Origin of the sequence: Coraliomargarita algicola (assembly GCF_033878955.1) — a bacterium.
In the GTDB taxonomy this organism is placed as follows: Bacteria; Verrucomicrobiota; Verrucomicrobiia; order Opitutales; family Coraliomargaritaceae; genus Thalassobacterium; species Thalassobacterium algicola.
In genome coordinates, this window is sequence record NZ_CP138858.1 from 5,233,875 (window position 1) to 5,349,217 (window position 115,343).

Consider the following 115,343-nt stretch of genomic DNA (forward strand, 5'->3'; position numbering starts at 1 on the left):
AGAATGCCTATGGCGATTGGGCCTCCATTTGCATCGGCGATCAATACTATCTCTTTGGCGATTACGACGCCGCAGGTAAGCATTCTAGAGATGGATCGCACATGCAGGTCGGGTGGTTTACGTCTTCAAGCCTCGATGAGGAATTTACATTTTGTGGTAGTATTGGTGAGGGGCACCCCGATCCTGATATCTGCTTTGCCGAGGGGCAGTTCTATCTAGCGACGCAGCCAGAGATCGATTATGTCAGCCCAGGCCCATGGGTCGAATCTGTCGAAGTTCGGGTCGGGGTGGACACGACGAATGATGGAGAAGTGGATCAGTGGTCAAATTGGCAGGCTGTCAAGGAGCGCTATGATCACACGCCTGGATTCGCCAAACAAATTACACGAACACCAGCTGAAGTTGACCTGTCTGATTTACCTGCAGGCTACGGTTTTCAGTTTGAAATTAAAATGACGGATACAACTGAGAACGAGTCCAAGCCGGTTCTGGATAAGGTCAGTCTAACTTTTTCGAATTAAGAATAGTCACTGCTTTAGTCGAATTTTCAGATGGATACCCACGGGAGAGAGTAGATGTTCGTAAGAATATGCCGTCTGTCACATGTTCATGTGACAGACGTGCTGCGGGTGTATGATATTATGGGTTTATATCCTGTGAACTCCTGTTATTTAATAACGATAGATAGGTAGGATATGTCTACTGCCTATCAAACGCACCTAATCTACGAGGTGTGACTCATCAATCTACCCGATACCCTTAAGAATTGCGTCATTACCTCTTAAGTCTGAGTGCGAGAACTGAGCGCTTAATTGTTCAATAGTTCTATCGCCGAGGACATTGCTATGATGAAACGCAATCCTTCGATTCTATCTCGGAGCGATAGAGTTGTTTACTCCAATACTAACCCCTGATCAGCTACATGAACCCATTACAATTCGTGATGAATAGCAAAGCGGTCAACGCCATTGCCGAATTAAAGTTAATATCCTGTTTGCTGCTAGTGCTCTCGTTGAGTCTATCCGTGCAAGCAGTTAAAGCAGATCTAGTCATTGATACGATTGATCCTAATTCTATTGCAACATGGGCGTCTCGCTTAAAGGCAGGCCATTTTTTGGCTCAGGCTACTATGGGAGGAACTCAAGCTGAAATTGACGATTTAGCAGATCGCATTATCGAGATTGGAGAAGATGCTGCTTTCAATGAGTGGATCGATGATCAATTCAGCATGCCCTATGATTCATTTTTTAACTTTACGAAAGGTATGGTTGAGGGGGACGGATACACGTTTGATACCTTTTATGGCGATGACTCTACATTGAGGTTCGCTGTTCAGCGTTATTCCGAAATCGCTTGGTGGGATCGAGCGATTCAGGCTCAGGATCAACTACGCCAAAGAGTTGCGTGGGCGTTGATTCAGGTATTTGTTACCTCAGAACAATTCTCATTAGGAGCTTTTGCGAATGTCTCCTATTACGACATGCTTTTGAGAAATTCCTTTGGGGATTACCGAACTCTACTCGAAGAGGTCACCTATCATCCAGCCATGGGTTTTTATTTAAGTAGTTTGAAGAATGCGAAGGGCGATGAGAGTCTTGGTGTATTCGCGGATGAAAATTTTGCACGTGAAATACTGCAGTTGTTTTCAATGGGGGTGTATGAACTGGATATGAATGGTGATTATGTATTCGATCAAAGTTCAAATACTGAAAATTTGGCTCTGGGAAAGTCCACGTCCCAATCATCCGTCAAGGTTGGTGGCGTAAGCTCACGCGCCGTTGATGGCAATACCAGTGGTTACTGGTCCGAGGGATCGATTACCCATACACAAAACGAATTACAGCCCTGGTGGGAGGTTGATCTAGGAGCCAATCAGACGATTGGTGATATTAAATTATACAATAGACTCGGATACGAGGCGAGGCTCTCGGATTTTACGATTCAAGTAATTAATGCTGACGGAACTGTCACGTTTTCTGAATCAATTAGTGATCATCCAGATCCTGTTATGACGATCAATGCGGGAGGAGCGATTGGGCAGATGATCAAGATTCAATTGAATCAGAATGGAACATTGTCATTGGCAGAAGTAGAGGTGTTTGGGGGAGAGGCCCTTCGTCCCGTTGAAAATTATACCAATGAAGACATTAAACAATTCGCGAAGGTGTTTACTGGCTTAACGTATGCAGATGATGACGGTAACGTTGCAGCATCTTTTTACGCAGCTCCCAGAAATCACCACCATATGGCGATTTATCAGGATTTTCATGATACAACTGAGAAAACACTCTTACGCGGAGTCACGCTACCTGCTGGGCAGTCTGGTGATCAAGATATCTCTGACGCTTTAGACAATATTGCTGCCACGCCAAGTGTGCCTCCTTTTATGGCAATACGGTTGATTCAACGTATGACGTCGTCCAACCCGTCTCCAACATATATTGAAAACGTAAGTAATGTCTGGGCGAGCACCTCGGGCGATATGAAGTCTGTTATTCGGGCTATTCTTATGGATCCAGAGGCACGGGATTCATTTGAAATATCAACCTCACCTTATTACTCCACGTTGGGATCTGATAATGTTGCTTTAGGTCAAGCGACTTCACAGTCATCGGAAGTATATGGTGGTGTGAGTGCTCGTGCAGTTGATGGCAATACGGATGGAGTCTGGGCAGGAGGATCAGTGACACACACCGCAACTGAATCACAACCATGGTGGGAGGTCGATCTTGGTGAAAACCGCAGTATTGGATTAATCAATGTGTTTAACCGGACTGATCGGCACTCAAGTCGTTTATCCAATTTTACTGTTTCGATTATGGATGGGAATGGCGATGTGATCTATTCAAAAAACATTATTAACTATCCGGAATTGTCGGTTGCGATTGATCCAAAAGGAGCGACAGGGCAACGAGTCCGCGTTCAGTTAGATGGTGACGGGATCCTATCATTAGCAGAAGTTCAAATATTCGAAGCGTTGTCTGAAACGGATATAAATTTGGCTCAAGGAAGAGCGACGGCGCAGTCATCGGAAATATATGGCGGCGTGAGCTCTCGTGCGGTTGATGGCGACTCTAATGGGGTTTGGTCTGATGGATCTGTTACTCATACGGCTAACGAATCGCAGCCTTGGTGGGAAGTAGATCTAGGGAAGGACCAGATCGTAGGCTTAATCAATGTCTTTAATCGAACTGATAAGCACCCGAGTCGATTGTCTGATTTTACGATTTCTGTCATCGATTCAAGTGGTAGTGTGACATATTCGGAAAGTGTGAGTGAATATCCTGATCCGGTGATGACGTTCGATGCCTCTGGTGTTGCAGGTCAAAAAGTCAGAATTCAATTAAATGGCACTGGTATTTTATCCTTGTCTGAAGTCCAGGTGTTTGAGCCTACGGAAGCTGTAACAATACATGTAGATGTTGTGGATCCATTACATGGTAAAATTAAGGAGCCAATTTTATTGGTTACTCAGTTTCTTCGATATTTCAAAGCCACGAGTGATGAGCATGATGGGTATATCAAAATGTCGACGTCTTACTTTGATGTCATTGCTCAGCGACCGTTGAATGCACCCAGTGTATTCAATCATTACAGGGCAGACTACTCGCCGGCGCAAGGGCCGTTGTCCAGTGCCGCAAATGGATTGGTTTTACCAGAGGCTGAATTATTGCCAGTCAGCTTTATTCCGTTATACGAGGGAGTGTATGAGGATGCCGAAGATGCTGAGATTCTACAAGATATTAAGGTCGGGATGGACCCTGCGGTTCTTACCAAGATCATGGAGCATCGAGCGGGAAGTGTAAGTATCACATCGATGATTGATGAGTTGAATGCATATTTGATGCATGGGGCGATGTCTAAAACGCTGCAAGACGAGATCGCTTCGATTCTGAATGAGGATGAGGGGATGGATTACGAAAGCCGCTATGCGCGTGCGTTAGCGATAATCCTCAGTTCCGCAGAATATGCGGTAGTCCATTGATATAGGAAGCAACAAATCAGTATTATAACAAATCAGTATTATAACAAATAAGTATAAGTTATGAAAAAATCGATAAACAGCTCATCATCCATTTCTCGTCGTAATTTCCTCGGGAGTTGTGGAAAAATGACCACGATTTCAGTGCTATCCTCCTTTTTACAATTAAAGTTGGCTAACTCGCTCATGGCGGCACTCCCGACTGGTTCAATTACGGATTACAAAGCGCTTGTCTGCGTATTCCTTCATGGCGGCAACGATTCGTTCAATATGTTGACGCCGTATCTCCAGCCTGAATACGATCTCTATCAATCGGTTCGCAGCAACTTAGCCTTGGATCGAGAGAGCTTGCTAGCCATTTATGATACAGAGAACGCTGATCGCAGGTGGTATGGTTTGAATCCATTGATGCCTGAGGTTCACTCGTTGTATGATAGTCACCACCTTGCGTTTATTTCTAATGTTGGAACGTTGGTTCAGCCGACAACTGCGAATGACTATGTTAATGATGTTGGCTTGCCTCAGGGATTGTTTTCGCACTTGGAGCAGCAACTTGCTTGGCAGTCATCCATTCCTGATTCGATTAGTCAGACGGGATGGATTGGTCGAATGAGCGATATTATGAATGATTCGAGCACGACTGGAACCGAAACGGTTAGTATGAATATATCGACTGCCGGGGCGAACTTATTACAAGCTGGAGTACAGGTAGGTTCTGTTAATGTAGGCAGTGCTGGAGCTAATACACTAGGCGATTATAATAACACACCGAGCGTTAAGCAGGCCATAGATAAGTCCTTAGCGCAGAACTATAAAAATGTTATTCGAAATCACTATAATCACATTCGTAAGGAAACGATTGAGCAGGCGAATCTGATCGATGATGCGACTTCAGGTATAAGCCTTGCTACCGTATTTCCTAACACCTCAATCGGTCAGCAACTAAAGCAGGCGGCATTGTCAATTGCAGCCCGAGATCAATTGGGAGTGAAGCGTCAGACGTTCTTTGTCAGCATGCCTGGGTATGATTCACATGCTGCTCTTTTGGTGTCACATAGTAAACTGCTCCCAGAGCTCAGTGCCGCGCTTCAGGCGTTTGATAATGCGATGCTGGAACTCGGAGTCCATGATAATGTGACGACTTACACTGCGTCCGACTTTGGGCGTTCATTGACAAGTAATGGGGATGGCACCGATCATGGTTGGGGGGGAATCAAATGGTAATGGGTGGAGCACTCAAGACCACGAAGACGATCTACGGATCCTATCCGGAGGACTTAAGTCTTGGGTCTGCTACCGATGTCGGTCGGGGGCGTCAGCTGCCGACAACCTCAGTCGATCAGCTACACGCGGAACTCGCACATTGGTATGGTGTTCCGAATGACAGTAACATGGAATTAATCCTCCCGAACATCCGTAACTTCTGGGCGGCTGGTGCTGCGCCTACCTTGGGTTTGTTTAGCTAGACGTTTTTTCGTTCAACTAATTTGGCCATCCGAGCGATCAACCACGGGTGGCTTTTTAGTTCGTGAGACACTTCACTTCGTTTATGAGAAAGCCATTCATAGTTACTTTGATCGTATTATCCGCTATTGCGGTTTATTGCTTTAATCGGAGTTCACCCGAGCCTCAACAGAGCCAAGGTGATTACATTGAATCGGGGAAAGTGCTACGTCATTCGCCTCAGTCTGGAAGAGAAATAAGGGAGCGGGGGACTGAGCTTAAAGCTTCGGAGAATTCTGCATTCTCTCCTCCTCAGCGCATTCCTAGGAATCTCCAGCCATTTGATCAGCAGGCTGCATTGCTTCGAAATGACCCAAACGCACTGTTTCCCGCCGCAGAGAGACTCGCAACCACGGGGTTACCCGAGGCAAGTTATATCCAGAGCTTACATAACCTATTCGATGAATATGCGATTATAGTCAAAGATGGAGGCTATCCCACTGGTTTGAATGTTGAAATCACGAACGCACTCTTGGGGAAGAATCAGCAGAAAGTTGCTGTATTGCCGAAGTCGCATCCTCGAATCAATCAAGCGGGAGAGTTGGTCGATCAATGGAATACGCCTTATCACTTTCACTTAGAATCGTTACGGGTAGTAACGATCCGTTCGGCAGGCCCCGACCAAGTGTTTTATAGTGAAGATGATGTATTCTTTGCGAATGAATGAGGTCGTTGATGTCACATGATTATGCGACGGACAGATTTCCAAGGAAGCTGTAATATGACGCCCACATTCAAGCTGTAAGATCTACTAAATAACCCAACCACAATACTCAAAATAAAACCCATAAATATGAAGCGTCTGAATAGAATACTTATAGGGGCACTGTTTCTGACTGCATTCAGTTGCTCGGCCTCTGAAGAGGTTGCTGCTGAATCAAGAGCGCAGGACATCGATTGGCCGTCCTTTATCGGGCAACAGGATATGAAGTGGGAGAGTCAAGTGCCGAAGGACTGGCTGCAGGCGCCGTATCTCGGCAATGGTATGCTCGGGCTGTTGTTGTTCCAAGAAAGGTCGAGTGCTAAGAATCCCGAGGCAAGCAATGACAAGAATGTGCTGTCTCTCCACGTCGGTCGTGGAGACTATTATGACAATCGACCTTCAGTTAAGGGGCAGGACCATACTTGGATCTACCGTGGGCGTCTGCCTATCGGATTCTATCGGATACGCTCTAAGGGCGATGTGACTGGAGTCGATTGGCGTTTGGATCTGTGGAACGCCAAGTTGGTCGGCACGGTTCAAACTTCGGTTGGCAGCTATCAGATCGAAAGTGTGGTGCATGCAGAGTTTGACTCTTTCTATTTTAAAGTACTTGCCGAAGGCGATGAGACGGTGGACTTTGAGTGGCAGCCTCAAGAAGCGTATTCGCATCCGCGCAGAGTGTGTGAGGCGAATGTGGCACGTAAACAGGCGAATGGAGAGGAAATCAAAGGCATCGATAAGGCCTTCACCGCGATGCCGTATCCGAAGGCTCCCGAAGTTGAAGTTTCGATGAGCCCAGAGGGGAACATTAGCCGCCAGGAGCTCTATGCGGAATCGGGCGAGTTATTGACTGCATGGAAGGTGATCGAAGATGCGACTACTCGCTCGAAGACTTTGGTCGGTTCCATCGCATTTTCCCAAGAAATGGGGCAGGCACTTCCTGAGGTGAAGGCTAATATGCGTCGTGGTCTCCAAGAAGTTGAGGAGGGGACTTACCTTGCGAATCACGAACGTTGGTGGAATGCGTATTACCCGCAGAGTTTTGTGTCGATATCAGATGATTTCTGGGAGCAGTTTTACTGGTTACAAATGTATAAATTTGCATCGGCGACTCGTTCAAATGGGATGATGCTGGATGTGATGGGGCCTTGGTATCAGCCAGGGTTTTGGCCAATGATTTGGACGGATTTAAATGTGCAGCTGACTTATTGGACACATCTCACCGCAAATCGCTTGGATGTCGGGGCTTCATTGGTCAACAAGACGGACCAATATGCACATAATTTGATCACCAACGTTCCAGAGGAGTGGCGTGAGGATTGCCTCAATGCGGGCACGATTTTTCCTGCAGACATGGTGGCTCCTGTCGGAAAAAACGTGGCGGATCACATGATCTGGATGTTGCACGATTACTGGCTACAGTGTCGCTATGCGGATGATGCTGAAAGAATGCGAGACGGTCTCTTTCCTCTGCTGAAGCGGGCGTTGAATACAAACCTGCGCTACATTGAGGAGAACCCAGTCGATTTAGATGATGGGAAAATCCATTTCAAGCGCACCTGGTCGCCTGAGTATCCGGGCGGCACTGGTATGGATGTGAACTACACCATCGCGTTGACGAAATGGGCGGCTGAAACCCTGCTCGACATCAACCGCGAGCATGACCTGAATGATCCGAAAGCGGAGGCATGGCAGCACTTGTTGGACCATTTGGTGGATTATCAGGAGGATGAAAGCGGTCTACGGATCGGTCGTGACATTCCATTTGATAAAGCACACCGGCACTATTCGCATCTTCTAGCGTTCTATCCTTTATACGATCTGACGCCAGATAAGGATCGCGATCTGCTGCAACGATCGGTGGACCATTGGTTGAGGATTACCCAAAACTTAGACAATAAAATGGATGATGCTAGATCGGTAACTGGCTACACCTGCACGGGGGCTGCGTCGATGTATGCTTCTTTAAACGACGGCGATACCGCTCTTAACTATTTGAGAATGTTGCCGTTTAATAACGTGTCGTGCACTACGATGTATGCTGAAGGTAATCCAGTAATTGAGAGCCCCTTTTCGGCGGCAACTGCTATTCATGATATGCTGCTACAGAGCTGGGGGGATACCATCCGTATTATGCCTGGCATGCCGTCCTCGTGGAAGGATGCACATTTCCGTTCCTTGCTCTGTCAGGGCGGTGTAACGGTGAGTGCTGATCGCAGTGAGGGGAAGTTAACCCATGTGCAGATCGATTCACCCGTACGTGAGCGCAAGATCGTATTCAAAATGGAGATGTCTGAGCCTCAGTTTACTGTCATCGATTCACAGGGGGCTGCCCAATCCGTCTCACTGCTGGCAAATGCGGATGGGTTTTATGAAGTTGAGTTGCCAGCTGATGCATCGCTTCGTGCGATTGCAGCAGGCACCGATTTATCCGCGATCAATCCAGTGAAATCGTCTGGCGATCGCGCCAACATATTCGGCTTGAACAAACGCTACGAAAGCGTCGTGAATGGCTTTAAAGAAGCGCGCAAATAGCATTCCTATTTTATCTTTTTACGCTTATATACCCCATCATGTTAAGACCCTCTAGGCAGTCCGGTTTCGCGCTCGTGATTGCCCTCAGCTTGATGGCATTTGTTTTACTCTTGCTGTTGTCGATTACCACACTTGTGCAGGTCGAGTCACAGAGTGCACAAACGCAGACATATAGTTTGGAAGCGGAGCAGGCCGCGCTGTTGAGCCTCAATATTGCAATTGGTAAGTTGCAAGAAGTCGCTGGCCCAGATCAGCGTATTACCGCTGCGGCAGATCAATTGAGCGATGGGGCCAATATCTATACCGGTGGTTTGTCGGTTCCCACGGGGCAAGGTTCGTGGACAGGTGTTTGGAAGTCAGACACAGCTTCCACTGGCACACCCAGCTACAGCCCTAAGTTTCCAAATGATCGCACCTTTGTTGGTTGGCTGGTCTCCAGTGCCAACGATACAACCGGTCAACTTGAGCTGCCCACCACTTTAGACGATGTGGAAGACGATGTGAATACGGGCAACGTGAGTGATTATGTGACTTTGGCGACCAGTTCAAATGGCGATGCCTATTGTCAAGTTGAGAAAGTGCAGGTGGATTCTTTAAATGGTGGAACGACGGCCTTTGCTTTTGCAGTCGAGGATGAAGGACTGAAGGCAGATTTATCATGGAGTGAACTGTCACCAAGTAATCTAAGTGCCGAACGCTATCAAGCCTCTCGCCTAAGCGCTGCACCTGGGCCGGATTATAGAGCTTTGAATGGTTCCGGCGCGTCTGGGCCGTTTGATGCGATTACCGACACCGATTATCCATTAACCAGTGATAGCCCGGATCTGATTGCTGCTGGCATTTTAAAGCTCAGTGATCTCGCGGGCATCACTAGCACCATGAGTAGTGGAGCAGATGCATCGGCTTGGCTCGAAGATCAACAAGCCGATGTCACTTGGGGAAGTCGCGGGGTGATCGCAGATGTGAAGCTCGGCGGACTACGCCGTGATCTGAGCCTTGCCTTTGAAATGGATGGAGACGCCGATGTGTCTACGACTTCTTTTCCTGCATTATTTAGTGCACAGGAAGGCGAGTTTGTCGGAGGGAATGATCGGTTGGCCTCACCACACGTCGCAGGTGGAATGCGTGGGGTGCATGAGCGGTTTCTTTACCGTGATACCTCAAGCTCTGGTTCACTCTTTTCGAGTGACATCGCTAATTCATACACTGCGCCACAGTGGGCTTCTGTGAGAGGGCCGAATTGGTGGGCGCTACGTGATTATGCTAATTTGTATAAGCGCTTGGAGGGGGTGAGTGGAAACTATTCAATGCGCGCTCGTGCTCATTATCCAAATGCCAGCGCACGCCTTCAACTGGATTCCAGCTTGCCAGGACCAGATTATACACTGGGTGAGATGATGCGTGCGCAAAGAAGTGTAAACGGAGCGGAGTCGGGTAGTAATGTGTGGAATGCAGAGATAAACGCAGACGGCACTTATATTTTTCGCCCAGCACGATCCAACTATGCACCGTTATTGATTGGTTCCGTTTACTATTATAGTCTAAAGAATGTCGGAGGCAATTTGGCGTTGGTGGCAGATCCTCTTTACTATTTTTGGAACCCTTACAATCGCAGAATCACGGCTGATAACTTAGCCGTTGCTTTGCTGGTTGGCATTCCTGGGACGCTTGAGCTAGAAGTGAATAAGGCAGATGGATCTTCTACGGTATATGGCCCTCGAGACTTTGGCAGTTATCAAACGCGTGATGCGGGGGGGAATAACATTAGCTATATGCTTTCTGGCTTGTCCATGGAGCCGGGGGAGATCATTGCCGTATCTCCTCCCTCTGGCACTAGCGCCCAGCGTAGCAGCTTGGTTTTAGGAAATCAATTTTCAGAATCGACAGGTATTGTTGTTCAGGAATTCCCAATCAACGATCCTGGTGACAAGATGAATCCTACCTGGGAAGCCGTTCCAATTAGCGAGGTGGTTTCGGTTAATGCCAAATTTGATCCTAATGCTAGGGGAATCTGGTCTGGCTCTTACAGGCAGCACACCAGTCTTCCCGTAGGACCTTTGGATGCGAATACCTTGTCTCGAAATGAATGGGGTGATCAGATACAGGCGCTTTGTTTTTGGTTAAATGACACGGACGATACTCCCTATGACATTGATGTGGATTCGGATGGAGTCATTATTACTGCCGCGGATCTTAGTGCCAAGAGTCCCTTTGGTGCCGTCGCTTATCTAGCTCTGCCAGCCGATTCTGCAGCACCTGTGGAGATCTTTTCGCAATTCAACCCTGCTTCCGTGGGCAGTAATGAACGATCGTTTAACCGAAGGGTCGATCCGAATTATACGTTCAAAGCACGTTGTATCGCCGGTGGGCTGAATAGCATCATCGATGAAATGGGATTTGATTTTCCGCCAGCAATTCGTAACGCCTACTGGGGCACGAGTTTTGAGGACTTCGGATCCACACACATACCGATGACTGAAATTCTATCGAGCCCGCTGTTATCGTTAGCTCAGTTTTCACACGCAGCGCTTAACACGAAAACTTCCGAGGCATACCATCCGGTGGGGAATTCGATGGCCAGTGTCATGGTTTCTCCCGTCTCACCTTATGGGAAATTACAAGATGGAGCCACGACAGGTCTGGTGACAGCTGCCGACACCTCGTGGCTGCTGAATGACGCACTTTTTGACCGATACTTTTTTTCAGGTATTGCTCCCGAATACACGCTATCCGGAAGCTACACGGCGACGGGTTCACTTCGAGCCACGCTGACGAACTTCTTCAGTTCGGACTATCGATCCGCCAATGCGAATCCTGTTTTGAGACCCTATTTGCCTGAAGGAATGACCGTGGACGAGATCCTGAATGAATTGGATGATACGACGGATGGTGAAGGTTACCTGAAGATGAGTGCCTACAGTCTGATCGATGGACAATTCAATGTGAACTCTACATCCGTGGAAGCATGGGCTGCTTTATTAGGTGCGAATCGGGACTTGGCGGTGAGTTATGCAGGTTCCGGTAGCGACACGGCTGACGGAACTCCGTTCCCCGCTGGAGCAGCACCGGCATTTAATAGTCTCTCGGGGAATGGCTGGTCAGGGTTTTCTCGTTTAGACAATGATCAGATTACCGATCTAGCTGAAGCGATCGTCAAACAGGTGAAGCTACGTGGCCCTTTCATGAGTCTGTCTGACTTTGTGAACCATCGAGTCGGGGAAGGGCCCCTGAGTGGTGTGCACTACATGGGCGCACTTCAGGCAGCGATTGAGGATTCTGGGATTAACAGTTCGGTGCAAGCAAGCGCTGGAGGCGTGACACCAGTCTATACTGGAGGTAGTTTTGGCGAGTATTTCTCTGGTGCGTCTCCGGTCGGCGAGCGTAAAACCACGACAGGTATTCCAGGAGATATTACGCAGGCGAAGCTACTCATGCCACTGGCTCCGCGCCTGAGTGCACGCTCCGACACTTTTAGTATCCGTGCTTACGGCGAGCGGCGCTCTCTGGATGGCTCCACGATCCTAGGTCAGGCGGCCTGTGAGGCGGTCTTGCAACGAGTGCCTGAGTATTTGGATCCGGATACAGATCCATCCAATAACGAACCATGGGATGAGGCACTGGCTAACCCATTGCCTTATACTGCATCAGCAACAGTCTCTGCATCTCCTCTGAACGCCATTAATACCCGCTTTGGGCGCCGCTTTAAGATCGTCAGCTTTAGGTGGCTGGCTCCAGAGGAACTCAATTAAAACGTATCTTGAGAACCGAATTTATGAAGCCCCATCGTATCAGTCTATTTATTGTATGCCTGCATTTCACCTTTGTGCTGGCTCTGCCCTTAGCGGCTCAATCAAATATAGACACATCAGGGGTGAAATTTACCTGTCTGCTGTGGGATGAGCTACCGATGGATGAGCTGTATTATAAAGAAGGGGAGTCCTATGAGCCGATAGAGTTTAGAAAAGGAAAACGATCTAAAGAGTATAGTCTTAGAAATACCAGTGTATTTGAACTCTTCGTGCCTGTCGTGAATGAGGACGGGCAAGGTTATTTTAAGCTCATCGGCACTTCGCCACTGGTTGAGGGGACAGCGCAAATTCTTTTCATCATGGTTCCATTAGAGCGGCAACCGGACATGCTTCTGAGTATCCTAGCCTTGGATGATTCTATTGATGGCTTCCCGCCCGGAACCTTTCGATTTGCTAATTTCACTGGTTCGGAATTGCTGGTCAAGGTCCGGGATGAAGTGACTCAATTAGCGGCGGGGAAGGTTACAGTTGCGGACTCTCAATCCTCGGAGGATGGCGGTCTAGTGCCGGTGGCATTGGGTAGTCTCGAAGGTGAGTTACTGCATTTCACTCGAATATATGCTCATGCAAGAACACGTGAAATTGTGTTTATTTTGAAATCCAAGAATCCTCGGAAGAAATTTGATTTTAAGTTTGTTCCGCAAAATATGCCCCAACCTAAAAAGTTGGCTGAATAGAATTTATGGAGAATCTGAACCGTCTAATCCTGCTGATCGCGTTTTGTATACCTCTGTTCTCGCAAGTATTTGCGGCTGAGGTAGACTCATCGAGTTTGGAATTTAAGTTTATTCCACAGAACGTGCCAATGTCGGAGTGAAAGTTGGCAGAGCTTAATCGATATTTTGGTTCCTTTTTTGGAATAGCTATTTATTTGTTTTGGGGTCTTGATCCGAATTTTACTCCAGTTTTTATATATTTTATTGTCTGTGGTCGCAGGTGGGGGCGCACTACAGGGCGAAGTCTCGATCTTCGAAATTCCATCAGTTCGTGAGGCGCTCGCGATTGAGGCTGAGGGAGTCCGAGCTGAACTAGAAGCATTGCCCGATTTTAGTGAGACGCGGCAGATTGATTCGTATGGTTTTCATGGTGAATACCTTCCGGTGCTGGATGAACTGCCACAGACGCCTCGATGGACGGTGAAGTTGTCTTGGGGGGCCGTTGCTAAATTGGAGCAAGTCATCTTAGTGCCAGCGATTGACCCGCGGCAGGGCACGATTCGAGGCTACGGCTTTCCGCGCCGTTTCCGAGTTTCGAAGGTATTTCCAGACGGAAGCAGTGAAGTGGTGGCGGATTGGATGCATGAAGATTGTCCCGATCCCGGGCATGTCCCTTTGAGGATCGAACTCGTGGAGCCATTGTGTGACACGATTCGAATCGATGTGCACCGGGGGGCTGAGGAGAGCGGGCGCGAGGTGTTTGCTTTGGGAGAGGTATTTGGTGTGGTTGAACATGAGGTTTGGCAGGCTAAGACGGTCGAGGCGGGGCCAGAGTTCGAGGCGCGGCCCTACTGGAGTAAGGATTATTTGGCGGATCAAAAGACTGGGCTGGGGATGCCGCTGGGGATGCAGGTGGCATTCGGGAATGATGCTGCGTCGCTGGAGCGTGATTTTTCGGTGCGCTTCGATGAGCCTGAAACAAATGAGTATGTGATTGATTTCGATTTGGGCAGTGAGTTTCGGATGGGCTGGCTTACACTGTTTCCTTCGACGCCACCGGAGGGCAGTATTGTGCCTGGCTATGGTTTTCCGGGGAAGATTGAGCTCTATGCTGGGCGCATGGCTCGTGATCAGGTGGTTTTTCGGCCGATTCGCGATGGGCGTTGGGGTGACGGGAATCCACGGGATAATGCAGTGCGAATTCCCCTGTATGCGGCGAACGGACGTTGGCTTCGATTGAAAGTGAGCGAGCTTCCGGTAGAGAATGGACGTCCGGTTTTTGCAATGGGCGAAGTGAGTATTAGTATGCGGGAACAGCTTTACCCTGTGACGGCGATTCGCCTTGAGGGATTTCCTGAGGGGGCGGAGTCGCGGGTCGGCTCTTTGACGGACGGTCTAGTTGGCGGGCGGCCTGAATTGCAAATGTTAGATTGGTTTGAGCTGATTGAACGCCAGAATCGCTTGGAACAGAGTTTGGAGGACATCAATTGGGTGGATCGAGGGCTGGAGCAGCGTTGGTCTCAGGCTCTGAATCTGGCAATCATGGGCGTTGTGCTACTGTTTTTGTTCATTGTATTGGTTTGGGTGATACGGCGGCGCTTGAGTCTGCAGAAGCTGCGGCTGCGCATCGCGGAAGAGCAGCATCAAACGGAGATCGAGCAAATGAAGCTGCGTTTCTTTACCCATATCTCGCATGAGTTACGCACACCATTGACCGTGATTCCTGCACCGATAGAGCGGGCGATAAAAGAAGTCGGCGAGGGGAAGCTGAAAGACTATCTTGGGGTGGCGCTTAAAAATGTGCATGAGTTGCAACAGCTGGTGGAACAGATTCTGGATCTGCGCCAGATTCAAGAGGGGAGAATGCGAGTCATGGCCTTGGACTTGGAGTTGGTGCAACATGTGCGCTCTATATTTGATGCCATGCAGCCTTTGGCCGAAGCGAAAGGGATCGATTTGATCTTTAAGCCTGCTATGAATCGCTTGGTGGCGTGTGTCGACCCGGATGGGATCAAGCGCATCCTGGGGAATTTGATAGGCAATGCGATCAAGTTTACACCTTCTGGGGGGAGTGTGGAGCTGCAGCTTACAATGGTCGATGATGCTCTCGTCTTGTCCGTTGAAGACACGGGGCCTGGTATCGCGGCGGAAGATTTGCCGAATATTTTTGAGCAACATTATCGTGGCCAATCGACTGGTGAGATGCAAACGCATGGATCAGGAATTGGATTGGCATTGGTCCACGAGGTTGTGAGCTTGTTGGGGGGCACTGTGCAGGTGGAGAGTCCGATCGCAGACGGGCAAGGCTCTAAATTCACAGCGAATTTACCACTTAAGAAAGGATCGAAATGATGGATCAGCAGACAACAGAGAGGGCCACGATACTGGTCGTCGAAGATAACGCAGATGTGCGACTGGTGTTGGAGACCGAGTTGGAGGATGATTATGTCGTGCTGCTCGCGAGTCATGGTTGTGAGGGGCTCGAGCTCGCTATTCAGAATGTGCCAGATCTAGTGATTACAGATGTGATGATGCCTGAAATGTCCGGTTTGGAGCTGTGTAGGGCGATTAAACACAATGAAGTAACGAATCATATTCCAGTGATCATGTTGACTGCTCGCGGCCAAGAGTATGAGCAGATCGAAGGCTTAGAGGTCGGTGCCAACGACTACATTAGTAAGCCCTTTTCGGTACCGATTTTAAAGATGCGGATTCACAACCTGCTTGAATCACGACGTCATTACCGGCTGCGCATTCTGCAGCAATTAGATGCCACGGGCGATATCGAAGCGGTTTCCTTTGAGGATCGTTTTATGGAGCGGGTGCTGGCTTGTGTGGATCTGCATTTATCTGAGCCAGATTTTGGAGTGGAGCAACTTGCCGCGGAGGTGGGCATGTCGGAACGGACCTTACAAAGAAAACTGAAGGCAATGGCCGACACCACGCCGCAGGATGTGATCCGGTCGATTCGACTGAACCGTGCTCGTAGTTTGCTCGAAAGCAGTTCTCTTTCGGTTTCTGAAGTCGCGTTTAAAGTCGGTTTTCAAGAGCCGACTAATTTTAGTCGTAGTTTTAAAAAGCAGTTCAGCTTGCCGCCTTCGCACTTCCGCAGCGAGTCGGAAGACGCATAGCTCCTCCAAGGGATCGTGCAGATCAGGCTGTTAAACTAAGAAACGTCGCGAGTTATCTCATGCCTACGAATGACCTTTTCTGGCGATAGACAGGGGGCGTTCGCTTTGATAAAATTGCATGTTAATTTTTATACTCTGTGAAAGCATCTATATTACCTCTACTCACTATATTTCTGCTCTGTGCCGTGGGCGCCCATGGCGCCAGCAGATGGGACAAAGGCCAGGCACAGGCCGAACAAGCGACGGCAGAGTATTTGGTCCAATATACTGATGTTCATTCGGAAAGGATTGTGTTCAAAACAATCACGCTTCCGAACGGAAAAAAGATGGATCTGGATTTCCGATTGGAGCGCCCCAAAGCAGGCGAGGGGCCCTTTCCGGTCGTTTTCTTTGTCCATGGCGGCGGGTGGGTGAAAGGTAACAAGTCAGGTTTTCTCCATCAGTCCTTCGTGCTGGCGAAGCACGGGATCGCTGGGGTGCGCCTAGAGTATCGCTTGAAATCGCATGGGGCGAGATATCCTGAGGCGATTAGTGATGTGCTCGATGCCATTGACTATGTGCGCCAGCACGCCAGCGAGTTGAATCTAGACTTTACGCGAGTGGGCATCGCCGGCGGTTCGGCGGGCGGGCACCTTTCCGCCATCGCAGCTCAAATGACGCCGGAGTGTATTTGCTACGATGGTTACAACGGGCTGTTTGATGCCTTCGATCGGAATCGCAGTCGTTTTGGCGGTGGCGATTATACGGGCACCACTGAAGCTGAGAAGAAGGCAGCATCTGCCATCTATAATATCAAAACGCCGCCGCCAGACACTTTTTTATATCACGGCACAGCTGATCCTACAGTCGACTTCAAGCAGTCAGTCCGCTTTGCAGAAGCGATACGAGCCAAGGGCGGTTCGGCTGAGGTCTTAGCTTATGAGGGGCAAGGGCATGGTTTTTTTAATAAAGACCCATTCCTGACGGCAACCACTCAAGCGCTGCTGGCGCATACCTTGTATGTGTTTGAAATGAGCGATGAGGATCCAGAACTGGATGAATATTTTGTCCCGCTTGAATAACTAGACGTGATTTGTGAATTTTTCGTAGCATGCAGTATATGCCCTTTATGGGTGCTACATCTAACGTAAGTTGCCTATTAGATTTTATACAATCACCGCGTGAAGCGCTACGCGCACACGGCAGGGTGCGCAGAGAGGAGAAGATTGAGGAGAGACGGGAAGGGGAAGAAACAAACCGGGAATATGGAGACTGTCCAGTGCCAAGCCTAAATGCAGGTCGACAGTTTATTTGCTCTGTATGTCGCCTAATGATCAGCATTCTGTCGGGTGGTGATTAGCACAATTTTGCCTAAAGATGTTATACTTTTGGTCTAATTGTAAAAGGGGGGCGCTCTCTCAGATCAAAATGAAAAACTTAGTCATAATTCCCGGACTTAAACCGATGAAAATGATTCAAACATATATTCTCTTTTTATTGGCGGCACTGTCCGTGCAAGCCGCGCGCATGAGCTTTGATGAAAGCTGGCAATTCACGCTCGGTGATCCTAAAGGTGCCGAGCAAGTTGCCTTTGCGGATAGCGATTGGCGCGTGCTGGATGTGCCGCATGACTGGAGCATCGAGGGTGAATATAGCAAAGCTCATCGGATGGGGGACAAGGGCGGCTATTTGCCAGCGGGTATCGGTTGGTATCGCAAGACGATTGTCGTGCCTCAAGAATGGAAGGGAAAGTATGTGGAGATCGCCTTTGATGGCGTCTTTATGAATAGCACCGTGTGGGCCAATGGTCAGAAGCTCGGCACGCGGCCCTATGGCTGGAGTTCGTTCGCGTATGACATTAGCGAGATCGTGGAAAGCTCAGGCTCGATTACTTTTGCGGTGCGGGTGGACAATTCAAAGCAGCCAGCCGCACGCTGGTATACGGGCAGTGGAATCTATGCGCACACATGGATCGATGTTAAGGACAAGATTCATGTGCCTGCAGATGGCGTTTTTGTTCGCACTCAAGGCGAGGCAGCTGCGATCGATGTAGAGCTTAAGAATACCACTGGCACAGCACAATCAGTGGGAGTGGAAGTCGTCATCATCGATCCTAGCGGCAATGAGGTCACCAAAGAACAACGATCGGTTATGGTAAATACGGATGCTGTTCAGGCCTCAGATTTTAGCTTTCAGGTCTCAAATCCTCAACGTTGGGATATCGATTCGCCACATCTGTATCGTGCGGTTACGAAAGTCGTGGTAGCAGGCACAGTTGTGGATACCACGACGACTCGATTTGGTTTTCGCGATGTCGAATGGAAGCCAGATACGGGCATGTGGCTGAACGGTAAGAACATCAAGTTGCAGGGCGTGTGTAATCACCAGGATGCGGGTGCGCTCGGCGCGGCGGTGCCGGATAAGGTGCTACGTTTTCGCATCGAGCAGCTCAAGGCGATGGGCTGTAACGCTATCCGCACAGCGCACAATCCGCAGACACCGACCTTTTACGATATCTGCGATGAGGTCGGCATGTTGGTGATGGATGAAATCTTTGATGGGTGGTCTAAAAAAGCTAACCATGATTATGGGCGGTATCATTTTCAGGAATGGTGGGAGCGTGATCTGACAGATTGGATCAAGCGCGACCGCAATCATCCATCCATTGTGATCTACAGTGTGGGCAATGAAACTCACGGCAAGGTCGGTGAAGACTTGGTGGCACTTTGCCATGAACTCGATCCCACACGTCCGGTTACTTCCGGTCACTCAAGCTCGGAATACATGGATGTTTTCGGTGTGAACGGTGCCAGTGAGAAAACAGGCTGGTTTGATAACCTAGAAACAGATCGTGTATTCATCGGCACTGAGAATCCGCATACGTGGCAGGTGCGAGGTTACTATCGCACGAAGACCTGGTATCGTAACGGCTATCCTAGTAGGAGTCAGAAGCCGTATGAAATTCCTGACCTCACTCAGGAGGAAGTGTTTTCTTATGATTGGATTGATGCTGATGGGCGGAGTAACCGCAAACAGATCTTTAACTCCAGTTATGACAACGCGACCGTGCGCTTGACCGCACGCCACAGTATCGAGCAGTTGCGCGACATTCCCAATTATGCCGGCTCCTTTCGTTGGACGGGACACGATTATATTGGCGAAGCGGGCTACGTGCATGGTGGCTGGCCGTTTCGAGCATTCATGGGCGGCGCCATTGATCTAGCCAACTTTGAAAAGGACCTTTTCTACCTCTACCAAAGTCAGTGGACCGATGAGCCGATGGTTCACATTCTACCGCATTGGACACATCCTACGCTCAAGCTTGGCACCGAAATTCCAGTTTGGGTGTATTCTAACTGCGATGAAGTGGAGCTGTTTTTGAACGGAAAATCACTCGGTAAGCAAGGCCCCGGCACTCAGTGGGATGCGATGCAATGTGAGTGGATGGTTGGATGGCAGCCGGGTGAGTTGAAGGCGATCGCCTACAAGGATGGAAAGCCTGTATGCGAAAAAATAATACGCACTGCGGATGCGCCCGCTCGCATCGCGCTGTCGATCGACGGTGAACCGCTGGCGAAGACTGGCAAAGACATCGTGCAAGTGCGCGTCACGACGCAGGATGCAAAGGAAGAGTTTTATCCTTACGGTGAAAATCGGACCGCATTTCATGTGATTGGGCCTGGGCAGATTCGTGCTTTGGACAACGGTAGCCCGGTGGATGTGGAGCAACATTTCCGCGCAAAGGATCGGATTGCTTTTTACGGACTGACCCGCGCCTATGTAGAATCGACTGGCGCAGCTGGAGATATCACATTATTGGCCAGCTGTATTCTTGGCGAGAAACGTCAGATCTCTTCGGAGCTGGTGAGTATTGATGCGCAGTTACTATCTCTTCGCGGCACATTGGCTGCGGTAAGTGTCGAGATTTTCTATACACTCGATGGTAGCACACCGACGACGCAATCAACTCGCTATACAAAAGCTTTTGCGGTGCCACTTGGCACGACGGTCAAGGCGCTGGTCGCGTTGGATGGTCAGCCTGTTCAGATCCTAGAAGAGCGCTTCGCAGCTGACGAAGGTTTTGTCTGGAATGTGGCGCAGGATGCGTCTCATGGCGGCGACCAAGCGGAAGATGCCAAGTTGAGTGGCGCGGTGGTGAGCACTGCGGGTAAAGGTTTTAATGGTAAAGGATTCGTGGATTTCGGTAACAATAAGGGTGCCTATGTTGAATGGTATCAGGAGAACGACGGCGACGCAGGCGAGGCGGATCTAACAATACGCTACAGCGGCAAAGCCAGAGGAGCCTCAGGGCGTGCGATCCAGTTGAGCATCAATGGTAAGGTGATTGATAAACAGCGGATGCTGCCGAATACGAAAGATTGGGGCTCCGACTGGCAAACCGTGACGGTGCCGATTCGGATCGGACGCGGTGCCAATACCATTCGTCTAAGCACCGTCGAAAATGGCGGTATGTATATCGATGAAATTTCAGTGCGATAATTAATTTAGAAATACCTGAGGAAGTGCGACTTATGATAAATCGGAATATGCTAAAGGGACTCTTATTCTGTGTGACAGCGACTGCCGCCACGCTGACTTGTAGCGCAGATTCGTTGCCCAATGTGATCTACATCCTCGCGGATGATCTGGGCTATGGTGAAGTTGGTTACAACGGTCAGGAAAAGATCCAGACTCCCGAGCTCGACGCGATGGCGGCGCAGGGCATGCGTTTCACCAATCACTACTGCGGTAATTCCGTGTGTGCACCCTCGCGTGCTTCGTTGATGACGGGAAAGCACCCGGGCCATGCGTATATCCGCGCCAACAGTCCCGGCTATCCCGATGGCCAGACGCCTCTGCCGGAAGGCACCGAGACAGTTGGGAAGCTGATGCAGCGCGCGGGTTACAAGACAGCGATCATTGGTAAGTGGGGGCTTGGTTCTACTTGGGATAGTGGCCATCCGAACCAACAGGGCTTCGATCACTTCTTCGGCTACACCGATCAGCGCAAGGCACATAACTATTATCCGGAATACCTCTGGCGAAATTCTGACAAAATCATGTTGGATAATGGCAAAGGGAAAAAGAATGACTATAGCCATGATTTGATGACGGTGGAGGCCCTGCAGTTTATTGATGACAATAGCCGTTCGACAGGCTCAGGCCAAGCAGCGCAGCCATTCTTTCTATATCTCGCTTATACAATACCGCATACTTCCTATCAGGTGCCGGATCTCGCGCAGTACGAGAACGAGGATTGGCCGATGAATATGAAGAAGCATGCCGCCATGACTTCGCGCATGGATCGCGACATCGGTGTGATTAAGCGTCACTTGGAAGCGCTCGGTCTGGCGGAGAATACCTTGATCATGTTCAACAGCGATAACGGCGCACACGGACAGCAAGGCTCGTTGCAGTTCTTTAAGACTTCCGGCGAATTGCGCGGTAAGAAGCGCCTTATGTATGAAGGCGGCGTGCGCTCTCCGATGATTGCCTACTGGCCAGGTAAAGTGCCCGCTGGAAGCGTGAGCGATCACCTGTCCTCTTTCTGGGATATGTTGCCGACCTTTTCCGAACTGACGGGCGAACCCGTGCAAGGCGAGACCGATGGGATTTCGATGTTGCCGACACTACTGGGTAATGAGGCTCAGCAGAAGCAGCATAAGTATCTCTATTGGGAACTGTATGAAGGTGTGCCTAATCAGGCCGTGCGCATGGGCAAGTGGAAAGGCGTGGTTTCGGATCGACGTAAGGGCATGAAGATTGAGCTCTACGATCTCTCTGCCGATGAGGGCGAGCAAAGCGATGTGGCCGCGGCTTATCCGGAAGTGGTGAGCGAAATTCGTAAGGCATTGATAGAGGCACACGAACCAAGTCCATTCTGGTCGAAAGATAATCAACCGCTCTTTGATGCGCAAGCCGCCTGTGAAGTGAACGGGGTGCAGCCGATGGTTCTGAAACAGAAGAAGAGGAAGAAATAAGCCTCGTCTATTAAAATAACATTGGGAGAAGCTATGATAAAAAAAATATTCATTCTATTATTTGTGTCGGTTGTTGTCTGCATAGCGAAGTCAGATAAGCCGAATGTGATTGTGATTCTGGCCGATGATTTGGGCTATGCTGATGTCGGTTTTCACGATGTGACGGCGAGCGATGTGCACACGCCGAATCTCGATCGACTGGCGGCTTCGGGTGTGTCGTTTTTGAATGCCTATGCGAGCTCGCCAATTTGTAGTAATTCGCGTTTAGCTTTATCAACAGGGCGCTATCAGCAGCGCTGGGGTGCCTATTATTATGCAGAGGGTGGCTTGCCTAGGACAGAGCACACTATCGCTGAAATGATGCTTGAAGCGGGCTATCGCACGATGAAGGTCGGGAAGACTCACATGAATGATGGGCCGAAGAGCCATCCGATGAAACATGGATTTGAGCGCTTCCTTGGCTTTATTCACCATTCTTGGGATTATCATTTGTTGAGCTCAAAAGATGTGCAGGCTTATGAGAATAAGAGACGGGGCAGTCCGCAGAAAATGACGCAATCCCCGATTGGGCCTCTAACGCGCAATGAGGGTGCAAAAGAGTCGTATGAGGGGATAACGACGACCGAAATTTTTGAACGTGAGGCCATCTCGTTTATTACAGAGGAGAGCGATCAGCCGTTTTATTTACGTTTGTCATTCAATGCGGTGCACACGCCGTTAACGCGTGCGCCGAATCCACAGTTAGCTAAGAAATATGGCATCCCGCTTCGTCCTTTTGATCGTGACGCCGCAGTTTGGAAATACCCCTTGTGGGATCCTGTAAAGCAGCCGAACTACAAGAAGTGGTATAGTCAGGCTGCTCACTTGGGGATACCTGATCCTTATGGGAGAAAAATCTATTTAGCGCACTTGGAGCAAATGGATCTTGCGATTGGGAATTTGATGAACGCTCTTGAAGCGCAGGGGATTGCCGATAACACCATCATCTTTTTCTCATCGGACAACGGAGGATCGGATCAATCGTATGCGAACAACGGCAATATCAATGCGTATAAATACTGCCTGATGGACGGTGGTATCAAAGTGCCTATGGTGTTGTCGTGGCCAGAAAGGTTTGAGAAAGGCACCAGGATTGAAGCAACGGTCACACATCGCGACCTGTTTGCGAGTTTATCAGAAATCACTGGTATCGCACCGAAGAAATCGCTGGATGGAAAAAGTCTATTGCCGCTGATCGATGGAAGTGTTTCGGATTTACATGCGGGCGAAACATTGTTCTGGGACTCAGGAAGGAAACAGGGCAACTGGGTGGCACGTCAGGGCAAATGGAAACTCGTTTACCGTAAAAAGCCTAAGGATTACAAGGCCTACCAGTTAGATGAAAACGGGCTGGTTAAAAAGGAATTTAAGACAGTGCCGATCGCGAGTGGTTTGCAGCTTTATGATTTGGAAGCTGACCCAGGCGAAACCAAAAACCTAGCGAAACAGAACCCAGAGCGAGTCACGGCAATGAAAAAGATGTATACCGCATGGCGATCTGAAATGGCTGAGCCGATCCGGGGGCGGGATGTTAAGTAGTAGGAGATTTTGTTAAAATGAACTCATTAAAGATAATTGTCGGCTTGGCGGTTTTGTCGCTGCCTTTGGTGAGTGCAGCCGAACGGGAAACGATCGACTTTAATGGGGGTTGGAAGTTTGCGCGCTTTGGTGCGATGCCCGATGGTTCGCAACTGGCGGAACCCGCAGGACTGGAAAAGCCCAGCGCGGATGTATCTGCATGGAGAATATTGGACCTGCCGCACGATTGGGGCATCGAAGGGCCGTTCCGAGCAGAGCTAGAGAATCGAACAGGAAAATTGCCGTGGGCGGGCATTGGCTGGTATCGGAAAACGTTCGAAGTTGAGGCGCTGGGGAAACGTGTCTTTGTCGAGTTCGACGGAGCGATGAGTAACAGCCAGGTCTGGCTCAATGGCGAGTATGTCGGCGAGTGGCCGTATGGCTATGCCTCGTTTCAGTTTGAGCTGACTCCATTTCTGCAGCAGGGAGAAAATGTGCTTGCAGTGCGTTTGGACAATAAAGAGAGATCTTCGCGTTGGTATCCGGGCGGTGGTATCTATCGCAATGTTCGCTTGGTTAAAACGGCGGCGACTCGTGTGGCACATTGGGGCACCTTTGTCACTACGCCGGAAGTTCCTACCACGAGCGCCAGTGTTCACATTCAAACCACTCTGGATGGCGCAGTTGAGGGCACGGAAGTGCGGCACGAAATTCTCGAAACGGGAAGTAATGGCAGTGGCACGGATTGCACTCTGACGGTGAAGTCGCCCAAGCTGTGGGATTTGCAAAGTCCGAATCTTTATACATTGGAAACTACGGTGCTGCAGAACGGTGAGGTCGTCGATCGCGAGCAGACAGTGTTTGGTATTCGCACGATTGAATTTACCACCGATCGGGGCTTTTTACTCAATGGTAAGACTGTGGTTATGAACGGCGTGTGTCAGCATCACGATCTTGGGCCGTTGGGGACAGCCATCAACACTCGCGCGTTGGAGCGTCAAATCGAGATTCTAAAAGAGATGGGCTGCAATGCGATCCGCACCTCGCACAATCCGCCGGCACCCGAATTTCTTGAACTGTGCGACCGCATGGGGATCTTGGTGCAGGTCGAGGCCTTTGATGCCTGGAAAGCGAGCAAGACTCCTAACGATTACAGCCTGCATTTTACTGAGTGGCATGAGCGTGATTTACGCGCTATGGTGCGTCGTGATCGCAACCATCCCAGCGTCGTGATGTGGTCGACTGGCAACGAGGTGCGTGAGCAGGGGAATGCTGCTGGAATCAAAATTTCGCAGCAACTCACAGACATTATTAAGTCCGAGGATATCACGCGCCCTGTCACCGCAGGTTGTAATAACTATCGGGCTGGGTTTAACGGCTTTGAGCAGACAGTCGACGTCTTCGGTTACAATTATAAGGCCAAGCAGAATGCAAAGTATTATAAACAGTTCTTGCAGAAGCATCCAGATATCCCGCTCTACGGCAGCGAAACGGCGTCCACTGTCAGTTCACGTGGCGAGTATTTCTTTCCTTTTTCCGAGGATAAGTCAAAGGGCTCCGGCGGTTACTTTCAGGTGAGCAGCTATGACTTCACGGCGCCGTCGTGGGCCTATCGTCCGGATGTGGAATTCGAAGCCTTGGATCGTTACCCGAAAATATTCGGTGAGTTCGTTTGGACTGGATTCGACTACATCGGCGAACCGACTCCCTACAATAAGGACAGCACCAACTTGCTGAACTTCACCGATCCGAAGCAACGCGCCCGGATGAAAGCGGAACTTGAAAAACTGGGCGGTGATATTCCACCACGTAGTTCTTATTTCGGCATCGTCGACCTGTGTGGCTTTCCGAAAGATCGCTATTTCCTGTATCAGGCGCGCTGGCGCCCAGACTTGCCGATGGCACACATCTTGCCGCATTGGAACTGGCCGGAGCGAGTGGGGGAGGTCACGCCCGTGCATGTTTATACCTCCGGAGATGAAGCTGAAGTCTTCCTAAATGGGAAGTCGCTCGGTCGCAAGAAGAAGGGACTATACGAGTATCGTCTGCGTTGGGACGACGTGTTATATCAACCTGGCGAGTTGAAAGTGATCGCTTATAAAAACGGCAAGCCATGGGCTGAAGATGTGATGCCGACTGCAGGCGACGCTGCTAAGCTTTCTCTATCGGCTGACCGTTCAGAGATTGCCGCAGATGGCCGTGACCTGTCGTTTATCACCGTTCAGATTTCGGATCAAGACGGGCAACTCGTGCCTCGTTCGCACAACGAGGTGGCGTTTACCATTGAAGGTCCTGGTAAGATTGTGGCCGTCGGCAACGGCAATCCTGTCAGCCACGAACCGTTTCAAGCTTCGAGACGCAAGGCGTTCAATGGTCTCTGTCTGGTGGTCGTTCAGTCAGTCAAAGGCGAGGCGGGCATCATTCGTTTAACCGCGTCCTCCGACGGACTGATTGGACGAACTGTTGAAATTAAAACTTTAAAATCTGCAAACTGAATCCATTCAAGCATCTCATACGTAATCTCATGCTCATTAAAAAACGAAACTTACTACTAAGCACGTTGCTGCTAGCTGCGCTTTGTCATTCAGCATCAGCCGTTGATTGGGAGGACCAGAGTATTTTCCGCATCAACAAGGAAGCGCCACGCGCGGTATCAATGCCGTTCCCGACTGCGAAGGAAGCAGTCAGTTTGAAGCGCCTTGAGTCGCCTTATGCCATGCTCTTAAACGGCGATTGGCAGTTCAATTGGGTGAAGCATCCAGACCAGCGGTCCGTTGATTTCTACAAGACTGATTATGATGCCTCGTCGTGGAAAACGATCAAGGTGCCATCCAATGTCGAACTCGAAGGCTACGGCACGCCGATCTATACCAACCAGCCATATCCCTTTAAAAAGAATCCTCCTTTCGTGATGACAGAGCCGCCGCGGCGTTTCACGAATTTTGACGAGCGCAACCCGGTGTCCTCTTATCGTCGCACGGTCACGCTCCCCACTGAGTGGGAGGGACGACAGACTTTCATCACCTTCAATGGTGTCAATTCGGCCTTCTACCTGTGGGTCAATGGACAAAAAGTTGGTTATTCTCAGGACTCGCGCACCCCGTCCGAATTTAACATCACCGAGTATCTGCACGAGGGCGAAAACCTGTTGGCAGTGGAAGTGTATCGAAATTCCGACGGCACTTACCTCGAAGATCAAGACTTCTGGCGACTCTCCGGAATCTTTCGAGATGTCTATCTCTGGTCGAGTGCGCCTCTTCAACTACGCGATTATTTCGCACGTGGTGGTCTTACGGACGACTACAATAAGGGCACCTTCAGCTTTGAGGCTGATGTTCGAAACCTGACCAGTCATGCTGTCGTTGATTACCAGCTTGAGGTGCAATTGAACGATTTGGAGGGCAAGGAAATCTTTAGTCATTCACTTAAAGGAAAAACTGGCAGCACTAGTGAGTTCACCTTGGAGCCACTCGATGTGCAATTCTGGTCGGCCGAAGCCCCGAATCTCTATCAACTGATCATCGAACTAAAAGATGCCTCAGGCACGATTGTGGATACCTATGCACGAAAGGTCGGCTTCTCGCGCAGTGAAATTAAGGACGGTCAATTACTCGTCAATGGCCAGCCCATCCTGATCAAAGGCGTCAACCGCCACGATCACGATCCCGACACGGGGCACTACATCTCCGAGGAGCGGATGCTGCAAGACATCCTCATTGCCAAGCGTAACAACATCAACGCCATCCGCACCAGTCACTACCCGAATGATCCACGATTCTATGAACTCTGCGATGAATACGGAATCTACCTCTGCGCCGAGTCCAACATCGAATCGCACGGTATGGGGTATGGCAAAGACTCACTCGCTAAAGATCCCACATGGCAAGCGGCCCATCTGGACCGTGTCATGAACAATGTCGAGGCGTTCAAAAATCATCCCTCGATCATCATCTGGTCGCTCGGCAACGAGGCAGGAGACGGTGTCAATTTTGAGGCCTGCTCTACCTGGATCCGTGAAAACGAAGACAGCCGAGTCATCCACTACGAAGGCGACCATGCGGTGAGCCACGTTGATTTTTACGGTCCCATGTATGACTCGCATCAAAAAGTAGTTAAGTATGCGATCGCCCAAAGTAAGAAGCCGCTCTCGGCACAACATCCAGTCATTCAGTGTGAATACTCCCACGCTATGGGGAACTCATCCGGCGGCCTCGCCGAATACTGGGATGATATTCACAAATACCGAAATCTTCAGGGAGGCTTTATCTGGGACTTCATTGATCAGGGATTGCGCCAAACTAAAACCGTCAATGGCGTGACCCAGGAATTTTACGCCTACGGCGGCGACTTCGGAGACAAGCCAAACGACGACAACTTCTGCATGAACGGTATCCTCAATGCCGATCGCGAGCCTTCGCCGCAATTGCAGGAAGTCAAAAAATGCTACGAAAACGTCTTCATTAAAAACCTAGGTGCCGGCCGCTTGGAAATCACCAGCAACCGTTTCTTTACGACATTGGACGACCTTGAACTTAGCTACGGCATCCTGCTCAATGGGGAAGGGGAACTCGACAAAGTGCTCGCGCTTCCTGCGATTGAGCCAGGGCAGTCTGCGATCGTAGAGATCGATCTACCTCAGTTTAAGCTCAAGCCAGGCGTCGAAGCCGTGCTCTCCATTGAAGTGCGGCTTAAACAAGCGACCTCTTGGGCCGAGGTAGGGCACCTCGTGACTTGGCAGCAATTCGTGCTCTCTGGAGATGCTACTCAGGTTCTACCCGAAGCTTTAGCTCCGACCGTGACCTATCAGCAAGTGAGTGGGCAGACCATCGTCACTGGCGACGGCTTTCAGGTTCGTTTCGATGACAAGACCGGAGCCATCGGCCAGCTCGAAGTTTCGGGGAAGTCGGTGTTTGTTAAACCGCTGCAACTCAACTTCTGGCGTCCACCAGTAGACAATGACCGTGGCAGTAAACTTCTCGAGAAATCTAACATGTGGAAAAAGGCCGGCGCCCAAGCACAGGTCCAATCCGCCGAAGTGAAACAAGTCGGCAACGATGTGATTCTTAACTATCAGCTGTCGATTCCGGTCGGGCAAACGACTGCTCAGCTGATCTACAAAGTCTCCGCAGGCGGCGCGATCTTTGCCGATGTCACCGTCACTCCAAAAGGTAAAAACCTCGGACCAGTCATACCGCGTCTAGGCATGCAGGCTCAGGTGAGCAAGGACTTGGTTAACTGGTCGTGGTATGGTCATGGCCCGGATGAGACGATGCTCGATCGACAGCGCGGCGCCCGCCTCGGCAAGTGGTCGTTAAACGTTGCAGACGCGTGGTATCCTTATTCCAAACCGCAGGAAACTGGCAACCGCACTGGCGTTCGTTTTGCCAGCCTCAGGGATGATGCCGGGGCTGGTCTCATTATTCGCGGTATCAATGCACCGCTTAATATGTCCGCATATCCCTTTGCGATGAGCGAGCTCGACGCAGGACATCGTCACCCTTGCGATATTAAAACAGGCGGCGTTGTCACGCTCAACATCGACCATGTGCAAGTCGGCGTCGGAGGTGTCAACTCCTGGAAGGCGTTGCCACTCAACCAGCACATGACGAAGCCGAACAAGCCGTACCGCTGGCAGTTCAGTCTGCGCGCACAGCCTTAATCCGATCCTAAATGATAAAACATCAATCCGTATTTTCACAAGAATTCATGCGCACCAGGATATACAACCTGTTTATTTGAATTTCGTTTACTCAATGGATCCGTATATTATAAAATTACGTATTCTGAAACAGCTGATTTCCATTACTTCCTTACGTCATTTTCTTTTTGCATGGGTGTTATCGGCACCGCTGTTTGCTTTGGCGGAGCATGTCGCCCTGTGGGATATTCCGCAGGTGCAGATTGATTTAAAGCAGCGTATCATTGATTTGACTACTGAGATGCAGAATCTACCTATTCCAGGGGAACCGCTGCAGCATGAGGCGTTTGGCTATCATAGTAGCTTTTTACCGGAATTGGATGTATTGCCAAAGGAGCCTAGATGGACTGTGGAATTTAACTTCCGCGGGCACTTGCCTTTACAAAAGTTGATCTTGATTCCCGCTTACGACCGTCGTTTTGAGCGTTCGAAAAATTATGGATTCCCTAAGCGATTTCGAATCGTTTGGATTCGTGCGGAAGGAGAGGAGACCGTTGTGGGCGAATGGATGAATGAGGATTGTCCGGATCCTGGCTGGGCACCTCTGAGCATTCCCTTTCCGGAGGTGAGCGGCAAAGGACTGAATCGTATACGCATCGAAGTTTTCCGTGGCGTGGAGGATGGCGGGCAGGAATATTTCGCTTTAGATGAAGTGTTTGGTGTCATCAGGCGATGCGTGGCTGGCACAGTCGATTCAAACCAGTGGTGCGCTGGAGTCGCGACCTTATTGGAGCCCTGATTACCTGATCGACCAGCGAACGAGTCTTGGTTTACCGTTGCAGCCTGCGCGATCCGATATATCATCGACTGGCATTCCCGATTTTAGTTCAGTCTTGGAGGTGCCTCCAACGCAAGCGCTGGTGATCGAGCTCGACCTTGGCCAGGAGCTGGAGGTGGGGCGCTTGCATCTTTTTCCAGCCACGCCGATCGATGGGGTGCTGATTCCAAATTTCGGATTTGCTCGATCAATTGAAATTGCATTCTTTAAAGAAAAGGGCGATGGGACTGCTGCGATACGGAGAAGTTGGTTTAAGAGAATCGGGAAGTTAGAGCCCGGGAATAATGTGATTCGAGTGCCGACTTTGGGTAAATATGCACGCTGGATTCGCATCACTTTACATGAGCTACCGCTACATGATGGTCAACCAGTGGTCGGCTTCGGGGAAATTCATGCATTTAACCAAGGCGTGCCACTGGTATTCGAATCTGTGACGCTTTCCGGATTCCCCACATCCGCCGATGAGATGAAAGATCGCTTGATTGATCTGGAGGTGGATGGGCGCAGGGTCATGCTTTTCCACGACTGGTTGCAAGGGCTTGAGCGTCGTCAGCAGCTGAGTCGCGAATTGGCAGCTGTAAACAAGCAACTGACTGAGATCACCACGCGCTGGCAAGGCTTCTGGCGCGGCCTGATTGCTGCGCTGATTTGTATTCTCATTCTATGTGCGGTGAGTGTGACGAGCTATACGCTTTGGCAACGTAAACGCAAGGAGGCCGCGCTGCGTGAGCGTATCGCGATGGATCTGCATGACGATATCGGTAGTCGCGTCAGTGCGATGGCACTCGGGGCGACTTACATCCAACGTTTGGCAAACGAAACAGCGGTGATCGAACAAGGCGGTAAGTTGCGCCGTTTAGCGGAGCAGATGCAGTCGGCACTCTCCGATGTGTTGTGGTTTACGGATAGTGAAACCGACACTCTCCATCAATTGCTTTCGCGGCTTGAGTCGATTGCAGAGCAGGTCGTTTCGACCGAGCAGTTAGAACTGCTCGTTACCGACATCGATAAGATGCCAGACTCCAAAGTATCCGTCATGTTTAAGCGCGACACGATGCTCATTTTCCGTGAGATGGTGAATAACGCGGCAAAGCATTCCGGTGGGGATCTGGTGCAAGTTAAATTCGTCTGGAAGAAGCCGTATTTAACTATTTCCGTGCGTGACAATGGCGCTGGCTTTGACATCGCTGAGGTGAAGTCAAAGCAAGTGGATCGTCCGCAATTAGGCATTAGTAGTATGGCTCGGCGCGCCGATCGAATCGGCGCAAGGCTTGTAATCGAATCCACGCTCGGGCAAGGTAGTGAAATCATGCTCCGTATTCAGCTTTAATCAATATGACGACTCCAAACCCACTGAACGAAACGACGACCGTCTGGATTATCGAAGACAGCTCTGACTATGCAGAGCATTTAGCTAATTTGCTCAATTTGGAGGAGGGACTGAATTGCGAACAGTCCTTCGGTAGCTACGATGAGGCGCGTTCTTTTCTGAAAAATTCAATGGTGCCGGATGTGATACTCCTCGACCTTAACTTGCCCGGTATGCATGGGCTCGAGGCGATTGTGGATTTGAAGCAGAACTATCCCGAAATCCTGATCGTTGTGCTGACGATCGCTGGCAAGCGGCGTAGTGTTTTCGATGCCATGCGGGCTGGCGCGGTCGGGTATCTCCTTAAAACTGAACCTTTTGAGGTCATTGTTAAGCAGATCCACGAGGTGATTGAAGGAGGGATGCCGCTCAGTAGTGCCGTGACGCCCTATGTCGTGGAGTTATTAAAATCAGCGCCAGATCGTGTCTCGAATCTCGACCTGACGAAGCGGGAAGTCGAAATTCTCAATAATTTGGCGAATGGTTTGCAGCGCAAAGAAATCGCCGACCAACTTTCGATTGCGACGGTCACAGTGGACTACCATTTGCGCAGTATTTACCGAAAGTTTGGGGTGCATTCGACACCCGCAGCAGTGGCTAAAGCCTTCCGTGAAGGCATCTTGAAATAGCGAAAGTGATCAGGGGAAGGGCGAAGAGACTACGAGAAGTTGTAGTGCGAACTACAGATCCCATAGTTTGTTTTTTGATCAGGTTTGGTGATTAATTCGGTTCAACTTCTAATTATCCCACAAAAAACATGAAAAAGATAACGCAATGTGCCTTACTTGGAGCGAGCTTATTGGCTACTGCGGCAGCGAATGCAGCAGTCGTTCTGATTGATTACGACGATGGTGTCGTTGGCGGCGGTCACGATGCCTCCGTAAAAGCCGGTGATTTCGATACCTTGGCGGCGACAACTGGCGCTGGTTGGGATTTAAACCTCGGAACAGGCGCGTCGGAATGGGCCGATAATCTGTCCTCAGGTGTGGGTAGTAATGGAAACTTAATCATCGGCGCCGCGAGCCTTGCCCCCACAGGCCCTAAAGTGCCTGGCATTGACACAGGCGCCACCATCGCGCTCGGACAGACCTTTGATGCTTCCTTCATGTGGAGAGATGCGTTCAATTGGGATGCCGCTGACACTGTTAGTATGGTATTCTTCTATACGGCTGATGATCTGATTAACGGCACCGCAACAGATGTTTTGACACTCACATCTACCGCAACGGACATTGCTGGTGATTGGGATACTGAATCAATCACAGCTGCGAGCTATGAGATTGATGTCACATCCGCTGTCGGTAAAAACTTATTTGTCCGCTTTGATACAAGCGCGATTGATGGTGAATTCGCCCGCTTGGACAATGTTTACGTTGCTGCGAGTGTTATTCCCGAACCTGGCACCTATGCTTTGATCGCAGGCATGCTGGGGCTTTGCTCAGTGATGTTGCGTCGCCGCCAGTAAGTGCCGCCAGCTAGACCTGAGTCGGTGATTTTCATAGACCCTGCCTTTCTAGGGCAGGGTCTTTTTTTGCCAACAAAACACGACGAAATGACTCTTTTATTTAAGAAATCGAGCCGCATTGCCTTTGTGATTACTTTCTTTCTCTGCAGTAGTCGCGGCACGGCCGACTTCATCTACCCAGACAGCTTATCGACGGATGGCGGGCAGTTCAATGCGAGCTTTCCAGTCGAGAATTTGACAAATGAAAGTCTCACCTTAGCCACCGACACCATCAGCGCGACGGCGGCAAATTCGGGCCTAGCCTATGCCACGGCAGACCCTCCCGCAGGGGGATACCCAGTGACGGTCATCGTTGAATTTAATTCGGAAACAGACCTCTCTGCCTTTTACCTCTGGAATAATTCGACGAATGCCACGATCGCCAGTAAAGGCATTCAGGATTTTACCCTAAAGTTCTATGATGCGCCTGGCGGCGCGACTGGTGGAGGCGCTCAAGTAGGAGCTGATTATAGCGAAACGGCAACCGAAGGCCCCACGACTGGAACCTATGCGGCGGAGCAGTTTGTGTTTGAATCCACCTATGCGGGCGTTCGCTCTGTGGAGTTGATTATTACTAATAATTTCTTGGGGAGTTCTTGGGTGGGGGCCCGTGAGTTAGCCTTTGAGGGGAGGAATTCACTGGCAGATCCATCCGTGACCCGTGTGCTGGTTTATCTTGTCGGTGGCCAGTCGAATGCTGATGGATACGGAATCGCTTCCGAATTGCCGATCGCCGATCAGGCGCCGACGCCTGAAGTTAGGTTTTATCATGGCAACGGAGGCGGGGAGAGTCCTTTGGCTGCCCACGAATGGGTCGACCTGCAGGCCGGCAGTGGCAGTAAAAGTGGGAACGCCGGTGGTTTTGGACCTGAGTTACAATTCGGGCGTGACGTGCATGCTCGACTTGGCGCGGAGAAAAGCCGCATCGCCATCATCAAACATACGGTGGGCGGAACCAATCTCTATGCTGATTGGATCGCTGGTGGTGATGCGTCCACTTCCGGGGACGGTGCCATCTACCAAGCTTTCCAATCGACGGTGGCCAATGGTCTTGCGGGCTTGGTGTCGTTTTTTCCCAATGCCATCATCCAGATCGAGGGCATGATTTGGCATCAGGGAGAGGGCGATGTGAACGGCGGTGAGCATAACAACTATCAAACAAATTTAACCAACTTCATCGCGGACCTTCGTTTGACCTACGGCAGTGAATTGCGGTTTGTGATTGCCCAGCTCTCGAACAGTCAATGGTCGGCTGGGGATGCCACCAAGCAAGCGCGCTGCGACGTCGTTCAAGCCGCCCAACAATCCGTGGCCGATGCGTCCGCCTACAATGGAATGATTGCGACTGAGGGGCTCGCCCCCAGTGCATCCGGGGGGATCATTCACTTTGCTACGGAGGCCTATCTCACGACCGGAGCGCGATTTGCTGAGGCGATGCTACGCTTACCTATAACGGATACGGACGGGAATGGGCTGGATGATGATTGGGAAATCACGCATTTCGGAACTAAAGGCCAATCACCCGGCGACGATTCGGATTTTGATGGGTGGAGCAACCAGGAGGAACACGACTGGCAAAGCTCTCCCGTTTCGGCCAATTCAAGGCCCGTAGTCACGATCGGGGACGCAGGCAATACTCTGGAATGGACCCCCGAGAGCGGACGGCGCTATTACGTGCAGCAATCCACCGACCTGTCGGCTTGGACCACGTTCGAATCCTTTATCCCGTCGACTGCGCCCGCACTGCAGAGCTGGACGCTGCCTAATCTTCCTGCGGAAACACAAGTGTTCTTCCGTGTCGGCGTGCAGCGCTAGAGCATGACGTGAGCTTATCGTGTCAAAGGAGGAGAATCGCCCTACGATAAGTTGTAGCACGAACTACTGATCCCATAGTTTGTATTTAGCGCCTGTTTGCTGATTAATTAGAAACTTCACTTCTATTAAACCTTAAAAATATGAAAAATAATATGAAAATATCATTCAGCCTTGTGTCATTAGTCGCCGCCAGCCTGACCGCCAACGCCAGCGACGTCATTGCCGACGGTGGCTTTGAAGGCGTGACTGCCGCGAATGGCACCTTGCCTGCCTCTTGGACGGGCGCTGGGGCGAGTTGGGGCACTGCTGATAGCGCTGTTTTAGGCGCAAATGATGGCGTTAATCGAGCTTTCACCGGTGATCTCACTTCCACCCTCTCTCAGTTGACCAGCACAATTGCTCTTGAAGGCGACATCGTCACCCTCGATTTCTACGGAAACGCAGCCAACAACGCGCCTGGTCGCATCTGGAGTGGCACGGTGTTCCTAGACGGCGGATCAGGCACTAAAGTGGATCTCGGCACAATTGACCTCGCGATGGACACCACCCAGGGGTCTTGGCAACAAGCCAACATTGCTGCGACTTCATTCACCGTCACGTCTGCAAATCTCATTACTGCAGGGGCAGGGGCGACTTATGGCGTCGAATTTATCCAAACTGGATCATCAGGCTTCGTGGGGCTTGATAGCGTATCTCTCACCATTGTTCCCGAACCTGGCAGCTATGCATTACTTGCTGGTTTGACTGGCCTTGCTTGGGTCATGGTGCGTCGTCGCAAGTAAATGCTACCACTTCGCTGTTAGTCAGTAATTTCCATCGACCCTGCCCTTCGGGGCAGGGTCTTTTTTCTTTCTTATCAGGCTTCACGACATCGAGTGATTATGGAATTTCAAGGAATTTACATCTTAATGCTGGCCGCTGTGTCACTCTGTTCGAGTGTCGTTGCTCAGGCTCAAAGCGAGGCGCCGCGCCCGAATATTGTTTATTTGTATGTCGATGACATGGGCTGGGGATCTATTGGGGCCAATGGACAGGATGAGCGTCGCGCAGCGGGCTTGGCCAATGTGCTCACTCCAAATATTGATCGCTTAGCCGAAGCCGGAGTGAACTTTCAACGCGCGTATGGTGCCACCGTTTGTTCACCCGCGCGTTCTTCACAGCAGACTGGTTTTCACCAAGGCCATAGCTACGCAGATCGTAACGATACCGACAATGCCCAGAAGGCCATGCGTGCCGAAGACTTGACGATGGGCGACGTGCTCAAAGCTGCTGGGTATGTAACGGGTTATTGGGGCAAGTGGGGCTACGGTGCGTCCGATTCGCTCAACAGCCCCGTGCTGTTAAACCAACAGACGCTGCCGCATGAACATGGCTATGATTATGTGCTGGCGGAGTTGCATCATATTCGTGCGCACTCTTACTTTCAGCCGACGCTATGGTCCTACAAACCAGGAGACGCCAACCTGAATTTGGTGACGAACACTTTAGCCGCTTACGCCAACAATCCAGATTACCCAGAACTGCCCGCCAGGCAAAGCGACGCTGCGTATCCATCGACCGCATACTGCGACGATACGTATGCCTTCGCGGCCTTAGATTTCGTCCGCACGCAAGCACAGCAATACAATGCCGACGGCACACCATTCTTCGCCTTGTTTGCCTCACAGATTCCGCATAGTCCGTATAATGACATTATCGACTTGCCGGGCTGGGACGATGCGTATGACGGGGATGCCGAATTTGCCGCGCTTTCTGCTGATTCAAAGCAATGGGCAGCGATGGTCACTCGAATCGATGCACACTTAGGTAATATTATAGCTGCTCTAGAAGACCCGAATAACGATGGCGACACCTCCGATTCCGTTGCCGACAACACCATTGTCATCTTTATGTCTGACAATGGTGGGCATACTAATAATTCACGCACGGAATTGGACGCGAATGGTGGCTTGAAAGGCTACAAAACTCAGATTTGGGAGGGAGGCATTCGAGTGCCAATGGTCGTGCGCTGGCCGAGCAAAATTACCGCTAGCTCAACGCTACAAGTTGGCACGGATACGCAAATGGTGGTGGACGTGACTGACTTATTACCGACCTTCTGTGACCTCGCAGGGGTGGAAACACCGCTTGGTTTGGATGGCGTGTCAATTGCGCCGACCCTCTTGAGTGAAGACGAGCAACGCCCTCGCGATTTCATTATTCACGAGGCTCAGCCAGATCGTTCGATTATTCACGGCGATTATAAATTGGTCGACGATAACGGCACTTTAAAGCTCTACGACCTCGTCAATGATCATGACGAATCGACTAACATCGCCGGAGCCAATGCGACACTCGCCGCGGAGCTCTCCACGCTGCTCTATGGGGAACGTGTGGCTGAGCCACAGTGGTTTTCCATTACCTACCATTCGTGGATGGGAGCCGACGGGGCAGACGCGTCGACCGCTGTGAACTGGTCGGATTACACCTATACCAACAGCCTCAACAGTGTGACTTATCAAAGCGATACGGGTGCACCGCAGCTTAGTTGGATCGCTCAGATGGAAAACACTGGAGGCAGTGATCAGACAGCATTGGCAGATGCTGATTTGGAGTTTCTTGGTTTGGAGATTAAAGGTGCGTCTGGCGTTGCGAAGCAGATTTTCGATGTCAATTCTCATCATATCGTCGGACGCAATGAAATCCGTGTGTCCGCGCATGGACAGATACAATTAGCTGGAGGCACCTTGGAGTCGCTGCGTTGGTTGGATTTGAAAGAGGCCGGAGAGTTGTCCGGGCATGGGAAGGTCGCGGCCGCTTGCTATAATGCGGGGGCATTGACCGTGATTGGGGGCGATGAAACCACTGTGCCGGCTAGCAGTGGTGAGCTTCTTCAAAACGGAGGCTTCGAGTCGGGGAGTGGTCATACTTATAGTTCGACTGACGCTTGGTTTAACTACGGCGGTGATCAAAGTTTAGACGCACGCAATACGATCAACGCTCAAGCCGGAAGCTACCGCGGCATCGTGGGGGTGAATGGCAGCGGGATTGTCTCCTCGCCCGCGGTCGATACAGGCCACACCATCCAACGCGGGGATGTATTTACCTTGGAATTTTACTATGCCGGTGCGAGTGGATGGGATCTTGGTAGCGATACAATCACGGCCTCGCTTTACTACGAAGATGGTGGTGAGCAAACACTTGCCAGCTTCGAGGTCACGCCCACGCAAAACTTTTCCAACGGCTATGATTTGTCGGCAAATAATGTGATCAACGCAACGCCGAGTTCCATTGGGAAGCAGTTGTTCTTACGATTCGAATCGACAACCGCCACTAACAGTGAGTTCGCTGCGTTAGACGGGATAACACTCAGCTTCATCAGCGAGGCGGGTGTCGTGCCAGCCGACCGTGTGCTTGTCATCGATGGTTACTATCGTGAAACGGACACTGCGAGTGTAGAGATTTATCTTCAAGGAACTGGCACCGCTGGGATCGACTATGCTCAAGTTCAAGTCACAGAAACAGCGACTTTGTCGGGCATGCTCGCTGTGACTGTGGATGCTGCGCTCAGCCCGCAACTAGGCGATGCCTTCGAGGTCTTGACAGCTGCTTCGATTGTTGGGCGTTTCACAAATCCGGACGACCTGGTGGAGGGCAGTGATGGCACCTTATTTGCGATCACATATAGTCGTGATGCAGTCACATTGACTGTGACTGAGCGAACCAGTCAGGGAACGCCTTATTCATGGCTGGATCAACACGGGCTGGTTCTCGGTGGTGACTATGAATCCGCAGCATTAAGTAACGCTGATGGTGATAATTGGCTGGCCTGGGAGGAATTTATTTTTGGAAGCGATCCGAATGATGGCAGTTCAAATGGCGATTTTAAAATTCTCGATGTCGGAGAAACCGCGCCTCAGTTGACATGGGCAAGTGCGGCTGGGCGCGTCTATGATGTCTTGCACTCGCCTGATCTGATACAGGCATTTTCTGCGCTGAATACAGAGAGCCTCGCCGCCACGCCTCCGCAGAACAGTTATACCTTGCCTGTTCCCTTAGCCGACAAAGCATTTTACCGAATTCAGGCCGAGCTAGAGTAGTGGCATTCATCACTAGAATCACTCATTCTGGCTATATTCAGTGTCGCTTAAATAGTCTATATTTGTGACTTGAATTTCATGAAGAAACGATTTAGACTACTGACTACTCAGTGCGCTGGTTTGATGGCCCTGCTTGCGCTCGCATCTGGCTTCAGTGCTGCCACGGCTTCCGAAGATCGACCGCCCAATGTGGTGGTCTTTCTCGTCGATGATTTAGGCTACATGGATATCGGTGCAAATAACCCCGATTGTTTTTATGAGACACCGCATGTGAACGCCTTGGCGAGATCCGGCATGCGCTTTACGAATGGGTATGCCGCCAATCCGGTTTGTTCTCCGACGCGTTACAGTTTGATGACGGGCAAGTATCCGACTCGGGTAGGGGCGACCAATTTCTTTCCCAAGGATGTGGCGAAACTACGCAGTGGCCGGTTTAAACCAGCCCCACTCGTCACTAAGATGCCTCTGGACGAAATTCCATTGCCTCAAGCCTTAAAGGCTAAAAATTATGCGACCTTTTTTGCCGGGAAATGGCACCTAGGTGAATCCGAGGAATATTATCCGCAGAATCGTGGCTTTGATGTGAATATTGGCGGTTATAGTGCGGGGGGGCCTTACACTGGAAAGAAATACTTTGCGCCTTTCGAGAATCCTCAGATGGAAGAGAGCCCCGAGGGCGATCACCTGCCGGATCGCCTGGCACGTGAGACCGCTGTGTTTATTGAAGCCAATAAGGATCAGCCATTCCTCGCGTATCTATCATTTTACTCAGTGCATACGCCTTTGATCGGGCGCCCTGATTTGGTCGAGAAATATAAGAAGAAAGCGGCCTTGATCGAGGGAGAAGAGTTCAGCGTGACGGAATCAGAAGTCACCGGGAGGCGGGGTGTGAAGACACGTTCCTTACAAAAGCACGCAGTCTATGCCGCCATGGTGGAAGCGATGGATTTAGCTGTGGGTAAAGTCTTACAGCAACTTGATGATTCAGGTGTGGCCGACAATACCATCGTGATATTTACCTCCGACAATGGTGGACTCTCGACGAGTGAAGGCTCACCGACTAGCAATTTGCCGCTGCGCGGTGGCAAGGGCTGGGTCTATGAGGGCGGCATACGCGAGCCATGGATTATTCGTTATCCCGGCGTGACAGAAGCCGGCTCGATCAGTGATGAAATGATTTGTTCGATTGATTTGTATCCCACGGTGATGTCGGCGGTTGGCGTCGAAACATCGCATGTCATTGATGGCATTGATATTACGAAAGCACTTGAGGGAGGATCGCTTGAGCGGGACACACTCTACTGGCATTACCCGCACTACAGTAACCAAGGCGGCATCCCCGGCGGCGCGATCCGTGTGGGTGATTATAAATTAGTCGAACGCTATGAGGATGGCGAAGTGATGCTCTTCAACTTAAAAGAGGATTTGGGTGAGCAGCACGATTTATCAGCCCAATTCCCTGAGCGTGTCACACAGATGCGTGCCAACCTACACGCATGGTATGACAACGTCGGCGCTAAATTCCTACAGCAAAAAGGAAACGGCCCGGAGCCGTGGCGTCCGTAGTCGACAGCCCATGCCCACTTAATTTGAATAATAAACAATCATACATGATGAAAAAATGTCTATCCGTGGCCCTGGTCGGCTTGATTTCTGCCAGTGCACTTCTGGCGCAAACGATACAAATTACTTCTGAACCGACTGGCTTCATTATAGAGAAGGATGTGAATCTACAGCCAAGCAAGAGTGGTGTCGTGCTTTCGCGTGAAGTTGCGTTGCCAGCTTTTGAGAAGGGTGCTTACTATCGCCCTTTTTCGGGGGGAGTCGCCAATGGTAATCGTGTGGAAGCGGTCGCTTTTAACTCTCTCGTAGATCTGCAGGGATATAAGCCGTCCAAGACGAGGTATAAGCATAACTCTGTTCAACGGGGGCAGTTCATTTTGCTTCAAATCAATGAAGGGCAGTATCTGTCGATCATCCCCATGTTGTCGTCGGAAGTATCTTCAGAGTTTTTCCTCGAAAATGCGAAATTGACGCTTCGGTCGTCGACTTACGGCACCGAGGATGTGGCAGGTGATGTGCCATTGTTACTGTGGGCCTATGGCGACTCGCCGTATGCCGCTACGCACGCAGCCTGGAATATGGTGATAGAATCGGGCTTTGTCGCTGCGGACTGGCGCTCGAATAAAGAATTCCCGGTCGAGCCCTATGGTTATCTCGGCTGGTGCTCGTGGGAATTTTATAAGACTAGAATTTCTTCAAAAATCCTAGTCGATGCGGTGCATACTATCGAAGCGAATGATGCTCCGATTCGTTGGCTGATGGTGGACAACGGTTACTTAACTCAGAAGAATAGTAAGATCATCAATTTCACACCAGACGTCAAAAAATTTCCCAATGGATGGGAAGAGCTCACTTCGTTGAAAAACCCTGATGGCATTAAGTGGATGGGTGTTTGGCGCAATATGCTTGGGTTTATGGGGGCCATTTCACCCGAGCATACGATGACAGATCTGACTCCGAACCTGATGCCGAGTGCGAACGGGAAAACCATGCTACCAAAAGATAACGCCGCTGGCGCAAAAGCGTTTTATGAGAAAATGGTGAAAGATTCTAAGGAGAGTGGTTTTGATTTTACCAAGGTCGACTTTCAGTCGCGTGTCCCGGAATTCTATAAGGGCACTGCGAACGCAGTGCGTGCGACGCGCTACAACAACGAGGCACTCGAAGCCGCGACCAAGAAGTATGACATGCCGCTGCTGAATTGTATCGCGCAGCCAAATATCAACTCGTTTCAGACGAAATACAGTGTGGTGACTCGTTCTAGCCCTGATTACAATCAGGCAGATAAAGACAAGAACAAGTGCAACACTTACCAGAGCTTTGCCAATCACTTGTGGATGAGCCAAACGGTGTGGGGCGATTTGGATATGTTCCACACGCATGACGAGCGTGATGTGCAGTCGATGTCCGTCGCGCGAGCAATCTCAGGAGGCCCTGTCTATATTTCGGACGAGCCAAACAAGATCGTCGCTGAGAGGCTCATTCCATTTGCTTACGAGGATGGTTTGTTGCTACGCACGCAGGCACCGGCAACATTGTTGCCGGAGAGCTTCTTCATTCACCCGTTTCGTGACGCAGAGGTTTTCCGCGTGATTGCTCCGCTCGAAGATAAGGTGGCTGCGATTGCGTTGTTCAACTTCTCGGAAGTCGAGAAACCACTCGTGAGTTCGATCTCTGCGAAGGACTACCCGTATGCGGGTGAGTTATTGCAGCCGAGTGACGGCCCTTGGACGCAACCTGAAGAAGGCTTATTGGTCTATGATCAAGCTGCTCAATCAGTGGTATCTTTAGACGACGATTTGACTGCTGAAGTTGAGAGCTTTGGTGCAAAATTGTTCCTCCTTTACCCGAAGACACAAGGCTGGGCGGTGATCGGCCGCACTGACAAATACTTGCCGAGCGCTGCGGTGAAGGTGCAGTCCGTTTCGAACGACCAGGTGGTCTTTACCCTGCACGAGTCGGGGCCGTTGGCGATCTGGAGTGATCAAGGTGCACCGAAGATGAAGGGCGCGACCTTTGAGCTGATTGGCGAGAACCTTTATCTCGCGGATCTTCCTATTGAAGCGGGTGCGCAAGAACTCACTGTCACACGATAGACGTCAATCGAGGAAAGGTCATATAGTGAAGGTCAGAAAAAAACTGCTGCTAGCACTGTGTGCGCTGTCTCTTTTCGGGATGTCAGTCGCCTCGGCCGCTAGGCCCAATATTATCAGCATCGTAGTGGATGATATGGGCTACTCGGATCTCGGCAGTTATGGCGGGGAGGCGGAAACGCCGAATATTGATCGTTTGGCGGCAAAAGGCTATCGTTTTACAAATTATCGCACCTATCCTAAATGTATGCCGACGCGCGATTCGCTACTCTCCGGCCTACATGCGGAGCCACATGGCGTCATGGAGCGTGCGGCTACGATTGGTGAAGTGTTGAAAGCGCAGGGCTATCAGACCTATTTCTGTGGGAAAACACATGGTGAACTCATTCCCGAGTTGACCGATGTGCTGAACAAGGGCTTCGTTCGCAGCTTTGGTAACACCGATGGCGGTAACTATTTTGATCACAATGTGCGACCGAATTACTTAGACGGGGCACTTTGGGAAGCAGATCGACCTTATTATAAAACCGATGTGCAGACGGATTTTGCCTTGGAGTTTATTGATCAATACCAAGTCGACCAGAAGCCTTTCTTTTTGCATCTGGCCTATCATGCCCCGCACTTCCCGGTGCAGGCGCACGAGAAGGATATTCAAAAATACTTGGAGACCTATATGGCTGGGCCTGATGCACTACGCAAAGCCCGCTTTGAGCGGATGAAAGCGCAGGGGATCGCGCCCCCGGAATGGAAGCTTTCACCGTCGGTCGCTTCACAAGCCGCATGGGAGGCTCTGAGCCTGGAACAGCGCGAGCAGGAAGCTCGAGTGATGGCCACACATACGGCCATGATTGATATCATCGATCAGAATATTGGTCGTCTTTTGGAAAAATTGGAGGCCATGGGATGCGCGGATAATACCATGATTACCTTTGTCTCGGATAACGGTGGAACCCGTGAAGGTGGCAAAGGAATCTGGACAGGGTTTAGGGCTTCACGCATGGGAAAGCGCTACGATCGCAAGGCCGTGATCGGTTCGATCGATTCGCACTGGCAAATCGGCGCTGCTTGGGAAAACCTAGTCAATACGCCATTTTGGAAGGGCAAGAATACGGGGTATGAAGGCGGCGATTCAGCGCCTTTGATCGTTTATTATCCGGGACTGATGCAGACGCCCGGGACGATTTCCCGTGCCGAGGTTGCTGTTTGGGATCTGTATCCGACGTGGTTGGATGTTGCAGGCGCATCGTATCCGGAACAGTATAATGGCAGAGAGTTAGCCCCCTTGGTCGGCACAAGTTTATTGCCCGTTTTTCAAGGGCAAGAGCTGTCTGAACGTTCTTTTTATTTTATGTGGCGCCAAAACAAGGCGTTCATTCATAAGGGATGGAAACTGGTCAGTGGTAAAAGCGGTAAGCTGGGCAATCTGCCATGGGAACTGTATGATTTGAACGAAGATCGAGCCGAACAGCACAATCTCGCAAAGACACATCCAGAAAAGCTCCAAGAAATGGTTAAGGCTCTGCATTTGCATTTAGGGGAAGATGCGATGCAACGAATAAACCAGTCTTCTGAACGTAAAAAAAAGTAGTCATGATGGTCAGTTATTTAAAGGGGATGAGAACGTGATGAGAAAAAGTAAGCTGCACTTTATTGGAATATTGTTCCTGGTCTCCTTTGCTTCGGTTGAAGCAAAGGAGATCAATATTCTGTTCATGGGCAACAGTTTCACATTTCGCCATAATTTGCCGGAACTTGTTAAGCAGGTATTTGAGGAAGGGCAGCCTGAGTTGACTGTGAATGTTGAACGTGTTGTCTATGGTGGGCAGGATCTATTTCGGCATCATGACCTTTATTTTTCGGAGTCGATGGTGCGGCTGAACAGTATCACTGTCGCTGAAGTAGAGACGTATATTGAGCGCATCCATTCCTTGAAGGCGATGAAACAAGCGCCCGATTTTTATACGGCCTACTTTAAGAGGTCAGGGCTCAAGCCAGGGTGGAACAGGATCGGTAAAATCTTGGGAGATGCGGCAAAACAGCAGCAGAAATTGATCACACGTATTGAAGCCGGCGACCGAGTGAAGTGGGACTATCTAGTGCTGCAGAGCTATAAGGACGTAGTCGATAATGTGGATGCAGGTTATGCTGAGTATGCGCAGAAGTGGGCGAAGGTCGCCGAGCAAGAAGGCATCAAAGTGATCCTGTATATCACCGCGCCCCATGCGCAAAATAGCGCCCCAGTTTCGGAGCCACTTGAGTTGACTCAAACCGAAATGGAGATGGAAACGATTCATAAACTGGTTGAACGTATCAAGCCACATGCCGTTGTTCCAGTTGGACTGGGGATTAAAAACATCCAAGAAGACGGGACAGACCTGAAATTTCGCTATAGAAAAGACGCTCATCCGAGCCAAACCTCTGCCTTTCTGGCTTCCAACATGTTTTATGCCGCTTTTTTCAAGGAAAGCACCGAGGGGTTTAAATACAACGCGGTGACTGAAACGAAGCTAGATGGTCAAGGCAAAGATCCTAATGGCGATCCTGCCAGAGTCGTATTTGATGATGCGACTAAGATACTACTTCAGAAAGCTGCTTATGATGCTGTGATCGAGTTTAATGCAGCAGGCTCGATCTAACTCTTGTTAAACTATGAAAGCATTCTTATTTGGTTTTATCATCACGCTTATTAGTGTTTGTTTCGCTCCATCAGCGACTGCTCAAAATGGTGCAGGTCTTGGGGAGAGCGAGCGGGTCTCCTTATGGCCGGAGGGAACAGCGGGCGTGGATCGGAGTATTGCGGAAAAGGTAAAGACCACTTCGCCGAAGCGAATTTTCAATATTCACAATCCCAATCTCAGTATCTTTCGCCCGGAGAATCCCAACGGGGCAGCGGTAGTGATTTGTCCTGGGGGAGGCTATCGTATCTTGTCGATCGATAATGAGGGGACAGATATCGCGAAGCGTTTAAATCGTGAGGGAATCACAGCTTTTGTTCTGCGTTATCGCTTACCCACGACTCGTGGTGTAGACTTTAAGCATCCCGTTCCGCTCTCGGATGCGCTTCGTGCGATTCAGTGGGTGCGCTTTCATAGTAATGATTATAACATCGACGCAAATAAAGTGGGTATTATGGGCTTCTCTGCTGGTGGGCATTTAGCCGCCTCTGCGGCGACACTTTATGCTGACTACTCTTTTGGAGAGGATGCTGTATCCACAGTTTCATCACGTCCTGATTTTGTTTGTTTGGGGTATCCAGTGATCTCAACCAAGAAAAAGATCGCCCATGGTTGTATCAATTCCTTGAAGAAAAATTCTTTGCCGCCGAGTCAAGTGTGGAAGCTATCTTGTGAAGTGAATGTCGATGCCAACACCCCGCCTACGTTTTTGTTTCATGCTAAAGATGATCCTGGAGTAAAATACCAAAACAGTGTCGTCATGCATGAGGCATTGCAGCGTGTAGGCGTGCCTACTGAATTAAAACTTTATGAGCAGGGCAAACATGGGTTTGGCTTGGGAGTGCCGGGGACTGATAGCATCCATTGGCCTGAGGATTTTCTATCTTGGATGGAGGCACAGGGATACATTCCAGAAAGCAGTGCGTTCTATACACCTGAGGAAGATTTACAGGGACTCGAGGTCAGAAGCGAAACAGTTTCCGGCCTGCCAAATGTGCTCATCATAGGAGATTCGATCTCGGTTGGATACACTCAAGTGGTTGTCGATGCGTTGCAAGGCGTGGCAAATGTGACGCGCATTCGCGAAAATGCTGGCGACACGAATCGGGGGCTGGTAAAGTTAGATCGATGGCTCGGGGATACCGAGTGGGATGTGATTCACTTTAATTGGGGCCTGCACGATCTGTGCTACCGACACCCTGACGCGAAAGTTTATGGAAATCGTGATAAGGTGAACGGCACGCAAGCGGTTCCGCTGGCTGAGTATACGAAGAATCTAGAGCAGCTAGTCATACGTCTTAAACAAACGGGGGCTCAACTTGTTTGGGCTTCGACGACCCTTGTGCCCGAAGAAGAAGCGGGGCGTTTCGTCGGCGATGAAGTTCGTTACAATGAAGCTGCTGCTGAAATCATGCTACATCATGGGATACCAATTGATGATTTGCATGCGGTTTCGTTGACGCTCACCAGACACTTTAAGAGGCCCGGCGATGTCCATTTTTCTAAGGAGGGCTATCAGGCCTTAGGCGAGCAAGTGGCCGCTTCGATTGAACCATTTTTGAAATGAATGATATGCATACCGAACTTAACAGAATTGGCATCTTTTCATTCGCACTGTTCATTGTGATGACATTGACGTGCGCCAACACGTTGCCGGCGGCGACTGTAGCGAAACCGCCCAATGTGATCTACATTCTTGCCGATGATTTAGGCATCGGGGATCTCGGTTGCTATGGGCAGCAGAAGTTGAAGACGCCGAACATCGACCGCTTGGCGGATGAAGGCATGCTGTTTAGCGATCATTACTCGGGGAATACTGTATGCTCGCCCTCGCGTGCGGTGTTGATGACCGGGCAACACCCAGGACACGTGCATTGCCGTGGTAATGGGGACGAGAATGGCTTCGCGCTCGATCCTGAGATGGTGACGCTGCCGCGTTTATTTAAGAATGCGGGTTATGCAACGGGTGCGTATGGCAAGTGGGGCTTAGGAGAGACACATCTCGAAGGCGCTCAGAATCCATTGACACACGGCTTTGATCATTTCACCGGGTGGAAGAGTCAACGCATTGCCCACACCTATTATCCTAGTAGCATTGTGCGTGATGGTGAGGAGATCCCGCTGGAGAACGGGACCTTTGTGCATGATATGATCATGGCAGATGCCTTTGGCTTCATTGAAGAAAGCGTTGATTCCGAAAAACCGTTCTTCTGCTACATCCCGACTGCAGTGCCGCATGCCGCCATGCACGCTCCACAGGAATTACATGAGAAATGGCGCAAGGTGTATCCACAGTTCGATGGGAAAATTGGTAAGTATAGCGCGGGGGCTCGTGATAAATGCCCCCCGGTGCAAAACCCGATCGCTGGCTTTGCGGCAATGATGGAAAACTTGGACAATCAGATTGGCGACTTGCTCGACATGTTGGTTGAACTCGGAGTCGATGAAAACACAATCGTGATCTTTTCCAGTGACAATGGTTCGCATATGGAAGGCGGTCACAATCCGAAATTTTGGGACTCCAATGGCCCGCTGCGTGGGCATAAGCGTGATGTGTATGAGGGCGGTATTCGCACGCCGTTTTTGGTGCGTTGGCCTGGGCAGATCGAAGCGGGTAGCCGCAGCGAGCACCTCAGTGCCTTCTGGGACATCGTGCCCACGATGGCAGATCTGATTGGCCAACCGATCCCCGAGCAAACTGACGGTATCTCCATCGTGCCGACTCTTTTGGGGAAAGGTGAACAACCGCAGCACAAATACATCTACCACGAATTCATCATGGGAGATGCCAAGCCGTATCATTCTCGCTCGCTTCGTTATGGGGACTGGAAGGTCGTCCAGACGTCTAAATCCAAAAATGGTGGTGGTTTAAAATCGATTGAACTCTACAATCTAAAAGATGACATCGGCGAAACCAAAAATCTCGCCAAGCAGTATCCCGAGATCGTCACTAAGATGGAGGGCTTCATGGACGACGCGCATACCCCGTTAAACTAAGTGTGTAGTTCGAAAAAAACTACGTCGCGCTAGGGAAATAATATATTTTGTAGAATTACCATATCTTAAGAAACCTTATGAACATACTTGAAGTGATACTTTTTATTGGTGCCGTAGTGGGCGTCATCGCAATTGGAATTTGGAAGAGTCGTGACGAGGATACCTCTGGCGAGCAAGGGGCGTCCGATTATTTCCTAGCGGGCCGTGGACTCACTTGGTGGTTAGTCGGTTTTTCATTGATCGCTGCTAATATCTCGACTGAGCAGTTTGTTGGTATGTCAGGTTCGTCTGCGAACTGGCTGGGGATGGCGATTGCTTCGTATGAGTGGATGGCTGCGGTGACCTTGGTCTTCGTGGCATTCTGGTTTTTGCCCAAGTTTTTGAAGGCGGGGCTCTACACGATTCCTGAATTCTTACAGTATCGATTTGATGGTGTCGCACGCTTGTCGATGGCGATTCCAGCGATTGTGACTTTGGTCTTTGTCACCACATCTTCGGTTATTTTTTCCGGAGCGAAATTTGTTTCTGAATATTATAATACGGTTCCAGTCCTCAATAGTTTGACGGCCATGTGTTGGTTGATCGCGATTTTCGCGGCGGTTTATGTGTTTGTCGGAGGTTTGAAGGCCTGTGCGTGGACGGATCTCGTCTGGGGCTCTGCGCTGATTGTTGGTGGAGCGATTGTGATGTATATGGCGTTCTCTGTCCTGTCCGAAAAGCCTGCTGAAGAATTGATTCTAACAAAGGTGGCGAATTCGACTGCAACTGTTGCTGATTTAGAAACTGCGAGCGCTTGGGAGCGCTTTATGTTGCTGAACGATGGTGTTGAGGGGGAAGCCGTCGCACTCGAAGGGCCAAACGGGACGGGGGGCAAGGTGCACATGGTGCGCCCTAAGACCGACTCCGATATCCCATGGACGGCGTTGCTGATTGGTCTTTGGATTCCGAATTTCTTTTATTGGGGCCTCAATCAATATATCGTGCAACGCACGCTGGGCTCTAAATCACTCGCAGAGGGGCAGAAGGGGATCGTGTTTGCCGCGGCCTTAAAGCTTCTGATTCCCTTCTTGGTCGTGATTCCCGGGATACTCGCTTACAACTTGTTCAGCGGTGATCTTTTGAATGCGGCAACGGGGGAATATGATTATGACCGTGCCTTCCCTGTGTTGGTTCGAAACCTGATCAAGCCTTACCCTATGATCTCTTGGTTTGTCTTGGCAGCACTGTGTGGTGCGGTGATCAGCTCGTTGGCATCGATGCTGAACTCTGCTTCGACGATTGCGACAATGGATTTATACGCGAAATTTTCGGGAGAAAAGAATCCCGCTAAATTGGTTAAAATAGGCCGTGGTTTTGTGGTGATCTTCGTGTTGCTCGCTGCATTGGTTGCGCCGGCGTTGGATAACTTTACGAGTATCTTCGCTTACATCCAAGAGTTCCAAGGTTTCATTTCTCCCGGGATTCTAGCGGTGTTTATCTTTGGTTTCTTTTCGCCCCGCACGCCGCGCTATTTTGGTGCAGTAGGCATCGGTTTGAATGTGATTTCCTATGGGGCTTTCAAATGGTTAATCGGCCCGTGGATCGTTACCAATGGCTGGTGGTATGCCGAGCAAATTGCTTTCCTTGATCGTATGGCGATCTGCTTCTTCATTGTGCTCTTGGCAGGTGTGATATTAACACTCGTCAAACCGATGGAAAAGCCAGTCGAGATGCCAGTGAACGATGTCATTGTGCTGGAGTCTTCCAAGGGGGCTCAAATTTGTGGTGCACTCGTGGTGGTCGCAACCATCGCACTCTATGCGATCTTCTGGTAAGTTCTCTTTTCCGATGTATTGAATCTATTTTGCTCCATCCTATAACAGGTAAAGAACAGGTTTATTCCGGTATGGGGATGCTGGATCGCAACTTCTACTACTAACCTTAGGGGATTTTGTGTTAGTAAATATTCTTTATCTATGGGATGGGGCATCCTGATTCATTCTAGACATCACGAAATGACACCTTTTTCTGATTTAGTTGCCGGATTTATCAAGAAACTGAAAGCGATGAAGGAAGTGGACGGCACTTCGCTATTGGATAATTCCCTTGTCGCCTATGGCACTCTGACTGGTTTGACTACAGACGGCTTTGGCAATTTGGAGATCACGGTTACAAGAAGTAACCACGCCACCATGGCTGGGCTTACTTTGACTGCCGTCCCTGAGCAGCCGTCCTCTTACGCACTGCGCGCTGGATGTTTCGGGCTTCTGTGATGCTTCGTCGTCGGTAGGGACGGAATTAATCGTAGCGCTTAATTAGCTAATAAGTATTATTATGAAAAAAACACTTACACTGATACTAGTCCTAACCCTTGGGGCACAGGGCTTCTTGTCCGCTGTTCCAGATCCCATGGAAGCGTCTGCGCGTGCCAAAGCAGACCGTCCGTGGTTCGCCCAATTCATGGCGGGCGAACCCGAGGTTGCTGGTTTTTCGGGCGAATCTGAAGCTGCCCGCCTCAAGCGTGTGCAACCGTGGAAGGATGCACGCTTTGGATTGTTTCTGCACTGGGGGCCACAAGGCGGTGGGGGTGAATTTAAGTTGAAAGGTGACTTGTTGAGTCAATTCAACCCCATCGAGTTCGATGCGGAGGAGTGGGTGCTTACCGCCAAGGAGCTGGGCTTTCAGTATATAGTGATCACCACGAAACACCATGCAGGCTTCTGTATGTTTGATTCAAAATACACGGACCAAGATATCATTGATGCGACACCCTTTGGTCGTGATCCGATGAAGGAATTGGCGGATGCGTGTGCCAAATACGATATGCTTCTGGGCTTCTATTATTCGGTTTGGGACATTGCACATCCTGCATATACCAAGGATATTGGTAGCTCCGATTATGCGGAGTATCATCAATACATGATCGATCAGACTACGGAATTGCTTACGAATTATGGTCCGATTGTGACGTTATGGATGGACGGCGAGTGGGTGAATACTTGGTCCTATGAGCGCGCTTCAGAATACCGTGATCTTGTTCGAGACTTACAGCCTAATATTTTGTTTGTAGATCGTATTGGGCAGCGACGTCGCGGTGATGGCGATTACAGCTCGTCTGAAAATTTCGTCCCATACATTGGCGATAACATTGATGATCGCTTATGGGAAAGTTGCATTCGGTTTGACGGAAAGTGGTTCTGGGCAGGTAAGGATACTTCGCAGTCTTTGGATTGGGCGCTACGCAACTTGGTGGATGCCGTGTCGCGTGGTGGTAATTTGTTAATGAATATGGGGCCAACGCCTGAAGGTTTGTTACCGCCCCAAAGTGTTGCAAAGCTCAAACCGTTGGGTGAGTGGTTGAAGCAATATGGCGAAGCCGTTTATGCAACTGAGCGTGGCCCACATTATTTGTTGGACTGGGGGAATTGCACTCGTCGTGGAAATACCCTCTATTACTTCATCGCTGACTGGCCTAGTGATGGGCAGCTATTGATTCCCGGTTTGGACACAAAGATCAAGACGATGTCATATCTCGGCGATTTCGCCGGCTCGCACGTGTCCTTCAAGCTATCAGACGGAGCTGTGGCTGTCACTGTGCCGAATGCCCCAGTGGATTCATTGATGAGTGTTCTTAAGGTAGAACTCGATGGTGCGCCGGTTGTGGACAATGCTCTACGTCCATTGACCGCTCCACTACGTCCGCAGCAAGGTAATGCCAAAATGAAGGTGGGGGACTACTTTCTTTCATCCGCATTTGCTAAAATCCATGGCGATGACCTTCATTTTTCGCTGGGCGCCGGAGCGGGTGGTCAGCGCGAAAATCTGAAAGGCTGGACCAATCCATCCGATTGGGCTGAATGGGAAATCGTTGTCGATCAGCCAGGTTCCTATGACTTGAAAGTCAATTACAGCAGTTGGATGTCGAGCGGAAAATTCGTGATCGAGGTGAATGGACAGTCCTTTGAACAGGAGGTCGCACCAACCTTGAAAGGCAAGCTCAAAGGTCGACAGAGTCCGTTTGCGGCCGCATTCAAATTGGACAACATGGGGCAAGTTGAATTCGACCAGCCTGGGCGTTACACCGTTACTGTGAAAGCGCTTGAAATAACGCCCAAGGCGAGTGAATACGATCTGGGATTGATGTTGCTACGCGAGATCGTGCTAAGTCAGCGTTAACACTGTATAGAGGTGTTTGATACGCTTATTGTAAACATCGCCTGTTCTGTGCTAATTATCAGTAGATTTGTCGCAGTCGGTGAGAAGCTATTTGGAAGGCTGAAGGTCATGCATCCATAGCGCTTTCCCAAAAAAAGCGCGGGAAGGCAAATTCATAGAATTAGAAATGATGAAAACTAAAATACAATTGTTACTATGGTGCCTTGAAGTCAAAATGACGGATACGACTGCCATCGAGCAGTTCCCGGACTTTGATGGTTTGGTGGTGCGTATTGGTGAGACCCATTTGAATGATGCGCTTTATTACTAGGGGCATATTAATGATAAATCGAATCCGGAAAAGACCATCACTCCGCTGATGCAAATAATGCGTAAGGAGATCTGCGTGAAGCGTGACAAGCAGTTGATCTTTCGCTCCTGGCGTGCCTTTGATGTTCAAGCGAAGCACTACCAAGAGGTCAGTGATGCGGTGGAGTCACATCCGAATCTCGTGATCAGCATCAAGCATAATGATGCTGCATGGAAGGCCTATTCACAACTGCCCGAGCAATATCCTTCGACCGTATCGCTCTATATCAAGGATTATGGGAAAACGGTGAAGGATTCAGCAGACAAGCATGTAAATAGTTTGCGGAGCTAGTCACAAAACTCAAAATAACTGATCTCACTACCTCAGCAATCGTTCTGAATGACGCTTTTATAAATCAAAGAAATTGTAGCATGTTTAAATTCAATGTCCCCGTCTATCGAAGTGGTTTCGGCCTTACTTTGTTTGCTTCTGCTTTTTGTGTCGCCTCATTTTTGAGTGCTGAAGGGGATCTAGCCGAAGACCCCTTTGAATTGGCACAGGCGCAGCAGCATGCGGGCGATGGGCAGAAGCATTGGGAGGGCAAGAGCCCGGAGGAGCTCCGTTCTTGGGCGAAGGAACACTTGCATCATAAACTGACTGCGAAGCGGGTGATTGATGCCGAGGATCATCCGGAGTGGGCGTGGTTCCGTAAGTCAGGCTTGGGACTCTTTCTGCATTGGGGGCCTACCAGCGCCAACCCAGATACGGGCGATGCCTGGGCGATGGTTTGGTCGGAACAAAAAGCGAAGACTGGCCGTTTCATGCAAAAGCCCGAGGAGATGTTTGCCGTCGCGGAGACGTGGAACCCCGAGAATTACAACCCGCAAAAATGGTTGGCCGCAGCAAGCAAGGCAGGTTTTGGCTACTCAGTGTTGACCACGCGTCACCATGATGGCTACGCGCTGTGGCCGAGCGACTACGGCACTTGGGATACCGGCGACCTGATGGGCGGACGTGATTTAGTCAAAGACTACGGCGATGCTTCGCGCGCAAACGACATGAAGGTCGGATTCTACTATTCGGGCCCCAATTGGCACTACGACTATAAGAATCGAGAATTTATGCATCCTGCGAAGAAGGACTACCAGATCAACTACAAGCATGAGCGGGTGGGGAAGACTCCCAAGCTTACGCCCTTGATAGCGACCTCGGGACTCGAGGAGAATGCAGAGTCGATCGGGTAGGTGAATGAGTTGATGACAAAGTATGGTCAGATCGATGTGATTTGGTGGGATGGCAGCGTCTCGGTGAGCGAGGAAGAGCTGCAACCGCTGCAGCCGAATATCTTTGTCGCACGTGGCAATATCGCGACCCCTGAGGGGGAGCACCAAGGTTCGAGCAACAATGTCAAAGTTACCAACGAGGCCGGCTGGTGGTGGGAATCTTGCCAGAAGTCGGAGAAGTCCTTCACGCCCAACTGGCACTACGGCATCGAGTGTGAAACGAATCACTGGGATACCAACACTTTGCTGACAGAACTCATTCGCTGACGTTCGCTGGGTGGTAATCTGTTGGTCAATGTGCCGCCTCGCGGAGACGGTGAAATGATGGATTGGTTCTATGAGGTGTGTGATGAAATGGCGGCTTGGATGGCGCATTCCCGCGAAGCCACCTATGATGTCGATCAAGACGTTCCCTTGCCGACTCTGGATAAAACACAGAATTATACCACCAAGCGCGGGAATATCTACTACTCGTTGCCGAACGAAGATCGTGTGATCTTCATTTCGGATGTGACGGAGCCCAAATCCGTGACACTGCTGCGAACCGGTGAGCCGATAGATTTTGATTATCGTGAGCAGGCACTGCATCTGGTGTTGCCAAAGTCGATGGAAACTAAGCTACCGGATCTGGTGAAAATCGTCTTTTAAAATTGAAAAGGTCGGGAAGTTGAACCCGCTGTAGTTGAACTTGCGATAGAATGGCTTCCTGGAACCTGCCCTGGCCCCTTCACTTATACGATCACTTCAATGTTGATGCGCCTTGACGGCCTTTTCTCAATTTCTGAACTTCGTGCGCTTGAATAAACAAGTCCAGATATTGTCTTCGAGTGTCGGCTTCGCCTCGGTATTAGTGGTTTTGGCGTGTTGGATCCGTCTTCGCTGAAGCTACGCCGAGACAAGTGAACCGTAAACAGCAGAAGGTGATCGCTACCGAGCGATAGCGACAAGCACAGCAATATCTTCTGGAGGAGAACCAAATCTTGAAACAGCAGTTCGAATCGACTGGTAAGAAGCTGCGTTTGGACAATCATCAGCGGCGTAATCTGGCGAAGCGAGGTAAGGCCATGGGGTGGGCTCAGTTGCAGAAATACGCGACTTTGGTTCGAGCGGAAACAATCCTCGGATGGCACCGGAAGTTAATAGCCCTCAAATATACGGGTAAGCGCGTGGTGAGAACTGATCGTCAGGAGTGTATGGAGGTGATCCGGGAGCCCTTTGTGAAATTAGCGGAGGAAAATATGGGCTGGGGCTATGGACGTATCCAAGGTGCTCTGTCAAATCTCGGCTACAAAGTGAGTATGACGACGGTTGGGAATATTCTCAGAGCTAAAGGCATCATTCCGTCGCCAGAGCGGGGTAAGCAATCGAATTGGAAGACCTTCGTGCGATCTCAAATGGATGTGATGTCCGTCGCAGATTTTTTCACGGTGGAAGTGTGGACTCTACGAGGGCTGGTTCGTTATTACGTATTCTTTGTAATGAACTTGGCGAAGCGTCAGGTTGAGATCGTTCACATCGGCTGCCAAGTCAATGGGGCGGTGATGTCGCAACTGGCCCGTAACATGACTGACAGTTATGATGGCTGCCTAAAGGCCGCTCGATTCTTCGTCTGCGATCACGATGCGCTCTACACCAAGGAGTTTCGTCAAATACTGACGAATGCCGGGGTAGAAGTTATCCAAACGAGGGTGGGGTGTCCGTAGCAAAACGGCTATGCCGAGAGTTTTGTATCAGCCATCAAGCGCGAGTGCATTGACCACATTATCTTCATTCGTGAGAAGTCGCTCCGCCGGGCTGTCGGGCAATATAATGAGCATTTTCACCAAGAGCGGAATCACCAAGGGCTCGATAATCTGATCCCTATTCCAAATAGTCCACAAGTGCAGTCTCAAAGTGGACTTATCGTAAAAAGTGAACGGCTAGGAGGGTTGCTGAACTACTATCATTATGAAGAACAGGAGGTGAAAGTAGCGGCGTAAAAATTGAACCAAATATTTCGGAAGCGGCACTCGAAGCTATCTTTTGGGAGCCTATTACGATCATCGGGTGATCGAAATGATCGTAATCGTGCAGGATTTTCCGGCCTTTTGGCTAAGTCCCGTGTAATCTAAGAGGCACGTTTTCAATAAAAGTGATCGTTCACGAAGTGCCGCATGCGACCAATGAAAATGGGCGAAACGCTCGGAATCCCTTTAATAAAGGGCGGCGGAGCTGTTAACCACTTAGCGCTTATTTCGAACAGTTCGACTTTCTACATGTGATTGGCCAGCCATTCTGCAAGTATTCCGATTTGTTTGGCTGCTCGAATAGCCAAACAAAAATGTTTGGCTATTGTTTGGCTGTTCATATCCGTTCAGGAGTGTTTATGACTGTTTTCGTGAAAATAACAGCCAAACATTAATGGAATCCATAAAACTGAAAAGCTCTCTAAGTCAGCGACTTAGAGAGCTTTTAAATGGGTGCAGGGCTAGGATTTGAACCTAGGACCTTCAGGTTATGAGCCTGACGAGCTACCGGGCTGCTCCACCCTGCAATAAAGTGTTAAATTCGTGTTTCGGAGCAGTTGAATCACGAAGGAAAGGCGGGACTAAATGTCGAACTGCGGACCTTGTAAAGGGTTTTCTTTCATTTTGTTTAAATATTTTTTTGGGACGAATTGAGATACGGTTTGCCATCCTTTCCGGGGGCTTTTACTGAATGCCTGCATATGGCGGAACGAAAGCAGTTGAGCACTTACGAGAAAGCATTGGCGATCAATTTGGATCCTTTACAATATGGGGTCTTCGCTGAAATTGGGGCAGGGCAGGAAACCGCGAATTGGTTTTTTCGTGTCTCAGGTAGCGCGGGCACGGTGGCTAAAACCATCTCGGCCTATGATATGACGATGAGTGATGCACTCTACGGCAAGGCGTCGCGCTATGTGTCGCAGGCGCGTCTGCACTCTATGCTGACTTATGAGTATGATTTGCTGGAGAAACGTCTGGGGGCGGATCGTGGTCAGGACACGACTTTCTTCTCTTTTTGTAATACGGTGCGTGCGCGTGGCTATAAGGATAATGGGGAATGTCATGGTTGGCTGGGGGTGCGCTTTCAATTGAAGCCTGAGACGGAGCCTTGCGAGATTGTGATCCATGTGCGTTTGTTGGATGAAAAGAATCCGGATCAAATGGATGCGTTGGGGAAGGTCGGTGTGAATTTGATACATGCGGCTTTTTATCATCGGGATAGTTTGAGTGAGTTTGTCGAATCATTGGCGGATGGCGTGGCTAAGGATAGCGTTGAAGTGGATATGCTTCGCTTCTCGGGCGAGGGCTTCCGCTATGTGGACAATCGTCTGTGTGCCTTGCAGTTGGTGCAAAGTGGTCTGACCGATGCGGCGATGTTTAATGAGAAGGGGGAGATTGTTCCCGCGGCGGATACGTTGTATAAACGGCCGATCCTTTTGTTGCGTGGTAGTTTCAGTCCTGTGTTGAAGTTGCATTTGGATATGATACAGCAGTCTCGTGAGGCTTTTTCCAAGGTGATGAGTGAGCAGGAGAAATCGCGTGCGCTGGAGATCTGCGAAATTAGTATGAATAACCTGCTGCGTGATGGGGGCGCGGTCGATCATGAGGATTTCTTGGACCGTGCGGACGCCTTGCAAGCGCTGGGGAAGACGGTCTTAATTAGTCGAAGCGCGGAGTTTCATCGTATTGCGACCTACTTGAGTCGCTATACGGCTGAACCGATTGCGATTATTTTGAGCATTGGTTTGCTGAATGAATTATTTAAGGAGAAATGGGCCGCGAACTTGGCGGGTGGGGTCTTGGAGTCGTTTGGACGACTTTTTAAGAATCGGGTGCAGTTGTTTGTGTATCCATGGCACAATTCTCGCAGTATGGAGTTGGTCACTGCGGAGAATTTTAAGGCGCCTAAGAATTGGCAGTATTTCTACCGACACTTAATGCAGAATGATCGTATTGTTCCGATCGGTGTCGGGGATCCGAGTTTATTGGCGAATACGGGGCGGACGATTATTAAGAAGATCGAGTCGAATGATGCGACTTGGCGCGATTGGGTACCTGAAGAGGCCTATGGCATGGTGGAACGTAAACTGAAACGTTAAATTCGTTCGATATGGCTATTCTCTGGCAGCAAGTGATCGATGGAAATCACTATGAGGTGCGTTCGGCGGGGGCTTCGATTCGCTTATATCGTAATGGGGTGAATCACTCGCAATGGAACCCAAACCGTCCCTTATCGGGTTCGATCTGGGATTTGATTACATTGCCCGCACTGCATCGCCCGGCCGGGAGTCTCCAGGATGTGCTGGTGTTGGGCTTTGGTGCTGGAACGGTGGGGCGGCAAATCCGTGAACTGGTGCAGCCGAAACGTGTTGTGGGGGTGGAGTTAGATCCGATTCATCTTTCGATTGCGGATGGTTTCTTTGAATGTTCGGAGGGCTGTGATTTAATCGCTGGCGATGCTGTGGAATGGGTGCATGAAGGGGGCGAGGAGGCGGTCTATGATGTGATTATAGATGATCTCTACGCTGAGCAGGATGGTATTCCTGTGCGTTGTGTGCCTATGGATGTTGAGTGGTGTGAGGCGCTCGTTACTCTACTTAAGCCTGGTGGCATTTTGATCTTTAATATGATCGAGCCTGAGAAGATTCAGCATATGCCGCTGTTTCAATCGTCTAGGTTGAGAGAGTTATACTCAGAAACGGTGATGTACCGTATTGATGGATACGAGAACCGGGTAATCGCATTCAGCGACCAAGCCTTTGATTTCGCATGTCTAGAGACTCATCTCAAAAGTATCTATAAGCGATATCCGGCCTGCCGAGGAGTGCGTGGCCGGTATATCCTGGAGACAGTTCCTTCAGACTGAGGGTGTGTATTCGGGGACGTACTTTTGAATCGCTTGTTTGATCTCGCGAACGTCAGATCTCTGCATGACAGCTTCTAATTCTGAACAGAGCTGTTCGATGTCGAAAGTTGTATTTTGAGGTGCGACAAAGCGCATGACGCGTGCATGGCGTGTTGCCTTTAATTCTTCGCTGAGGTGCTGAACTTCCTCGTAGAGTTTTTCGCCGGGTTGTAGCCCGATGAATTCTATATCGATGTCGGTGTTTTCACGTAAGCCGCTTAAAGCGATCATTTGGCGTGCGACATCGATGATTTTAACAGATTCCCCCATATCCAGAACAAAAATTTCTCCACCAGAGCCTTGTGTGGCAGACTGGAGTCCTAAGCCGACGGCTTCTTCAACTGTCATGAAGAAGCGAGTGACATCTGGGTCGGTGACGGTGATGGGCCCACCTGCGGCGATTTGTTTGCGGAAAATGGGAATGACGCTGCCGGAAGATCCTAGCACGTTGCCAAAGCGAACCGCCATGAACTTAGTCTGATTGCCGGAGGCTGATTGTTGCGCCCCTAGAGCAAGTTCGGCGAGTCGTTTGCTGACTCCCATGACACTGGTTGGGTTAATTGCTTTGTCAGATGAGATTAAGATGAGGCGTTCGACGGAATGTTGGCTGGCGATACGCGCCAATTGTTTGGTGGCTATGAAATTATTGTGCAGAGCCTCGACAGGCTGGTCTTCCATCAGATTGACGTGCTTATGGGCTGCCGCGTGGAAAATGACTTCGGGGCGATGTTGGTTAAATATATGGACTAACTGGGCCTCATTGAGGATGTCGATTACCCGTGTTATGATCTTAGTTGTAGGTGCTGCCGCGGATTTGAGGACATTTTGCTGTAGGTCGAAGATGGCGATTTCCGCTTGGTCGATACAGAGTAATTCGGCGGGGGCATAGCTTAAAATTTGCGCTACGAGTTCGCTGCCAATACTACCACCGGCACCAGTGACTAAGACGCGTTTGCCCGCTAGCATGTTACGGATGTCGTCAGAGTTCAGGTCGACGGTGTCGCGGCCGAGCAAATCTTCTAGTTGAATTGGCCGCAATTGCGAGAGCTCGGCACGTCCACTGACTAGATCGGTGAGTGCGGGGACCGTGTCTACCGCGAGTCCAGCATTACGCGCGAGTTCGGCGACTTGGCGCATACGTTTGACTGAGGCTGATGGGAATGCGATTACAGCCTTCGTCGCGCTGTAAAGCTTGGCTACAGTAGAAATTTCGTCGACAGTGTCGGCTACGAGCACTCCATGCACATAACGACCGACTTTCTTGAGGTCGTCGTCAAGAAATGCGACCGGCCGCATGCCGAGGCGGGTCTTATTCATCAGGTCGGAGCAGAGTCCTGCACCAATTTCTCCGGCGCCGATGATGATGACATTCTCGGCGCTGTCCATTGTGAGCCAATCTTCAATGCCACGGCTGGATTTCACTCGCATTAACACACGAAAAGAGGCAAACGCTAGAAAGCTAATCAAGAAGTAGGTGAGGATGACGGCGCGTGGTGGTACGTTCTGTCCTTTGTAAATATACCACATCGAAATCAAGATCAGAGCATTGGCAAAGAGGCCGCTAAAGAGTCTAAGAGCGTCAGGTAGGCGGAAGTAAGATAAGATCGAGTTGAACTGACCACTGGCGATCAATAACATGAGTTGAAGGCCCACGACCCAAGTTAGGGTATTGATACGATCCACGCCGTGATTTTCGGGTACATTGAAATCGAAGCGTAATTCATAGGCCGCCCAATAACTAGCGAGCGAAATTATTGAGTAAAATAATATGAGCGCCAGGGACCTTAAATTTAAATACCGAACTAATCTATTGCGACTCATGATTGAGAAATCTCCTTTTCTAGAGCCATTCGTATCGTATCGTATCGATCACCAATTGTCGTTGATCGTCGCTCATGTTGGAGCCACTCGGCAGGCATAGCCCGCGGTCAAAGAGCTGTGTTGCCAATGCCCCACCGAAGCACTTCGCATTCTGAAAAATTGGTTGTAAGTGGAGTGGTTTCCAAAGTGGGCGAGCTTCTATGTCGGCCTGTGCCAGAGCTGCGAGTATACTGTCGCGCGAACTTCCGCTGATCACCGGGTCCACTGTGAGGCAAGTCAGCCAGTAGTTGGCTGCATTGGTTTCGGCTATGGGCATGAAGTCAATGCCGGGTATATTACCGAGTGCACGCTGGTAGGCATCGAAGTGTGCTTTGCGTGTGGTGATGCGGCGATCCAGGTCAGTTAACTGGCTATTGCCGAGGCCCGCCAGTAGATTGCTCATGCGGTAGTTGTAGCCAATCGCTTTGTGTTCATAATGCGCGACAGGTTCTCGGGCTTGAGTTGCCAAGTAGCGTGCGCGTTCGATCTGATCGCGCTCATTGGCAAGCAGCATGCCACCACCTGAGGTTGTTATGATCTTGTTCCCATTAAATGAGAAGAAGGAAAATGTGCCCATTGAACCTGCCGGGCGTCCGCGATAGCTCGCGCCCAGGGCTTCGGCGGCATCTTCTATCACTGGCACTTCATATCGGGCGCAGAGTTCCAGAATGTGATCCATCTCCGCGCATTGACCATATAAGTGAACAACGATTACAGCTTTAATATTGTCGTGCGTCTTTAGAGCTTCTTCCAGTAGCTCGGGGTCCATGTTCCAGGTGCGTCGTTCGCTGTCGATAAAGATAGGCTCTGCTCCGAGATAGCAGATCGGATTCGCACTTGCAGCAAAAGTGAGGGTGGGACAAACCACTGCATCGCCGCTGTTGATGCCTAGGATCTGAAGCGCCAAGTGTAGTGCAGCGGTGCCAGAATTGAGGGCAACGGCGTACTTACGCTGTGCGCGTGTTGCGACAGCTGCTTCGAAAGCATCTAATGCGGGCCCTACTGGAGCCACCCAGTTTGAGGTTAACACGGCATCAACACTCGCGTGGTCGCGGGCGCTTATGTCTGGGGGGGATAGATAGATGCTAGGCATGATTTGGTGCATGCTCAACGATCAGACCGAGCTTTTCCAACTTTAATTTTCGTCAATTTTGCGCACGTCAAGCAAACTGGCAGATTTCAGGACTTAGACTGGAATCTGTCAGAGACGAGGCCCTATGCTCGGGCGGGAGCGGTGTGAAGGGCGCTATAGTCGGGAAATTAGCATTTCCCGTTGAAAGATCATTTCTTTTGGCAAGTGCTCGTGCAACTTTAGGAAGAGTTCCTCATGCGTTAAAGTTTGCATGCGTAAGCGCTCGCGGTCGATGTGCATGAGCTTTTCGAAGTCTTCTTCGCTCATATCCAGTCCACGCCAGTCAATGTCGCTATAGCGTGGCATCCAACCAATGGGCGTTTCTTTCGCGCCGGCACGGCCTGTGGCGCGTTCGACGATCCAACGGAGTGGTCGCATGTTGTCGCTAAAGCCTGGCCAGAGGAATTTACCTTCGTCATCTTTGCGGAACCAGTTGACGTTAAAAATGCGTGGGGTTTCGGCCAGGTTGCGTTGCATCTTGATCCAGTGGCGAAAGTAATCGCCCATGTGATAGCCGCAGAAGGGGAGCATCGCCATCGGGTCGCGGCGGACCTTACCCAAGGTTCCTTCCGCGGCAGCGGTCATTTCTGATCCGGTGGTAGCGCCGAGGTAAACGCCGTGGCCCCAGTTAAAGGCTTGGGAGACTAGGGGCACATCGCTCATGCGACGCCCTCCAAAGACCATGGCATGTATGCGAACACCTTCGGGCTTTTCCCAGTCGGGGTCGATGACCGGGCAGTTGGCCGCTGGTGCGGTAAAGCGGCTGTTGGGATGCGCTGAGGGAGTATCGCTTTCCGGGGTCCAATCGTTGCCCTTCCAGTCGATCAGGTGCGCGGGAGTCTCTTTTGTCATGCCTTCCCACCAGACATCGCCATCGTCTGTGAGCGCGACATTGGTAAAGATGGTATCTTTGGAGCAGGAGGTCATTGCGCTCGGGTTGGTGTCGAAGGAAGTACCGGGAGCAACCCCGAAGAAACCTGCTTCGGGGTTGATTGCGTAGAGGCAACCGTCGGGGCCGGGCTTTATCCACGCGATATCGTCGCCGACGCAGGTAACTTTGTAGCCCTCCATTTCCTTCGGTGGGATCACCATGGCAAAATTTGTTTTACCGCAGGCGCTGGGGAAGGCGGCTGTCACGTAAGTCTTGGTTCCGTCGGGCTCTTCGACCCCGAGAATGAGCATATGCTCGGCCATCCAACCTTCGTCGCGAGCCAGGGTGGATGCGATACGCAGTGCCAGGCATTTTTTGCCTAAGAGTGCATTGCCTCCATAGCCGGAACCGTAGGAGACGATCGTGCGCTCTTCGGGGAAATGCACGATATGTGTGTCTTCAGGGTTACAGGGCCAGGGCACATCCACATCACCCTCTTCGAGGGGGCAACCGACTGAATGCAGGCAGGGGACGAAAAATCCATCGGTGCCGAGCACGTCGAGCACGGGAGTGCCGATACGCGTCATGATGCGCATGTTGACGACCACGTAGGGTGAATCAGTGATTTCGACTCCGATCTTCGAGATCGGTCCCCCCACCGGGCCCATGCTGAAGGGGATCACATACATGGTGCGGCCATGCATGCAGCCATTAAACAATTGCTTCAGTTTACGTCGCATTTCGCGCGGGTCTTCCCAGTTGTTGGTTGGACCGGCTCCATCTTTATTTTGGGAGCAGATAAATGTCTTTGACTCGACGCGTGCGACGTCGCGTGGGTCAGAGCGGAACAGGTAGCTATTGGGGCGTTTCGCTTCGTTGAGTTTTATGCATGTGTTCTTTTCGACCATCATCGAAAAGAGGCTGTCCGCTTCTTGTTGGGAGCCGTCGCACCAGTGAATGGACTCAGGTTCGCAGAGGGTGACCATCTTTTCGACCCATTTGAGAAGTGCTTTATGTGAGGTGGAGGAGGGTGTTTGATTAGACATGACTGCAACCTAGCACTGAACGAGCCAATGGTAAGGATAAAACACGATTGGTAAAAAATTATTCAACTTTCAAGTCACTGGAATGAGGCTGGCTAATTGCAGTTTTTTTGAGCTTCTTGATTGAGCCCCATAATGCAGCCTGTAAAGAAATCTACTTGAACACCGCTGCTGAAAACCTCTCACTCTGCAAATATGCCTCGTAAAAAGACGCCTAATACAGACAACTTTGACCTTGAATTCGACCAGCCTTCTGAGCCCGTTGAGGCTGCGCCGATGACGACTGAAGACATTTTCGCGCTCAAGACCGACACCGGCCACGTGGACGAGATGTTTAGCGACTGGTTTCTTGATTACGCCAGCTATGTGATCTTGGAGCGAGCTGTGCCTCATGCCAATGACGGCCTCAAGCCGGTGCAACGCCGCATTCTGCACTCGATGCGTGAGCTGGAAGACGGTCGCTATAATAAGGTGGCCAACGTAATCGGTAACACCATGAAGTATCACCCGCACGGGGATGCATCGATCGGGGATGCCATGGTGCAACTGGGGCAAAAAGACTTGCTGATCGACATGCAGGGCAATTGGGGCAACACGCTGACCGGTGACTCGGCAGCAGCGGCTCGTTATATCGAAGCCCGACTGTCTAAATTTGCTTTGGATGTGGTTTTCAATCCGAAGACTACCAATTGGCTTGCTTCGTACGACGGTCGCAACAAAGAGCCAGACACCCTTCCGGTTAAATTCCCTCTGCTGCTGGCGCAAGGCGCTGAAGGAATCGCAGTCGGACTTTCTTGTAAGATTCTCCCTCACAATTTTATTGAGCTGTTGGATGGCTGTATTGCACTTTTGCGCAAGGAGACGCCCGAATTGGTGCCTGATTTTCCGACGGGTGGTATTGCCGACGTATCCGAGTATAACAATGGTAAGCGCGGTGGACGGGTCAAAGTGCGCGCTCGAATTGAGGCACGTAAGAAGAACTTATTGGCGATTACAGAGCTACCATTTGGTAAAACCACCACCAGTTTGATCGACTCCATTATTTCGGCCAATGAAAAGGGGAAAATCAAGATTCAACGGGTTGAAGATAACACTGCGGACGTAGTTGAGATTTTGGTTTACCTACCCGCGGGGTCGGACCCATTTGTCGTCGAGCAGGCGCTCTATGCATTTACCGACTGTGAATTGTCCGTATCGACTAATATTTGTGTGATCGAAAATGAGAAGCCGCATTTCTTTTCTGCAGCCGACCTCTTATACTTGGCGACTGAAAAGACCCGCAACTTGCTTAAGTTGGAGCTCGAAATCCAACTCAGCGAACTCGAAGAAAAATGGCATTTCAGCTCACTGGAGAAGATTTTTATTGAGAAACGCATCTATCGCCGAATCGAAGAGGAAGAAACTTGGGAAGCCGTCATTCACACCGTGGACGTCGGTCTGGAGCCTTATAAAAAACTCTTCAAACGTGAGATCACTCAGGACGACATTCTTCGCCTGTTGGAAATTAAGATTAAGCGTATTTCTAAATTCGATTCCTTCCGTGCCAATGAATTAATTAAAGGCCTGGAAGAGGACATCGAGACGACTCAGAAGAATCTCAACCATTTGACCAAGTATACCATCAAGTGGTTTTCCGAGCTGAAAAAGAAATACGGAGCGGGGCGCGAACGTAAGACGGAGTTGGCTTCATTCCAAAAGGTCGTTGCTCAAGACGTCGTGATCGCGAATGAGACACTGTACGTCGACAAGAAGGAAGGTTTTGCCGGTTACGGCATGAAAAAGGACGAAGCCGTATGCAAGTGCTCCAACCTAGACGACGTCATCGCGATCAACCAAGAGGGCAAGCTGATCGTCAGCAAGGTGAGTGAGAAAGCCTTTTTTGGTAAGAACCTCGTTCATATCGACATTTTTAACCGTGCCGACCCCAATTCTTTGACCTATTGTATGGTCTATCGAGACGGTAAGTCCGGCCCGACTTTGGCCAAGCACTTCACTACTGGCGGAGTCACGCGCGATCGGGAATACGATTTGACCAAAGGTAAGCCCGGCTCACGTGTGCTGTATATTTCCTGTTATCCAACAGAAGGTGGCGAGCCCGACGCGGTGAAGATTAACCTCAAGCCCGCGCCCAGACTGCGCAAGACCGAGGAGGAAGTCTTCTTCAAAGACCTAGCAGTGCGTGGTCGTTCTGCCGGCGGCAACATCATCACCAAGAATCCGGTTCGGAATGTTGTGCGCATGACGAAGGCCGCTCGCGAAGGAGCAGCTGGCTAGACAAGTTTTATGTCTAATATACAATTTCTCTTCATCGTCTCATCTTGACTTTTTGTAGAGTTCGTTCATTTTTGATAAAAATTTTACAATTTTTATCTTAGTGTAGTGAGCGGTCGTCTCGGGATTAAGAAGTTTTTGGTGCAAGGATTGTATGAAAAATAAAATTTGGTTCTCCGTTTTGACCTCTAGCGTTTGGGCAGCTACCACGGCTCTTGCTAGTATTTCCATGAATTTCACTAACTTTAATTTTACACCGATTACTGCTGCGACTGGTGGTTCGGGCAAAATTGTAGGTAGCCAATATAAAGCAACAAATGTTGCGAATCTAGGCGGAGCGGGGGGCGTGAATTCGATTGATGCGATATTTACGGTGACCGCTGCGAGTGTAAATAATTCCTCTCTGATTTACTTTGCGAATGAAGCCGGTCGTGGTGATGATGTGCGCTTACGCTTTAAAAAATTATCAGCGGCAAGTATCTGGGCTAAAGTTTCAATTTCATTTGTGCAGTCCGGCACTTTAACAGCTGTGAATGTGGCTTCAGTTACAGGTGACAACCTGCGTGTGCAATTCGACGATTTGGATAGCGATGTTGGTTCTAATCGTGCTGACTTTGCAGGGATGCAGACTAGCCAAACCACACAAACCGCTGTTAAGCAACTTGCTGAAATTACAGATTTAACAGTGAATTATTCTTTGATTTCCGGTTACACGGTAGGTGTATTACCTGGGCCGTTTACACCTTGGGGAAATGTGACTAGCACTGACCCTTATGATCAGTCGCCTGTCACGATTGGATTTAATACCATCGCTCCGGTGATTAATCTTGTGATGGGCGTGACGGGGACTGGGCAAGGTAATCGTCACATTGATATCGATATGACTCCAGATTTTGTGATGGTTCCTGAATCTTCTGCATTTGCTCTGCTGATTGGTGCCGCGGCTTTGGGGTTTGTCGCGTGCCGTCGCCGCCGGTAGTTTCGGGGAGCGTGTAAGGCCGCGTCTCCTGTTCCAGGGGCCGAGGCCACCAAGCCTTGACTGCTGACATCTGTCTCCTGACTACTTTTTTGTAATGTTGGTCAGTTTGAATGTTTTATTATTTGTTCAATTGCGTTGGGAATAAATTTTGTAGAAGTTCGTCCAATTCATTTTGATGCTACCTTCTATGATTTCTCATTACGTAATTCTAGTTATATTCTGCCTCAGCGTATTCCTGGCTGGTTGCGGTGATGGTGACGTGAGGGCTCGTCAGAGCACGCGTCCTGCCGCGCCCGTGGAAGTGGCTGCTATCGAGCAGGGCTCTATTCGTGAGCTGCGGGTCTTCAGCGGTGCTTTGGAGGCGAGTGCATCATTCCCGATTTCTCCTAAAGTCAGTGGTCTGATCGAGGAAATACATGTCGATATCGGTGACACAGTTCAACAAGGCATGGTCGTGGCCACCCTGGATGATGCGGAGTATCAACAAGCACTGACACAGGCTCAGGCAGACTTGTTGGTCGCGCAGGCCAATTTGATGGAGTCCGAAAGTCATTTGAAGATCGCGCAGCGTGCCATGGAGCGCTCGCGGGTGTTGCGCGAGCGCGGCGTGGCCTCGGAGGCGGAGTTTGACATCGTCCAGAGTGATCTATTGGCAGCTGAGGCGCGGTTGGAAGTGCAAAAGGCACAGATCCAGCGTGCGGAGTCGTCGGTGGAATCGGCCCGTATTCAATTAGGATATACTGAAGTGCGCGCACTTTGGTCGGGGGATGCTTCGGCGCGGGCGGTTGCGGAGCGATATGCTGACGAAGGCGAAACTCTCAATGCGCTATCGCCTTTGATACGTATCGTGGATGTCGATCCGCTGACTGGAGTCTTTTTTGTGTCGGAAAAGGATTATCCACAATTGTCGCTTGGTCAGACCGTCGACTTGGAAACGGATGCTTATCCGAACGAGACTTTTACAGCTTCTATCGAACGCATTGCGCCTGTCTTTCAAGTTAGCTCTCGTCAGGCACGTATCGAAATTACAGTTCCCAATGCAGACACCCGCTTGAAGCCTGGCATGTTTGTGCGTGCCAAGGTCGTGGTGCGGGAAGTCGAGCAGGCGCAGATTGTACCCGATGTTGCCTTGGTGACTCGTTCCGATACGCAAGGTATTTTCCTGGTTGATGAAGCAGGGCAGACCGCGCAATGGCGCCCGGTGGAAGTCGGTGTGCGCGAGGGAAACCGTGTGCAAGTGCTGGGAGAAAATCTAGCAGGTCATGTGATCGTGCTGGGGCAACAGTTGGTTGAGGACGGTTCACCTATTTCATTAGTATCGCATCCAGCTAAATGAATTTACCACGTCTCAGTGTCCGCCGCCCGATCTTTACGACGATGGTGGCTCTCATATTGATCGTATTAGGTGGGGTCTCGCTCAGTCGCATACAGATCGATCTATTGCCCAGTATTGAGCTGCCGACCGCATCGGTCCGCACCGAATACGAAGGTGCCAGCCCTGAGGTGATTGAGCGTTTGATTACGCAGATCATCGAGGAAATCGTTGCGACGGTGCCAGGTGTAGAGGAAATTACCTCTACCTCAGAAGAGGGGCGTAGTAACGTCGAAGTGACCTTTGTCTGGGGCACCGATCTCGACGCCGCAGCCATCGACTTGCGGGCTACAATCGAAGATGAGATTAGCGAACTTCCAGACGATATCGTTCGTCCACGCATCAGTAAATTTAGTATCAATAGTTTTCCGGTAGTATTGATCGGTGTTTCGAGTCCACTGGACCCGGTAGAATTGACTCAACTCATTGAAGACCGCATTCGCCACCGCTTTACGCAGATTCCGGGCGTTGCGCAAGTTGACTTCTGGGGAGGATTTCCACGTGAGGTGCGGGTTGAACTTTACCCAGAAAAAATCAATGCGCTCGGTCTGTCGCTAAATGAAATTTTGAGCACCCTGCGGGATGCCAATTTGGATTTGCCTGCCGGGCAGATTCAGGAAGGGCGCTATGAAGTGACACTGCGAGCGCCGGCACAATTTGAGAGTGTCGAACAGATCCGCGACACCGTGCTTACGGTGCGTGGTGGTGCTGCGGTGAAGGTGGGCGATGTCGCCGATGTGCGCGACACCTACGAAAAGCTCACCCGTATGATTCGTGTCAATGGCGAGCGAGGCGTGCGTATCGCGATCCGTAAACAATCGGCCGCGAACACGGTGGAGGTCTCGCGTCAAATTCTCGAAGAGATCGAACGGATCAATGAAGAGTTTCCACAGATCCATGTCGTGCCTGTAATCAATCAAGGCAATTTTATTGAGCGCTCGATCGAAAACGTTGCGCGCTCGGTGCTGTATGGTGGTGGCTTGGCGGTGTTGATCCTGTTATTCTTTTTGCGAAATATCCGAAGCACCCTGGTGATTGCAGTCTCGATCCCCATCTCTATTATCGCGACCTTTTCGCTGGTTTACTTTGGCGGCCTGACCATTAATTTAATGACGCTCGGAGGCTTAGCGCTCGGGGTCGGTATGATGGTGGACAGTTCTATCGTCGTATTGGAAAACATCTTTCGTCAGCGCGATGAGTTAAAGAAGAATCGAGTCGATGCCGCGGCCGAGGGCGCGTGGGAGGTGGCTCCAGCGATTGTGGCGAGCACAATCACGACACTGGTGATCTTTCTGCCCATTGTATTTGTACAGGGCGTGTTCGGGGCTATTATTCCGTGAATTAGCCTATGTGATTTGTTTTTCACTGGTTTGCTCATTGCTGCTTTCATTGAGTTTGGTGCCGATGCTGGCCTCGCGCTTGCTTAAGCCAGCGGATGAGGCGGGGCCGTCTTCAGCATGGTTGAACAGGCTTAAAGATCAGGCAACGCATGGCTTTGAGCGTATGAATCAATCTTACCTGTGCATGCTGGAATCTGCCTTGCGACATCGGGTAACAGTGTTGGTGAGCATGGTGTTGCTACTCGGGCTCAGCTTATTGATTGTGCCGCTTTTAGGCACGGAGTTTTTACCGCCGAGCGATGAAGGCGAAGTGCGAGTGACGGGGGAGATGGAAGTCGGCACTAGGCTAGAGCTGTTGGATCAGCAGACACGTCTGCTGGAAGCACTGGTGTATCCCGCCGTGCCCGAGGCGATTTCCACAGTGGCATCTGTGCGTGACAACGTGGGTGAAATACGTATGTCGCTTGCTCCCGCGGCCCAGCGTCAGCGTTCGAATGTACAAATCGCCGAGGATTTGCGTAAAGCGATTGAGGGAAAAGTGCCTGGTATGAAGATTCGCACCCGCGCCCCCCAAGGGCAGTTTTTACTGGAGCGAATCATCGGTGGTGACGAGGGCGTGACTGTGGAGATCCGAGGATTTGAATTAGATACTTTAGAGGCACTTTCGGCCAAGGTCGCGGAGGCGATTGAAGGCATCGATGGAATCTCCGACATCGACCGTAGTTTTGATGCCGGCACGCCCCAACAAGAGATACATATTGATCGGCAAAAAGTGGCCGACCTTGGTTTTACCCCGCGCGATATTACCGAAGTAATTGAGACTGCCATCGCTGGTTCGCGGGCGGGAAATTATCGTAATGAGGGTAATTCCTACCGAATTTTGGTGCAATTGAAGGACGCTGAAAAGCGCTCACTGGATGAGGTGTTGAATCTCACATTGCGCACTGCGGATGGGCAAATGGTCGTGCTGCGAAACCTCGTGAGCACTGTCAGTAGTCGTGCTCCGCTGGAGATCACGCGTAAGAATCAACAACGCCAAGTCACTGTTTCCGCCAACGTGGCGGGGCGTGACCTTGGCTCCGTTGCTGAGGAGATTCAGGCGGCGTTGGACCGAATCCCACGCCCGGATAATTATGAACTCAATATCTCAGGTAATTTTGAAGAGCAGCAAGAGGCCTTTCAGGAGCTCTTGGTGGCGCTGCTGATTTCGTTACTCTTAGTCTATATGGTGCTGGCATGTCAGTATGAGAGTTTACGCGATCCGCTGGTGGTGATGCTGTCTACGCCGATGGCGGCGATCGGGGTTTTACTCACGCTTTGGTTGACGGATACCACGCTAAACCTGCAGTCCGGAATCGGCTGTATTATGCTAGGTGGGATCGTTGTGAACAACGCGATCTTGTTAGTCGATCAAGCCAGTTCGCTCGGTCGGGAAGGTGGCTACAGTCTACACTCGGCTGTGGTCGAAGCGGGACGTCGACGTTTTCGTCCGATTCTCATGACTACCCTGACGACGATTCTTGGGCTCTTACCGCTCGCTTTGGGGATTGGCGAAGGTGCCGATGCTCAAGCACCCCTGGCGCGCGCGGTGGTCGGAGGCTTAATCGGTTCCACTTGTATCACGCTGATTCTGATCCCTGTCGTATATACTCTGGTTCATAAGGAGAATGGAAAGGTAAGCTCGTCATGATACGTATGACTGTATTTATTGTTTGGATACTGGCCGCCAGTTGCGTCCATGCTCAATCCGAGTCCGCCTGGGGCTTAAGTATTGAAGAGGCTGTATTTAAGGCACTGCAAAATAACCGCGAGTTGAGCATTCAGCAATTAGAGCCCGTCATCGCTGGAGCATTCGAGAAAATTGAGCGCGGGGTCTATGATCCTGAGCTTTATGCTAGTTTTGAGTATGTCGAAGAGATCGCTTCTGAGACCTCACGCTCGACGGTGGATCAGTTCTCTGTGGAGGGGAGTGATGTTGCAGCGGAAGTTGGCCTGCGCCAACGCTTACCCTTTGGCACAGAACTCGAAGCTTCGGTATACAGCGCGCGCAGTATTTCCAATCGTGCGCCGGAACAGCAACAAGTTCGCTATGGGCTGACAATTACGCAGCAATTACTACGTGGCTTCGGCACTGCGGTGAATTTAGCTTCTTTGAGACAGGCGAAGCTCGACACGCTTGCCAGCACGCATGAGCTTGCGGGGTTCACACAAGCTTTAGTGGCCGAAGTAGAAACGGCATATTGGCACTTAGTTGCTGCGACTGAAGCCATTACCGTCTTTGAACAATCGCTTCGCGTTTCGCAGGCACAATTAGATGATATTGAAACGCGGATTGAAGTGGGCCACCTTTCCAAGAATCAAGCCGCTGCGGCCCGAGCTGAATTGGCACTGCAACAGCAGAACCTGATCGATGCTCAAAGTTTACGAACCAAGCGTCTCTACGAACTGATGCGCTTGATCTACCCCGATCTGCCGGTGCACGAAGTGTTACCGCTGCAGGCGACCAGCTTGCCACAGGTCGATCCGGATTTTAAGCCCCAGCGTGAGGAACATATTCAGCTGGCGCTCCAAGCTCGTCCTGAAATCGAAGAAGCCATGCTGCGCCGCGAACGGGATCAGCTGGAGACCGTGGTCACACGCAATGGTCGCCTACCACAGCTAGAGCTATTTATTAACCTGGGGCATTCGGGATATGCGGATACCTTTCGGCAGAGTTTTCGCGAGAATGACGGAGAGAACTACGACTATACCGTAGGCTTTGAGTTGAGTCAGGTTCTTGGAAATCGATCCGCGCGTGCACGCGATACCATTGCCAAAGCCAATCTGGAGCAAGCCGATGAGGCTCTAGCCAATCTACGCAGCTTAGTGCGCTACGATGTATTGCTGGCTTTGAATGAATTGGAGCGTGCCCGCAAGCAAGTCAGTGCATCGGCGGCGACTCGTGAATACCGTGCGCAGAGTCTACAAGCCGAAGAAGATCGTTTCGAAGTGGGCTCAGGCACTTCACTGGATGTGGCGCGGTCTCAAAGCGATCTGGTGAAGAGCCGAATCGCTGAGGTCCAAGCCCGAGTCGCTTATTTGATTGCGAAGGTCGAACTCTATCGTGCTGATGGGAGTCTACTGGAGCGTCGTGGCATTCGCCTCGGACAGTTGAATTAATCTTGTTGGCAGTGTAAAGTGCCGCTAGTCCGAATGCGGGCCCGTAAACCTCCAAAACCTTTGAGTGCTTCATGCACGCCAGGGGCCACGGCTTCGTCCATCCAATAGCAGGGGCGGCATTCCTCGCTGCCTTCGAATTCGACTCCTTGCAAGGTGAAGCGTTTGCCGATCAGTGTGTTGAGGTCGACTCCTGAGGTTAAGACATTACGCCGGAACCAGGCGGGGTCGAGCTCGGGGCAGTTGAAATCCTTGCGGATACGCAGATAGACGGCCCAATCGAAGAAGGTGATTTGGCCCTTGTAGTCTTCTTTGTGGTTGAAATAGCGATCACCTACGAGCCCAGATCCCGCGACACAGTCCACCGTGTCGACTTTTTGGATGCCGTGGTTGAGACGGCCTTTTCCATGGCGACCTACGAAGTCGTGACCAGTTGAAATGTAGATAGCTTGGATTTTCATGTGGGCTCAGGGATGTGTTTGATGCGGATGCTCTAGGTTCTTTGGGTCGGCGCAACCGCAGTGGTTGCTTTCGATCCAGGCTTGGGTATCGTCGGCGTAGATTTCCTTTTTCCAGATCGGGAGTCGGTGTTTAACGTTGTCGATGATATAACGACAGGCGAGAAAGGTGTCACCACGGTGATGAGCAGTTACGCCCACCCATACCGCGATGTCTCCCGTTGTGAGTGCTCCGGTGCGATGCACCACAGCTGCGTCTTCGATATGAAATTTTTCTTTGGCCTCTTTGAGTATTGTATTCGCAATACTCGGGGCGAGTTGCGGGTAGCCACTGTAGTGAAGTTCTTTGACTATTTTACCTTCGTTATGGTTACGCACCCAGCCTTCGTAGCTGCAGTAAGCGCCTGCTGAGAGTGAGAGCAGTTTTCGGCGTAAGCTGGTGGGCTCTATGGCTTGGTCTGTGAGGGAAAAGTTCATTATGAATGGGGGCAGTGCAAATGGAGAATCAACCGCCAGTCATGGGAGGTAGAAAGGCGATTGAATCGCCGTCCTTTAGTTCGGTGCTGTGTGCTGATAGTTGGTGGTTGATCGCTACTTGCAAATGCTTGAACTCGTACGGGAAATTGTAGCTTTGCTTCAAGTTGGCGTAAAGTTCGGCGGGGGAATTGTGATCGATGCTGCGGGATTCTTCAGTTTTTCCGGCTAAGTCGGCGAGTTGCGCGAAGTATAATATATGGATTTGCATGATAGAGTCGAAGGGATGGGGGCGTGTGCGGGGATGCGTGCTTATGTGGTGAATTCGCCCTGGGTTTGTTGGTATTCTTCGGCGGTGTTGACATTATCGAGACTGCGGGGATCGTCTTGTTCCACCAGCGACGCTTCTTTCACGATGAGTAGTTTACGCGGGCAACATTTACCGAGTTTCTGTGATAGAGCCATGAGCCCGGTATCGCTGCCCGCGGGATAGATCGCGCAGAGTGGCTCGGGCAAGCCGTCGTGGCTACTGCGATAGGCCGTGAGTTGGGGCGCTTGCTGTTGGAAGGCAGCAATGAGTTTCTCCAAGGTGGCGCTTTTCAAATAGGGGAGGTCGCAGGCCAGCACCAGCCAGTGCGCGTCCGGATGCGTGTGCATGGCTGAGAGGATGCCGCAGAGGGGCCCTTTAACGTGCTCAAGCTGATCATAAATGGCAGTGGTGCCTGCGGGCGTAGCAAAGGCTTGCTCCAAGCGCTGAGAAATAAAGACCTGCGAGCAGACACTTTGTAGCAGCGCGGTGGTGCGTTCGAGTTGTGTCGGGCCTGAACCGTAGCGGAGTAGTGCCTTGTCGCGCCCCATGCGCTGGCTCTGGCCACCGACCAGGACGAGTCCGTAAATTGGGTGAGTCATCAGTGTCTGGACGGCGTTAAGCTGTCGGGTTTAAGTGATAGTCGGATTTGCCGCCGGTCTTTTCGATCAGACGGGTGGATTCGATCACGATGTCTTTGGAGGCCGCTTTGCACATATCATACAGTGTCAGCGCGGCACCGCTGGCGGCGGTGAGGGCTTCCATCTCGACGCCAGTTTGGTCGAGCACTTTGACTCTTGCTTCGATCCGTAAGCGCGCCTCATCGACTGGGGTGATCTCAATTTTGACCGACTTGAGGTTGAGTGGGTGGCAAAATGGGATCAGCTCGGAGGTCTTTTTGGCGGCCATGGTGCCAGCGATGATAGCAGTATCTAAGATGGGACCTTTTTTGCTGCTCCAGCCGGCTTCAGCGAAGGCAGACATGATCTCGCTGCCGAGATAAACATAGCATTCAGCGATGGCCGTGCGCTGCGTGGCCGTTTTGGCGGAAACGTCCACCATGGTGGGACGTTGGTCTTTGTCGATATGGGTAAATTCCATGCCTAGAGTTTCTAATACCAGAGGTGAAAGTCGAAGCTTTTGCCAGCCGGATAGCCTTTTTCCTGAGTCGGGGGCAGTTCGATGTAGCCGTCGCTTTGTAGGATACGCACCAGGTCGCCTGAATTGTTGGCAGGTTGAGCCGAGGCGATGTTGTTGGCCTTGCGACTGACGGGGAGGAAGATCGTGATATCGTCGCGGGCTTTGACCGGAGCTTCGAGGCTGAGCTGTGGGGGAATTGGGGGGCTGTCGTGTCCCATAAAATGGTCGAGCGCTGGGAGTACGTATTGGTGCCAGCAGGTAAGCGTCGAGAGCGGGTTCCCTGGGAGGGTGAACACTGCGCACTCGGGATGGCTCCAGAAACCCAGTGGTTTGCCAGGTTTTTGGGCAACACCGTGAAACTGGCAGTGCAGCCCGAGCGCGTCCAAGGCTGCGGGAATGTAGTCTTTTTTTCCCATCGAAATGCCACCACTGAGAATGATCAGGTCATGTTGAGCGATGAGAGCCTGGAGTTGCGCTTGGCAGGCGTTTGGTTCGTCGGGCAAGTGGGCCAACTGAGCTGCAGGCAGATCGCGGCGCTTGAGTGCCGCATCGATCATTAAATCGTTGGAGCGGCGGATCTGGTGGGCGGCTGGGGTGGCTGTGATATCGACCAATTCATCGCCTGTGCTGACGACTGCGATGGATGGCTTTGCCGATACCAAAAGTGTTTTGCAGCCACAGCTGGCCGCAACGGCGATCTCGCGCGAGCCGATGCGAATGCCTGGTGCGAGCAGGACTTCGCCAGTGGGACGATCGCTGGCATATGCGTGAATGAAATCGCCTGCCGCATGATCCTTGGGATGGATGACTTGCATGTGGGTCTCGTCAATTTGACGGGTGACTTCGTAGGGGACGACGCAGTCCGCATCGCTCGGAACGACGGCACCAGTCATGATTTCTGCGCAAACACTGGGTTCATTGCCTAAGGTCAACTCAGGCGCGCCTGCGGGCGCTTGGGCAATGATCTTGAAAGTGCCGCTCACGTCGATCTCAGCGGCGCGAATTGCGTAGCCGTCCATCATCGAGCGATTGAAAGGCGGGAAGGGGCGGTCCGCTCTGACGTGTTCGCGTAAGATGCGCCCAGCACATTGGTCGATGGGGCAGTCTATCGATGGAGAGCGGGCCAGCATCTGGAAGATTGCTTCCTGTGCTTGTGAGGGGCTAATCAATTTTCTCATTCAATGGCTATTCAGACGAAAGCAGCATTTGCTGGAAAGACTGAATTCTGAATCTGGAGCCACAAAAAAGCACAGGCTCCGAGGTGCCTGTGCTTCTTTAAACTTGTTTGTGTCGATGTATTAGCGGGCTTGTTGCTCGTAAATACTCATACGTTGCTGCCATTGAGTGGCGAGCGTGCTGGCTTGAACTTGAGCCACATAGCGATCGTAATCTTCGCTGCGACCGTCTGCGTCGGCTTCGATTGCCAGATGGTAAGCGGCTTCGGCGCGTGCCACTTCAGCCAGACTGTTGTCACTGGCAACATCCGCAAGTTGCGCCAGAGCATCACTAGTGTTACCATTGTAATAATTGGCAAAGGCCTGTCCGAGGCGCGCACGACCCGCAAGAACGTTGTCGCTCAAGGCGTCGGTGGCGATGCTGTAGAAGTTGAGTGCCTTTTCGAAGTCCTCATTGGTGTAGGCTTGGTCGGCTACTGTCAGAGCAGCGAGTCCGCCGAGATCCTTTTTAGGGTTCGCTTGGGCGAACTCAGCCAATGATTCGTTATTAATCGCTTCTGAGTAGGCGGCTTGCAGCTTGGCTTCAGCATGATTCTTATACATGCGCATGCCATTGAAGGCGATGATCAGTATCGCGAGCACGAAAATGCAGCCACTGATGAAGCCCTTGTTTTCCATCCAGTAGATACTGATACGATCTTCGATGGAGATTTCCTCAGAGTCCTCAAGGTCGACTAGATTACGCTCGTCGACGATGTCGACGTTTTCAGGTAAAGTAGGATTGTGGCGTTTATTTTTGCTTGGGCGGTTCATTTTCGGAGATTAGAAATTAAGAGTTAAGAAATTGTGTCAGCGAGACTCAGGGTTCGTTCAAAAGCGTAGTCATCTAGTCGAAGACTACAGTTTTGTTATTGTAAACAAGAATCCGATTATCCAAGTGGAGACGGATCGCTTGAGCGAAGACAGATTTTTCCAGGTCGCGGCCTTTGCGAATGAGGTCAGGTATGGCGTTACGGTGGTTGATACGGGTAACGTCTTGGTGGATGATGGGGCCTTCGTCAAGGTCAGCGGTGGCATAGTGAGCGGTGGCACCGATCAGTTTAACGCCGCGCATGTGCGCTTGGTGATAGGGCTTGCCGCCTGCAAACGCCGGGAGAAAGGAGTGGTGGATATTGATCACCGGGCAGCCCGCTTTTTCTAAAAAGCTCTCGGAGAGTACTTGCATATAGCGCGCCATTACGATCAGGTCTGCGCCAGACGCATGCACAATGCGTATTTGTTCCGCTTCGGCCTCAGCCTTGGTGGTTTTGGTGACCGGCACATGATGAAAAGGGATTCCGTAGCGGGCCGCATCTTCAGCCAGATCTTGATGATTCGACACGACGCAGGCAAGCTCGCCTGCCATCTCTCCGGATCGGAAGCGTAAAATCGTGTCGTGAAAGCAGTGATCGATCTTAGATACAAACAGCGCTACTTTCGGGCGGTGCGTGGATTGCGCCACCTGTGCCGTCATACCGAGTTCTTGCGAGGCAAATTTCTCGAAGGCAGCGGCCTCTTCGTCGATTTGGCCTGAAGGAATCCATTCGACGCGTTGAAAGAAGATGCCTGCTTCGGGATCCTCGTGCTGGTCGGCATGCACGATATTACTGCCGCGCAAGAAGATCCAACTGGATACGCGCGAAACCAAGCCCGGTTGGTCCGGGCCGTGGAGGAGTGCGATGATGGTGGGCGATTTCATGAAAGCTGTGCATCACACTCATTTATTTCACAGAATCAAGGGTATAAAAGCCTGTTCTAGCGACTCGTGGTGATGGTCGAGCGATGCTGTCTTCTCTTGCCTTGTGCGGTCAAAGTGACGGCCGCTTCATACTGATGAAGGTTTATTCGGCCATAGGATATTGTAAGCGTAGAAAAAGTGTCTGTCCGTCGATTTGGTAGGGGCTGAGATCGATGGTTTTTTGCATCGAGTCGCCGAGTTTGAGGTCGGGCAGGTAGCGTGCGTTGGGGAGTTCGGCCCATGAATCGGGCTCTAAGCTGCGAGAATACATGACCCGCGGGCGGGCTGCTGCGTGCGTCCGTGAGCTGAGGAAGGAGAAGGTGGGTAAGTGCGGGTAGTCCACATGTTGGGTCGAGCTGAGTGGAGCTGGATTGGCGAGCATCGGATCGGTCCCGCTGTGGAATTCAACTATATTGAGCCAGCCGTCGCCATCGGCATCGTCGGTGGGAGCACTCTGCCCGGGCGCTTGGCTGGCCAGCGTTGCGAAAAACGTTTGCTGGTCTGCCGCGGTCGCTGTGGCAGTGGAGACTGCGCGGGCAAAGCTGTAGACGCGCCCTGCGTCGGGCAGGCCAGTGAGGTCCAGACCGAGGTCGCCTGCGAGAATGGTGTCGCCCTTCATTGTGAGCGCTTGTGCATTCCCAAAATTGTTACCTAAGTCACCTTGTTTGTCGGGCTGGTCGCTATCGCGACTGCAGAGTGCGCGCACTTCTTGCCAATCGTTGGCGCTTTCGTCCCATTCGAATTGATAGACCATGGAGCGATCCATCGCAGTCCATCCGTAGCCTTGTCGCAGTCCTGCGATGAGAACTGTGTCGCCTTCGGCGATGAGGGAGGAGCCGAAGTGTTTGACTGTATATATTTGACGCAGGTATGCGCTGTAGTCCCATTGGATGTATTCATCCATGCTTGCTTCTTCGACCGTGCGGATACGGCGTGTTTGAACCCAAGTGCCGCCTTCATACTCAAATTGATAAACGGCGCCGAGCGGGGTGTTGCCTTGCCACTTGCGGAAGGCGGAGACAAATATGCCGTGATCTGAGATGGCGACACGTTCGCCGAATAGATCGTCGTAGTCGGCATCATCGGCCTTGAGCTTTTGCTCCAGTTGCCATTGTCCAGAGCTTGTCTGGCGTCGGTAGACGTAGACTGCGCCAGAGTTTTCGCTGAGGTCGTCGTCTTCGTTAGAAGGGATCGCGGCGAGCTCACCATGGAGGGCCAGAGGCCAGCCAAAATAGTCATCCTCTTCGGCGTCGTGCGGCACGATAATCTGAGTTTTACTGAACACGGGGGTGGTCGTGTCGCTGGCTTCGTAGACCCATACGGCTCCGGTCGCTACATCATCTGTGAGTGCTTGGTCGGCTGATACCATCAGTGTGTAAATATATTGGCTGGGGCCGATGGGCGTCTGATCCAAGGCCACTGTGCCGCCGAAGGCCGCGGCTTGATCTTCATTATCAGGTATTAAGGTTTGCAGCAGTGACCATTGCCCCGTTTCGCTGGCACGTTGATAGATAAAGACTCGGCAGTTTAGGGGAAAATCACTCTCGGGGGCGGCGATGACGAGTAAGTCTGCATACGATGTGATCGAGGCTCCGAAGTCGACCTCTTCTACCGGGCTCACTAGAGTTTGAGTGTGTTGCCAGGTCCCGTTTGCAGCCGATTGCTCATAAATATGCACCTGGCGTGAGTCTGCCTCCTGAATGAATGCGGTCACGGGCAGGCCGATCTGTGGCTGCATCAGCTCTATGGCACTTCCGAAGTAAGCTTCTTCGGTGGGGGCGGGCGCATCGATGTGGGCCCGTTCATAGTCGTAGCCAAAGATCATGAGCTCTTGCTCGCTCAGTGTCCAACGCTCTTGGGAGTCATTCAGATCGCGCATCCAAAAGCGTAGTGGCACGAGCTCGGAAACTTGAGGTGCTGGATAGGCATCGTTCCATTCAAAGACCCAATTCGACCAATACTCAGTGACCACACGTTCAAAACTGAAGCGTGGATCTTGTGTCTCCAGTGTCAGCTGACTTGCGCTGGAGCTTTCATCTGGATCGCCCACCTCTAGTTGCAGCTCATAAATATCTTCAGGATCATCCTGGATGCGAAATCCCTGTGTGAGTAGGTTGCTGTTGGATATATGGGGGAGTGCGGGGAGCACAGTTAGAGTGATTGTGCCTTGTAGCTCTTCGGTGATTTCCTCTGCATAATAGATGGTGACACTTACTGTAAATGTATACTCCGTGGCTGTGGGGACGTTAGGAGCTGTCCAGGTGATTTGGTATTTGCTCTCGTAACTGGAGTTTATTGGATGAACCTGTAGCTCGGCGGGTGCATTGATCAATTCGATTTCAAAAGTTTCACCTGCGTCTTCGTAATCGACCCAATCGTCGAGTCCCCAGAATATAATACTACCTTCTAAGGAATAGTTTGTACCTGTGTAGGTCGTGAAGTAAGGACCCTCTGTCGCGTCGTCGGGAGCATATATAGTCGATTCCTCCAGTTCCATTAAGCTGGCAGTATCGCCTGCCACCCATTCGTCCCAGCCGATTGTTTCCCAGCCGATGCCTCCAATCATATCCCATGAGGATGCGTTAAGGCAGCATATCGCTGCTAAAAGTAGTACGACTCTTATAAACATGAAGACTGCCTAACTTTCGTTAGGCAGTCCGTCGATTAAATTCCGCGTAAAGCTGCGGATTCTGAAAGTAGCGATTCCTTACTTAGGATTCGCTTCTTGGCTGTAGCTTTGGATCGAGCGCACTTCGTAGCCTTTCTCGCGGATCGCTTTGATGCCATCCACAGCGGCAGAAGCGGCCGAGATGGTGGTCATAATGCAGATATTGTGCTTCACCGCTTCGGTGCGGATCTCGTTCTCGTTTTGACGTGGCACGGTGCCTTGCGGTGTATTGATGATCAGACAAACTTTGTTGTTTTTGATCAGGTCAATCACGTTGGGGCGACCTTCGCTCAGGCGGCAGACGTTTTTCACTTCGATACCGTTTTCTTTGAACAGCTTGCCGGTGCCTGCTGTGGCTAAGATACCGAAGCCGAGTTCGCTTAGGCCCTTGGCGATTTCGATTGCACGCTGTTTGTCACCGTCTTTGACGCTGATAAAGACGTCGCCGGAGTCGGGCAGTGCGGGCTTGGCCGCCATCTGTGATTTTGCAAAGGCAACACCGAGGTCTTTGTCGAGGCCCATGACTTCACCTGTCGAGCGCATTTCCGGGCTGAGCATGATGGGCGCGCCTGGGAAGCGGTTGAAGGGGAATACGGATTCTTTGACCGCCCAATAAGGAGGAATGATTTCTTCGGTGAAGCCGAGGTCCTTAAGCTTTTCGCCTGCCATGATACGGGAGGCGAGCTTAGCCAGCGGCACGCCGATCGCCTTGGAAACGAAGGGCACGGTGCGCGAGGCGCGTGGGTTGACTTCGATGATGTAAAGCTCGTCGTCCTTGATCGCGTATTGCACGTTCATGAGGCCGACCACTTGTAGCTCTTTTGCGAGTGCGTAGCTGGCGGTGCGAACCTTATCCAGCATCTCGTTGGAGAGTGTGTGGGGGGGCATCACCATGGCGGCGTCGCCGGAGTGAACCCCTGCAAATTCAACGTGCTGTAGCATGCCGCCAATCACTGTGGTCTCGCCGTCGGAAATGCAGTCTACGTCGAGCTCATACGCGTCTTCCAGGAATTTGTCGAGCAACACCGGAGTGCCGGGAGCGACGTCGAACACTTCGCGCACGATCTTCTTCATTTCGTCCATGTCGTAGACGATGAACATACCACGGCCACCTAGAACGAAGGAGGGGCGCAGTAGGATCGGGAAGCCGATTTCACCGGCCAGTTCGTAGGCTTGTTCCAGTGAGTTGGCGATGCGGTTCTCCGGTTGCTTTAAGCCGATACGGTCGAGAATGTCGCGGAATTGATCGCGGTCCTCGGCAGCGTCAATCATGGAAGGTGAGGTGCCGATGATATTCACGCCGTGCGCTTCCAGCTCGGTCGCGAGGTTGAGCGGGGTTTGGCCGCCAAATTGCACGATCACACCGTCGCACTTGGACTGGTAGTAAATCTCAAGCACGTCTTCGAGGGTGAGTGGTTCGAAGAAAAGTTTGTCCGAGGTGTCGTAGTCGGTGGAGACGGTCTCGGGATTGGAGTTGACCATGATGGTCTCGTAACCCGCTTCGCGCAGGGCGAAGGAGGCGTGCACACAGCAGTAGTCGAACTCGATGCCTTGACCGATGCGGTTGGGGCCGCCACCTAGGATCATGATCTTTTTCTTGTCGGTGACGGAGATCTCATTCTCGGCGCCGTAGGAAGAGTAATAGTAAGGAGTGAAGGCTTCGAACTCCGCAGCACAGGTGTCCACCAGACGGTAATTCGTCATGACGCCCAACTTTTCGCGGCGCTTACGCACGGCTTGACGGTTGGAGTTGACCAGATCGGCAATCAGCGCATCGCTGAAACCCGCTTCTTTGGCAGTCTTCATTAACTCGCCGTCGAGTTTTGCCAGACTACTGGTCTTGAGCTCGAGCTCGATGTCGACCAACTGACGCAATTGATCGATAAACCATGGATCGAGGGAACAAGCTTCGAAAATTTCTTCATCCGTCATGCCATTGAGTAGGGCGTGACGCAGCCAAAAGACACGTTCGCAAGTAGGGATCGAGATGCCTTGGCGGATGGCCTGCATATCGGTGATTTTCTCTGCAAATTTAGCCGGTCCCACAAAGCCTTTGGCGCCGATTTCCAGCGAGCGTAGAGCTTTTTGGAAAGACTCCTTAAAGGTGCGGCCGATGGCCATGGCTTCGCCCACGGATTTCATGGCAGAAGTCAATGTCGTGTCGGCACCGATGAATTTTTCGAATGTGAAACGAGGGATCTTCGTCACCACGTAGTCGATCGTCGGCTCGAAGCTGGCCGGAGTTTCACGCGTGATGTCGTTTTGCAGCTCGTCCAAGCTATAGCCGACAGCCAACTTGGCCGCGATCTTTGCGATGGGGAAGCCCGTTGCTTTCGACGCCAGCGCCGAACTACGTGAGACGCGCGGGTTCATTTCGATCACGACCATGCGGCCATTCTTCGGGTTGACCGAGAACTGGATATTCGAGCCACCTGTTTCCACGCCGACTTCACGGATACATGCGAAGGATGCATCGCGCATCAGCTGGTATTCCTTATCCGTCAGCGTCATGGCCGGTGCCACCGTGATGGAGTCACCGGTGTGGACGCCCATCGGGTCGAAATTCTCAATCGAGCAGATGACCACGCACTGATCCTTGTGGTCGCGCATGACCTCCATCTCGTATTCCTTCCAGCCGAGTAAGCACTCTTCGACCAGCACTTCGGTGGTGGGCGACATATCGAGGCCGTTTTGCACCATGCGCTCATATTCTTCGCGATTATAAGCGATCCCGCCGCCAGAGCCACCGAGCGTGAAGCTGGGGCGAATGATGATGGGGAAGTCACCGATCAATTCGTCAGCCGCCTTGAGCGCGTCCGCCAGGTTATTGACGGTGGCCGAGCGTGCCACGTCCAGGCCGATCTTAAGCATGGCCTGTTTGAAAATATCGCGCGCCTCGCCCTTGATGATGGCTTCCGGCTTGGCGCCGATCATTTGCACGCCATATTTTTCGAGAATGCCTGCATCGTGCAGATCCATCGAAAGGTTCAGTCCCGTCTGGCCACCGAGGGTGGGGAGCAGGGCATCTGGCTTTTCCTTGAGAATGATCTTCTCCAGCGCGTCAACCGTAAGCGGCTCGATGTAAGTGACATCGGCAAACTCGGGGTCGGTCATGATCGTGGCCGGGTTGCTGTTCACCAGCACCACTTTGTAACCTTCCTCACGCAGCGCTTTACAAGCTTGAGTGCCGGAATAGTCGAATTCGCAGGCCTGGCCGATTACAATCGGGCCGGAACCAATGATAAGAATAGTCTGTATGTCGGTGCGTTTTGGCATAAATTGGCGCAAGGCTGTTTTTTTTGCACTCCCATGCAAGCAAGAATAAGCCCTTAAAAGTAAGATATCGGGAAGCGCGTTTTTCTAATGGCCATTCCGCCTACGCGTTCTATTATTCTTTCACTCTATTTTATCTATGACACGCAATAAAAAACCCGTCGTAATCGTCGCCATGGTACTGGCGGCATTGATCGTTCTACCATTGTTGCTACTGCTTTTTAGTCGTTTGGGAGCTTCAAGTGGCACGGAGCAGGCAAATTCTGAGAGCAGTGCAGTCAAAAGCACGAGCGAAGCAATTGATTTTGACCTAAGGCAGCTGGCGGAGAAGGCCGATCGCCTGATTGAGCAAGACCTAGCCGAAGCTTTGCGCCAGGGAGATGTCTCGCTCGATTTTATCGCCAGCCTCAAGCGCGACGCCAGTAAGGGCGCAGTCGCTCTGCAAAAGGGAGCACTGGAGGATGCAGCGCTGCACTACAACTCAGTGGTACAACGTGCCGAGAGCCAATTGGCTGCCTTGGCGCTGGCCGATCAAGCGCGTGCGCTCAATGACAGCACCTATGCAGAATTGCAAAGCCTTGATTATCTGAAGTCCGCTTTTGAAAACACTTACCGTGAGGCGGTGGAAACGTATAATACCGCGCTACGTGCGCTCAACGCGGGGAATATCAGCGCAGTGTCGACGACTTCGAAATGACCAGCGCCATACTGGGCGATCTGGAGGCGCGCGCGCTGCAACAGACTGCTGGCCTACTGGAAGCGGCCAGTCAGGCGCTGGAAGACTATCAATTGACTGCCGCACGCACGGCCTACGAATCGGTCTTGGAGCTTGATTCGGCCAACGCCGCCGCAACTGAGGGACTCGTCATGGTGACCGCACTCGAGGGCATCGCTGAAGAAGTCAAAGCGATCCGTGCGCTCGAAGCGAGCGGCGACTTGGAGGCGGCGCTCGCGCAACTGGAACGTCTCGCGGCCGAGAATCCCCAGAACCCATTCATTCGCAATCAACGCGCCTCGCTCGAAGCCCGCATCTTGGATCGTGAGTATCAAACACTGATCGACGCATCACTCACTGCCGAGCAAGCGGCCGACTTTTCCAGCGCCATCGCTTCCGTAGAAGCTGCTTTAAAGCTTAAATCCTCTACAGAGCAGGAGGCGCGCCTCGCTCAACTCAAAGAAAAATACAAAGCTGCACGGCTGGATGTGTTGCTCAGTGATGGCTACGACGCACTGCGCGCCGGGCGTTACGAAGCCGCACGTAATTTTTATAAAGAAGCCGTTGCAATTGCGCCCGATTCCAAGGAGGCGCGCACAGGCTTAGAAAAAGCCTCCAGTCTTTATTTGGCTAATATTCGTTATAGTCAAAATATCACGGCGGCTGAGAAATATATTTCAGAGGGGCGTTTCCCATTGGCGGCGAAGCTTTTTAATGAAGCCATGTCCAGTCGCCCTAGCAATGTAGCGCCCAGTCAGCTCACTGAAGAAGCCCGTATTCGAGCCAGTCTTAAGGCGCAAAGCGAAGAAGTTAATGTGACGATCAAATCCGATAAGCGCACCTATGTCAGCATCATTGGCGTTCTGCCGCCCGATCGCTTCAAAACAGAAGAACTTAAACTCTTTCCAGATGTCTATAAAGTGCGCGGCACTCGCTCAGGCTATGAGAGCGTCGAAATCGAATTCAAAGTGGATGCGCGCCATCCCAATGCCACCATTACTGTCGAATGCACCGAAAAGTTATAGAGCCCTCTTCGCCGCGTTGGAGCGCTGCAGTTTCGCGATGCAAGCTCGCGCATTTCGAGCCTTCGCGTGCTTGGCGAGACATTGTTGCGCGCTTAGGATTGTCTTGCGGGGCGCTGATTTTGTCTGCTGTCGTGCTGCACGCTGCGCCTGATCCAGATCTTTTTGATGGCCGCGTCAATCCGCCAACGACTCCACCGGCCTCAGAGTCGACCGATACGCCAGAGCCCGGTGAGGCGGGGGGCGGTGAAAGTAGCGGCGCCACTGCAGCGCCGACTGCGGGGGCCAGCTCTGAAAATGTAAATGAGCCTCCGCGTGACTTCGAGAATGTCGGTGGCACCGGAGGTGGTGAAACTGTGGCGAATCAGAGTTCCAAAGACGGAGCGAGTGCTTCCATCGGCAGCAGCTCGCCTTCGACGGAGACAAGCGATCCCACCGGTGCTGGCAACAGTTCCGCCGCATTGCCACCCGCCGATGAGGCGCCTGTGAGCGGGCAGGCCGGCGCTTCTGGTGGTGGTTCTGGTGGCGCTTCTGGTGGTGGAGAAGAGCCGCGTAATTTTGAAGACTTCGGCTTCGGTGGCGTCAGCTCGCAAGAGACGGTTGAAGTCAATCGTTCTAAAGAAGTGCTAGCTCCGCGAGCACTGTGCCCAACTCCACGACCGGTGTGCCTGCGTCCAGCGCGTCGGGGGCGACTGGTCCTTCGACTTCGACCAGCACCGGTAATCGCACCGAGGCTGGTGCCGGCCAAAATACAACGGGAGGCTCGCAAGTGGGCGGCGGCAGTGGAAGCGGCGACTACGGCACCAACCTTCCGAGTGGGCTGTGAGAGTTTGAAATTAGGAATTAGGAGTTAGGGATTAGGGATTAGGGATTAGGGATTAGAAATTGAGAATTAGGTGTATGAGACAGATTAGAAGCATGAGATTTTTGAGACGTGTCCGCTCGTCGCAGGTCTTGGCGTGCGTGCGTGGCCTGTCCGCTCGCCGGAGGCCTGCGGCGTTTAAGCGATACCAGTGGGCTCTCATGCTCGCATTCATCGGCTCGGTCACCGCAGTCAGGGCCGAGCCCCTGCGGGTGCTGGAGGAGACTGCGATCCCCTATATGAGCTTTCTCTCTAAAGCTGACTTTGATCAACGCTACCCAGGCGAGCTGGTTGAGGATCCCGCCAAGCTGGATGCGGGCTGGTATGTGATCTACCAACACGAATCACTCAACTATTACTACGGCCCCATTTTACTGCAATCCATCGGCGAGGATTACTTGAGCCAACTCCGTGAGACTGTCGAAGCCGCCGTGGCGCAGCGTCCCAGTATTCAAGATTACCGATTAGAATTAAGTTACGAGCCCAGTCTAGCGCCTGCAGATCGTCCCTCTGACGAGACGCCTGCTGAGGCATCCATCCCAAATGTCCCGCAGACACAGCCTGATTCAGGTTTCTGGGGCTTTGTGAAAAGAATTTTCGGCTTTTAGGTCCTCACTCTTTCGTTTTGTGTCGGATTGAGAGTGATTGGGCGTCTTGGCGAGTGGTGGTTGCCGCTATTTGGAAAAAAAGATGCCTTTATCACTTATTTGAGCGATAGGCAAGTTGTCTCATCTTGCCTATAATCCCTCGTTTATCACTTTTTCTCTGTAATACTGTAGTCCAGACCTTCAATTGATCCCGTATTCAACTTTCTAATTCCTATCTCTGCAACGCATTTTTCAAGAATAGTGTTGTAGACTTAATATCAAAGCATAATCAAGTATAGCATCGTATTGTTATCATTAATATGAAAAACCCCACCATACCTGTCATCCCACGGAAATTCCTGATGTCCTTTATCTTAGTGACATCGTTGTTCTCTTTGTGGGGCTTTGCTAATGATGTGACCAATCCATTGGTCGCTGTCTTTAAAGATGTATTTGTGATTACAAATGCACAGAGCACATGGGTGCAGATGGCATTTTACGGTGGTTACGCGACGATGGCATTGCCTGCCGCGATTTTCATCCGCCGCTATTCGTACAAAGCGGGTATTGTTGTCGGACTGAGCCTCTATGCTTTAGGAGCTTTGTTGTCGATTCCCGCTGCAGCAGGTGCCAATTTTAATCTCTTCATTATTGCACTGTATGTTTTAACCTTTGGCTTGGCCTTTCTTGAGACCACTGCCAATCCGTATATTTTGTCAATGGGGCCTGCTGAAACGGCCACCAGGCGTTTGAATCTGGCTCAAGCATTCAATCCGTTAGGTTCATTGACCGGGATGTTTATCGCAGGCACAGTCATTCTGTCCGCGATTCAAGTTGAGGACTTTAAGAACGATGTGAACGGCTACGCGTCTGACCTAGCACCGACTGAAGTGGTCCAGCAACAGCACAATATCCCGTCCTTCCTGCAATCCAAACCCCGCGAGCGTGTGTATGATGCCAACGTGGAGGCTTATGTGGCTACAGTCGGTGTCAATGCGCCCATGACGGCGCTGCAAGATTTTAAAGATGGTAAGATCACCAGCTTTCAGGGCATGACCCATCGTGAGCTACAGCAAAATGACCTCAAGTTGGTGGCGATGCCTTACACCGCGATCGGTTGTGTGGTTCTACTGGTTTTAGGTGTGTTTCTAGTCAGTAAGCTACCGCACACCAGTCCCCCGGATGCTTCGCATGACGTCCACTTCGGCCGCACGATCAAGCGCTTGCTCACAAATCCCAATTACGTGGGAGGTGTGATTGCTCAAACATTTTACGTCGGTGCGCAGATCATGACCTGGACTTTTATCATTCAGTATGCTGAGAATGAGTTGGGGATCGATAAGGCGACCGCGCAGAACTTTAATATTATGGCGATGGTCATTTTCCTCTGCAGCCGCTTTATTTGCACATTCTTCCTGAAGTATATCTCTCCTAGCAAATTACTGCTGATCCTCAGCGCGGGTGCGATTGCCTGCACCCTGGGCGCCATTTACATTCAGAGCATCGCAGGGCTTTATTCACTGGTGTTGGTCTCGGCTTGTATGTCGCTCATGTTCCCCACCATTTATGGTCTTGCTTTGGACGGTGTCGGAGAGGATGCCAAGCTGGGCTCGGCTGGACTCATTTTCGCCATTGTTGGTGGTGTGTTTATGACACGCTTCCAAGGGCAAGTCCTGGACTTGGACGGCTTCATGGGCACCACGGCGACACGTGGTTCCTTCTTCCTGGTTGTGCTTTGCTTCATCATTATTGCAATCTATGGCTTCACTTCATCCCGCTTCGTCAAGAAAGCGACTCCTACTGCGTAATTGAGTGAACTTCGAACTCCTACATCCCCGCGATCAAATCGAGCTGACAATGGCTCGTATCTATCGTCGCTACATGACGACTACATCAGGTGGTAATATTTCTGTCCGCTCTGATAACGGGGATGTTTGGATTACGCCGGCACGTGTCGATAAAGGAAATTTGACCCGTCGCGATATGGCGCGGGTCAAACTAGATGGCACTCAAGTGGATGGGCCGCACCCTCCGTCCTCAGAGTGTCCTTTTCATCTCAGTGTCTACAATGCACGTCCTGACATCGGCGCCGTGATACATGCCCATCCCGGTGCTCTGGTGAGCTTTAGTATTTGTGCGCAGGTGCCCGAAACACGCGTATTTCCAGAGGCATGGAATGTCTGCGGCGCGGTCGCATTTGCGCCCTATGCTTTGCCCGGCAGCGACGCTTTGGGCGATAGCATCGCGGCCCAATTTGCCGCTTCTCCGAATACTTTTTGTGTCGTGATGGAAAACCACGGGGTCGTGGTCGGAGGTGTGGACCTCAAGGATGCATTTCGTCGTTTTGAAACATTGGAGTTTACGGCACGCACGATTCTACAGGCTCGAAATCTCGGTGAGATGCGTTGCCTCGAGTCCGCGCAATTAGCTAAGGCCGCTGCTGCGTTGACCCAGTTGCCCGTGCGGGAGCCGCAAGCGCCCAGCAATCGCGAACGCGAGTTGAGGCGAGAGATTCATGACTTTATTCATCGCGCCTATGCCCATGGTTTGGTGACGAGTTCATGGGGGAGTTTATCGGCACGTATCGACGATAATAGTTTTTTGATCACGCCGACCCGCGTCGACCGCGAGTATTTGACGATTGATGACCTCGTCGTCGTGACCAATGGAGAATGTGCGGAGGGGCTGTATCCCAGCCGTGCGACCAACTTGCATAAGGCCATTTATGATGCCCATCCGGAAGTTCATTCTGTAATGAATGCACTCCCGGTGAATGCGACGGCTTTTTCTATTAGTGATGATCGCTTGGATACACGCACAATTCCTGAGAGCTATCTATTCTTAAAAGATGTGCCACTGATGCCCTTCGATGAAATGATGGAAACGCCGGATGCCGTCGCTAAGTATGTGGGCCCGGATAATCCTGTAATGCTCTTGCAGCACAATGGAGCCTTAGTCGCCGGGCGCACTGTTTTGGATGCCTTTGATCGAATGGAGGTTCTAGAGGCAACCGCTCAGGCGATCATCCAGAGTAAACCATTGGGGGAAATATCTTCGATGAATGATTCCGTGATTGATGAGCTGGTAAAGGCTTTTGGACGCGTTTGATTCGAGCGCTAACACCCGCTTTTAGGAGTCGCTTCGCTTAGTCAATTTGACTAAGGAATTTCAAGATGTTGAGCGAGTGGTCACCAATGCTTTCAATGTTGTTAAGAATGTCGATGTAGAGCATTTCGGATTTTATATTAGCCGGATCGTTCATGCGACGAACGGCTTCTCGGCGAAGTTTTTTGCGGGAAGCATCGATCGTTTCTTCCAGGTGCATCGCCGTTTCGATGTCTGCAGCCGTCACTTTTCTACTGAGACATTGGATGTAGAAATTCATAAACTGGTCGACTGGCATGCTGAAATTGCGAATGGCTGCTTGAGTTTCTACAGGAAGTACTCGCTTTTTTTGATATTTACGTTTGGCAAGCTTGACCAAATCGAGCGCATTGTCGCAAATTTCTTCGAGTTCCGAGATGACGCGAAGCATGACAGTCACTTCATTGAGGCGCTCACGGCTCAGTTCGGAAGACGCGCAGTAGATCAAATACTGAGTAATGTCGAATGCGAGGCGGTCGCTACGTTCTTCCATCGCTTTGAGCTCCTGAATCCGGCTGCTGAGGTCTGTGTCTGGGGATTCGTAAACTTCGTTGAAACCTGTAAACATTTCGCGAGTGAGCTCGGCCATGCGCTTCATTTCGCGTTGCGCTTCGGCTAGGTTGATCTCTCCGGTCTGCGGTAAATTGGGGGCTTGATACTGAATGTGAGCGTCGTCGAGGCCTTGAACCGTTTTATCGCGTACCATTTTGGTCGCTAAGTAGGCCAGTTGCGGTATGAACCATGATAAGATAAAGATATTGATCAGGTTAAACAGCGAATGAAACGCCGCGAGGTGGTAAAGTGTGTGTGCTGGATCATTCGCGGCGCCTGGTGTGATTTGGTCGATGAAATTAGAGAAGAAGCCGAAGATGCAAAGCATCCAACAGACTCCGATGATATTAAGTAGAAAGTGAGCACGGGCGGCACGTTTGGCTTCGACGCCTCCTGTCATGGCCGCGAGGTTGGCTGTGATCGTGGTGCCGACATTTTCCCCCAGGACGATGGCTGCTGCATCTTCGTAGCCAATCCAGCCTTTTGCGACCAAGGTTAAGGTGATTGCCCCAGCCACTGAAGAGGACTGGACGATAACTGTTAAAATCGCTCCGAAAACAAAGAAGATGGCAACCGAGTTCATTCCATGCCCCGACCAGTCGGCGAGGAAAGAGAATAGCTCGGGGTTTACTTTTACGTCTGGAACGGAGTTTTTGAGGAAATTTAGTCCGAGGAATAAGATGCCGAAACCAATCAGAGCCTCGCCCCCGTTCCGCACCTTTGGAGTGCGGAAGAAGATCATCGCCACGCCAATGCCGACACAGGGTAGGGCGATGGAGCTTAAACTAAAAGTAAAGCCGAGTGTGGCGACCACCCAGAAGGTACTGGTGGTGCCCAAGTTCGCGCCCATGATCATGCTAATGGACTCGCGTAGCGTGAGCAGCTTCGCATTGACGAAGCTGACAATCATTACGGTGGTTGCACTTGATGACTGGACCAGTGTAGTAATTAAGGTGCCACTCACGATTCCAGACAGACGATTTCGCGTCATATTGGCGATCAGTGCGCGCAGGCCCTCACCTGAGACTTTCTGGAGGCCCTCACTCATGACCTTCATTCCGTAGAGGAAAAGGCCTAGACTACCAAATATTGCGAAGAGTGTGGTTAACATATGCAGTGGGTTGTTATAAACACATCAGCAAATGTTACGAAAGTGTGACATCAACGAAAATCGTCACGATTTCTTCAGTAACTGCAGCTGCGCTCACTCTTACCTTACGCGCTGAAGTCGCCGCATTCTTTATAATTTCATTCACTCAATATTATAGGACACCATCTTCCTTCTTTCTGGTGATCGTGGAGCTCACACAGTGATGTATCCTTTTTTCGCTTTGAGTCGCTACGCGGGAACCGCTTAAAAACGCTTACGAAGACCCGCCAACGGGGCGGGTCGATTGCACTGTAAACATGCTATCGCACTGCCCTGTTGGCAGTCCTTTATTAAGCGTGGGTGAGCGGTGAAGCAATACGTTCAGGAACACTCTTTTTCTGGATATCGTAGGGACGAGCGAACGGAGTTGTCCACGATCGACTGGTTTAGCGTGGGAATGTATGGAACGTTCAATATAAAGATGAACTATAATTGCTGGAGTTGGGATGTGTGCGTGAAGATTAGTGTTAATTGAATTTGCTCTTTGGTCAGGCCGGTTATTTTTCCTAGTGCTTTGGCGTACGCTTGTAATTGGGGGCGGTGTTTTTCGGCTGCCTGTGCGATTGTTGTGCCTTCGCGTATGCGGTCGGTTTTATAGTCGATAATTTCGGCCTGCGTAATCTTGCCCGACGCATCCTTATATATGTGGACGCGGTCGAAGACCCCGTTGATGAATTGCTCGCCTTCGACATAACTAAAGGCTTTTTCACGCCAGAGTTCGACTGCTTGTGTGGGCTGTGTGAAGAGTGCTTGGATGTCTGGATTCGCAAAGCATTCGTGCAAGAGTGGATCGATCGGGCTTGTTGCTTCTAGCCATGCGATTTGTTCGAAGGCGTCGTGGACTTGTGTGCCAAATTCGGCGGCGTTGGCCTGGTAGTCGAAGAGTGTGCTGGCTTTGAGGCGTGTGTGCTTGTCGCTTGAAGGACGTTGCAGTTGTAGGCGTGGATGGGCGGGCTCGAATTTGGGGTGAATGGGGGGCTGTTCCGGGGGCGTAGACTTGCGGGCTTTCGTCTTAAATGACTGATGCCAGTCGGTATCGCCGGTGGCCCAGATTAGGCCTTCGCTATCGGCTTCGTCGCCGAGGCATTGGCGTAGGTAGTGTACGCTGGAGCGTTTGCTGACTCGGCTGAAATCGCTGATCATGTAGAGCGCGCGCTTGGCGCGTGTCATGCCGACGTAGAGTGTGCAGAGATTGCCGAAGTCTTGTTGGCTTTCGCTTTGCGCTTGTAAGCGTGACAATTCGGGGTCGGCGGCCATCAGATCTTTTTTGATCGGTTCCAGTATCCATTGGGCTTTGCCTTGACTGTCCAGCAGGGCACTGATGCGGCGATCGCCGGGGCCGCCGCCTTTATCTTCGTTGACGAGTATGACAATATCGTATTCGAGACCTTTGGATTTGTGAATGGTTTCTACGATCACGGCATCGCCGGGCGCGCAGTCGCCGCTGCTGCTATTTTGTAGGTAGCGATATAGGGCGTCCAGATCACGACTGTCCTCGCTGTCGAAGGCGCGCGCTTTTTCAATGAGTTGATTCAGGCGTGTGCGGTGGCGAGTGTCCTGGGCGGTGAGTTTGGTCAGGATGCGTTGGCAAGCCCAGCGCACTGCGGACTCGTGATTGTCGCGGAGTAAACGGGTGCGCAACTCATTGGTGGCTGCGAGTAATGAGTCTGCGCTGGTGGAGGCGTCGATGAGTTGGAGAAAGCCTGCGGCGAGTTGATCGCTCGGGTGTGCCGCGTGTCGCAACATGGCGAGCAGTGCGGCTCCGGCGGCATTGTCTTCGGCTGGCTTGACTGCGGAGCCGGTGTGGACGGGGAAGGCGCTGTTTTCACGCAGGTAATCGGCCACTTCGTTGGCGTCTTTATTGCGCCGTACGAGCACGCCGACACTCATGCCACGCTCGATCGGGTTGAGCTGGGTGAGGATTTCGAGTATGCGTTCGTTGCGGGTGGGGCTGTCGTTTTTCTTGGCTTCTAACCAGCAGGCATAGCCGCTGAGTGCTGCGGTGGCTTTGGACGCGGTATGCGGCTTCCAAGCGTTGGCCCAGCGTTGCGCTGCGTCGGGCGAAAAGGTTTCGGCGATGAGTGCGTTGTCTTGGAAGCTGGCATTGACGGCGTCGAGAATCGCCGGGGCTGAGCGCCAGGATTCGGCTAATTGTTGATCGATGATATTGGTATATTGCGCGCGGATGTCGTGAAAGAGACGGTCATCACTGTTGCGCCATAGGTAAAGACATTGCTTGGTGTCGCCAACGTAGAAGAGTGAGCGTTGTCCGGAGGCGTCTTGTAAGATTTCGTCGATTAGATTGCGAACGACGGCCCACTGTGGGGGCTGGTATCTTGAAATTCGTCGAATAGCCAGTGGTCGAATTGCCCGTCTAAGCGAAAGTCCATCAATTCACGGGCATTGCTGTCTTCGACACCCATGGGGGAGCCGAGAGTTTCGGGGAGAGCAAGTGCGTGAGGTCGGCAAAGGCGAGTCGCCCCGGGCGGCGCACCAAGCGGTCGTAGTTTTGGTGGTAGGCCTCAAGAATGCGATAGACGCCTTGAGTGTTTTGTAGGGCGCGTTGTAAATGATGCCAGACGATGGCCTTTAAAATGTCGGCTAGGGCCGTGCAGAGCGGGGCCGGCAGGTCGATCTCCTTGCGCACTTTGAGAATGGCTCGCCCAGCCAGGATGTCTGGTGCCACGGCAAAGGCGTTATTGAGCAAGGTATTGAGCTCTTCTTTGACTGGGTAGTTTTGCACCTTGGTCGCGGCGCTCTCGAAGTCGTTTTTTTGCGACTTCATAAAGTCCTCGGGCACGGCAGCGCGCAGGCTGTTGGCCAATTGATCCCAGTCGGGTGCCTGAGCACAGGTCCAGGGACAACCTTGTGGCCAGATACGTGCGGCTTCGCCCCAGAGTGTGGCTTGAGGGGCGTCCAGATAGAGATTGTAGAGCTGTTCGATGAAATCGGAAACAATGGATTCGACTTTGCGTGCATCGTGTCCGTAGGTGGCCTGTTTGAAGGCCTGCCAAAATTCGTGTAGTTCTTCGTTCAGCTCGCCGGGGCGATGTACGATGCTGTCGCGCACTTCATTGCGCAGGCGCGGCTCGGAGGTTTCGTCAAGTAGGTTGAGGCTGCCGGATAGGCCGAGTTCCAGTGCAAAGGCGGAGACAACGCGAAAGAAAAAGCTGTCGAGCGTCTGCAGGTTGAGTTGGTGCATGCGGCTAATTAAAATGCGCAGCAAATGGTGATAGCGTGTAGCGTCGGCGTCGATTTGTAGTTCTGCGGAGAGCTGGGCGGCCGTTTGGGGGGCGCTGGCGGCGTCGCTGAGTTTCTCGATGATTTTATGAAAGAACTCGCCGGCAGCGGTGCGGGTAAAGGTGAGTGCGATAATACGTTCCGGCTGTTCGGCGAGGTGTAGCAGGTAGATGAAACGGTTGGTCAGCTGGTAAGTCTTACCCGAGCCAGCGGAAGCGGAAATCGCGATGTGTTGAAGTGAGTTCACTGTGAGTTTTTGCAGAATGACTTGGTATGGATTAATTTATTAGGCAGAATCATTGGGGGCAGAATCATTTTATAGGGAAGGTGAGTTACGTTTCGGGTGTTTCTGGAGCTTGCTGATTCACTATTTTCGTAGGAGGACCGATTGGGTGATTGTTCGATTGTTGAAATTGATCCAATTGAAAGATTTGAGGTCTGCTATGGTCAAAAAACGTGTCAGGTGCTTTTTATAAGAAGCAATTCCTTGTGCTTGTGCGATAGCTATGACTATGAGCGCTTCTGTGTTCGTTAGCATTGGCATTGCTTGAACTCCAATGAATTTCTTTGCATCGCTTAATGAGATTTCTCTGAGCTCACTGTCTAGTAATTGACGAAGTGCGTCACTATACAAGTTGATCGCTAAGTGAGTGCCGAGGTCCGACAGCAGGTCGTGCAGGACTTCGGCGATAGCTGAATCTTCTGCTGTAATTTTAAACTTTGCTCGATCGGATGACCTGAGTGTTGTGGATACAAACCTACTTTGAACTGAGTTTGGGCGGAAATTGATAAGCTTACCGTGTTGTGTATTTGTTAGCAGTAAGTAGTTTAATAGTTGTGCTTCATGCTGAGGTTTTAATTGAGCAGTGGTTTTGGTTTCGAATAGGACACCATCAACAATTAGATCGATGAAATAGGACTTTTGGAATTCTTTGTGAGTGATTCGTATTTCAGACTCTAACTCGCATTGTAGTCCGCGTGATGTCAGTCTATGCAATAAAGTTCGCTGATACACTTTTTCATCCAGTAATCGGCCGATCTCATTGTGTATCTCAAATGCCGATTTCATTACCATGTGATCAATCGCATGGAAATCATCCTGGTGCGTAACCTGAATTATTTTTGAGAAACTTATGGGCATGGAGATCAGGTGGATTTTGGAGGCGGATCAGTAATGATTCTGCCTATAATGATTCTGCCATATCATTTGTTTTCGTGAATTGGTAGTTTTGGAAGGCTTCGGCTTTTACGGAGTTTTCTATGCCGTCGGGGAAGAGGGGGGCGAAGTCGTCGTAATCCTCTCTTAGGTCGGGATTGGGGGGCCAGAATACGCCTGCTTTGATCTGGCGTATCAGGGCTTCGGCACATGCGATGGCGGAGTCTACGTGGCTCTGAGTGAAGTCCTCCCAGGGGGCGATTTCACTTTTTTCTAAGGTTTTGGCTAAGTTGATATAGGCTACGCGGGGACGTTCTTTGCCGGCTTCTAATTGGGAATACACATAGAGCGGCAACTGTAGGTCGATCCAACGGTAGCGTTTGTTGCCATGTTCGAAGAAGGCTTCCTCAGGCAGGTGTGCGGGAGGCTCTTTGCGTGCCAGGGGGGCGAGGTGCGCTTTTTCGGGGCTCTTGGGGCTGTCGGCAGTTTTGTAGTCGGTTAACTCGATGCGATCGCCGCGCTGATCGATGCGGTCGATCACTCCTCTTAGCTCGATGCCCTCGAGCTTGGCGGAAAACTTGGATTCTGTATGGAGGATTTGAATACTTCCGTTTGTGCGGACGTCTTCGATTTGTCGCTCTACGTAGGCTTGGATACGTGCCAGGATGGCTTCTTTCTGTAGGCGTAATGCGAAGGAGAGTTCTCGTCCAAATTTGTGCTCGATTTCGTTTTCGGCAATCGCATGTAGTTTGGCGATTAGATCGGATGGCTTAGTTTGTGAATCAATGCTGAGGCCTTTGAGCTCGGCTAGAATGGCGTGCAGCAAGGTGCCGAAGGCGGCGGGACTCATTTCACGGGACTCTAGGTCGATTGGGCGCATGTGCATGATGTGCCGCAGGAAAAAGCGGAAGGGGCATTCGAGATAGCTTTTTAGGGCGCTGACTGAAATGCGCTCGGGCAGGGGGAGACCTGGTGGGGGGCTCAACTTCCAAGGGATGGAGTAATCGGTGGGGGGCTCGTTCGTATCGGACTGGGCAAAGAGTGTACGCGTGCGTGGGAGTAGGGTGTCGGCACTGCCAAGAAAGAGTAGGCGCGAGGGTTTGACGGGGCTGCCATCGGCGGCTTTTTGTGGCACCAATATGTCCACCTGGCCGCGCTCACCGGTGCGGCGGCGGCAGATCGCCTCCATTAGATAGGCGTCGCGAGCGAAGCGCTGTTCATTGGTGCGCAGGCCGAATAGGGCGCGCATCGTTTCTGGGAGAAAGGCATCGCCGATGACTGATTCGGGCACTTTACCTTCGTTCAGGCCCATTAAGACGAGTTGCGGTGCGTCGTTCCAAAGTAGTTCGAGCCAGCCGAGTAAGTCGTGTGCCTGGCGTGGGCGGTCGGGGTGCACTTTGGCTTTGCGCAGACCTTGTAGCACCAGACTACGTGCCAGGTCTGTCGAGAGTTTGGGAAAAGTGTCTTCAGCGGTGGCAACTTCCGCGAGAAGTTGTCTCACGGCCTCTGCACGTTCACGCCATGGCTTGGAGGACTCGCCGGTGTCGATTTCGACATCGGCATAAATGTCTTTGAGTGCGTTGGATAGACCTTGGCTAAAGTGTTTGGCTTGTTTGATGGAATATTGCAGGCTTTTGAGCGCTTTGAGAGCGCCGCGCAGGCGTGCATCGTCGGTAAATTGAATGAGTGCATCCAGATCGGCGCACAGGTGGCGTTCGAAGCACTGGTCGAGTTTGCGCAGTAAGTGTGGCTGCGAATCGCTGGCTTGAATATAGGCGAAGCAATCGGGGTGCTGCAGTAGTGTGCGCACGTTGGCAATGTTGGCTTCCTGACTGAGTTGGCAGAGGAGTTCGGTGAGTCGGCCAATGCCTCCAAGGTGCAGGGGCGTACCTTCGGGGTCGTAGTGCGGAATGTTCTTGCGCGTTAGTTCGTCGGCCAGCAGCGGAGCTAGATCGCTATCGGCGAGACCAATGAGAATCGATTCCGGTTTTGCGTTGGTGGTCATTGCCGCGACTTCGGTGGCGGCTGCCTTGGGCTCGGGGCTGGCTTTGAGTTGGCAGTTCCAACCTTCGAAATCCAGCGCGCGCTGATTCCAGAATTCAGTGAGTGGGCGTCCCCATGAATCAAAGAGCTCGGCGTCGCCATAGGTCCAGACTTCGATGGGCAGTGTATCCACGGTATTGGCCAAGGCCTGGAGCGGCAGTGCCTGTGCATCGGGCGTGGCGATCAGAAGTATGCGCTCGATACCCGGGGGGCGGTGAACCGCTCGGCGGCTTCGCGGCGTGCTTGTTTGGGATCGAGCAAGCCATGTAAGCTCAGCTGATCGATATAGAGCGCTTCAAGTCGTGCCAGTTCCTGCCAGCGTTCGCTTTCTTGTCCACTTTCGCTGGCGAGTTGGGCTGCTTGGTAGAGCCCGAGGCCTTCCTCGCCGAGTTCGTTGCGTACTTGCATTATACGCTGTGCCATGCCGAACTGCCAATTTACGTCCGGCTCTGGGGCGACGGGAAAGAGTGTTTCAAAGTGGTGTGGATCGATGCTGCTGAGCACCTCAACCCAGGCGGCGGTGACACTCGCTTCGTTTGCGATGGGTGCTTGCTTGAGTGCGTGACTCAGCAGCGTATCCGGGGTGAGGATGTCCGGGGGGAGGAGGGCCCGCTCCTGATCGCTGATGGCCACGGCCAAAGCCTCGCGTAGGCGCCGACCGGCTTGGCGCGTCGGCACGATGACCAGTAGGTGACTGAGGTCGAGCAGACTGCCTTCAGTTAATGAAAGCAGTCGCTCGGTAACCGCTGGGAGCAGCGGTTGGTTCCAGTCGAGGCTGTGGGGTGTTATTGTAGGCACTGAGCTGTGGTGATGTTGGGGTCCCGCCTTTAGGCGGTTGTGTATCTATCTGGCCTCTCAATCGCGGCCGCCTAAAGGCGGGACTCTAACCTTATACGACGGGATTGAGATACTGAGTCATTAGGCTTTGAGCGCTTGATCGAGGTCGGCTAGCAAGTCGTCGATGTCTTCGATGCCGACGGAGAGACGCACGAAGTCCGGTGTGACACCTGCCGCAATTTGCTGCGCCTCGGTCAACTGTGAGTGTGTGGTCGTGGCGGGGTGGATGGCCAGTGACTTGGCGTCTCCGATATTTGCGAGGTGGCTGAAGAGCTTCAGTTTATCAATGAATTTGCCGCCAGTTTCCAGACCGCCTTTCACGCCGAAGCCTACCATGGCGCCGAACTGACCGGGAGCAAAATACTTTTGAGCTGCACTGTGGTGTGGGCTGTTTTTGAGGCCGGGGTAGTTGACCCAACTGACGGCTTCGTGTGCATCTAAGAATTCGGCGACTTTGAGTGCATTCTCACAGTGGCGTTCCATGCGCAAGTGAAGCGTTTCGAGTCCCATAATGTGCATGAAAGAGTTAAAGGGAGAAGCACAGTTACCGACATCGCGCAGCCATTGCAGGCGCATCTTCATGATGTAGGCGATGTTGGCGCCACCGGCTGGTTCGAAGGCGCCGAAGGCATCCCAGTGCACGAGGCCGTGGTAGCTGGGGTCGGGCTCTGTGAATTCGCTGAAGCGGCCGCTGCCCCAGTCGAAGTTGCCACCGTCGACGACAATGCCACCGATGCTGGTGCCGTGCCCGCCGATGAATTTGGTCAAGCTGTGCACCACGATGTTGGCACCGTGCTCGAGCGGGCGGCAGACCACCGGGGAGGCGACTGTGCTATCAATGATGAGGGGCAGTTTGGCCTCTTTGGCGATCGCAGAGACTTCTTCAAATGGGAAGATGTTGAGGCTGGGATTGCCGACGGTGTCGCCGTAAATGGCTTTGGTCTTGTCGTCGATCAAGGGCGCGAAGCTGGCCGGATCGGTGGCATCGGCGAAGCGCACTTCGATGCCAAGCTTGGGCAGTGTGTATTTGAATAGTGTATACGTGCCGCCGTAGAGTTGCGCTGCGGAGACGATATTGTCGCCAGCCGAAGCAATATTTAAGATGGCACTGGTGATGGCAGCTTGGCCGCTGGAGTGAGCGAGTGCTCCCACGCCCCCCTCGAGTGCGGCGACGCGTTTTTCGAGCACGTCGGTGGTCGGGTTCATGATGCGGGTATAGATATTACCCAACTCTTCGAGACCGAAGAGACGCGCCGCGTGTGCGGTGTCGTTGAACATGTAGCTGGTCGTTTGATAAATCGGGACTGCGCGTGATCCAGTGTCTTTATCGGGCGTATGTCCTGCGTGGAGTGCGAGTGTGCCGAGGCCGGGGGTGCTTTGTGTTGTCATAATATGTCTGTGGGTGATTGAGTGATTTTTTTTAAATCGTGATGTAAAGGCTGTCGATTCAGACTATGTTTGCGATGTTGATTCAGTAAAATAGAAATTTATTCAGTCATGCGTTCGCGTGCGTTGTTGGCATCCCATGTCAGGCCGAGGCTGTCGTAAAATTCAGCTGCTTCGCCCAAGAATTCCCGATCGGGCTGGAAGTCGCGCAAGATTCGTTTGTATTCGCGCAAGGCATTTGATTTTTGATCGCTGCTGCGATAGAGGCGGGCCAAAGCGATGCGCTCTTGCATGCGGTTGGGTTGTAATTTTAAGACATTCTCCAACATCTCGATCATTTCATTGTTATCGAGAAACTCGCTGGCTTCGCCGCTGGCTTGAACTGTGTGGATGAGGGCCATCTTGGGTTGCCAGGAATTGGGCCACTGCTGTGAGAGCTTGTGCCACATTTGAGTGCGGTCACTTACCGCATTCGCATAGGATGAGGTGACGGCTATTTGAATGAGTGTGAAGGTGGTGAATGCGATGTACCAGAGGATTTTGCCTCCAGAGCCCATGTTGCGAACAATGCCTCCAGCGGTGCAGGCGACCAGTGCAATCATAAAGGGGAGTGCTATGTATTGCAGGTGGTCTTCGTTCGCGAGGCTGCCATCTAAAAAGGCACCTGTTTGCGAGATGCCATAGAGGATGAGTAGCAGGTAGGAGGTGAGTCCAAGTAGAATGCCCCGTGTCCATGACTTCTTGAAGTTAATCGCGATCAAAATGTAAAACGGAATAAAGAGTAGGAAGGGGAGGAAGCTATACTGTGCGCCTACACTGTAGCCCTTTGATTGATCAAAGGGGTGAAAGAGCGATAGTTCGACTGGGACGAGGGCTTGCTTGAGGTAGAAAAAGAGATTTTGAGCGTAGATACTGATTCGGTCACTAAATTCGATTTCTGCTACAGTTTGATGGCCTTGTGCCCATACGCCAATGAACAGCGCCAAACACAGTAGCGGTAGTAGGCGGTTATAATATTTGAGGTGGAAGGTCGCCTGTTGCTGAAAGATGCATAGGCTCAGCAGCAGAGGTAGCACTAAGGTGGCCGGGTGGACGATGTAAGCGATCAAACTAAGGACCATTAGGGCTACAAAATCGGCGGGGCCTCGGTTACGAATGCCAAAATAGAGTGCGGCTAAAAGCAAAATTAAGCCGATCAGATCTTGACGATAGCCAGACCAATAGACCGTTTGTAGCACGCTGGGGTGCAGTGCGAAAATCAGCGAGGCTGAGAAGGCAGCAGGGAGATGCAGTGCATCGAGTGTTTTAAGTAAGAATATTGCCGCGCTGAGGTGCAGTAGTAGATTGATTGCATTGTGAGTCAGCGCGGGGTCTAGTGGGATCTTTTGCTCGAGAAAGTAGGAGCTCAGGCTGATGGGATCTTCGCTGCGAATCATGCTTGGAGCCCATGCTTCGGTCCAGGACTCCATTGATTGATAGGGGCTGCGCTCGACTTCGTCGTACTGGGCCAAATGAGCCCAGATGTGAATATCGGAGCAAAGCTGAGAATCGTCAGTACGATGAGCGTGAGGTAAGCGAGCCACCCGGCAGGTTTGGGGGGCGGGGCTTTAGAGCGATTTCTTTTTTTAGAGGAAGCCTGAGACTTTCTGGGGACGGGTTTTATCAGATCGCCTTGGCGCGGAACGCGTGGATTTTGGGGCTTCGGTTCGGACATTATGGTTTGAGCGCCGAGTTGGCGTGTTGGCGACGTTTGAGTGCCGTTTGTAGTGCGGTCATGTCGATGCGTGCGCCGGGCTTGACGCCATGGGCGGCGTACCAACCACGATTGGTTTCGACTGCGATTAGAACTTGATCGTTGGCAGAAGGCACGGGTGTTTCATCGTAAGGGAAGAGTTTGTGCACTTCCAGTAAGTGCCCACTGGCATCGAAGTAGCCGATGTCCAGCGGGATGCGAGTGTTACGCATCCAGAAGGAGCGCTGCGCCGGCTGATCGAAGAGGAACAACATGCCGTGGTCTTCGGGCATGCTGTCACGGTGCATCAGGCCCTTCTGTTGTTCGGCGGAATTAACTGCTAGTTGCAGTTGTAATTCCTGGCCGCCGATCGCGATTGCGAAGTGGGTTTGTCCATCTGCCGGCGCTAAATCAGCCTGCCTGTTTGGCTGGCAGGCTAATAGCGCGAGTGACAGTAATGTTACGAGAATGTTAATTTGTGGTTTCAATGTTAAATTTTTAAGGTTCGATGCGTGACAGCTTCACGGGAATGCTCAGGATCATTAGAACATTCACTGAACAATGAAAAGTAAATCCTCCACAATCCGTCTTCTTTACGCCGCTTCCGAGTCTTCGGCTGACTCGCTCTATCTTTCCGGGGTCTTCGTGCCGGACCCGTATTTAGCGATCATTGCTCAAAAGAAAAGCTACGCGGTGGTGAGTCAGCTCGAATATGGGCGTGTGGCGAAGCAGTCCAAGTTTGATGAAGTCCTACTCTTAGAGTCGATTCGTGAGAAGGCCGCAGAGAATCTACAGATCGAGCTCGCGGATGTGGGGCCAGGGGAGTTGATGGTCTATTTTGCACAGCGTTTTGCGGTGAAGAAGATTGAAGTGCCGGCCGATTTTCCGGCGATTTATTATGCCAAACTATTTGATGCAGGCTATCGTGTTGAGATAGTCGAAGGAGCGTTTTTCCCGAAACGTATCAAGAAGACTGATGCAGAAGCACGTGCCATCAAGCAAGGTAATGCGGCCTCTGCTGCGGGTATACGTGCGGCGGAGGCGGTGCTGCGGGCTGCTAAGATCGAGGGGAAGCGTATTGTCTACGAAGGGCGCACGCTGACTTCGGAACGTTTGCGCACAATTATTGATCAAGCTTGCCTCGCCAAGGGCGCGACTGCGAGCCACACGATTGTGGCGGGGGGGCGGCAAGCTTGCGATCCACATGAAGGCGGGCATGGGCCGCTGCGCCCCAACGAGTTGATTATTATCGATGTTTTCCCACGTGTGCAAAAGACTGGTTACCATGGTGATATGACGCGCACCTTCTTGAAAGGGAAGGCCAGCCCCGCGCAGCGTGCATTGGTGAATACGGTGCGCCAGGCCCAGCTAGCTGCGCTGGATTCGGTGAAGGCGGGAGTCAAAGGCGATCACGTGCATGCAGCTGCCAATGCAGTTTTTGAGGCCGAGGGCTTTGTTACGGAGCGGCGTAAGAATGGTTTTGTGGGCTTTATTCATTCCACTGGCCACGGACTCGGGCTTGAGGTGCATGAAGCACCGCGTGTTTCGAAAGGTGCGCCGAAACTAAAGGCTGGAAGTGTGATCACTATTGAGCCGGGCCTGTATTATCCCGAGATCGGGGGCTGTCGGATTGAAGATGTGGTGCGTGTCACGATCGACGGCTACGAAAAATTATCGAATCTTCACTATCGTTGGGAGATTCGCTAACTGAGCTGAGTCGGCTCAGCGCGCCAAGTCGCCAAGTTATTTGGCGGGCCCCGGTGTGGGGCCCGCGAGTTGACTTAAGACTAAATCGAGCGGATGCCGGCCGCGAGCACTTCCGCGGCTTGTTCGATATCGGCACCGTTGTGGGCCGTGCAGATGAAGCAGGTCTCGTAGGCTGAAGGTGGCAGGTAGACGCCGTGGTCGAGCGCATATTTAAACAGTGTGTTGAAGTGCTGGGTCTGGCTACTGGTGGCGTCTTGGTAATTACGCACGGGCGCTTCGCTGAAGAAGAGGCCAAACATCGAGCCCACTTGGGGCACTTGCAGCGGCAGGCCTTTTTCCTTGGCCGCCGCTAGCAGCGCTTCGCGAATCTGTGCGCCCATTGTTTCGAAGAGCGGATACGGATTGGTATCTTTGAGCTTTTGCAATGCCGCGATGCCGGCCGCCATCGCGAGCGGATTGCCACTCAGAGTGCCGGCTTGGTAAACGGGACCGAGCGGTGCGAGGTGATCCATGATCTCAGCTTTGCCACCGAAGGCGCCGACTGGTAGGCCGCCACCGATGATTTTGCCCAATGCTGTGAGGTCGGGCGTGATGCCGATGCGTTCTTGCACGCCACCGAGGGCCAGGCGGAAGCCCGTCATGACTTCGTCGAAGATTAAGACCGAACCATTTCTGGTGCAGAGCTCGCGTAGTAATTCCAGATAGCCGCCGTCGGGCAAGATGAGTCCACAGTTGGCCGGGTAAGGTTCGACAATGATCGCGGCGATCTCGTCGCCCTGTTGCGCGAAGCAGGCCTGCAAGGCTTCCGGATCGTTGTAGTCCAGCACGATGGTTTCCGCCGCAAAGCTGGCAGGGATGCCCGCGCTATCGGGATTGCCCAGTGTCAGCGCGCCCGAGCCGGCTTTGACTAAGAGCGAATCCACATGACCGTGGTAGCAGCCTGCAAATTTGATGATTTTGTTGCGTCCGGTGTAGCCGCGTGCCAGTCGGATGGCCGACATGGTGGCTTCGGTGCCGGAGTTGCACATGCGCACTTTTTCGACCGAGGGCACAATCTCGACCAGTAGCTCGGCCATGCTCACCTCGTACGGATTGGGTGTGCCAAAGCTGGTGCCGTTTTCCAGCGCGGTGGCGATCGCAGCGCGGATGTCTGGATCATTGTGCCCATGGATGGCTGGGCCCCAGGTGCAGACGAAGTTGATCAGTTCGGCCCCATCGGCAGTCGTTAGATGCGCGCCGTTGGCGCTCTGAGTGAAGAAAGGTGCGCCGCCCACGGAACGGAAAGCACGAACAGGAGAGTTCACACCGCCAGGAATGAGTTGCTGCGCACGTTTAAAAAGTTGTTCGGAAGATTTCATGTTGAAGGATGGTTGAAGGTCCAAGGCTAAACGTCAAACGTGGATACTAGACGCCCATCCTATGGGCTTAGTCGTTCTGTTGATTTTTAGAGTTTTACGTGTGATGTGCTCTGAGAAAAGTGGACACATCAGCACTCTGGCTCAGTCGGCCTGCAACGTCCGCCGAAGATGGCGGAGCAATTGATCACCGCGACTGGATGGTTTCAGTAGTGGTATCGCAGCTGGGCGATGTGAATCCCATTTCCATTAATTCGATAAACCAGCCGATGCTCTTCATTGATTCTCCGAGACCAGAAACCGGAAAGTGAATGCTTCAAGGGCTCGGGCTTGCCGATGCCCTCATGCTGGTTCCTATCAATATCCTTAATCAGTTCGTTTGCTTTCTTGAGCATGCGCTTGTCATTTTTCTGCCAGTATTGGTAGTCCTCCCACGCTCGATCTGAAAAGATCTTCTTCATTCAGCCAGTTCTCTCTCTTTTCCCTTTCCTTCTTCAAGTTGCTGAATGGACTCAAGAAGCCTCCGGGCATTCTTCGGGCTCCGAAGCAGATAAGTGGTTTCCTTCATGGATTCGTAATCCTCCAAAGACATCATGACCACGGAATCGGTGCCTTTCTTCGTGATGATTACAGGATCATGGTTACGGCAGACTTCTGTGATCGTGCGCGCGAGGTTTTCTCTAGCACTGGAATAGGTGATGGCGTTCATGGTGTTGTCCATGATATTGGACAACTGTGCCCCGTCAATTCATTTTATGCCATCGTGGAGGACTGGCACCCAGCCCGTGAATTGTGGATTAATGAAGCTTGTCGCAAATCAGACGCGTTAAATGGAGTGTCCAGCTCCGTCCTAGCATGCTCAGCATGTTGATAAATTAAAATGCTTAAAGTTCATTGTTAAAGACCTGAATAGCAAATCAATCACTAGAGAAGCACATGTGCGTAATCGCGAGATTCCGTGCGAAAGCAGTGTGGATCTACCTAGAAGTCCGCGACGACACCTCAACCAGCGCAGCGCAGAATAACAACTGACGAGCTGATGCTTCAAGTTGCGCCGAAGGGGGATGAGCGTAGTGAGTCGGAAAAGCTGGGGACTTAGTGCCCCTGGCTACTCGATTGGGTCTTCAGTTTTCTTTTGGACTTAGCTGCGTCTAGGTGTTCACCGATCCAGACTTTTATTAGGGATTGTCGAGGTACGCCAATACGATTTGCTTCACGGTCTAAACGTTCGATCATCCAGACTGGAAAATCTTCCATGAGAAGAGGTTATTATTTAATGTGAAAATTTCAATTTTGTTACTCTTTTATGATGTATGTTTGAGAGAATGTCGAGACGGATTCCCTATGTCAGACTTCCATACGCACTCTTTTTTGTGAGCTTACCAGGCTCGGTGCTTGTGGGTGTCCTGTCTCGGAGCTGCTAACTGGTTCTCGCTTTCATCTTAGATGCCTAGGCTTTTGAGAGAGCCGCGCACATGGTTGACCAGTTTGACGCGTGCGGTCACCAGGGCATCGCGTGCTTCAATGATCTTCAGCGCTCGTTGGTGCGCCTCGCTCTTGTGTTCGATGCCGTAAAGTAGGTTGCGGTCAAAACGTCCGATACGAGCCAGCAGCAGCGCGTCACGCTCATCGTTTTTGTTGTCGGTCTGGTAGATTGCCCGGACCTTGCGTGGATTGGCGACGACTACCTTGTGGCCGCGCTGGTTAAACAGACGGCTAATCCATGGTGAATGACAACCGGCCTCCATGATGAGAGTGGCGCCTCGGTTGGCTTTGCTGAAGCGAATCAGCTCGGGCTGGTTGTTGAGCAGTGTTGTTCGTTCGATAATCTCGCCCGCTGCGTTTAGAGTGCAAGTTTCGTGGCTCTTGTCGCCGAGGTCGATGCCGATGGTGTGGGTGTTTTTTGCTGTATTCATAGTGGCGTAGTTCTATGCGATTGAGCTCCATTTTTGAAGCTTACTCGCTACGCCTTCTCATGCCTACTGGATATAGCTCCCAGAGTGCCCAACGGCATCAAATCTGACAAGCGCTTCTTCTTCCTTTCGAACTTGTATTTTCCGGCAGAGCCGGGAACCGCTAATGACCGCTAATTTTACGCTTATGGGGCTTCTTCTCTTTTTCATCTTTTCTTCAATAAGCGTTCATAAGCGCCAATAAGCGGTGTCAAATTCTCTTCTATATCGTGAAGGATGAGCATAGATGAGCGCAGCGAAATCTATTGTCTCACTCCGTCTTGGTATGCCCGGCATGTTGATAAACTAATATGGTTAAAGTCCATTGTGAAAGACCTGAATAACAAATCAATCACTAGAGAAGCACAAGTGCGTAATCGCGAGGTTACGTTCGGAAGGAGTGTGGATCAAACCGACGAGCTGATGTACAAGAATGTCATAGGAGGCACAGAGGGCGGGCGAGCGGGCCAAGGATCGCGAAGCCCATCAGGTCAGACCCGATGTGTAAATGACGCAGTTGTGTCGGGGAGGTGTATCAACTTATCCGGGGAGGCCTCCAACAGTGGCTTGTCAGAGCTTCAATCTGCTCATGAGATGGCGAGCAGCGCCGCCAGTGATGGCGGAGTGATCACCGATGGAGGAGTCAGCAGAAGGCATATTAGCCGCGGAGATGAGCTTGCTGAAGGCAGGACGGACTCACGAAGCGGTGAAGGCCCGAAATACGTATGGCAGCCGGACTTGCCTCTGGAACCCACCCATAAACGCCGATCGGCGCGCGGGCAAGGGGAGCCAGAGCAATACAGCCGGTTGCAGCCCGAGCTACTGGAGGCAATCTTCAGTAGCACGAACCTCGAAACGGCGTATCGCCGCGTCAAAGCCAACGGCGGAGCCGCTGGTGTGGATGGAGTGAGTCTGGAAGATTTTACGCTGTGGTATCGACTACGGCGCAAAGACCTGCTGCGCCGTCTGCATCTGGGGAACTACTGCCCGAGTCCGGTTCGCCGCACTCACATCGAAAAGAAGAACGGAAAGAAGCGCCCTTTGGGCATTCCGACTGTCTTCGACCGGATCGTGCAACAAGCGATCCATCAAGTGCTCTGTCCTATCTTGGACAGTAGCTTTAGCCCTAACAGCTACGGCTTCCGCCCGGACTGTCGTGGGCATGATGCGGTTCGCCGCATCCTAGCATGCAACCGTGAAGGCTTCAAATGGTCGGTGGACATCGACCTGAAGTCGTTCTTCGATAAAGTCCCGCAAGCGCGTGCGTTGGAAGCACTACGTGAGCGTCTCGATGGGGATGGCCCTGTCGTGCGCTTGATTAAGCGCTACTTAAAAGCGGGCTACATCGAACTAGGAAGCTATCACGCAACAGTTGAGGGGATGCCGCAAGGTGGCCCGCTTTCACCTCTACTTTCAAACCTGGTGCTCGATGCACTGGACAAAGAGCTGGAGGCGAGGGGACATCGTTTCGTCCGTTATGCGGACGACTTCGTCGTTCTGCTCAAAAGCGAACGTGCCGCACATCGTGTCTTCGCTAGCCTCTGTGAGTTCGTCGAGAACAAACTGGGGCTAGAGATCAATCGCGAGAAAAGCGCGGTGCGTCCTGTAAAGGAGCTGAACTACTTGAGCTTCCGCTTCCACGCGGGCAAGATCAAGGTTAGTGAATCCTCATTGTCCGACTTTAAATACAAACTCAAAGAGTTGAGTAATCGCAACTGGAGCGTGAGCATGGACTATCGCATGTATAAAACCCGCCAATACATCAAAGGCTGGATGGGCTACTTCGGACTGAGTGAAATCTATACGATCTGGCCACCAATAGACAAATGGCTGCGCCGTCGTCTTCGCATGTGCTACTGGCGTATGTGGAAACGTGCCCGTCGTCGTTATCTAAACCTACGAAAACTTGGCACGAGTGCAAAGAATGCAGGAGGCTTCGCTAGAACCTCCAAAGGCTACTGGCGTGTCGCCTTACATCTCGGGCGCAAAACAGGGATGACGGATAAATGGTTAGCAAGCGAGGGCTTGATTGAAATCAAGCAAGAATGGTGGAACGTAAAGTTCCTGCGTATAACCGCCTTAAAACAGACTGCGTAGCACGTCGATCAGTCTGGCTGCGGTCCCGCACGGCAGGTGGTGTGAGAGGTGGCGTCCCGTGCGGCGTCACCTACTCGATTTCTGCTTTGGTTGTTGCTATTGCTACATCTTTTAAACCTGCCTTCGCGCATAGGTCCATCACTGAAAGCAATTCTTTATGGGCGACCGCAGGTTCTGCCCGAATCAGGATTTTTGTATCATCAGGTAGTTCCAAAAGTTTTTTCTCTAATTCTTTGCTTGAGATTAGATTGCCGTGAGCGTGCAACTCTTCCTTGGTAATAGAAACTTCAAAAGCTTTTTTTTGCTCTAGTGGGGCGAGCTTTTGATTGGCACCTACATCTGGTTGTGATTTGTTCACTGGCCGTTTAAAGATGTAAGTCGGAAGATGCTCTTCTGTTGTTTGTTTGATCAACACGAGTTCCCATCCATTGCGTCCAAGTTCGTTTAAGTTACCTTCTGGTGTTTGTTTCGAATTCCCAAGTCTGTGGATAATCTTGTATTCCCATTTCTGATTCTTAGCTTCCTCTACTTCTTGAAATCCAGCATCATTAGAGTAAGCTAGGGCAAAGGTGGACAGGCATGTAGCCATAATTGCGAAGGATATTTTTATCTTAGTTGGTTTCATGTTTTTTGCAGAACGTAGAGCATGAGCTATGGCGCGTTAGCGACATTGCTCACTGCGACTGGATCGATTCCTTCCTTTCTGGAGCGATTGATACTCCGATTGCTCCATCCATGTAGTCTGGAATAAACATCCGAACTCTGGGTAGGGCAAGATAATCAAAGGCATGCATCGAACCAGCAAGCGGGCTAGATATCAGAAACCATGCGTGTGTCTCCTCCGTGGTGATGGACTTATAAGATTCAGAATAATACACCTCAGGGATTAGGATCCGATATCTTGCTTTTTTTATTCCTTTAATTTCGACCTCATCATCAGGCCATTGATGCCCGTTCTGAAACTTCACACTACCGTCCACAACTAGGTAAGTGTATAGAAATATATCTTCGTGAAAATCTACATCTGGATGCTTCGATTCCCTGATGATTTTCATTTTTTCTAAGACTTCTCCAGACAGATGACCTTCGATAATAAGGTCAGATCTTTCATACATCCCTCCAAAGTCTTTATCGCTACTAAAGGCGATCAGGGGCAGTAGTGCTATGACTGTGAGGAGGAATTTCATTCTTTCATCGATCGTCGAGGATGATCACGTAGAGGAGCGCAGCGACTCGGAGTTGATCACTCCGCCTTGGTATGCCCGGCATGTTGATAAACTAATATGGTTAAAGTCCATTGTGAAAGACCTGAATAACAAATCAATCACTAGAGAAGCACAAGTGCGTAATCGCGAGGTTACGTTCGGAAGGAGTGTGGATCAAACCGACGAGCTGATGTACAAGAATGTCATAGGAGGCACAGAGGGCGGGCGAGCGGGCCAAGGATCGCGAAGCCCATCAGGTCAGACCCGATGTGTAAATGACGCAGTTGTGTCGGGGAGGTGTATCAACTTATCCGGGGAGGCCTCCAACAGTGGCTTGTCAGAGCTTCAATCTGCTCATGAGATGGCGAGCAGCGCCGCCAGTGATGGCGGAGTGATCACCGATGGAGGAGTCAGCAGAAGGCATATTAGCCGCGGAGATGAGCTTGCTGAAGGCAGGACGGACTCACGAAGCGGTGAAGGCCCGAAATACGTATGGCAGCCGGACTTGCCTCTGGAACCCACCCATAAACGCCGATCGGCGCGCGGGCAAGGGGAGCCAGAGCAATACAGCCGGTTGCAGCCCGAGCTACTGGAGGCAATCTTCAGTAGCACGAACCTCGAAACGGCGTATCGCCGCGTCAAAGCCAACGGCGGAGCCGCTGGTGTGGATGGAGTGAGTCTGGAAGATTTTACGCTGTGGTATCGACTACGGCGCAAAGACCTGCTGCGCCGTCTGCATCTGGGGAACTACTGCCCGAGTCCGGTTCGCCGCACTCACATCGAAAAGAAGAACGGAAAGAAGCGCCCTTTGGGCATTCCGACTGTCTTCGACCGGATCGTGCAACAAGCGATCCATCAAGTGCTCTGTCCTATCTTGGACAGTAGCTTTAGCCCTAACAGCTACGGCTTCCGCCCGGACTGTCGTGGGCATGATGCGGTTCGCCGCATCCTAGCATGCAACCGTGAAGGCTTCAAATGGTCGGTGGACATCGACCTGAAGTCGTTCTTCGATAAAGTCCCGCAAGCGCGTGCGTTGGAAGCACTACGTGAGCGTCTCGATGGGGATGGCCCTGTCGTGCGCTTGATTAAGCGCTACTTAAAAGCGGGCTACATCGAACTAGGAAGCTATCACGCAACAGTTGAGGGGATGCCGCAAGGTGGCCCGCTTTCACCTCTACTTTCAAACCTGGTGCTCGATGCACTGGACAAAGAGCTGGAGGCGAGGGGACATCGTTTCGTCCGTTATGCGGACGACTTCGTCGTTCTGCTCAAAAGCGAACGTGCCGCACATCGTGTCTTCGCTAGCCTCTGTGAGTTCGTCGAGAACAAACTGGGGCTAGAGATCAATCGCGAGAAAAGCGCGGTGCGTCCTGTAAAGGAGCTGAACTACTTGAGCTTCCGCTTCCACGCGGGCAAGATCAAGGTTAGTGAATCCTCATTGTCCGACTTTAAATACAAACTCAAAGAGTTGAGTAATCGCAACTGGAGCGTGAGCATGGACTATCGCATGTATAAAACCCGCCAATACATCAAAGGCTGGATGGGCTACTTCGGACTGAGTGAAATCTATACGATCTGGCCACCAATAGACAAATGGCTGCGCCGTCGTCTTCGCATGTGCTACTGGCGTATGTGGAAACGTGCCCGTCGTCGTTATCTAAACCTACGAAAACTTGGCACGAGTGCAAAGAATGCAGGAGGCTTCGCTAGAACCTCCAAAGGCTACTGGCGTGTCGCCTTACATCTCGGGCGCAAAACAGGGATGACGGATAAATGGTTAGCAAGCGAGGGCTTGATTGAAATCAAGCAAGAATGGTGGAACGTAAAGTTCCTGCGTATAACCGCCTTAAAACAGACTGCGTAGCACGTCGATCAGTCTGGCTGCGGTCCCGCACGGCAGGTGGTGTGAGAGGTGGCGTCCCGTGCGGCGTCACCTACTCGATTTGGACTTTTTGTTTTTATGCGCATTGCCAGAGGAACCTCGCTTTCTTTCTGTCCTTGGAGATAAAAGCATACCCGATTCCTGCGTCTCCAAAATTCACATAGAAGGGAACTGATGTCGAATCTAGCTGAAGAAGAAGATCCCATGGTTCTGAATCAGGAAACTCGTCATTTTGTAGGAAAATAGGTGAGCCACCTATTTTATTTCCTTCAAGCTTCCTTGCATAAGCCTCGAAGTCTGAATCACTCAACTCGCTCCGTTGGTCGATCGGGATGAAATCAGGCTCGTCAGAAATGCTACCTTCGACTTTAAACTCACATGGTTCAGGTTGCAGGCGTTTCTGGAACATTTTCTTCACCATCTGGTAAAGAGTTGGTCCTTTCGTATACTTCTTCGTTGGGACTTCAGTGCTGCCTGGCTGGAGGATAACTGCATTCTCTCCACCGTCAGGTTCCCATGTTCCATCGACATAATCCTTCCCGTCGGTCATGAATATGTAGGCGACCTTCGCTTCAGATTCGCCGAACAGTTCGGGTGACAGCACAATCTGACAAATGAAACGCATCGGCTCACCTGTCGCTCGACTGAGTGGCCATTCCACTTCTTCGATCCAGTTTGGCTGACCACCGAATTTCGTTTCTGGCTCAGAGATTGGCTTCTTGCTTTTGGTAAACTGTATCAGTTGCCGATTCATTTCTTTGTCCAACGTCGAGGCCAGGCACCCAGCCTGACGAGTTTGTAGTTTAAGTGGTTCTCGGATTTTCGGGCGGGTTACATGGGTTGACCTGAGCCGGCTGGTTCTGTCTGAGTTTTCTAGAGCCGGTAGATAATAGTATGAACCCAAAAATTGCTGAGAAACCTCCAATCATTAAGGAGTCATCAAAATCGGATTGAGACGATAATCTTTCGACAGTAGTAGCCCGTTTTCTTATGTCGTCTGTGATGATTTCTGAACCTTTAATTTCCTCAACCAAGAGGAAAGCTTCTCTTTGGACAATTAGCTCATCAATTCGAGATTCATTTGCTTTCGATAGCCCCCAAAAAACGAAGATAATCCCTAGAAACATCAGTCCGATTCCTGTGAGTCTAGAAGTCGGATCTATTTCCTTCTTTTCTTTCAGCCACTTAGTCACTGAGTATTCTTCGGCTAGATCGTTTTTCATTTTCTCTTTTGCAGAACGTGTAGGCCAGGCACCCAGCCTGACGAGTTTGTAGTTCAAGTGATTCTCGGATTTTCGGGCAGGTTACATGGATTGACCTGTGCCGACTGGTTCGATCCCATTTCTAAATTTGGCAACTTGGCTAGTAGCCACCCAGAGAGGCTGCACCAAAGCCAAAGATCATGGCGAAAATGGCGAACACTATGCCGCAAATGATGTAGAAGAGGATGATTGCTGGTATTGCAGCGAGCATTAGCTTCAACATAATCGCGACAAGCCTACCGAAGGGAATGTCAATATCACGAATAGTTGTATTATCGTTTTGTTCGTTCATTTTATTTTTTTAATTTAGGGTTATAGGCTTTGCTAAGAGCAGGTCTGTTAATTTATTTTATCGAACGTAGAGTGTGAGCGTAGATGAGCGCCAGCGAAATCTATTGTCTCACCACGACTGGATCTCAGTCGATTTCGATAGATGCTTGTGAAATACCCAAACGCTTCAAATCTCTAGTCACTTTCCTTTCAAGGCTTTCATTTATCCATACACCCCAATACTTCATTTCGCCATCGCCTTCAGGTCGAAGCCTCAAAGACAGAATGACATAGCCTTCCTCGTGGTATTGAGCATGTTTCTTCAATAATTCTGTTTCATTCATCGAGCCCCAAGCCCCGTAGGCGAGGCCTTTCGGCTTATCGATAAAGATCTCCCTTATCTTACCACCTTCTCTTTCAGAATAGATTGGGAATCTCCCCTCGGCATTAAGCGCCTCAAACTGAACTTGGGACTCTGCAACTGGTATCCAGTTTTCGAAAGCTTTCTCTCTTCTCTCCGCTTTGCTTTCGTCGAGTTGGCTCAGTGTGATGTCGGCGGCAAAGCAGCTAGTCATAGCTGCCAAAAAGAGTAGGATTAATTTTTTCATTTTTTTGAGATCGCTAAGGAGTATCACGGAGAGGCGCAGCCTCGGAGTTGATACCTCCGCCTTGATCTACTTTTAGTCGGGAAACGAGGAAGTATTTCGTAGCCCAGAAAAAAGATAGATAGCTTAATACCAATACGGCTACAAAGAATGCTATCAAAACTAGTGGGTTCTCGACTGGGATGAAAGTCAGAATATTTCCGAGAACAAAGCTCACAATCCACGCAAGTATCCAAAATCC

At 51.3% G+C, this 115,343-nt stretch carries 88 protein-coding genes, 1 tRNA gene and 1 pseudogene (2 of these 90 cut by a window edge); 56 read left to right on the forward strand and 34 right to left on the reverse strand.

Features of this window, described 5'->3' with window-relative positions:
- From SH580_RS21380 to SH580_RS22280, 39 genes and pseudogenes are all read left to right on the forward strand, one after another.
- Window positions 1–521, forward strand: partial view of a hypothetical protein gene (locus SH580_RS21380; RefSeq protein WP_319832839.1) — the 3' end only. The gene continues 985 nt to the left of window position 1, outside the view; 521 of the gene's 1,506 nt are visible here — the last part of the coding sequence; the start codon falls outside the window, past its left edge; its stop codon occupies window positions 519–521.
- Between the two features lie 401 nt (window positions 522–922).
- Window positions 923–3,985 carry a DUF1800 family protein gene (locus SH580_RS21385; protein ID WP_319832840.1) on the forward strand — a complete coding sequence of 1,021 codons (3,063 nt, stop codon included), beginning with the start codon at window positions 923–925 and terminating at the stop codon, window positions 3,983–3,985.
- Between the two features lie 60 nt (window positions 3,986–4,045).
- Window positions 4,046–5,206 (forward strand): DUF1501 domain-containing protein, encoded by a 1,161-nt coding sequence (locus tag SH580_RS21390; protein ID WP_319832841.1) that lies wholly within the window; start codon window positions 4,046–4,048, stop codon window positions 5,204–5,206.
- Window positions 5,206–5,448 (forward strand): hypothetical protein, encoded by a 243-nt coding sequence (locus SH580_RS21395; RefSeq protein ID WP_319832842.1) that lies wholly within the window; start codon window positions 5,206–5,208, stop codon window positions 5,446–5,448. The genes SH580_RS21390 and SH580_RS21395 overlap by 1 nt, the downstream gene beginning before the upstream one ends.
- Window positions 5,449–5,531: 83 nt before the next feature.
- A complete protein-coding gene (locus SH580_RS21400) occupies window positions 5,532–6,152 on the forward strand; it encodes a hypothetical protein (RefSeq protein ID WP_319832843.1) in 621 nt (206 codons plus the stop codon).
- Window positions 6,153–6,278: 126 nt separating this feature from the next.
- Window positions 6,279–8,723, forward strand: a complete 2,445-nt coding sequence (locus SH580_RS21405) for a glycosyl hydrolase family 95 catalytic domain-containing protein (RefSeq protein ID WP_319832844.1) — start codon at window positions 6,279–6,281, stop codon at window positions 8,721–8,723.
- A gap of 38 nt (window positions 8,724–8,761) precedes the next feature.
- Window positions 8,762–12,472, forward strand: a complete 3,711-nt coding sequence (locus tag SH580_RS21410; protein ID WP_319832845.1) for a hypothetical protein — start codon at window positions 8,762–8,764, stop codon at window positions 12,470–12,472.
- Window positions 12,445–13,209, forward strand: a complete 765-nt coding sequence (locus SH580_RS21415) for a hypothetical protein (protein WP_319832846.1) — start codon at window positions 12,445–12,447, stop codon at window positions 13,207–13,209. Before SH580_RS21410 ends, SH580_RS21415 begins: the two co-directional genes overlap by 28 nt.
- A gap of 207 nt (window positions 13,210–13,416) precedes the next feature.
- Window positions 13,417–15,540, forward strand: coding sequence for a sensor histidine kinase (locus SH580_RS21420; protein WP_319832847.1), 2,124 nt, complete (start codon window positions 13,417–13,419; stop codon window positions 15,538–15,540).
- Window positions 15,537–16,319, forward strand: a complete 783-nt coding sequence (locus tag SH580_RS21425; protein WP_319832848.1) for a response regulator transcription factor — start codon at window positions 15,537–15,539, stop codon at window positions 16,317–16,319. Before SH580_RS21420 ends, SH580_RS21425 begins: the two co-directional genes overlap by 4 nt.
- Window positions 16,320–16,456: 137 nt before the next feature.
- Entirely contained in the window at window positions 16,457–17,380 is a 924-nt protein-coding gene (locus tag SH580_RS21430; RefSeq protein ID WP_319832849.1) for an alpha/beta hydrolase, read from the forward strand.
- Window positions 17,381–17,762: 382 nt separating this feature from the next.
- On the forward strand, window positions 17,763–20,798 hold the full coding sequence (locus SH580_RS21435; protein WP_319832850.1) for a glycoside hydrolase family 2 TIM barrel-domain containing protein: 3,036 nt from the start codon (window positions 17,763–17,765) through the stop codon (window positions 20,796–20,798).
- A 32-nt stretch (window positions 20,799–20,830) separates the two neighbouring features.
- Entirely contained in the window at window positions 20,831–22,279 is a 1,449-nt protein-coding gene (locus SH580_RS21440; RefSeq protein WP_319832851.1) for an arylsulfatase, read from the forward strand.
- Between the two features lie 33 nt (window positions 22,280–22,312).
- A complete protein-coding gene (locus tag SH580_RS21445) occupies window positions 22,313–23,857 on the forward strand; it encodes a sulfatase family protein (protein WP_319832852.1) in 1,545 nt (514 codons plus the stop codon).
- A 17-nt stretch (window positions 23,858–23,874) separates the two neighbouring features.
- The gene (locus SH580_RS21450; RefSeq protein ID WP_319832853.1) at window positions 23,875–26,331 is read left to right on the forward strand and encodes a glycoside hydrolase family 2 TIM barrel-domain containing protein; all 2,457 of its coding nucleotides are present in this window, start codon (window positions 23,875–23,877) and stop codon (window positions 26,329–26,331) included.
- 29 nt (window positions 26,332–26,360) lie between these two features.
- Window positions 26,361–29,495, forward strand: coding sequence for a beta-galactosidase, LacZ type (gene lacZ / locus SH580_RS21455; protein ID WP_319832854.1), 3,135 nt, complete (start codon window positions 26,361–26,363; stop codon window positions 29,493–29,495).
- A gap of 94 nt (window positions 29,496–29,589) precedes the next feature.
- Window positions 29,590–30,273, forward strand: a complete 684-nt coding sequence (locus SH580_RS21460) for a hypothetical protein (protein WP_319832855.1) — start codon at window positions 29,590–29,592, stop codon at window positions 30,271–30,273.
- Window positions 30,182–31,642 carry a sensor histidine kinase gene (locus SH580_RS21465; protein WP_319832856.1) on the forward strand — a complete coding sequence of 487 codons (1,461 nt, stop codon included), beginning with the start codon at window positions 30,182–30,184 and terminating at the stop codon, window positions 31,640–31,642. The genes SH580_RS21460 and SH580_RS21465 overlap by 92 nt, the downstream gene beginning before the upstream one ends.
- A 5-nt stretch (window positions 31,643–31,647) precedes the next feature.
- A complete protein-coding gene (locus SH580_RS21470; RefSeq protein ID WP_319832857.1) occupies window positions 31,648–32,310 on the forward strand; it encodes a response regulator in 663 nt (220 codons plus the stop codon).
- A 128-nt stretch (window positions 32,311–32,438) separates the two neighbouring features.
- Window positions 32,439–33,146 (forward strand): PEP-CTERM sorting domain-containing protein, encoded by a 708-nt coding sequence (locus SH580_RS21475; RefSeq protein WP_319832858.1) that lies wholly within the window; start codon window positions 32,439–32,441, stop codon window positions 33,144–33,146.
- Between the two features lie 87 nt (window positions 33,147–33,233).
- A complete protein-coding gene (locus SH580_RS21480; protein WP_319832859.1) occupies window positions 33,234–35,000 on the forward strand; it encodes a sialate O-acetylesterase in 1,767 nt (588 codons plus the stop codon).
- Window positions 35,001–35,152: 152 nt separating this feature from the next.
- Entirely contained in the window at window positions 35,153–35,782 is a 630-nt protein-coding gene (locus SH580_RS21485) for a PEP-CTERM sorting domain-containing protein (protein WP_319832860.1), read from the forward strand.
- 99 nt (window positions 35,783–35,881) lie between these two features.
- Window positions 35,882–39,079: a sulfatase-like hydrolase/transferase gene (locus tag SH580_RS21490; protein ID WP_319832861.1), complete on the forward strand. Its 3,198-nt coding sequence runs from the start codon at window positions 35,882–35,884 to the stop codon at window positions 39,077–39,079.
- A 78-nt stretch (window positions 39,080–39,157) separates the two neighbouring features.
- Window positions 39,158–40,645, forward strand: a complete 1,488-nt coding sequence (locus tag SH580_RS21495) for a sulfatase (protein WP_319832862.1) — start codon at window positions 39,158–39,160, stop codon at window positions 40,643–40,645.
- A 44-nt stretch (window positions 40,646–40,689) separates the two neighbouring features.
- Window positions 40,690–42,738 carry a Sip1-related alpha-galactosidase gene (locus SH580_RS21500; RefSeq protein WP_319832863.1) on the forward strand — a complete coding sequence of 683 codons (2,049 nt, stop codon included), beginning with the start codon at window positions 40,690–40,692 and terminating at the stop codon, window positions 42,736–42,738.
- A 25-nt stretch (window positions 42,739–42,763) separates the two neighbouring features.
- Window positions 42,764–44,323, forward strand: a complete 1,560-nt coding sequence (locus SH580_RS21505; protein ID WP_319832864.1) for a sulfatase-like hydrolase/transferase — start codon at window positions 42,764–42,766, stop codon at window positions 44,321–44,323.
- Window positions 44,324–44,360: 37 nt separating this feature from the next.
- Window positions 44,361–45,371 (forward strand): hypothetical protein, encoded by a 1,011-nt coding sequence (locus SH580_RS21510; protein WP_319832865.1) that lies wholly within the window; start codon window positions 44,361–44,363, stop codon window positions 45,369–45,371.
- Window positions 45,372–45,384: 13 nt separating this feature from the next.
- On the forward strand, window positions 45,385–46,977 hold the full coding sequence (locus SH580_RS21515; protein WP_319832866.1) for an alpha/beta hydrolase fold domain-containing protein: 1,593 nt from the start codon (window positions 45,385–45,387) through the stop codon (window positions 46,975–46,977).
- Between the two features lie 59 nt (window positions 46,978–47,036).
- Entirely contained in the window at window positions 47,037–48,407 is a 1,371-nt protein-coding gene (locus tag SH580_RS21520; protein ID WP_319835029.1) for an arylsulfatase, read from the forward strand.
- 77 nt (window positions 48,408–48,484) lie between these two features.
- Window positions 48,485–50,221, forward strand: coding sequence for a sodium:solute symporter family transporter (locus tag SH580_RS21525; RefSeq protein WP_319832867.1), 1,737 nt, complete (start codon window positions 48,485–48,487; stop codon window positions 50,219–50,221).
- Between the two features lie 180 nt (window positions 50,222–50,401).
- Complete coding sequence (locus SH580_RS21530; RefSeq protein ID WP_319832868.1) at window positions 50,402–50,659, forward strand: hypothetical protein; 258 nt, start codon at window positions 50,402–50,404, stop codon at window positions 50,657–50,659.
- A 61-nt stretch (window positions 50,660–50,720) separates the two neighbouring features.
- Entirely contained in the window at window positions 50,721–52,562 is a 1,842-nt protein-coding gene (locus tag SH580_RS21535; protein WP_319832869.1) for an alpha-L-fucosidase, read from the forward strand.
- A 166-nt stretch (window positions 52,563–52,728) separates the two neighbouring features.
- Window positions 52,729–52,872 carry a hypothetical protein gene (locus SH580_RS21540; protein WP_319832870.1) on the forward strand — a complete coding sequence of 48 codons (144 nt, stop codon included), beginning with the start codon at window positions 52,729–52,731 and terminating at the stop codon, window positions 52,870–52,872.
- A 48-nt stretch (window positions 52,873–52,920) separates the two neighbouring features.
- A complete protein-coding gene (locus SH580_RS21545; protein ID WP_319832871.1) occupies window positions 52,921–53,202 on the forward strand; it encodes a hypothetical protein in 282 nt (93 codons plus the stop codon).
- An 80-nt stretch (window positions 53,203–53,282) separates the two neighbouring features.
- Window positions 53,283–54,095: an alpha-L-fucosidase gene (locus SH580_RS21550; protein ID WP_319832872.1), complete on the forward strand. Its 813-nt coding sequence runs from the start codon at window positions 53,283–53,285 to the stop codon at window positions 54,093–54,095.
- Window positions 54,096–54,107: 12 nt separating this feature from the next.
- Complete coding sequence (locus SH580_RS21555; protein WP_319832873.1) at window positions 54,108–54,401, forward strand: hypothetical protein; 294 nt, start codon at window positions 54,108–54,110, stop codon at window positions 54,399–54,401.
- A 30-nt stretch (window positions 54,402–54,431) separates the two neighbouring features.
- Window positions 54,432–54,782, forward strand: a complete 351-nt coding sequence (locus SH580_RS21560) for a hypothetical protein (RefSeq protein WP_345786210.1) — start codon at window positions 54,432–54,434, stop codon at window positions 54,780–54,782.
- Between the two features lie 332 nt (window positions 54,783–55,114).
- Window positions 55,115–55,837 (forward strand): hypothetical protein, encoded by a 723-nt coding sequence (locus tag SH580_RS21565; RefSeq protein WP_319832874.1) that lies wholly within the window; start codon window positions 55,115–55,117, stop codon window positions 55,835–55,837.
- A gap of 12 nt (window positions 55,838–55,849) precedes the next feature.
- Window positions 55,850–56,113, forward strand: a pseudogene (locus tag SH580_RS22280) (integrase core domain-containing protein); the annotation flags it as partial.
- Window positions 56,114–56,590: 477 nt separating this feature from the next.
- On the opposite strand, the gene SH580_RS21570 reads toward SH580_RS22280, so the two are convergent.
- A tRNA-Met gene (locus SH580_RS21570) sits at window positions 56,591–56,667 on the reverse strand.
- A gap of 174 nt (window positions 56,668–56,841) precedes the next feature.
- On the opposite strand from SH580_RS21570, the gene SH580_RS21575 reads away from it, so the two are divergent.
- Entirely contained in the window at window positions 56,842–58,239 is a 1,398-nt protein-coding gene (locus SH580_RS21575) for a TonB-dependent receptor (RefSeq protein ID WP_319832875.1), read from the forward strand.
- A gap of 11 nt (window positions 58,240–58,250) precedes the next feature.
- Window positions 58,251–59,006, forward strand: a complete 756-nt coding sequence (locus tag SH580_RS21580; protein ID WP_319832876.1) for a spermine/spermidine synthase domain-containing protein — start codon at window positions 58,251–58,253, stop codon at window positions 59,004–59,006.
- Here SH580_RS21580 and SH580_RS21585 read toward each other — a convergent pair.
- The 3 genes from SH580_RS21585 to SH580_RS21595 form a co-directional block, all read right to left on the reverse strand.
- Complete coding sequence (locus tag SH580_RS21585; protein WP_319832877.1) at window positions 58,998–60,866, reverse strand: polysaccharide biosynthesis protein; 1,869 nt, start codon at window positions 60,864–60,866, stop codon at window positions 58,998–59,000. The two genes, SH580_RS21580 and SH580_RS21585, sit on opposite strands and share 9 nt — an antisense overlap.
- A gap of 19 nt (window positions 60,867–60,885) precedes the next feature.
- The gene (locus SH580_RS21590) at window positions 60,886–61,998 is read right to left on the reverse strand and encodes a DegT/DnrJ/EryC1/StrS family aminotransferase (RefSeq protein WP_319832878.1); all 1,113 of its coding nucleotides are present in this window, start codon (window positions 61,996–61,998) and stop codon (window positions 60,886–60,888) included.
- 153 nt (window positions 61,999–62,151) lie between these two features.
- Window positions 62,152–63,954, reverse strand: a complete 1,803-nt coding sequence (locus SH580_RS21595) for a phosphoenolpyruvate carboxykinase (GTP) (protein ID WP_319832879.1) — start codon at window positions 63,952–63,954, stop codon at window positions 62,152–62,154.
- A gap of 192 nt (window positions 63,955–64,146) precedes the next feature.
- Between SH580_RS21595 and SH580_RS21600 the strand changes: the two genes are divergently transcribed.
- From SH580_RS21600 to SH580_RS21625, 6 genes are all read left to right on the forward strand, one after another.
- Window positions 64,147–66,225 carry a DNA gyrase/topoisomerase IV subunit A gene (locus tag SH580_RS21600; RefSeq protein WP_319832880.1) on the forward strand — a complete coding sequence of 693 codons (2,079 nt, stop codon included), beginning with the start codon at window positions 64,147–64,149 and terminating at the stop codon, window positions 66,223–66,225.
- A 151-nt stretch (window positions 66,226–66,376) separates the two neighbouring features.
- On the forward strand, window positions 66,377–67,201 hold the full coding sequence (locus tag SH580_RS21605; protein WP_319832881.1) for a hypothetical protein: 825 nt from the start codon (window positions 66,377–66,379) through the stop codon (window positions 67,199–67,201).
- 187 nt (window positions 67,202–67,388) lie between these two features.
- The gene (locus tag SH580_RS21610; RefSeq protein ID WP_319832882.1) at window positions 67,389–68,537 is read left to right on the forward strand and encodes an efflux RND transporter periplasmic adaptor subunit; all 1,149 of its coding nucleotides are present in this window, start codon (window positions 67,389–67,391) and stop codon (window positions 68,535–68,537) included.
- Window positions 68,534–69,913, forward strand: coding sequence for an efflux RND transporter permease subunit (locus tag SH580_RS21615; protein ID WP_319832883.1), 1,380 nt, complete (start codon window positions 68,534–68,536; stop codon window positions 69,911–69,913). The genes SH580_RS21610 and SH580_RS21615 overlap by 4 nt, the downstream gene beginning before the upstream one ends.
- 10 nt (window positions 69,914–69,923) lie before the next feature.
- On the forward strand, window positions 69,924–71,603 hold the full coding sequence (locus SH580_RS21620) for an efflux RND transporter permease subunit (protein WP_319832884.1): 1,680 nt from the start codon (window positions 69,924–69,926) through the stop codon (window positions 71,601–71,603).
- A gap of 5 nt (window positions 71,604–71,608) precedes the next feature.
- The gene (locus SH580_RS21625; RefSeq protein ID WP_319832885.1) at window positions 71,609–73,072 is read left to right on the forward strand and encodes a TolC family protein; all 1,464 of its coding nucleotides are present in this window, start codon (window positions 71,609–71,611) and stop codon (window positions 73,070–73,072) included.
- On the opposite strand, the gene SH580_RS21630 is transcribed toward SH580_RS21625, so the two are convergent.
- The 10 genes from SH580_RS21630 to carB form a co-directional block, all read right to left on the reverse strand.
- A complete protein-coding gene (locus SH580_RS21630; RefSeq protein ID WP_319832886.1) occupies window positions 73,069–73,530 on the reverse strand; it encodes an MOSC domain-containing protein in 462 nt (153 codons plus the stop codon). The genes SH580_RS21625 and SH580_RS21630 overlap by 4 nt on opposite strands.
- Window positions 73,531–73,536: 6 nt before the next feature.
- The gene (locus SH580_RS21635) at window positions 73,537–74,004 is read right to left on the reverse strand and encodes a molybdenum cofactor biosynthesis protein MoaE (RefSeq protein ID WP_319832887.1); all 468 of its coding nucleotides are present in this window, start codon (window positions 74,002–74,004) and stop codon (window positions 73,537–73,539) included.
- 28 nt (window positions 74,005–74,032) lie between these two features.
- Window positions 74,033–74,272 (reverse strand): MoaD/ThiS family protein, encoded by a 240-nt coding sequence (locus SH580_RS21640; RefSeq protein ID WP_319832888.1) that lies wholly within the window; start codon window positions 74,270–74,272, stop codon window positions 74,033–74,035.
- A gap of 41 nt (window positions 74,273–74,313) precedes the next feature.
- Window positions 74,314–74,910, reverse strand: a complete 597-nt coding sequence (locus tag SH580_RS21645) for an NTP transferase domain-containing protein (protein WP_319832889.1) — start codon at window positions 74,908–74,910, stop codon at window positions 74,314–74,316.
- A 16-nt stretch (window positions 74,911–74,926) separates the two neighbouring features.
- Window positions 74,927–75,409 (reverse strand): cyclic pyranopterin monophosphate synthase MoaC, encoded by a 483-nt coding sequence (moaC, locus tag SH580_RS21650; RefSeq protein ID WP_319832890.1) that lies wholly within the window; start codon window positions 75,407–75,409, stop codon window positions 74,927–74,929.
- Between the two features lie 11 nt (window positions 75,410–75,420).
- On the reverse strand, window positions 75,421–76,626 hold the full coding sequence (locus tag SH580_RS21655; protein WP_319832891.1) for a molybdopterin molybdotransferase MoeA: 1,206 nt from the start codon (window positions 76,624–76,626) through the stop codon (window positions 75,421–75,423).
- Window positions 76,627–76,746: 120 nt separating this feature from the next.
- Window positions 76,747–77,436, reverse strand: a complete 690-nt coding sequence (locus tag SH580_RS21660) for a YfgM family protein (RefSeq protein ID WP_319832892.1) — start codon at window positions 77,434–77,436, stop codon at window positions 76,747–76,749.
- 73 nt (window positions 77,437–77,509) lie between these two features.
- Window positions 77,510–78,361, reverse strand: a complete 852-nt coding sequence (purU, locus tag SH580_RS21665) for a formyltetrahydrofolate deformylase (RefSeq protein WP_319832893.1) — start codon at window positions 78,359–78,361, stop codon at window positions 77,510–77,512.
- 142 nt (window positions 78,362–78,503) lie between these two features.
- Window positions 78,504–80,966 carry an FG-GAP repeat protein gene (locus tag SH580_RS21670; RefSeq protein WP_319832894.1) on the reverse strand — a complete coding sequence of 821 codons (2,463 nt, stop codon included), beginning with the start codon at window positions 80,964–80,966 and terminating at the stop codon, window positions 78,504–78,506.
- Window positions 80,967–81,107: 141 nt separating this feature from the next.
- Window positions 81,108–84,344 carry a carbamoyl-phosphate synthase large subunit gene (gene carB / locus SH580_RS21675; protein ID WP_319832895.1) on the reverse strand — a complete coding sequence of 1,079 codons (3,237 nt, stop codon included), beginning with the start codon at window positions 84,342–84,344 and terminating at the stop codon, window positions 81,108–81,110.
- A 136-nt stretch (window positions 84,345–84,480) separates the two neighbouring features.
- On the opposite strand from carB, the gene SH580_RS21680 reads away from it, so the two are divergent.
- The 6 genes from SH580_RS21680 to SH580_RS21705 all read left to right on the forward strand — a co-directional run bounded on the left by SH580_RS21680 (window position 84,481) and on the right by SH580_RS21705 (window position 90,635).
- Window positions 84,481–85,038, forward strand: a complete 558-nt coding sequence (locus SH580_RS21680) for a hypothetical protein (RefSeq protein WP_319832896.1) — start codon at window positions 84,481–84,483, stop codon at window positions 85,036–85,038.
- Complete coding sequence (locus tag SH580_RS21685) at window positions 85,035–86,081, forward strand: tetratricopeptide repeat protein (RefSeq protein WP_319832897.1); 1,047 nt, start codon at window positions 85,035–85,037, stop codon at window positions 86,079–86,081. Before SH580_RS21680 ends, SH580_RS21685 begins: the two co-directional genes overlap by 4 nt.
- Window positions 86,063–86,932: a hypothetical protein gene (locus SH580_RS21690; RefSeq protein WP_319832898.1), complete on the forward strand. Its 870-nt coding sequence runs from the start codon at window positions 86,063–86,065 to the stop codon at window positions 86,930–86,932. The genes SH580_RS21685 and SH580_RS21690 overlap by 19 nt, the downstream gene beginning before the upstream one ends.
- A gap of 169 nt (window positions 86,933–87,101) precedes the next feature.
- A complete protein-coding gene (locus SH580_RS21695) occupies window positions 87,102–87,548 on the forward strand; it encodes a hypothetical protein (RefSeq protein WP_319832899.1) in 447 nt (148 codons plus the stop codon).
- 299 nt (window positions 87,549–87,847) lie between these two features.
- Window positions 87,848–89,335: an MFS transporter gene (locus tag SH580_RS21700; RefSeq protein WP_319832900.1), complete on the forward strand. Its 1,488-nt coding sequence runs from the start codon at window positions 87,848–87,850 to the stop codon at window positions 89,333–89,335.
- Between the two features lie 4 nt (window positions 89,336–89,339).
- Complete coding sequence (locus SH580_RS21705; protein WP_319832901.1) at window positions 89,340–90,635, forward strand: class II aldolase/adducin family protein; 1,296 nt, start codon at window positions 89,340–89,342, stop codon at window positions 90,633–90,635.
- Between the two features lie 37 nt (window positions 90,636–90,672).
- Here the strand turns inward: SH580_RS21705 and SH580_RS21710 are convergent, their stop codons facing one another.
- The 9 genes from SH580_RS21710 to SH580_RS21750 form a co-directional block, all read right to left on the reverse strand.
- Window positions 90,673–92,334 (reverse strand): Na/Pi cotransporter family protein, encoded by a 1,662-nt coding sequence (locus SH580_RS21710; RefSeq protein ID WP_319832902.1) that lies wholly within the window; start codon window positions 92,332–92,334, stop codon window positions 90,673–90,675.
- A 465-nt stretch (window positions 92,335–92,799) separates the two neighbouring features.
- A complete protein-coding gene (locus SH580_RS21715) occupies window positions 92,800–94,263 on the reverse strand; it encodes a 3'-5' exonuclease (protein ID WP_319832903.1) in 1,464 nt (487 codons plus the stop codon).
- A gap of 499 nt (window positions 94,264–94,762) precedes the next feature.
- Window positions 94,763–95,860, reverse strand: coding sequence for a UvrD-helicase domain-containing protein (locus SH580_RS21720; protein ID WP_319832904.1), 1,098 nt, complete (start codon window positions 95,858–95,860; stop codon window positions 94,763–94,765).
- Between the two features lie 120 nt (window positions 95,861–95,980).
- Window positions 95,981–96,754 carry a GxxExxY protein gene (locus tag SH580_RS21725; RefSeq protein WP_319832905.1) on the reverse strand — a complete coding sequence of 258 codons (774 nt, stop codon included), beginning with the start codon at window positions 96,752–96,754 and terminating at the stop codon, window positions 95,981–95,983.
- Window positions 96,755–96,797: 43 nt separating this feature from the next.
- Window positions 96,798–98,945, reverse strand: coding sequence for a PD-(D/E)XK nuclease family protein (locus tag SH580_RS21730; protein WP_319832906.1), 2,148 nt, complete (start codon window positions 98,943–98,945; stop codon window positions 96,798–96,800).
- A 50-nt stretch (window positions 98,946–98,995) separates the two neighbouring features.
- The gene (locus tag SH580_RS21735) at window positions 98,996–99,610 is read right to left on the reverse strand and encodes a hypothetical protein (RefSeq protein WP_319832907.1); all 615 of its coding nucleotides are present in this window, start codon (window positions 99,608–99,610) and stop codon (window positions 98,996–98,998) included.
- 120 nt (window positions 99,611–99,730) lie between these two features.
- Window positions 99,731–101,038 (reverse strand): O-acetylhomoserine aminocarboxypropyltransferase/cysteine synthase family protein, encoded by a 1,308-nt coding sequence (locus SH580_RS21740; protein ID WP_319832908.1) that lies wholly within the window; start codon window positions 101,036–101,038, stop codon window positions 99,731–99,733.
- Window positions 101,039–101,136: 98 nt separating this feature from the next.
- Window positions 101,137–102,546 carry a tetratricopeptide repeat protein gene (locus tag SH580_RS21745; protein WP_319832909.1) on the reverse strand — a complete coding sequence of 470 codons (1,410 nt, stop codon included), beginning with the start codon at window positions 102,544–102,546 and terminating at the stop codon, window positions 101,137–101,139.
- Between the two features lie 202 nt (window positions 102,547–102,748).
- A complete protein-coding gene (locus tag SH580_RS21750; RefSeq protein ID WP_308952472.1) occupies window positions 102,749–103,255 on the reverse strand; it encodes a DUF192 domain-containing protein in 507 nt (168 codons plus the stop codon).
- Between the two features lie 73 nt (window positions 103,256–103,328).
- Between SH580_RS21750 and SH580_RS21755 the strand changes: the two genes are divergently transcribed.
- Entirely contained in the window at window positions 103,329–104,474 is a 1,146-nt protein-coding gene (locus SH580_RS21755) for a M24 family metallopeptidase (RefSeq protein ID WP_319832910.1), read from the forward strand.
- A gap of 80 nt (window positions 104,475–104,554) precedes the next feature.
- Here the strand turns inward: SH580_RS21755 and hemL are convergent, their stop codons facing one another.
- The 4 genes from hemL to SH580_RS21775 form a co-directional block, all read right to left on the reverse strand.
- Window positions 104,555–105,832 (reverse strand): glutamate-1-semialdehyde 2,1-aminomutase, encoded by a 1,278-nt coding sequence (hemL, locus tag SH580_RS21760; RefSeq protein ID WP_319832911.1) that lies wholly within the window; start codon window positions 105,830–105,832, stop codon window positions 104,555–104,557.
- A 203-nt stretch (window positions 105,833–106,035) separates the two neighbouring features.
- Window positions 106,036–106,290: a Txe/YoeB family addiction module toxin gene (locus tag SH580_RS21765; protein WP_319832912.1), complete on the reverse strand. Its 255-nt coding sequence runs from the start codon at window positions 106,288–106,290 to the stop codon at window positions 106,036–106,038.
- Window positions 106,287–106,538 carry a type II toxin-antitoxin system Phd/YefM family antitoxin gene (locus tag SH580_RS21770; RefSeq protein ID WP_319832913.1) on the reverse strand — a complete coding sequence of 84 codons (252 nt, stop codon included), beginning with the start codon at window positions 106,536–106,538 and terminating at the stop codon, window positions 106,287–106,289. Before SH580_RS21770 ends, SH580_RS21765 begins: the two co-directional genes overlap by 4 nt.
- Window positions 106,539–107,271: 733 nt before the next feature.
- Window positions 107,272–107,745 (reverse strand): IS110 family transposase, encoded by a 474-nt coding sequence (locus SH580_RS21775; protein WP_319832914.1) that lies wholly within the window; start codon window positions 107,743–107,745, stop codon window positions 107,272–107,274.
- A 630-nt stretch (window positions 107,746–108,375) separates the two neighbouring features.
- On the opposite strand from SH580_RS21775, the gene ltrA (SH580_RS21780) reads away from it, so the two are divergent.
- The gene (ltrA, locus tag SH580_RS21780; RefSeq protein ID WP_319832915.1) at window positions 108,376–109,878 is read left to right on the forward strand and encodes a group II intron reverse transcriptase/maturase; all 1,503 of its coding nucleotides are present in this window, start codon (window positions 108,376–108,378) and stop codon (window positions 109,876–109,878) included.
- A 70-nt stretch (window positions 109,879–109,948) separates the two neighbouring features.
- Here ltrA (SH580_RS21780) and SH580_RS21785 read toward each other — a convergent pair whose 3' ends face one another.
- Together SH580_RS21785 and SH580_RS21790 are read right to left on the reverse strand one after the other, a co-directional pair.
- Window positions 109,949–110,503, reverse strand: coding sequence for a biopolymer transporter ExbD (locus tag SH580_RS21785; protein ID WP_319832916.1), 555 nt, complete (start codon window positions 110,501–110,503; stop codon window positions 109,949–109,951).
- Window positions 110,504–110,552: 49 nt separating this feature from the next.
- On the reverse strand, window positions 110,553–111,065 hold the full coding sequence (locus SH580_RS21790) for a hypothetical protein (RefSeq protein ID WP_319832917.1): 513 nt from the start codon (window positions 111,063–111,065) through the stop codon (window positions 110,553–110,555).
- A gap of 379 nt (window positions 111,066–111,444) precedes the next feature.
- Here SH580_RS21790 and ltrA (SH580_RS21795) point away from each other — a divergent pair, with 379 nt between their 5' ends.
- A complete protein-coding gene (gene ltrA, locus SH580_RS21795; RefSeq protein ID WP_319832915.1) occupies window positions 111,445–112,947 on the forward strand; it encodes a group II intron reverse transcriptase/maturase in 1,503 nt (500 codons plus the stop codon).
- A gap of 94 nt (window positions 112,948–113,041) precedes the next feature.
- Here ltrA (SH580_RS21795) and SH580_RS21800 read toward each other — a convergent pair whose 3' ends face one another.
- The 5 genes from SH580_RS21800 to SH580_RS21820 all read right to left on the reverse strand — a co-directional run.
- Entirely contained in the window at window positions 113,042–113,719 is a 678-nt protein-coding gene (locus SH580_RS21800; protein ID WP_319832918.1) for a DUF1963 domain-containing protein, read from the reverse strand.
- A 49-nt stretch (window positions 113,720–113,768) separates the two neighbouring features.
- Complete coding sequence (locus tag SH580_RS21805; RefSeq protein ID WP_319832919.1) at window positions 113,769–114,245, reverse strand: hypothetical protein; 477 nt, start codon at window positions 114,243–114,245, stop codon at window positions 113,769–113,771.
- Between the two features lie 82 nt (window positions 114,246–114,327).
- Window positions 114,328–114,519, reverse strand: coding sequence for a hypothetical protein (locus SH580_RS21810; RefSeq protein WP_319832920.1), 192 nt, complete (start codon window positions 114,517–114,519; stop codon window positions 114,328–114,330).
- A gap of 124 nt (window positions 114,520–114,643) precedes the next feature.
- Window positions 114,644–115,105, reverse strand: a complete 462-nt coding sequence (locus SH580_RS21815; RefSeq protein ID WP_319832921.1) for a hypothetical protein — start codon at window positions 115,103–115,105, stop codon at window positions 114,644–114,646.
- Between the two features lie 13 nt (window positions 115,106–115,118).
- Window positions 115,119–115,343, reverse strand: partial view of a hypothetical protein gene (locus SH580_RS21820; RefSeq protein WP_319832292.1) — the 3' portion only. Its footprint extends 111 nt past the window's final position; 225 of the gene's 336 nt are visible here — the last part of the coding sequence; the start codon falls outside the window, past its right edge; its stop codon occupies window positions 115,119–115,121.

Coding starts and splice junctions, on each gene's coding strand:
- SH580_RS21385 (WP_319832840.1), top strand. CDS start 923: ATGAACCCATTACAATTCGTGATGAATAGCAAAGCGGTCAACGCCATT.
- SH580_RS21390 (WP_319832841.1), top strand. CDS start 4,046: ATGAAAAAATCGATAAACAGCTCATCATCCATTTCTCGTCGTAATTTC.
- SH580_RS21395 (WP_319832842.1), top strand. CDS start 5,206: ATGGGTGGAGCACTCAAGACCACGAAGACGATCTACGGATCCTATCCG.
- SH580_RS21400 (WP_319832843.1), top strand. CDS start 5,532: ATGAGAAAGCCATTCATAGTTACTTTGATCGTATTATCCGCTATTGCG.
- SH580_RS21405 (WP_319832844.1), top strand. CDS start 6,279: ATGAAGCGTCTGAATAGAATACTTATAGGGGCACTGTTTCTGACTGCA.
- SH580_RS21410 (WP_319832845.1), top strand. CDS start 8,762: ATGTTAAGACCCTCTAGGCAGTCCGGTTTCGCGCTCGTGATTGCCCTC.
- SH580_RS21425 (WP_319832848.1), top strand. CDS start 15,537: ATGATGGATCAGCAGACAACAGAGAGGGCCACGATACTGGTCGTCGAA.
- SH580_RS21435 (WP_319832850.1), top strand. CDS start 17,763: ATGAAAATGATTCAAACATATATTCTCTTTTTATTGGCGGCACTGTCC.
- SH580_RS21440 (WP_319832851.1), top strand. CDS start 20,831: ATGATAAATCGGAATATGCTAAAGGGACTCTTATTCTGTGTGACAGCG.
- SH580_RS21445 (WP_319832852.1), top strand. CDS start 22,313: ATGATAAAAAAAATATTCATTCTATTATTTGTGTCGGTTGTTGTCTGC.
- SH580_RS21450 (WP_319832853.1), top strand. CDS start 23,875: ATGAACTCATTAAAGATAATTGTCGGCTTGGCGGTTTTGTCGCTGCCT.
- lacZ (WP_319832854.1), top strand. CDS start 26,361: ATGCTCATTAAAAAACGAAACTTACTACTAAGCACGTTGCTGCTAGCT.
- SH580_RS21460 (WP_319832855.1), top strand. CDS start 29,590: ATGGATCCGTATATTATAAAATTACGTATTCTGAAACAGCTGATTTCC.
- SH580_RS21465 (WP_319832856.1), top strand. CDS start 30,182: ATGAAGTGTTTGGTGTCATCAGGCGATGCGTGGCTGGCACAGTCGATT.
- SH580_RS21470 (WP_319832857.1), top strand. CDS start 31,648: ATGACGACTCCAAACCCACTGAACGAAACGACGACCGTCTGGATTATC.
- SH580_RS21475 (WP_319832858.1), top strand. CDS start 32,439: ATGAAAAAGATAACGCAATGTGCCTTACTTGGAGCGAGCTTATTGGCT.
- SH580_RS21480 (WP_319832859.1), top strand. CDS start 33,234: ATGACTCTTTTATTTAAGAAATCGAGCCGCATTGCCTTTGTGATTACT.
- SH580_RS21485 (WP_319832860.1), top strand. CDS start 35,153: ATGAAAATATCATTCAGCCTTGTGTCATTAGTCGCCGCCAGCCTGACC.
- SH580_RS21490 (WP_319832861.1), top strand. CDS start 35,882: ATGGAATTTCAAGGAATTTACATCTTAATGCTGGCCGCTGTGTCACTC.
- SH580_RS21495 (WP_319832862.1), top strand. CDS start 39,158: ATGAAGAAACGATTTAGACTACTGACTACTCAGTGCGCTGGTTTGATG.
- SH580_RS21500 (WP_319832863.1), top strand. CDS start 40,690: ATGATGAAAAAATGTCTATCCGTGGCCCTGGTCGGCTTGATTTCTGCC.
- SH580_RS21510 (WP_319832865.1), top strand. CDS start 44,361: ATGAGAAAAAGTAAGCTGCACTTTATTGGAATATTGTTCCTGGTCTCC.
- SH580_RS21515 (WP_319832866.1), top strand. CDS start 45,385: ATGAAAGCATTCTTATTTGGTTTTATCATCACGCTTATTAGTGTTTGT.
- SH580_RS21520 (WP_319835029.1), top strand. CDS start 47,037: ATGACATTGACGTGCGCCAACACGTTGCCGGCGGCGACTGTAGCGAAA.
- SH580_RS21525 (WP_319832867.1), top strand. CDS start 48,485: ATGAACATACTTGAAGTGATACTTTTTATTGGTGCCGTAGTGGGCGTC.
- SH580_RS21530 (WP_319832868.1), top strand. CDS start 50,402: ATGACACCTTTTTCTGATTTAGTTGCCGGATTTATCAAGAAACTGAAA.
- SH580_RS21535 (WP_319832869.1), top strand. CDS start 50,721: ATGAAAAAAACACTTACACTGATACTAGTCCTAACCCTTGGGGCACAG.
- SH580_RS21540 (WP_319832870.1), top strand. CDS start 52,729: ATGATGAAAACTAAAATACAATTGTTACTATGGTGCCTTGAAGTCAAA.
- SH580_RS21545 (WP_319832871.1), top strand. CDS start 52,921: ATGCAAATAATGCGTAAGGAGATCTGCGTGAAGCGTGACAAGCAGTTG.
- SH580_RS21550 (WP_319832872.1), top strand. CDS start 53,283: ATGTTTAAATTCAATGTCCCCGTCTATCGAAGTGGTTTCGGCCTTACT.
- SH580_RS21555 (WP_319832873.1), top strand. CDS start 54,108: ATGACAAAGTATGGTCAGATCGATGTGATTTGGTGGGATGGCAGCGTC.
- SH580_RS21575 (WP_319832875.1), top strand. CDS start 56,842: ATGGCGGAACGAAAGCAGTTGAGCACTTACGAGAAAGCATTGGCGATC.
- SH580_RS21580 (WP_319832876.1), top strand. CDS start 58,251: ATGGCTATTCTCTGGCAGCAAGTGATCGATGGAAATCACTATGAGGTG.
- SH580_RS21585 (WP_319832877.1), bottom strand. CDS start 60,866: ATGAGTCGCAATAGATTAGTTCGGTATTTAAATTTAAGGTCCCTGGCG.
- SH580_RS21590 (WP_319832878.1), bottom strand. CDS start 61,998: ATGCCTAGCATCTATCTATCCCCCCCAGACATAAGCGCCCGCGACCAC.
- SH580_RS21595 (WP_319832879.1), bottom strand. CDS start 63,954: ATGTCTAATCAAACACCCTCCTCCACCTCACATAAAGCACTTCTCAAA.
- SH580_RS21600 (WP_319832880.1), top strand. CDS start 64,147: ATGCCTCGTAAAAAGACGCCTAATACAGACAACTTTGACCTTGAATTC.
- SH580_RS21605 (WP_319832881.1), top strand. CDS start 66,377: ATGAAAAATAAAATTTGGTTCTCCGTTTTGACCTCTAGCGTTTGGGCA.
- SH580_RS21610 (WP_319832882.1), top strand. CDS start 67,389: ATGATTTCTCATTACGTAATTCTAGTTATATTCTGCCTCAGCGTATTC.
- SH580_RS21615 (WP_319832883.1), top strand. CDS start 68,534: ATGAATTTACCACGTCTCAGTGTCCGCCGCCCGATCTTTACGACGATG.
- SH580_RS21625 (WP_319832885.1), top strand. CDS start 71,609: ATGACTGTATTTATTGTTTGGATACTGGCCGCCAGTTGCGTCCATGCT.
- SH580_RS21630 (WP_319832886.1), bottom strand. CDS start 73,530: ATGAAAATCCAAGCTATCTACATTTCAACTGGTCACGACTTCGTAGGT.
- SH580_RS21635 (WP_319832887.1), bottom strand. CDS start 74,004: ATGAACTTTTCCCTCACAGACCAAGCCATAGAGCCCACCAGCTTACGC.
- SH580_RS21640 (WP_319832888.1), bottom strand. CDS start 74,272: ATGCAAATCCATATATTATACTTCGCGCAACTCGCCGACTTAGCCGGA.
- SH580_RS21645 (WP_319832889.1), bottom strand. CDS start 74,910: ATGACTCACCCAATTTACGGACTCGTCCTGGTCGGTGGCCAGAGCCAG.
- moaC (WP_319832890.1), bottom strand. CDS start 75,409: ATGGAATTTACCCATATCGACAAAGACCAACGTCCCACCATGGTGGAC.
- SH580_RS21655 (WP_319832891.1), bottom strand. CDS start 76,626: ATGAGAAAATTGATTAGCCCCTCACAAGCACAGGAAGCAATCTTCCAG.
- SH580_RS21660 (WP_319832892.1), bottom strand. CDS start 77,436: ATGAACCGCCCAAGCAAAAATAAACGCCACAATCCTACTTTACCTGAA.
- purU (WP_319832893.1), bottom strand. CDS start 78,361: ATGAAATCGCCCACCATCATCGCACTCCTCCACGGCCCGGACCAACCG.
- SH580_RS21670 (WP_319832894.1), bottom strand. CDS start 80,966: ATGATTGGAGGCATCGGCTGGGAAACAATCGGCTGGGACGAATGGGTG.
- carB (WP_319832895.1), bottom strand. CDS start 84,344: ATGCCAAAACGCACCGACATACAGACTATTCTTATCATTGGTTCCGGC.
- SH580_RS21680 (WP_319832896.1), top strand. CDS start 84,481: ATGACACGCAATAAAAAACCCGTCGTAATCGTCGCCATGGTACTGGCG.
- SH580_RS21685 (WP_319832897.1), top strand. CDS start 85,035: ATGACCAGCGCCATACTGGGCGATCTGGAGGCGCGCGCGCTGCAACAG.
- SH580_RS21690 (WP_319832898.1), top strand. CDS start 86,063: ATGCACCGAAAAGTTATAGAGCCCTCTTCGCCGCGTTGGAGCGCTGCA.
- SH580_RS21695 (WP_319832899.1), top strand. CDS start 87,102: ATGCTCGCATTCATCGGCTCGGTCACCGCAGTCAGGGCCGAGCCCCTG.
- SH580_RS21700 (WP_319832900.1), top strand. CDS start 87,848: ATGAAAAACCCCACCATACCTGTCATCCCACGGAAATTCCTGATGTCC.
- SH580_RS21710 (WP_319832902.1), bottom strand. CDS start 92,334: ATGTTAACCACACTCTTCGCAATATTTGGTAGTCTAGGCCTTTTCCTC.
- SH580_RS21715 (WP_319832903.1), bottom strand. CDS start 94,263: ATGAGTGTCGGCGTGCTCGTACGGCGCAATAAAGACGCCAACGAAGTG.
- SH580_RS21725 (WP_319832905.1), bottom strand. CDS start 96,754: ATGCCCATAAGTTTCTCAAAAATAATTCAGGTTACGCACCAGGATGAT.
- SH580_RS21740 (WP_319832908.1), bottom strand. CDS start 101,038: ATGACAACACAAAGCACCCCCGGCCTCGGCACACTCGCACTCCACGCA.
- SH580_RS21755 (WP_319832910.1), top strand. CDS start 103,329: ATGAAAAGTAAATCCTCCACAATCCGTCTTCTTTACGCCGCTTCCGAG.
- hemL (WP_319832911.1), bottom strand. CDS start 105,832: ATGAAATCTTCCGAACAACTTTTTAAACGTGCGCAGCAACTCATTCCT.
- SH580_RS21765 (WP_319832912.1), bottom strand. CDS start 106,290: ATGAAGAAGATCTTTTCAGATCGAGCGTGGGAGGACTACCAATACTGG.
- SH580_RS21770 (WP_319832913.1), bottom strand. CDS start 106,538: ATGAACGCCATCACCTATTCCAGTGCTAGAGAAAACCTCGCGCGCACG.
- SH580_RS21775 (WP_319832914.1), bottom strand. CDS start 107,745: ATGAATACAGCAAAAAACACCCACACCATCGGCATCGACCTCGGCGAC.
- ltrA (WP_319832915.1), top strand. CDS start 108,376: ATGGCGAGCAGCGCCGCCAGTGATGGCGGAGTGATCACCGATGGAGGA.
- SH580_RS21785 (WP_319832916.1), bottom strand. CDS start 110,503: ATGAAACCAACTAAGATAAAAATATCCTTCGCAATTATGGCTACATGC.
- SH580_RS21790 (WP_319832917.1), bottom strand. CDS start 111,065: ATGAAATTCCTCCTCACAGTCATAGCACTACTGCCCCTGATCGCCTTT.
- ltrA (WP_319832915.1), top strand. CDS start 111,445: ATGGCGAGCAGCGCCGCCAGTGATGGCGGAGTGATCACCGATGGAGGA.
- SH580_RS21800 (WP_319832918.1), bottom strand. CDS start 113,719: ATGAATCGGCAACTGATACAGTTTACCAAAAGCAAGAAGCCAATCTCT.
- SH580_RS21810 (WP_319832920.1), bottom strand. CDS start 114,519: ATGAACGAACAAAACGATAATACAACTATTCGTGATATTGACATTCCC.
- SH580_RS21815 (WP_319832921.1), bottom strand. CDS start 115,105: ATGAAAAAATTAATCCTACTCTTTTTGGCAGCTATGACTAGCTGCTTT.